We start from the raw sequence: 113,386 nt of genomic DNA on the forward strand, positions 1-113,386 counted from the left end.
TGTTCGGGCAGCAGGATCGGGGCGAGCGCGACGGCGGCGATCATGACGGGCACGTTGATGAGGAAGACCGAGCCCCACGAGAAGTTGTTCAGCAGCAGGCCGCCGACGATCGGGCCGATCGCGGCGCCGCCGGTCAGGGCTCCGCTCCAGGTCGCGATGGCCGTTTTGCGCTGGGCGGGTTCGCGGAACATGGTGCGGATCAGGGCCAGCGAGGTCGGTGTCAGGGTGGCGGCACCGACGCCGAGCAGTATCCGGCAGGCGATGAGCATGGTGGGCGTGGTGGAGAACGCGGCTCCTGCGGACGCGATTCCGAACACGGCGGCGCCGATGATGAGCAGTGTGCGGCGGCCGATTCTGTCTCCGGCCCAGCCCATGGTGATCAGCAGGCCGGCGAGGACGAAGCTGTAGACGTCCATGATCCACAGCAGTTGGGTGGCACTGGGCTTGAGTGTTTCGCTGATCATCGGGAGGGCGAAGCCGAGTACGGAGATGTCGATGGAGATGAGCAGGGTGACCAGGGAGATCACGCCCAGTCCCAGCCATTGCCGGGTGCCGGCCTGGTGGGGGATCGTGGCCAGGAGCGGTCGGCGGGGTGTTGGTGCGACACGGTCTGCGAGGTTCGTCATGCCGTCAGGCTGAGCGGCCTCGCTGACCGTTCACTGACAGAGCTGCAGGGCGATTGTCAGCAGGTGTCAGGCTCGCGCCGGCGGGGAATCGATCACTGGGCGGTTTCGGCCCGGCCACGCCGGGTGGTCGCCGTGCTGGATGCCACGGTCGTGCGGACCACGCAAAGTGCTCCAGCCGTCAATGCCGTGACCGCAAGTCTTGCCACTCTTGCCTTTGTCATCTTCTTCTCGTTGGGGGATTGACGAGGGCTGCGTGACAGCGCTTTGAGGGAATTCTGAAAGACGGCCATGCTTTCATTTGTCCGGAACTCGCAAAGCCTCCCATGATCTGGCGGGCGACGTTGTGCAGGGCCCGTCACCTGGCCACCCAGCCGATCATCGGACAGGTGGCCAAGCTGCGGGGGCGGCGCTTCCCCAGTCGCTGCCTCCGCAGTCCCTGGGGTGAAACGTATGCATCGCGGCACGGCCGCCGCGATGTCTTCTTCGCTGAGGAGTGCGGGTGCCCGTCAGGCGAGCCTTGCCGAGGTGTACCTGCCGGCCGGTCAACCGGAGCGAGCCGTCATCGAGTCGCGCCGCGCCAACGAACTTGTCCCGCACGGTGCGTCTCTGCGTGTGCTCGGCATTGCTCACGAAGCGCTCGGTGACTTGCCGACGAGCGCTTCCCGGTTCGAGGCCGGGATCGAATTCTTCAAAGCTCGGGGCGCCGAGTCGGACGAGGCGGAGTTGCTGTGGCATCTCGGCCGGGTGCGCCGGCTGCTGGGGGACGACAATGGTGCCAGGAAGGCGCTGTTCGCCGCAATGATTCGCTATCGCAGGCTCGGCTACGCCGAGGCGGACCAGGTGCTTGCGGAGATCTCCTACGTAACCGAAGTGCTGACGCAGCAGGACGCTTGAACCGGACGGCGGTGCGCTCGCCGAAGCCTGCTCCGGGGCTTCGGCAGGTAGTCGTCCGCGCCGAGGGACAGCCCCGCCACCCGGTCGGCGACGGTGGCGGCGGCGGTCAGCATGAGCACCCGCGTGCGCAGTGGCTCCCGCATCAGCCGGCGGCACACCTCGTCGCCGGGCACTCCCGGCAGATCCCGGTCCAGGACCACCACGTCGTAATCCACCTCGACGGTCCGGTCGAGCGCCGCTGCCCCATCGAAGGCCACGTCGACCGCCATGCCCTCGCGCCGCAGTACCCGCGCCACCGACTTAGCGAGCCGCACGTGATCCTCGACCACCAAGACCCTCATCCATCGCCCTCCCCGCCCCCGAGTCGGGCTCCGGACCGAAACGCCAGCGTACGGGTGAGACGGTCACACAGGCGTCACAACGACTTGACCGGATCCCCGTACACACGCGGAATACCGAGTTCATGGTCCGCAACGGCCGAGGTCCAGCTGTTCGGCGTCGACGCTGGTCGTTCGGGGGCGACCCCGCCGCCCAGCCCGCGGCCGGGGACCACGCGTACCGGGTGGAACTTCTGGCCGAGCTCATCAGCACCTCCGGGCCAACCCCGGTCGTAGATTCGGACGCTGTCGCAGAGCCCCGGCTGGCCAAGGAGATACGTCACGGCTCGGCGTGACAGTATCGAGCGTGCCGTTGCACGACGAAGCGGCCGCTGTGACGGTTAGTGCAAAGGCGTGCCCGTCGTCATCAGACGTCGTCGACCCGACTTGAGGGTCGAAGAAGCTCCGCTGGCCATTCGTGACAGGCACGGACGTCCTCGTGACCAGGTAATATTTCTGATCGTCGGCCAAGTCGAAGGTCCTCAACTGCTTCCCGTCGAGATTGCGGGCTGTACCCGTGAGTTACTCGCCTCGGCGTCCGACGACACCTTGGCCGGTTGTCGGGGAGGCGCTGACAGGGGGTAAGAGCAGATGGCTTGGTCTTCGCTCTCCGCGGTCGCGAGCGCCGTGATCGCTTTGGTTGCAGTCGTGGTCAACGTGGCCTTGTTCCGGACTGCTCGACGCGCCGAAGACGAGCGTGCGCGGCAGCAGCGGATGCCCGTTCTTGTGTCCTTTGGAGAGTCGGATGGCGGAATCCGAGTGACGAACGTCGGGTGGGGACCGGCGTTGAACGTGTTCATGGCGAGCTGGCGGTCCGACGATTGCGAGCAGCGGATTCCGCTGGCCGCCGATGCCGACGTCGGAGGGAACTGGTTCCATCCCGTTCACCTGCAACCCGTACCGGTCGGCGGAGTGGAGCGGATTCCGGCGGTCTACCGAACCACGATGGTGCCCGGCGTGACCAGCTTCGGGATCATTTACACGGACCAGAACGGCCAGCACTACACGACGACGGTCAGCGACGAGGGGACGATCGTGCGTCGAGGTAACCTGTTACCGCCCTGGCCCGGTATCAAGATTCCTTATCCGGGCGAGCTGCACGGTGCATAGCTCGGCGGTCACTTCCGCGCGGCGGCGACCTTCTTGCGGGGCGCGCGCTTGCGGGTCGTTTTGGCGGATTCGGCTTCTTGCGCCTGGGCGGCGTCGTAGGCGGCGATCACCTCGGAGGAGAGACGTCCACGCTCGGAGACCTCGAAGCCGTTGGCGTTGGCCCACGCCCGGATCTGCTGGTTGCGTTCGCGGTCCGACGAGGTTGTGGTCGGCTGGCCGGTTGCGACGCGGACCTTACGTCCGCCGGTGCGACGGCCGGCGCTGATGTAGCGGGCGAGTTCGTCGCGCAGGGATGCCGCGTTTTCGTCAGAGAGGTCGATCTCGTAGGTGACGCCGTCCAGGGAAAACGGGACGGTGTGCGCGGCAAGGGTGCCGTCGATGTCGTCGAGCATCTCGACGAGGACCTTCTGGGCCATTCCTGCTCCTTGATGCGGTATATACCAGTATGTGAATGTGGGAAAAGTCGTGTTCCTTGGTGGAGTATATACACACTGGCCGCATCGGGAAAATTTCTCGCCCTCCTGCAGCTCGTATCAATGATCCGCTGCTCCGTCTGACTGAGATGAATAGGATCTGCGAGAGGAGAAGTCACCGTGGAACCGGAAGACGTGCCAGGCGGCAACGTGAATCTGCAAGTTGCAAATGCGGAGCTCGTGGCGGACCGGCCGACGCCCTGTCGTTACGATTGGCTTGTCCGGCCAGGCGATCCGTCGCGGTCACCGGTCAACCTCGTTCGATGGCCTGTGTCCGGATCTTGAGCGGCAGTCGACGTTTCTTTCGATTGATTGCCTGGCGCTGGTACGAGCTGGGCATCGCGCTCAACAGGGTCGCCCGAGTGTCTGGAAGCGGTTTCTGGTCTGTTCGGAGTAGTAGGCGAGTTGGAGGTTGGCCTGCTTGGCGAATTCCTGTCGGCCCGGTACGCGCCTGAGGGCTCGCAGTCGGCGGCTGGGTCGGTGTCGAAAGTGATGAACAGATTCGTGCTTACGAGCAGGTTTGCCTGTTCGCCTGTTCCTCCTAGAGCACACGTCAACGTCATCGCGTAGCGCGCTGCTTGGACGGGTCTCAGGCCGAACAGGTTTGCGAGCGACGTGGATCTTCGACTGAATCGGGTCGCGGCTGGGTGTCGGCACCTTAGCTGTAGCGGCCTAGCTTGCCGTTAGATGCTCCGATTCTGATCGGTCCCGCGCCGCAGTCGGTTTGCCTCGGGTCGCGACGTACTGATCGGTCGTCGGGTGTCCAGGTTGGCGACACGGCATCCGAGGACAAGCGCCAGCCGAGCGCACCACCTGTATAACGAAGTATATCGCGAGGCGTAGGTCACTCGATCGAACGTCTGTTCTATGCCTGCTACCTTCTTGCCTTTGTTGATCGGAGAGTTCGAGGAGGTCTCGTGGCGTGGTTGCTGTCCGAGCGGGCCAGTGGTCGCACTTGGCGGGTGGGCGACAGCGATCTCGCCTGGGAGATCGGGGGCTACGACCTGGCACGGTTCGAGCTTCACGTGTTGGACGAGGAGGTCGTCGGCGCACCGGACGGGAGGCCGGACTCGGCGTCGGCTGGTCGGCCGTCACTAAGTTCGCGATGGCGCTCGTTTCGGCAATGGAGTACGCCTGCACATCGTCGCGGCGGTGCTGATCGCCGCGACGATGTGGTCGCTCTGGCCATTCCGGTCCAGCTGCGCCTGGTACGGCCGCCGCGTCCTGACCGGCAATTCGTCGCGGCACGCCCGTCGCAGTTCGCGGGTTCGTAAAAAGTTCTGCGTGGCAGTACACGGATCGTGCGCGGCGGCAGTCTTCATAGTGATGGCTGACTACGACGACTTCGTCCGAGCGCACCTGCCGCGGTTGCTGCGCTACGCGACGATGCTGACCGGTGAGCGGGAACAGGCCGCTGACCTGGTGCAGGACGTGCTGGTGAAGGCGTACCGACGGTGGTCTCGGATCAGCGACGCCGACCACCCCGACCGTTACGTCCTGCGGATGGTGACCAACGACTACCTGTCCTGGCGGCGCAGCCGGTCGGCGAGGCTGATCGCCGTGGGCGACCCGCCGGACGAGGCACGGCCGGATGACTTCGCCTCGGACCACGCGGCACGCGAGGACATGTGGCAGCGCCTGGCGCGGTTGCCCCGGCGCCAGCGCGCGGTCGTGGTGCTCCGGTACTACGAGCAGCTCGCCGACGCCGACATCGCCGGCCTGCTCGGCTGCGCCCAGGCCACCGTGCGAGCCCACGCCCGCAAAGCCCTGACGACCCTGCGAAACGGCCTGAGCGTCGATCGGATGGCCCAGGTGAAGGAGAGCTGATGGACATCGAGAACCTGATCAAGGACACCTTCACCGCCCACGAGCAGGACGCCCCTGACAGCGACCAGGTGCTGGCGGCCACGCGTCAGCGCCTCGACCGCAGGCGCGCTGTGGTGAGCCCTCCGCTCGGGGCCGCCGCCGGGGTGGTCCTGCTCGTCTTGGCCGCGGTCGGCGTCGTCGCGCTGAACCGGCCCGCGCACGACGACCAGGTAGCCACGGGTACCAGCCGGACCAGCGGTCCGGCCCCCGTCAAGGCACCGGCCGAGACGGCCGCCGCGGAGCTGACCATGCCCTATTCGCTCGGCTGGCTGCCGCCGGGCAAGGCCGACTACCTCGTGCGCCGGATCAACACCGGTGGCAGTGCGGCGAACCCCGACAAGCCGGTGTACGGCGGCGAGTACATGCTGACCGTCACGTCCGGGCGTCAGGTCCTGCTCGTGGACGTGCAGGAAATGAAAATGATGCCGGTCGAGCAGGCTGCCTTCAAGTCCGGTCCGGGCCAGCCTGTCACCCTCGGCGGGCGGGCCGGCGTGGAGAGCTCGCACTCCGGCGGCCCGGGCGGTTACGAGGTGTACTTGACCCACCCCGACGGCGGGTCGCTGTATGTCAACGTGGCCGCACAGCCGGGCAGCACGGCGTCGGCGCAGCAGCTGATCGACGCGGGCCGTCGCGTCGCGGAGAACGTTGCCTTCCCGGGCAAGACCACTGTCACCCCGGCGTTCGGCCTCGGCAAGCTGCCCGACGGCCTGCGGATGTGCACGTTCGACGTCGAGAAGGGCGGCCCGGGCGGTTCGCGCACGAGCTACTCGGTCGGCACGTGCAGCACTCGGCCGCCGGTCCAGGTCCGCACCGACGAGGCCGCCCGGGTGCGCGGTGCCGCGGGCCAATCGGTCCAGGGACACGAGACCCGCTATCTGGACGAGAAAGGTTACCGAACGCTCTGGGTCCTCAAGGCCGTCCACGACGCGCCGATTGCCGTCGTGGGCTCCAGCGCGCAGGCGGAGCTGTACGCCATCGCGGACCACCTCGTCCTACCCCGCTGAGGTCTGCGGGTCCTCTTCGGACGCGACCGAGGAGGACCCACGGCCGGCGGCCAATGAGCAGCGTTCGCAGCTGGTCGTGCACTACGGCCTTGATGAATGCAGCTCGTTCAGGTGTATGCCGAGCACCACGACTACCAGCCGGAGTGGAGCCCGTGACGGAACTAGCAGAAGCCGGAACGCACGCTCTTCGACATGAGCGGATGTCCGCACCGCACGAGTCTCGCACTGAGTGAAGGATCCGCGTGCTGCCGGTTGGCGATGTCCAGGTGCTACGGCGAGATCGCCCCAGACTCCGGCAACCGCGGCGCGTTCCCGGCCGTCGGGCAGGACGAGGCACCGCTGACCTGACCCCAGCTGGTCGTGTCCGGCGAGGTCGTCGGCAGGCGCGACGCCGAAGACGTCGTCAAGCTGGATCTTGTGGGCGTCGAGTCGACCGGCTAACCCCGAGCGGCCTCGGCGGTGTGCGTCGACGCAGGCGAGTACCAGCTACAGCTGCAACACCGTGAACCTGGAGAAGTCGCAGCTGCCCGAAGCCGCCCCAGCAGAAGCGCTGAAGCACGAGCAGAACCAGGCCAACCGCTCTCCGCCCGCGCACACCAACGGTGTGTCCCTGGACTGCACCATCGGTCAGAACCCCAACCGGTGGACCTCCTGCAGCAGCCGGGTCTGGGTCGTCAACAACTACGTGGTGGTTAACGGCACACCGGTGTGGCGAGGATCAATGTCGATCCGTGTCGCCTCCTCAGTCGAGTTCGCCGAAGGGGACGGCAGCGACTGGTTCCTCGACACCACGGTCACGGTCGAGGATGCGAAGGAAAGCCGGGCCGCCGGCGCCGCCGGGACCATGTGGACTGGCTGCTTCCAGCACCAGGACAAGTGCACCACCTCGCAGCTGCAGGGAACCAACGGCGAGCCGGAGAACGTGAGCCTGACCAAGGACGCGCCCGTCGACAAGACCTACACCCAGTACGCCGGGACGATGGCCAACAACCAGATTCGCCCGCTGGACGGGTTCCTCGGCTCGCGTGTCGAGGTGCGGCCCGCCAGCGGCAATGCCGCCGTCGTCACCTACGACACCCGTTCGAACCCGGCGGTCGGGCCAGTGGCGCAGCACGTGTTCACCGCCATCCGCACACTGCCCAGTCACTGGGGTGATCCCCGGCACGGCCAGGCCCTGAATCGCGTCACCGACGACAAGACCATCGAGAGCAACCGCAACGCGGTCTGCGGCGGGGTCACCGTGCCCACCGGCCAGTCCTGCGACGAGTACCCGCTCGCGTCGGCTGATCAGGGTGGTACGTATGCGGCACCGAATAACCGGTTAATCGCGGTGGTTCCCCTTCAGGCGAACAACAGCCAAGGTGGTTTGACCAGCTCCGCCTACGACCTCTACCGTGTCCTGGACGGCAATGATTTCTATGTCCAGGCGGTCCTCGCTGACGGCAGTTCCGCCTGGTAAACGGGGCGGGAGAATCCGAGCGGTGCCTGAAGATGTCACGGACGTGGTACTGACCATTCCCGCTATGGACGGCCAGTACCACGTCCGTACTCGACCAGGTGTCGAGAATGACTGGCCGGGTAGCGCCGACGGGCTGCTGGTCGGTGAGGACAACTGGGTCACCGTGCTGTGTGGCACTCAGTTCGGGCCTGTCGACCTCACCGTCCGCCGGCACCCCGGACGCCCCGCGGAGGCTATCGCCGCGGATTGGGACATGAGTGCCGAGTGGTCGCTCGAATCGGCGCGCGGCGAGTTGCTGATCCGCGACATTTACAGCAGCAACGATCCGACCATCATCGCCACCCCGACTGGGTGGCTTCGGCTCCGTATCTCGGTGCGAGGGCGGCTGGCCGCGTCCCAGGTGCAAGGTCAGATCAACGAACCGGTGGAGAGTCATCTGCTTGAGGCCTGGCCCGTCGATATCCGTGAGGAACCCCTTGTGGCTCGCGGGCCGGACGAGCTTGCGCAGTACCTCGTCGGCTGAAGCCGCGGCTGCGTTGGATAGCCAACGCTGCGGTCCGGGGCAACACGGGCGTTCAATGCCAGGCCGGCCGGCTGGGATGCTCGCGGGGCGGCGGGAGTAGATCGCAGTCATGCGAAGCAGCTTCCCGCCTATGTCCAGGATCGCGTCCCACACGGACTGGGCAGTCGGACGGTGGGCAGCCAAGCCGCGCGGATAGACGCCGAGCGGGACTGGTGGCTCGGCGCTGCTGCGGCGTGTGTTCCGCCCGCCAGCGGTCGGCGAAACCGGAGCGGGGTGAAGCCAAGTGCGAGGCGGTGTTGTTCGGGCTGTCCCTCTATACGCGCGGCATAGTGAAAAGACGTGGCTGATCACCGGTGGTGGAGACAAGAGGTCGCGTAAGCCCGAGCGGCCCGGCGTCGGCCGACTACACCCGCGAAACCGGTCTCACCGAGCTACCGCTTCATAGCAGTCCGGTGGGACACCGGATGGGTAACGGTTCGGCGCACATCCGTGCTGGAACCGGGCGTACCCGGCATACGCTGCGCGCATGTCCGAGACACAGGGGGGCGGCGGCGAGGGATTTCCGCCGGTGACTCCACCACAGCACCAGCCCTACGGCCAGTTCCCGGCCGCGCCGCCCCAGGCCACCCGTGTCGAGCGGCCGGCGCCGGTGCAGCGGGCGGCGTTCGCCTGGTGGGGCGCGGTCGTGTGCTGGTTCCTTGGTTCGCTGCTCAGCCAGGTATTGGGCGGGACCCTCTTCCATTTCACGACGCACCAGTCGGTGCGGCTCGGCGACGGCACGGTGGAGACCAGCACGACGGAAGGGCCGCTCCCTGTCGGGGCTGCGGTGGTCCCGCTTCTGCTGCTGGGCGCGTTGTGGGCGCTACTGGTCTACGGGATGTACCGCGGGGCGGCTGGGCACGCACCCTGCTGGCGATCTTCGGCGTGCTGGGCATCCTGAACGTGGTGGTGCAGCTGATCGGGCTCACGACCGCGGGCCTGACGAACGGCGGCAACCTCGCGCACCTGATGTTCTACCTCGGTGTGCTGGTCTTGTCGATCGCCGGCTTCGTCCTGATGTACCGCGACGGCGCCACGCCGTTCTTCGTCAAGCGCCGGTGAGCGGCGGTGAGGAACTCCTGCTCGATGGCATTGTTGCTCAACACGAGCACGGCCCGGTAGGCCTCGTGCGCCTCGGCGTCGCGGTCGAGGCGGTGCCGCAAGTGGCCTTAGCTGCAGAAACAGGCCCTGGTTCTCGGAGACCTCAGCTGGTACACGGCGTGGGCCGATATGCGACGGATCGCTATCAGCTACATCCCCCGACGTCAGTAGCGCGTGGTACAACTCGCGCGTCCACTGATCCACCGAGAAGGAGGAGTTCCCCGCGGAATCGGCGGGGAACGCCTCCTCAGGAAACGATAAATGACGTCATTCCGATAATTGCCGAGCAAAAGTTTTGTCGTCGGCTGTTCGAATCCGGTTCGTCACGTCGGCGGGTTCCACGTTGCGCGTGCGGAGTCGCCAGGAGGACGGCTCGGCCGTGCCCCTCCGTGAACACTGCGGGAACTACTTATCAGCTGCATCCTGGTATGACGCAACACCAGTGAAGAACGTCAGGAGCTACCTTTACACCTGGCGCGGCAACCAGTTCTTCACCTTAGCTGCCACCGGCGACCTTACCGCCGAAACCGATCTGGCAGGTACTGGTGTGCTTCGGGCGAGCCGAGCCGTCGCAGGCGACGACCCGGCGGCTAAAGCGCCGAGGTCAGTCCCTGTGGTTCTTGAAGTACCGCATTGCGGCTTGGAACGCCGTAGCGACAGCCGCGACGACCAGGCCGGTCGGCGTGGAAGAGCCGGCGAACTTGACGATCAGGAAGCTCGCGACCGGGAGAGCGATGATCGACAGCAGCATCGGTACGGAAAGTGAACTCAGCTGCCACGTCCACGTCTTCAGCGGCGCGGATCGAGTCGAGCAGGCAGCCGGCACCGTGCGGACCGCGCGCTCCAGGCGCGAGTACGGGTCGGCTTCCATGACCGCAACGGAGAGGGTTGCCAGGAATCTGCGGAACTCCTTCCGCTCAGCCGCAGATTCCGGCCTAGGCACAGCTATCAGCGCGTCGAGGAAAACGTTCTTCACCTTGTTGGTCGTCACGAGGTCACCTGTTTGATGGCCACGACCGTTGAGGAGCAGCAACTCCCTGGGAACGGTCACAGCCGCTCTCCGGAGAAGTGCACGAAGGGTTCGGATCCGCATCTGCTCGAGACGCGCCGGATTGCCCAGGCTGCAGCGGAAGGACGTGCCGGACGCCAGTGTGTCCACATCCCCCAACTCGTCCAGCAGCTTCGCGACCTGGCGATGAATCCGGCTGGCCGCGAACCGGGCTCCCCACGCACCGGGCTCCCCACGCACCGGCGAATACGTACACGACGAGCAGCAGGCTGGGGCCCATCACGAACGGAATAGCCACCGATCGAGCTTCGGGCAGCAGCGGCTCAACCAGCCGGTACGCGAACGAGGCGAGGATCACGCTCGACAGGATGAGGTACAGAGACCCGTACTCGGCCCGATGGGCACTCCAGCGAGCCCGGCGAGCTTCGGCGGCCGAACACAATCCTTCGTCGACGAATACCGCGAAGAAACTCAATGATATCTCGCGGAAGCAGCCGTTTCTCAGGCGCTCGCGCAGCTCCGCCATACCCATTCCCTCCCGCCGGATCTGAGCATCCGACCCTATCGGGAACATATGGTACGTCGAAGAACTCGATCTCGTGCGAGGGTTCGTCCAGCCACACCACCGTCCGGTCGGATGCGTAACGAACTCCCGCAGTCGTTCGGTGTTGCGGGGGTGCAGCAGCCACCAGTCCGGCATTACCACCTGCGGCGTTTCAAACAGGGCGCGAGTCTTCCCGACCGAAGAGTCCCCGGGCAGCAGCACGAAGCCGCCCTGTCGCCCGCCAGGGTGAGCTTCGTGCGGAGGTCGGCTTCGAAGTACCGGGCACGTACAGCGGTAGCTCTCCAACTCGGGCTGCTCGTGCTCGGGTGGCTGGGCGGTGTGGATCGCGTCGTGTACGCCCAGCAGCCGCGGTCGCGCGTCGCGGACCTGCACCGCACTGGTGCGGGCGCTGCTGGTGGGAGTTCGCGACCCGCCGCCGCGGCGGTACTCATGCGCAGCACTTGTGTGGATGGTTGCCAACGAGTCTCACCGAACGCCTGCAAGACACAATTGCACTCGGTCACTCTGCGCTATACTGAGTGTGTGGGATATCTCCCCAACCGCGGGAGATATCCCACGGGTGGGATTCAAGGCCCCCATTGATCACGCAAAGGTGGGAAATCTCGCGCGTCGCCCTCAGGTGATAGGGGTGACACTGACGCCGCCGAGCTTGGGGGGCAAGCCCTGGATCTCTTCGGCCTTGCCCTGGAACCTGACGATCGCGGGCCTGACCGCTTCCGGTGCCACGAGCGCGAACTTGCCGTCGCGCAGCATCTCGTACAACCGGTGGGTGTCCGTCGACAGTTGTCCCGCACCGCGGGATCTCCGGGATTAGCGCCTAACTCAACGTGGCATCCCCAAATGCGACACTGATATCCACGACTCCCTTGCTGTACGGATAGTCATCCGCCGCCGTGATCTGAAGCTGACTGACGTTTTCTAACGAGATGTCCAGCATGGTTGGGCCACTTGATGAAACTAGCTTTATTGGTGGCGCCAACGCTCGACCGGTCAGGCTGTCAGAGATATTCACTGTGCACGAACTTCTCTTAAAGTCATGCACGTCGCTCGGTAATCCAACGGTCGCCTTTAGTCGATGAAAACTTGCAACATCGTATATCGCCTTGCCGCCGCCGCGGTAGTTAAAGCAAGAAAGTTTCAGACTGTTCGGATAACTGACTTTTCCGATGCTGACGCCGGTCAGGCTGCTAGTGTAGTTGCCAACTTGATTCGGAAGGCTGCCTAAGTAGGTGCTAGGCCCTGACGAATCAGGCGCCGCTGGCGTGCTCGAAGCCGGGCTTGACTGCGGAGTTCTTGACTCTGCCGAAGGTTCGCTCGGTGGAGTTGTCGAAGGTGGCAAATAGGTGGCCGATGAGGGTTGCACAGTTGGCGGAGGCTCCTTTATTGACGCGCTGGTCATAGACAAAGAGACCCAAATAGATATCACGCCAAAGATGATTGCGACCAGGCCGATGATAGAGAGGTTCCGGGAAGCTTGTTGCGAAAATGGAACTCCCGCTCGCGGATGAAACACCCGTTTCAGTAATAGCTCGCCACCCGTAAAAGATGCTGTAAGCAGGCCCACGCCTATGACGACCAGTCCTACCCCGGCAATAAAGATCGACGTCGTACCCGCATCCATGGGGCTTCCTAGGACTCGTGCGTGCGACAGCTGACGTACGCGGCTCGAAGCGCTCTGCGGAGACACGCCTTGACCAGCTAGTCGCTCGCCGATGCCAAGGGGTTACAACCCCCGCTGGCATGTCCAGGCGAGGAAAGAAGCTTAGGACCGTGACGTTGAGCTTGATGGACTACTCGCCATCTCACGCCCAAGCACCCAGGCGAATGCGACTTCGAGCGAGGGATGTACCCGAAGAATCTCGACGTGGATGAGATTGTGTCCGATTTAAGCGAAGATGGGCAGGTATCTGCCGGACGTGCGACTGTTGGACCTAGTCGAGCCGGTCAGCAACTCTTGGGACGCTAGTGTCACCCGATGGTCAACTCGCTAGCTTAGCAGAATCAGTTAACACCTTGGAAGGCTTCACGTCCTTGGCCTCCGAGAGGGTCCGGGATAGCTCAGCTCGGACCTGGTCGCGGAGGGCGGTTTCACTTATCGCCCCGGCCAATTCACGCGCAGCGTTCAACCGTCGGTCTTCCTGGCTTTCTTCACGCATCATCGAACCTTGTTTACCCATGTTCGCTCTCGCACGATTGGACTGTACGAAGAAACTCCGGATGTCAGATTCGTCACGACGCCGGCCATGTCGGAAACTATGCTCGCATATTGATCTCCTCCGGCTCCCGCGTAAATATTGCCAAACCAATTCCAAGCAACAGTAGAATAGATCCCATTGACGCGAAAATGATGCCGGGTCCACCCGAACCGCTTGCAGATGCGGCCCCGTCAGGCGCGGATCCCCGAACCCCTCGACGTCCGCGACCACGATCAGGTGATGCCGTGACCCCGACTCCCGCTCTGCCATCGCCCGCCCCTCGCCCCACCGGATAAACGCAGGATCTGACCCATAGTGGCAAAACCGGCTCGACAGGTAGCCAGTAGACGGAGTAGTCGTGCTCCACGAATTGCTGCACATCGATGCCGATTGTGCTCAGTTTGCTGCAACCTGTGCCCAGCGATGCCCAGGCCGCCAACGATGTGCGCGCCGACGCGAAACTACGGATCGGAAGGTCGTCGCGGTCTCTATCGTTTGACCCGGGCGCGTACGGCGAGTGCAGCCAGGGCAAGCAGGATCGGGCCGACGAATCGGGCCACCATGACCGCCCAGGTTCCTACTGTTGTCAATTTCTGGCCAGCGTCGCGGAACACGACCGCGCCCAGCGCGATGCGCACCGAAGTATCGAGACGGTCAAGTGTCCATCGGCCATTGCTCGGTGGCAGGTGTGGCGTAACGTCTGTAGAGGTAGTCACGGTCTCCTGGCCGCCGCCAGGGACTGCACGAGTTACCGTCTTGGACTGCGACGTCGGTCCAGCGGCGGGAAGGCCGCAGGTGATCAATACAACAGCCAGTACGGCGACTACCCCGGCAAGCGCGGTGACGGCGCGTGATGCGCGCTGCCCGTATCCTGAGATCAGCCAGTAAGCCCAGAGCACTGCTCGTTCGACGGGGGACGTCCCGACAGCATTTCGGCGGGCCTCTTGCTCACCGAAGTAGAAGTCCCCAGCGCCGGCTTCGTTCTTGCCGTCCTCAAGCGCCTTGCGCAACGAGCGATATAGGGCCGCCAACCGGTTCGGCCCAACCTGTTCCACCTGCTCGGTATCGAACGGTTCAGAAGCAAGCCACCCTGACGTCGGGTTCCGCTGAGCTCGCCATGGATGCTCCTCGAATATCACCTGCCGTCTGGGACGCCAAAAGGCCCGCAGTGGCCGCGCCGACTGCTGGAAGGGACTATCGCCCTCGATGCGCAGCTTGTCCAGGTGATGCGCCCCCGCGAAGCGACACCACCGCAAATCAACGTCGGTCAGTGCCAGTTCTGACACGTCGGTCCTGCGAAGAGATGTCAGCACCGGACGGTGATCAATGGAGCTGTTCTTCTTGTGCCAGCTCCTGACCTGCGCTTCTGCGGCGCGTGTAGTCGCTGAGGGCCCGAGCGACGAGACCGAGCCCAAAAACACTTCAGCGAGATTGACCCGGCCGTGTCGGATACGCAGTTCCACACCTCCGGAAAAACGCGCCCGCTGGCAAGTGACCTCTCCAGCCTCGGCCTCGACGACAACCGCGACACCGAACTGCGTCCCACAGACGTCCAGTTGGTCGGCCGTCAGAGGGCCTAGGCGCTCGCACGTGAGGAAGATCGCTCCCCTGAAGGAGGCGTTCTTGGTGATGATCGCGTCGCGAAAGTCGGCGTCCTTGGTGAAGGTCGTGTTGTTGAAGGCGGCGCCCTCGGTGAAGGTCGCACCGCGGAAGGAGGCGTGGTGGATGAAGGTCGCGTCGTCGAAGGAGGCGTTCTTGGTGAAAGTCGCTTCGCGGAAGGCGGCGCCTCCGGTGAAGGTTGTGTGGTCGAAGGCGGCGTGCTGGGTGAAGGTCGCGTCGTCGAAGTAGGCGTCCTTGGTGAAGGTCGCGCGTTTGAAGGAGGCGTCCTCAGTGAAGGTCGCGTCGTCGAAGTAGGTGTCCCCGCTGAAGGTTGTGTTGTCGAAGTCGGCCGGCTCGGTGAAAGTCGCGTCGCGGAAGTCAGCGCGACCGAGTTGCGCCCTTGGAGGTGATGAATCGCGTGGTGTGAAGGCCTGTGTGAGCCGCCTGATCAACTCCGAATCGAGGGTGGTACCGCGAACGTCGATGTCAGCCCCAGGAGACAGCTCCGAGAGGAACGTGTCGAGATCCGTTGGGTCTAGGTGCGCAAGACAGCGGTCAATACCGCCGATCTGAACTCCACCACACCGATCGTCTGGTTCCCCAAGAATTATCGCGCACCTGGGCCAGTCCTCGCTGCTGACCGAGTCCTTGGTGGTCATCGTGGGCAGCCGTGTAGCTTGCCGAGAAAAGTTCCTACCCCGAGGTCCGGTTGCTGCACGGAATCCTGCGCCAGGGCATCGGCGTTCTGCAGTGTGGAGACCCTGCTGTCATCGAACAGCCCCATATCGTCGAGGAGACAGCGGTCTTGCCACAACGCGGCGGCTGTGCGGACCGGTTGGGCTGAGGGGTAGGGGATCTGAGGGCGGGTCATGGGGGCATGACATCAGAAATCGAGCTCTGTTGCGACCCTTGGTTACGTGTCCTGCACTGATCACTGTATAACGCACTATTCATTGGCGATTTGGTGAACCGTAGTGACGGCCGGTACACGTGTCCGCCAGATCAAGCACCGGTCAGACCGAATGATCGTCGTCCGTATGCGCCGGTTCGGCGGTGATCGCTGCCCACGGTATCCGAGGCCGGGATTGGGGTGCCACGTGCGGATCGGCGCCACCGGGCTCGAGAGGCGGCCGCGTCGGCGACGAGGGTGTTGATCACCTCGAATGCGGCTCGTCCTGGCGCGCGGAAGGCGTGAACGAGTCGCGCGGCGTTGCGCCGGCTGTACTGAACAACCCGCATCGGTGACGCGCGGATCGATCGTTGTCCCGATGTTGGCAAAGCGTCGGCGGGTACCGGGTGGCGGTCACCCAGTCGAGGTCAGGCACCAGTTCCACGGCCAGCTCCGAATGCTGACATGTTCCCCGGCACGCATGTCCGTCAGGACATGCTGGGACACAGCGCGCCGACGGCGCTCTGCTGAGAGGACCGGACCCCACCTTCGTTCCCCGCACCTCCGAATCCGGTTCGTCGAGCCGCGACGGCGCCCGGCTATCCCTGACACCGCGGGTGGTGTGCGGGTTTCCCGGAGGAGAAGGAGCCTCGGTTCGCTGGCGCGGAAGACCTGAGCTGAGCCGAGCTGCTCCAGCGCGGGCTGCCCGGAGCCCGGAACGATCTGCCCTGGACAGCCGGTCCACATCGGCAGTTGCGGACAAGGAGTGCTCCGCGGCACTGTCGCGGCGCCGCCCTGATTCGCGGCGATGGAGAACTTGCTCGCCGGCGTCCCGGAGAAGCCGCTGTCCGAGTCGGATTGCCGATTCAGAGAGGTGACAACTCGTCGGCGATCGCGACCAGCGCCTCTGGGTGTTTGCGGCGGAGAGTGGGAAGCAAGGCAGTCCAGGGGCAGGTGCGCAGCAGCAACCCGGTGTGATCGGCAATGTCCAAGCCACTGTGGGAAGCGAGTTGCGCCAGCGCCCGGACGCGGGCCAACCGGTCCCCAACGGTTTCAACGGTGGCCTTGGCCCTGGCGAATTCTCCCGCCGAAGCCAAAGCTCCGGCCAGCGCACCACGCTGGCGGTCCGCCAACGGAGGCTGGTCGACGTCGGCGAGGGCATGTTCGGCTCGGTCCGCCCAGTAACGGGCCTGTAGACCATTCAGTTCGACCAGTTCGACCATCGCTCGCACCCGCAGGTACGGGTCCGAGATGGAGTCGGCTAAGGCACCGGCCTCGGCGAGATCTCCGCTCGCAGCGGCCAGGTTCGAAAGCCTGTTCTGGGTCCAGCCGCGCCGGAAGGGTGCCTCGACGAAATCCAGCAGCCTCGACGCTCCTTCGCAGTCCCCTGCCTGGTAGTGGTGGATGGCTATAGCCGACCAGGTCCAGTCTCGCTCGACAGGGTCGGAGACTTCCTGCGCTTTGGCGGTTGCGGAGCTGAAGTCTCCTGAAGCCGCAAGGGCTGATGCCCAATGCTGAGGGGTGGACTCCTGCTCAGAGCAACGCCGCGCTCGGCTCAACAGCGCAGGACGGTCTTCGGCCGGTGCGGCCGGCACGAGCGAAAGCACGATGAGTGGATCCGTCATCGCATCTATCAGTGTCCAGGCAGCCTGATGGCGTCCGGAGCGGAGGAGCGCGCGGCACACCATGGCTCGAGAAGCGGAATTGGCATCGGGAAGTGCGAGTGTTACACGATAAGCTTCATCGATATAGCCGCGCATGGCGGCTGCCTGGGCCACTGCATCGACAGCATGCAGACGACGAGGTTCGGGTAAGTTGCCGGTCAATGCCTGCGCTCGTTCGACGTGACCTGACGAAGCCAGTGCGTTCGCGAGCGGCTCCAGGTCGCGATCGCGCCAACCGTGGTCCCGCTGAGTCCGAGCCGCGACCTCGGCGCGGAGCACCAGGTCGACCGCTGGTTCGAGCCGTCCGTTCCTGGCGCACACATACGCCATGGACGCCAGGGTGTCCGGGGGATCTTGGATCGGGTTGCCGGTCAGCGTCTCCAATGCCGCGGACGCGTCGCCGCTGAGGAGGGATTCGAAAGCCAAAGCCGACGCGGTGACTGTGTGTATATCGGATGAGTCCGCCGGCTCTTGGCCGATCAGGAAGTCAAGGCGTTGGTGGACTCGCTCCGCGTAATCGGCGCGCCCCGCGGCTTGTGCTGCATCGAGAAGTGCGAGAAGCATCTCGACCCGCGCTGCAGGCGAGAGAGGTTCTGTCAGGTAATCGAAGTACTCGGCGGGCGGATCCTGCCGAGTCAGGTAATCGAAATGACCCTGAGCCTCGTCGAACCCGTCAAGTTCGTTCGCTAACTCGATGGCGTGGTCCAGATCGCCTGAAAGTGCCATTGCCTTGACTAGTTGCGCCAATCCCGCGGGCCATGGCTCGAAGACCGCCAGAGTCGACTCGGCGACCTGCACCAGGTGCAGACCTGCTGGGCGTTGGTCCCCGCGCAACGCGCCGGTGGCGAGGTCGCACAGAACCAGGAATCTCATTTCGTGATCGGCTACAGTTTCCGCAGCAACCAGGGCGCGACGGAAATCGCCACGCGCTCCATACAGCAAAGCGATCCGGACAGTCCGCACATCGGGTCGGCTGGAGGACGGCATTACCTCCCCGGCTTCCGCTACAAAGCCGCGTTCCGCGAGTGTCAACGACAAGGTGACAGCGTCGTCCTCGGGAATCTGACCGTCTCCCAAAGCGCGTATGACCGTCATGGCGCGATCGAGGTTGCCGAGTTCCGCGCTGGCGATCGCGATTTTGGCGTACGCCGCGGGACGGTTGTCCGGAGGCATGGAACCGGCCAGGGCATCCGCTCGATCGAAAAATCCGAGGTATTCCCACACCGCGGGAGCTTGGACCGGTATCCAGGTGTTGCGATCGACGAGGTGCTCGCGGTGGACAGCCAGCCGCGCCATGGCCGCGACGTCCAGCGGCTCCTGGCCGAGAACGAGATCCTGTACCTCGCGGATCTCCTCAAGGGCTGCACTGTCACTGCCCGAAAGGGCGAGCATCCGATCGTGCCGGGCGGAGTCGGTGATGCAGCCGATGACCCGGTCGATGTCTCCGGACGAGACCAAGAGCCGGAAGTAGCCGGACAGCAGGTATTCCGGTGTGTCGGGTGGCCACCCCGATTCGCGATAGCCGTCAGCCCAGGCGTGGAGACGCTCGACGTACTGGTCCAGGGCCGTGCGACCGAGGAACGTGCGGGCACTGCTCTGGAGTTCCTCGTGGCCCAGGATGTACGTCTCAGTACTCCCGCGCCAGCGTCCTGTTCGCGTTCGAAACGTTCGTCCTGCCACCGTGTGCAGGTGGTCGTCGATCACCCAACGCTCTTCGCCCGTCAACTCGGCGAGGTCGGCGCTGCTCACGCCACCGACGGCGGCGGTGACCAGGCCGAGCAGGTCACGCTGGGTTTGGTCTCCGGTCAGCAGCCTCTTGAGCTCCCGTTGCATGTCGCCGCGGATGACGCGTGCTTGCGCAGACTCCGCCAAGTCGTGGACGATAGATGTGTCGAACAGCGGATGATCAGGCAGGACATCACTGGGGACCGGCGGGTTCGGGCGACCTGCGACGATTACCTTCATCGCCTCCGGTGGATCTGGCGGGAGCAGAGCGGCGATGCTGTGTGCGTCAGGCCCGGTCGTCACGCCACGGTCCTCGTCGAGGCCGTCGACGAGGAGGACGAATTGTTCCGCTCGTTCCCGGCACAAAGCTGCGGCTTCACGGAGCATCCCAAGCAGGTGGGCCTCTCGCGTGTACTCCGTCATGTACGGCGGCACTGGTTCGTCCAGAATGGTCGCCAGTTGCTCGAAGACGTTGTCGATGAAGGCCCTGCGATCGCTCTGCCCAGCTAGACGAGCCGTGACGAAGAACGAAACGATGCGCACGCCCGGCGGCGGGTTCAAGACGAACCAGGACATCAACGCCGACTTGCCGGTCCACGCCTTCGCTCGCCACCAGGCGTATCGGGGGCCGGTCGTCGTGGTCGTGCAGAACTCCGTGAGCTCCAGGAGCTCGCGGTCTCGTCCGAGGAGCGAGGGCGGGGCGATCCGCCGCACCTGTTCCCGGTAGCGGGTGCGGACCGGAAGCCCCGTGTGCAGGCAGACGTCTCCGATGTGGACGCCGGAATTCGCGTAGCCGCCGTGGGCCGCGTCCGCTGATCCCGTGCGGCTGACGTCGATGTTCCCGGAGCCGATGTCATGCACCGGGCGACGTTTGCTCATCAGGAGTCGACGCCGGTGTTGGCGTCGCCTTGGCCTGACGCGTCCGCGTCACCGGTGCGTTCGACGCTCACCGAGCCGGTGGGAGCATTGCCGCGGAACCCCGTGTTCGCCCGGCCGCTGCCGTGCGCGGTCGCCGCGCCGGTTCTGGACACCCTGATCGTTGTCGCCGAGGTGGGAGATCGCACAGCCGCCCAGACCGCGACGCCGATCGCGGCCACCGCACCCAGCGCCGAGATGGCCGCGGCTACCTTGTTCGCGTCGTCCCAGCGGGCGATGGTGAACCAGCCGGCCAGGCCGGCGACCCCCACGCACGTGGCGACCAGCGCGATCCGTCCCTTGGTCATGCTTGGTCATCGCTCGTGGGACGCCGGGTGCAACAGCGGTTGCGAAGCTGTGTCCTTCACGAGGGAGCGCGGGAACGGGCGATCGAGGAGCGCGGCGAGGTGATCCCGCTCGTCCGGGCGGTGCACGACCTGCTCTTCCCGTGCCGCGGCAGCCGCTCGAGCGAACTTCGCGACAGTTCGCGGAGCTCGCCCGGTTCCGCCCGGGTGTGATCCGGTGACGCCAAGCGAGCCGGACGGATCGGCAACGATGATCGTCCATCCTTCGCCAGGCCGGAGAACAGCAGCTCGTCGCCGGGCGGTCCGGGACCGGCGAAGCGGACTTCCGCTCACGAAGCCGCCCGTTTCGCAACCCACGTCGGTCGGGTGGAGGCCGAGTTCGGCGTCGGCCTCCCGGACTGGAGGAGAGCAAGACCCGCTTTAGCGCGGGTGAGTTCCTTGTCAGGAAAAGACTTGGACTTCAATCAGCAGACACGGCGGGGCCGGGCTGCAGGGGAGCGGTCGCCGTCGGGGTGAGGCTAGGCCGGTTCGGCGTCGGCCATCAGGGTGCGCAGGCGGACACCGTGGTCGGTGACCTGGCCGAGCAGGTGGTGGCCGGCCTCTTCGCCCCACAGCTTGCCGACCAGCTGCCGGTACTCCGGCAGCCGCGGCAGCTTGCTGTCCAGCCGGAAGAGGATGGCCAGCGGCCGCCGCTGCCACCACCGGCGGATCCAGTCGGCCGGCTGCGTCACCAGCGCGGCGCCGTAGCTCGTCGGCAGTGCCGGGCCGGCGGCGGCTTTCACGGCCTTCTCGGTGAGGTTGAGCATCTCGGTCAGTGACACGATTTCGCGCTCGGGGCCACTGGCTTCGGCCAGCAGAGCCTGGTATCTGGCCAGCAGCTTCCGGCGCTCGCGGATGGTGTCGGCGGTGCGCAGCGCGGCCTTGAAGTCGCCGAAGTAGCGGCGATAGCGGCGGAATTCGTGGCGCACGCGCAGCAGCTGCTCCGGGACGTCGTCGAGCGACGAAGCACGCGAGAGCACCAGCGCGCTGATGGGCGGGATCGGGATGGTCGACATCGCTGTCCACTCGGCGACGAGATCACCGCCGTTGAGTGGCTCGTCGAGCGATTCGGAGACCTTGTCGTAGAGCCGGCGCGGCAGCGAACGGTACGTCTTCTGCAACGTGCCCGCGACGAACGGCACCCGGTCGAAGTCCGGGAAGTAGTCCAGGCCGTGGGCGGCGGCCACGAGAAGGTAGCCGTTCCCGCGGTACATCCGCTCCTTGACCGAGCAATCCCCGCAGCTGGCGTACCCGCCGAGCGCGTCGACCTGGGTGAGGAGGTTGTTCAGTCCGGCCGTGTAGTCCAGGCCGGTCACCGCGCCGGTCGCGTCGACGGCGTGCTCGTGGCCCCCGGCGTCGAGGGCGATGCGTTTCGCGAGCTCGTCCGGCAGCCGCAGCATGACGCGCCGGAGTTCCTCGGGGGACAGGCTCGGCTGGAACGTGCGGTACAGCCCTTCCCCGCCGAGCCGCCGGCCCATGAAGTTGTGGTGCTCGTCCGCCGCGCCCAGCGCTTCCAAGCGGTCGAGGAGCACCACCGCTTCGCAGAGGGCACAGAGATCGAGGAACAACGGCAAGGTCAGGGTTTCCGGACGGCTCAGCACCGTGCTGGCGTTGGCGACCAAGGTCTGCGTCACCAGCGCCACGTTTTCCCCGGTTTCGGCCATGCCGCTCATTCTATGCTGGGGCGATGACTCACCTCCTCGATCTCGGGACCACGCGCGTCGAGGCGACGGAGTTCACCGGAGGCGACCTGACCGCCGTACGCGAGCTGGTGGAGCGCGGCGAGATCGTGCTCCTGCGCGACGAGATCCCCCGGAGCGGCTCCCTCGACCAATGGCCGCGGGACGTCGCGGAGTCGATCGGCGAGTGCGCGGTGGTGCCGCTGTCGTGCCTGACCGGGGCGGGCGGCCCGCGTTATCCGCTCGTGGCGGGCCGGCGCGAAAGCATCCGCTTCCTCTGCTCATACGCCGAACGCGTGCCGCCGCAGCCGTTTCCCTTCGAGACGCGACCGGTGGTGACGGACTACCGCGAGTTCCGGCACCTGTGGACGGCCGCCCCGCGGGAGACGACGCTCGACCCGGACGGCTTCGCCATCGGCACCACGCTGGCCCAGCTGCATTCCCGCAACGTCCTGCACGGCGACGCCCATCGCGGCAACTGGCTGTTCGATCGCGACGGCACGGCGTTGGTGCACGATCCGCGGCCGGTTTTCCTGCACTGCCGGCCGAGCGCGGAGCAGTGCGCGACGGACCTCCGCCCGCTGCTGCCCGCCCTGACCCCGGGCGGCTGGCAGAGTTTCCGCCTGGGCTATCGCCGGGCCTGGCCGGAGGAGGGGCGCGTGATCGACCTGGTCCAGCTCGGCGACCGGACCGGCTGGGCGGCCGCGTTCCGCGTCGGCGACTTCGCCCGGGCCGTCGAGCTGACGGCTGGCCAGCTCGACGCCGAAGACACGCCGATCGTGCGGGTCATGCTGCTGGCGAACCGGGCGATGGCCTTGAGCCGTACCGGCCGGCACGACGAGGCATTGGGGGACTGTCACGCTGCCTTGAAGCTGGCGAAGCAGCGTTGCCCCCACGTGGCGAACGGACTGGGGCTCGCGCTGGCTGTCGTGCTGTCCGGCCAGGGGATGCGGACCGAAGCGGTGGATGCCCTGCGGCCGGTGAGTGACCAGCCCGAGCAACTGCTCGCCCGGCTGGTCCGCCCGGGCGCTCAGCTGCCGATCATGAACCTGTGAGCGGGTTTCGAGACCGAATTCCCGGCGCAGGCCCGTCGGCGAGAACTGCGAGCACCTCCAGCTACCGCCGGTCAGGTTCGCCGGATTGGCCACCAGCTGATCCCGGCTCGGCCGATGGCGACCGTAGCGCCATTGGCTTGGCATCCCGCATCATCCGCTCCAGCGGGAAGTACCCGTACCCGCCGAGAAGCTGCACTGCGTCGGCACGTGACGTGCATCGCGACATCTGATGCATCGCACTTGGCGGCCGCGCCGGAGAACGAAAGGACGTATCGCCCGGCCGAGGCTCCGGAGGCTCAGGATCCCGGCCGGTCCGGGCCGATCGCGTCCATCGCGCGGTCGAGGAGTCGGCCCAGCTCCTGCGTTCCGTTTCCGGCGATCCAAGCCGCGACGGCTGCCTCCAGGCAGCCGAGGGCGCTCGCGATCAGCGCGCGGGGGCGGGGATCGGCCGGGTCGCGCGGGTCGGTGCCGAACCGCCGGGCGAGCTCGGGGCCGATCGACCCGAGGAACCTGACCTGCTTCTCCTGGTGGAGCGTGGCGAGCGCGGGGGTGGTCCTGGCCAGCGCCGCCAGCCGGTGCGCGCGTTCGGACTGGGTCGCGTAGTGCGCGACGAGCGGGCCCATCGCGTGGCGGAGCGCGGCCCACGGGGTTTCGTCGTCGGGCCGCTGCCGCAGAGCCACCAGCAGCTCGTCGACGGCCGCTGACGTCTCGCTCGCGAAGACGTCTTCTTTCGACGGGAAGTAGCGGAAGAAGGTGCTGCGCGAGATGCCTGCGGCCGCGCAGATGTCGTCGATCGTGGTCTGCTCGTAGCCGTTGTCCAGGAACAGGTCGAGCGCCATCTCGGCCACCTGCGCCCGCATCGCGCGCCGGGCGAGTTCACGTGCACCCGGACGATGCTCGTCCCGCCCTGTCATGCGCCGATGGTACTACACCTCGTTTGCGGTACTGTGGTTCCACAAACGGCACCGAGTCTCAGGTTGGCCGGCAATCCGCAGAGAGGACCGCCATGAACCGGCAAGAAGGACAGCTCGGCACGAGCGATCGGCTGGACGCGCTCGTCGCCGATCTGCCGGAGGAGGAGCTGGCGCTCGTGTCGGCGGCGTCGTCGCTGGTCCCGGTCCTCAGTGCGAACGCGGAGACCGCGGATGACACGCGGACGCTGCCCGGCGAAGTCGTCACGGCGCTGCGCAAGGAGGGACTGTTCCGCCTCGCCACGCCGCGGGCTTACGGCGGCCACGAAGCGGGCGCGTGCGCGGCGACGGCGGTCGCCGCCGAAGTGGGGCGCGGCTGCTCGTCGGCGGCCTGGGTGCTGGTGGTGTACTACAGCGCGAGTGTCGCCCTCTGGATGTTCCCGGACGAAGTGCGGCACCGGGTCTGGAGCGAGGATCCGGACGCGGCCGTGTGCGGCTCGTCCGCCGGTGCCGTTCCGGCGCGCGCCGTCCCCGGTGGGTACGTGCTCAGCGGCCGCTGGGGCTGGGCCTCGGGGGCGCACCACGCCACCTGGGCGATCCTCGACATCACGACGGGAACCGAGGGGGCCGTGCCGGAGCGCGGGATCGTCCTGGTCCCGATGAGTCGACTGTCCATCGAGGACACCTGGCGCATGGCGGGGATGCGCGGCACGGGCAGCGACACCATCGTCGCGGACGAGGTCTTCGTCCCGGAGGACCACGCTCTCTTCCCGGGCCGTGCGGCCGGTGCCGCTCCCCGCACCGCGGAGACCCGGACGGCCATGCGCGTGCCCGCCCCGCAGGGCCTGATGGGCGCGCTGGCCGCGCCGGTGCTGGGGATGGGCATGGCGGCCTACGACCACATCACGCAGAAGCTGGCCGACGGCAAGCCGCTGGTCTCGGCGGTGAAGCTGCATTCCCGCGCGATCGACGCGCCCGGTGTGCAGGCGAACATCGCCGACGCGGCCATGCTCATCGACTCGGCGATCCTGCACGCCGCACGCAGCGCCCGCGCCGTCGACCGGGCCACGCGTACCGGTGCGCGGATGACTCCGCTCGCCACCGCCCGCATCCGGATGGACGCCGGGTTCGCGGCGCGGCGGATCCGCGAGGCGGTCGACAAGCTCCTGGACGCCGGCGGCGCCGGCCGGTTCGCCGAAGCCAGCCCGGCGCAGCGGATCTGGCGCGACCTCGGTACGGCGACCCGGCACCCCGCCTTCGTCACCGAGATCGATCGTGAGCAGTACGCCCGGATGCTGCTGGGCCTGGATGGGCGGTAGCGCGCCCCGCTACGGTCCTCCTGGGCTTCTCCGCTCCGTACAGGGCATCCGCCAGCCAGAACTACACGACGCCCAGCCGGGCAAAGGTGAACGGCCGCAGGGTGTCCGGCCGTTCACCGTCGAGGGCCCAGGTCGCGAGTGCTTCGCCGACCGCCGGGGTCAGGGCGAAGCCGTGGCCGCTCCAGCCGGTTCCGACGAACACCCGGGCGGCGCCGGGTACCCGGTCGATGACCGGGATGAGGTCGATCGTGCTGGTGTCGGCGCGGCTGTTGTCGACCGCGAGCACCTCCGCGCCGGCCAGGGCCGGGAGCGTTGCCGCGACGTCGGCCAGGGCGGTGCGCAGGACGTCGGGGTCGGGGGTGCCGACGGCGGTCGCCGGGTCCCAGCCGCCCGGGCGGCCGCCGGACAGCATGACGTGTCCCTCGTCCGTGGTCTTGATCGACAGTGAGCGCCGGGTGTGGCCGAGCTGGTGGTCGAGCGAAAAACCGGGTGGGGGAGCCAAGAACGTGATCTGGGTGGCCTTTTCCCACAAGGGAAGGCTCATCCCGAACGCGTCGGCGAGGAGCCGCGGCGTCGACCGGTTGGCCGCGAGGATCACGCCCCGGGTGGCACGCAGGTGTTCCCCCTCGGCCAGGTGCAGGGTGACCGCACCGTCGGCGTGGGCGGCCAAGCCGGTCACCGCGGTGTGTTCGAGGACGCGCGCGCCCAGGCCGACGGCGGCTTTGGCGAACGCCCTCGTGGTCGCCGGGTGGTCGGCGGTGCCGTCGTCCGGGGTGAAGAGCGCGTACCGGATGTCTTCGGCGAGCCCCGGCTGCATCTCGTCGAGGCGCTCGCGATCGACGATGGTGCACGGGATTCCCGCCGCCTGCTGGGCTTGCGCCCGGGCCGGGAGGCTCTGCCAGCCGGACAGCCCGGCGATCTCGACGTCGTAGAGGTTGAGCAGGCCGTTGCGCCGGTAGCCGGTCGGGGCGCCGAGGGCCGCGTCCAGCTCCGGCCACAGCTCGAGGGCACGCCGCGTCAGCGGCAGTTCCCGGAGGTCGCGACCCCCGGCTCGGACCCCGCGACGGCCGGGTCCGCCCGAGGCGCCGGACGCGAGCTCGTCCGCCTCCAGGAGAACGGCTTCCGCGCCGCGGCGGGCGAGGTTCCACGCGGTGGCGGCACCCATGGCGCCCCCGCCGACAACGGCGTATTCGACGGATTGCACGTGCGATTCCTCCCTTTTCAGCGGACCCGCTCCAGGAAACGCCGGGTGCGGGCTTCACGGGGCGAGTCGAGGACCTGGGCGGCCGGGCCCCGTTCGACGATCCGGCCCTGGTCCATGAAGACGATGGTGTCCGCGACCTGGCGGGCGAAGCCCATTTCGTGGGTGACGATGACCATGGTCAGGTCGTCGCGGGCCAGGTCGCGCAGGACGTCGAGGACCTCGCCCACGAGCTCGGGGTCCAGCGCGCTGGTGGGCTCGTCGAACAGCATCAGCTTCGGGCGCATGCACAGCGCGCGGGCGATGGCGACGCGCTGCTGCTGCCCGCCGGACAGCTGCGCCGGGTAGCTGTCGCGCTTGTCGGAGAGCCCGACCTTCGCGAGCAGCGCGTCGGCGCGTTCGACGGCCTCGCGCCGCGGCACGCCGAGCACCCGGACCGGCGCCTCGATGAGGTTCTGCAGCACCGTGAAGTGGGAGAACAGGTTGAACTGCTGGAACACCATCCCGATGTCGCGACGGGCCCGGCGCGCTTCCCTCGGGGTGGCCTCCTGCAGGTCGTCGCCGGCCCACCGGTAGCCGACCAGGCCGCCGTCCACGAGGATCGACCCCGCCTGGATCTTCTCGAGGTTGTTGATGCAGCGCAGCAGAGTGCTCTTCCCGGAGCCCGAAGGCCCGATCAGGCAGACGACCTCGCCGGGCCGGACGACCAGGTCGACGTCGTGGAGGACGTGCGACGAGCCGTACAGCTTGTGCACGCTCCGGATCTCCACCGTGGGAGTGCTCACAGTTCCGCCTCCAGGGCCGCCCGGGAAAGCTTCCGGTTCGCGGCGGCCGACAGGACGGCTTCACCGCGGTTGAAGTACCGCTCGACGCGGCGCTGGAGGACGGTGAGCACCGCGGTGAGAACGAGGTACCAGAACGTCACGACCAGCAGCAGCGGGATCGTTTCGTAGGTGCGCGCGTAGATGATCTGCGCGCTGTAGAGGAGTTCGGGCATGGCGATGACGCTGACGATCGACGTCGTCTTCACGACGTTGACGAACTGGTTGGTCAGCGGCGGGACGATGGCCCGCATGGCCTGGGGCAGGACGATGCGGCGCAGGGCCAGCGCGCCCGGCATGCCCAGTGCTTCGGCCGCTTCGCGCTGCCCGCGGCTCACCGAAATGAGCCCGGCGCGGAAGATCTCGGCGCAGTACGCCGCTTCGTGCAGGGTGAGCCCGATGATCGCGGCACCCGCCACCGTGATGACGGTGTTCGTGTCCACCGTGAACAGGTCCGGGCCGAGCGGGACGCCGAGGGAGAGCTTCGGGTACAGCGCGGCCAGGTTGTAGAGCAGGAGCAGCAGCACGAGCAGGGGAGTCGCGCGGAAGACCCAGATGTAGGCGCCCGCCGCCGTCGTCAGCACCTTGTTCGCCGACTGGCGCATCATCGCCAGGGCGACCCCGACGACGATCGACAGCACCATCGAGATCGCCGCCAGCTCGACGGTATGCCCCAGCCCGAGCAGGATCGACGGGCTGAAGAGGTAGTGCCCGAACGCCGGCCACGAAAAGTTCCGGTTGGTGGAGGCGGACAGGAGCAGCAGCGCGGCGAGCACGACGGCGATCGCGCCGGCGACCCAGGTGCCGTACTTCTTCCGGCCGAGGATCCGGGCCGGGATCCTCGTCTCCGTGCCGGGGTCGAGGGAAACCGTCATGACTGTCCTTTCAGGATCTCGGTGTCGTCGAGCTGGTTCTCCTGGAGGCCCCACTTGTCCAGGATCGAGCGGTAGGTGCCGTCGGCCATCAGGCGCCGCACGGCTTCGTGGACCGCGCCGGTCAGCGGCGAGTCCCGCTTGAGCCCCAGCGCGACGATCGACCGTTTGTACCGGCCGGCCAGCCGGAACAGCCCCGGCGACTTGCTGGCGACGTACTGCGTCAGGGAGATCGAGAAGTACAGGACGTCGATGCGGGCGCTGCGCAGGGCGAGCACCGCCGCGTTGCCGTTGGGGAACAGGCTGATCCGCCAGGCGGGCCGGCCGGCGTCGGCGCAGGTGCTCGCCGCCTGGTCCAGCTGCCCTTGCTGGACCGACCCGACCACCACGCCGATCGAGCGCCCGCACAGGTCTTCGTAGGAGCTCACCGGGAAGTGCGTGTCGTGGGCGGCGAGGAACCCCTGCCCGCCGTTGTAGTAGGTGACGAAGTCGGCTTTCTTCCGCCGCTCCGCGGTGGGGGCCAGCGAGGCGAGCACCAGGTCGTAGCGGCCGGCGGCGAGACCGGGCACGACGGCGTCGATGTTGGTCGGCATCGGGACGGTGCCGACGCAGAACACGTCGGCGATGGCCTGGCTCATGTCGCGGTCGAAGCCGACGATGGTCGCGTCGTCCTCGGCGTAGTACGCCATCGGCGGCGTGTCCGGCACCATCGCGACCTGGAACGCGCCGCGCTGGCGGATCGGCGCGGGCAGCGCCGCGTGCACGGCCGGGTCGCAGCGGCCGTGGGGCCGGGCCACCGCGGTGGGGTCGGCGGCGCCGGCCGAGCCGAGCCCGCAGCCGGTCAGGGTCACCGCCAGGACCAGTGCCGCGGCACACAGCCGGGGAGTCCGTCGCATTTCACTACCTCCGCCCGTCGGGGTGATGTAGTGTGTACTTCATGAAATCTCGAATGTCTAGTGGGTACTAGATGGAGCCGACGCTCACGAAACGCATCGCCCAGGTCCGGGAGCAGCTCAGCGCGGGCGGGATCCGGGTGGTGGACTTCTTCGCCGCCCACCCCGCCGAAGCCTCGGTCTTCTCGGCGCAGGAGATCGCGCAGCGCGCGGAAGTCAGCGACGCGACGGTCATCCGGACGGTCAAGCAGCTGGGCTTCGCCGGCCTCGGCGAACTGCGCCGCGCGGCCGCGGCCCTGCTCAACCCCGTCCGCGACCCGGAGCAGACGCTCGCCGAGCACCTGACCCAGTCGGACGACAACCTCCTGGCCAAGATCAGCCAGGAGGCCGCCGAGCTGGTCCGCGCCCTTCCCCGCTCCGTCGGAGGGGCGATGTTCGACGCCGCGGTCGCCACCCTCGCCGCGGCGTCGGACGCGCTGGTCGTCGGCTACGGATCGGCGCTCCCGGTGGCCCAGTCGCTGGCGCTGGGGTTGCGCCGCATCGGGCGGATCGCCGCCGTGACGGGCCTGACGGGCTACAACTTCGCCGACGAGCTCGGCCAGCTGCGGCCGAGCTCGGCGCTGGTGCTGGTCGCTCCGCTGCGCCACGTCCGCGAACACGACGTGGCGATCAGCGAGGCTCTGCGTGTCGGCTGCCCGATCGTGCTGATCACCGAGATGCTCGCCAGCCACTTCGCCGACCGCGTGGACACGGTGCTCGTCACGCCCTCGACCGAGCACGTGCTGCCCAGCGGCCTGGTCAGCCAGCTTCTGCTCGTGGACGCGCTACTCCTGGCCGTCTCCGCCACCGATCCGGACCGGGCCCTCGACGGCTGGAAGGCCACCAACCGCCTGCGCACCGAACTGGTCGCAGGAAGCCTGGACGTTCCGCTGACTCCGTCCATCGCCGCGAAGATCGCCGCGTCGGACCGGCTCGAGGACGGCGAATAGCGGCTCGGCACCGACACCGGCACCATGCTCGGGGACGCGGCAGCGGAGGTCAGGCTCGCCGGATGCGGGACAGGAGCAGCAGCACCGAGGGGGCCAGCACGGCGTAGGTCAGTGCCGTCCAGAGGATCAGGTGCCCGGGGCTGACGAAGCTGCCCAGCAGCCCGGCGAGCAGGAACCCGGTGCCGGAGGCGATCTTCGCCATCACGGTGGAGAAGCCGTAGATCCGGCCCAAGGTGCCGGGGGGCAGTTCGGCCGTGATGCGCGCGTCCGCCACGACGCTTTCCGGTCCGTAGCTGACGCCCCACAGCAGCCAGCCGACCGGCAGCATCCACCACACTCCGCCGAGCAGGCCGAGTGCGCTGCAGAGGCCGTAGACCACGTTGGCGCGGATCAGCAGCGAGGTGGTCCGCACCCGCCACCGGAGGAGGCCTGCCGCGGTCACCCCGGCCATGGCGCCGATCGAATAGGCGGACAGGGCCCAGCCGTAGGCGCCCTTCGGCGCGTCGGCGAGTGCTGCCAGGTAGGGCACGGCCAGCGTGATGGTCACGGCGACCGCGACGCTCGCGAACACGTCCGAGACGACGCGGGGCACCACCACCTCGCTCGCCCGCGCCAGCGCGAAGAACTCACGGAATCCGGGAGGCGTCGCTTTCGGCGGGTGCGCCTCGACCGGCAGGCCCGCCGGCCCGGCTCTCCTCGCGGTCAGCAAGAGGATCAGCCCCACCACGAACGTGCCCGCGTCCACCAGCAAGCCGACCCGCACGCCGCCGACACCGATCAGGGTCGCCCCGACGGCCGGGCCCAGGATCGACGACAGCAGGCGGGTCGCGCGTCTCGCGGCGGCGATGGACTGGGGGTTGTGCCGCATCCGCTCGCGGACGAGCGCTTCGCCGGACGGGTTGCCGAACGAGCCGAGCGACCCGGCCAGGACCCCGACGAGGACGAACAGCGGTCCGTTCGCCCCGGCCATGGCCGCCAGGCACAGGACCAGCGCCAGCCGGAGCACGAAGGTCGCGGTGACCACGTTCAGCCGGTTCCACCGGTCGGCGACGGGGCCACCGAGCGCGGCGAAGGCGCTGCCCAGGAAGAGCTGCCCGGCGAAGGACCCGGCGAGCAGCCCGAGGCTGCCGCTGTTCTGGTAGATGACCAGCGGCACGACGACGGTCGTCACGCCGTCGCCGAGTTCCGAGACGGCGAAACCGAGCAGCGGCCCGCGCGAGTGCGGGGAAGTCAGCGGCTCCGCCAAGGAGCGCAGGCGACCCGTCGCGGCGGTGTTCATCGGTCCATCCTGCCGCGCGCTCGGGAACTACGGCTTCTTGAGCCGCCTCCGGTTGGCGGCCAGGACCTCGTCCGACAGGTCCGGGGCGGCGTCGGCGATCGCGCGGGCGACGGTCAGCGCGCCGACCATCTGGCTGAACAGCGCGACGGCGCGCTCCCGGGCCTCGGCGGAAGTGAGTTCGGTGCCGGACTGGCGCGCGCGGTCGAGCAGCATGTCCGTGATGGCGGCGAAGTAGCCGTCGAGCCCACGCCGGTACTCGGCCTGGGCGGCGGCGCCGTGGCGGCCGGCGTCGGAGGCGAGGGCGGCCGAAGCGCAGCCGGCCTCGGGGTGGTCCCGGTGCTCGGCGCTGACGTACCCGTCGACCATGTCGTGCAGGGCCGCGCGCGCCGAACGGGGATGGGCTTCGCGGATCGCTTCGAGCGCTTCGAGCGAGTCGGTGAAGCCCTGGTGGAGGACTTCGAGGGCGAGGTCGTCCTTCGAGGTGAAGTGGTTGTAGAACCCGCCGTGCGTCATGCCGGCCGACTTCATCAGCTCTTCGATGCCGATGCCGTCGATGCCGCGCAGCCGGAACCCCTCGCCGGCCGCGGTGACGATCTTTTCGTGGTTGAGCTGCTTCTGCTCCTGCGTGATGCGCGGCACGTCGACCACCTTCCTGCCTCTTCCGATGTTACGCATCATCAAACCCGGGTGTCCACGCCGGAGTCCGACTTGACAGTTAATGATGACGATGGCAATCATAAGTTTTGATGGCGGACGTCATCAAAGCCTGGAAGGGGCGGTCATGAACTTCGGCACCATCGGCGCCGGGACGGTCGCGCAGGCCATCGCCGGTCACCTCGTGGCGGCCGGCCACGAGGTGACGCTCGGCAACAGCCGCGGTCCGGACACGCTGCTCGACGTCGTGACCCGGCTGGGACCGCTCGCGAGCGCGGGCACGGCCGGCGAAGCGGCCGCCGCCGACATGGTCTTCCTCGCGGTGATGTGGCCGCAGGTCGGTGACGCGCTGGCCGGGCTGCCCGCGTGGGACGGCCGGATCCTGGTCGACACCACCAACACCTTCGCCGACCTCGAGGGTGGGACGGCGAGTGAGTTCGTCGCGGACCGTGCGCCGGGCGCGCGCGTGGTCAAGGCGTTCAACACCCTCCACGCCCCGTACATCGCCGCCGATCCCCGGCACGCGGAAGGGCGGCAGCTGCTGTTCTACGCCGGTGACGACGAGGCCGCCAAGGCGGACTTCCACGAAGTCGCCGACGGACTCGGATTCGCGCCGGTCGACGCCGGGACGCTGCGCGAGGGCGGTCGCCTGATGCAGATCGGCGGCCCGCTCTCGGCGCTGCACGCCCTGAGGCAGGACTGAAGCCATGAAGGCACTGGCCTACGAGAAGGCGCACGCGCTCGACGCGTTCGCCGTCAACGTCGCCGAGGTCGCCGAACCTCGGCTACGCGACGGTGACCTGCTGGTCGAAGTCCGGGCGATCGGCATCAACCCGGGTGAAGCCGCGATCCGGCAGACGCGCAGCGCCGAGCCGGGCGGGCGGGTCATCCTCGGCTGGGAGTTCGCCGGGGTGGTCGCCGAGGCCGGGTCCGCGGCCACCGGGTTCGCGGTCGGGGACCGGGTGCTGGGCACCGGCGACATCACCCGCGACGGCTGCTGGGCCGAGCGCGTCGCGGTGGACCACCGGGTGGTCGCCAAGCTCCCGGACCGGCTCGCGTTCACCGACGCCGCGTCGCTGCCCATCGGCGTCCTCACGGCCGGGGAAGCGCTGTTCCGCGACCAGGACGCCCTGCCCGCCGGTGTCGATCGCGTGCTCGTCATCGGCGGCGCCGGTGGCGTCGGGTCGATGGCCACGCAGCTGCTCAAGGCCACGACGCCGGCGTTCGTGATCGGCACGGCCTCGCGGTCCGAGTCGCGGGAGTGGGCGACGGCGATGGGCGCCGACCTGGTCGTCGACCACCGCGGTGACCTGGCCGGGCAGCTCCACACGGCGGGGATCGGCCACGTCGACCTGGTCCTCTCGACCGCCGGCACCAGCGGCCACCTCGGGGCGATCGTCGAGGTGCTGCGACCCTTCGGGCACCTGGCCGCCGTCGACGTCACCGGTCCCCTCGACCTGGGGGCCTTCACCGGCAAGTCGCTGTCGCTGCACACCGAGATGGTGTTCAGCAGGATCACGGCCGGCGGTGACGTCGCCGGCCAGGGCCGGATCCTCGCCCGCGCGGTGGACGACGTCGTGGCGGGCCGGCTGCGCCCGATCGTCACCACCACGCTCGAAGGCCTGACCGCCGAGACCGTGAAAGCCGCGCACGCGCTCGCCGAGAGCGGCCGGACCATCGGGAAGACCGTGATCCAAGTCGCCGGCTGAAGCCGGTGAACGCATGAAAAACCCGCCTGCGAAAGGAAGTTCCGACGTGACCAAGGATCTGCTCGAAGGTGAGTACGTCCCCAGCACCAACACGATGACCCGCGACCAGGTCGAGCTCTACGAGCGCACCGACGGCCGCGAAGGCGCGACGATGGGCGACAGCCCGGTGGTCGTGATGACCATGCGCGGCGCCCGTTCGGGCAAGCTGCGCAAGGTCGCGCTGATGCGCATCGAGCGAGGCGGTGTCTACGCCGTCGGCGCGTCGGCCGGCGGCCAGGCCCGCAACCCGGGCTGGTTCCACAACCTCGTCGCGCACCCGACGGTCCAGCTGCAGGACGGTCTCGAACGCCGGCTGCTGACCGCCCGGGTGGCCGAAGGCGCGGAGCGGGAGAGCTGGCTGGCCTACGCCGACGAGCTCTACCCGTTCTTCGCCGGTCATCGCGCCCGGGCCGTCGAGACCGGCGACCGCGAGGTGCCGCTGATCCTGCTCGAACCCGCCGAGAGCTGACCCGGCCCCGCCACGGGCAACGGCGGGGGCGGAGAACTGCTCGGCGCCGGAGGCCGGACCGGGTTACCGGGACTTTCCCGCCCGATCGCCGGCCGTGTCACCCGTCATTTCGCCAGCCGGCCGAGCAGGGGGATCCGGCCGCGGTTGGGGACCGAGCGCAGCGGGTGCCCGGCGACTCCCCAGCCGCTCAGCAGGGTGTTCGCCGCCAGCCAGCCCGTGGTGGCCGCGCGCTCCATCAGGGCCACCGGGAGGTCCACGCGGATCGCGTCGCCCGCCAGGACCAGCCCGGGCTCGGGAGTGCGGACGGCCGGCCGGCCGGCGAAGCCGCCGACGGGGAACAGAGGACAGTCTTCGCGCACCAGCGTGATTTCGCCGAGCACCCGGGCCGCGGCCGTCTCGGGGTAGAGCGTGTGGAGGCGGTCGTCCAGCTCGGCGGCCACGTTCTCCGCCGTGTAGCCGTGCAGCTCGACGACCGAACCACCGGTGCGCGCGGCCCAGCGGCGGGCTTCGCCCTCGTAGCGGTCCAGGACGCTGATGTTGTCCAGTGGCCGCAGGCCGCCGGTGCCGAGGAACGCGGGCCGTCCGGGGCCGACCGGGCGGTCGAGCCACAGCCGCCGGACCGTGAACGGCGGGGCCGTGCGCAGACCGGCCACGGCCGCTCGCCATCCGGCGGTGCCCAGCCCGGGTGAGGCGGCGGTGATCCGGCGCAGTCCGGGGACGTCGCAGCCGAGGACGACGGCGTCGAACCGCTCGCCGTCGACGCGGAAGCCACCGCGCTCCGGTGCCAGCTCGGTCACCGCCGTGCCGGTGCGGATGTCCGCTCCCAGCCCCGTGAGGTACTCCGCGAGAGGGTTCCACAGGGCCTGCGGGAACGGCTCGGCCGGGACGTCGAACAGCAGGCCTTCGGCGGAGCCGAGGAAGTACAGGTGGAACATCGTGGCCAGCTCGGCGGCCGACAGGTCTCCGGGGTGGGCGAAGAAGCTGCGGGAGAACACCTCGAAGGCCAGGTGCCGTGCCGCGACGGGGAAGTTGATCGACGTCAGGAACGTCTCGGCGTCGATGTGGTCCAGCTGCTCGTAGATCCGGGGGACGCCGACCGTGGCCAGGGGGAGCGCGCGGCGGCCGTCGAGGCGCAGCAGGTCCCGGGCGGTGAAGGTGGGGCTGCGCAGGGCGAACGCGAGCGCGTTCCACGGCGGTGTGCGCGGCAGCCCGGCGAAGGTGTCGGTGCGGCCGTCGCCGTCCACGAGCGGGTAGTCGGCGACCGGGGTGAGCCGGTCGAGTCCCGGGTCGGTGCGGGCGAGCAGCGCGCGCAGGTTGTAGTACTGGCGGAAGAAGGCGTGGAAGCCGCGGCTCATGGTGACCGCGGTGCCGTCGGGGAGCTGCTCGGGCCAGCCACCGGCCCGGCCGCCCAGGTGGGCTTCGCGTTCGAAGAGGGTGACTTCGACGCCGCGCTCGGCGAGCCCGGTCGCGGCCGTGAGCCCGGCGATGCCGCCGCCGACGACCGCGGTGCGGGGCCGCCGGGCGAGCCGGCCGGCGTCGGGGAACCCGTCCGGCGCGGGGTGGTGGCGCAGGCGCCGGTCGCGGGGCGGGGTCACGCGGTGCCCAGGACGGTGTGGACGATCCCGCGCTGCCAGCCCGGCATCGTGCCTACTCGGACGTCGGTGAAGCCGGCGCCGCGGAGCCGGTCGGCCAGCGTGCCGACGCCGTCGAAGTCCAGGACGCTGCGCCGCAGGTGCCGGTAGAGGGTGCCGTCGCCGGTGGCCAGGCGCCCGGCCGGGATGACGATCGCGCCGCACACCGCGTTCCACACCCAGCGGGCCCGGCGCGAGTCGCGGACCGAGTAGTCGTGCACCGCCAGCCGCCCGCCCGGGCGCAGCAGGCCGTGCAGCTCCCGCAGCACCGCGTCGGGGTCGGCGAGGTTGCGCACCAGGTACGCGGCCAGGATCGCGTCGAACGGCCCCCGGACCCCGGTGAGCCGCTCGACGGGCGTGTGCACGAACTCCACCGCGTCCGGCCACGGCTTCACGCGCGCCCGGGCGAGCATCCCGGCGGACGCGTCGATCGCGGTGATCCGCGCGCCGGGCGCCACGGCCAGCAGCGCGGCGGTCGACGCGCCCGTGCCGCAGCCGGCGTCGAGGACCCGCGGGCCGGGCCGCGCCGGGCTCAGCAGCCGTCGCGCGGAGATGCGGAGGTGCCGGTGGTAGCCGGGGTTGATCCCGACGAGCCGGTCGTAGGCCGCCGCGCCGGTGTCGAACGCGGCGGGCACCTCGGCGCGGGGGAGACCGGTGCGGCTCAACGGGTTCATGCACTGTCCTTTCGCGACTTCCCGCGCTCCCAGAGCAGCAGGACCGCCGTGACGAGGGCGAACCCGAACAAGAAGTCCTCGATCGGGATGTCCCAGGGGAACCGCAGGCCGGTGATGCCGCCGGGGGAGTAGCGGACGATCGGCGCGGAGAGCTTGGTGAGCCAGCCGTCCACCGGGATCTGGAAGGCCACCACGATCACCATCGTGACCCAGTACGTCCCGCGCCGGAACAAGCCGGTGCGCAGCACGGCCAGTTCCACGGCGACCACCGCCAGCACGGCCGCGACCGCCGGAACCGTGTAGCCCCAGGGCATCAGCTCCGCACCCGCTTCCGCAGCAGCCGCCGCAGGAACTGCCCGGTCAGCTCGACCGCCTCGTAGGTGAGGACGCCGCACACCGGGACCACGACGAAGAACAGCACCTCCTCGAGCGGAATCCCGAACGGCACGCGGACGCCGGTGACGAACTCCGGGGCGAAGTCCCAGACCCCGGCGGCGACCGCCAGCACGTCCCAGACGAGGAACACCGCGGCCACCGGCAGCACGGCCCGCGCGAGCAGGCGCGGCCGGCGGTAGACCCGGGCGCCGACCAGCTCGAGCGGCACGGTCACGGCGACGCAACAAGCGAGCACGAGCAGGTATTCGACGCGGCCCACCTCAGGCCGCCGCGATCGGGTGCCGGTGGCGCGCCCACCGCGCGCGGACGAGCGCCGCGCTCGCGGCGGCCAGCCTGCTGCGCCGCGGCACCCGGGCCCGGCGGGTGAAGACGTCGTACCCGGCGGCTTCGATCCGGTCGAGGATGCCGCCGTAGAGCACGTACGCGGTCCACACGCACGGCCGGGACGCGGGGTGCAGCATCGCGATGCCGGGCCGGGCCTCGGCGTAGACCTCCCGGGTGTGCGAGACCTGCCCGGCCAGCGCCCGCCGGACCGCCGGATCGAGCCGCCGGGTGCGGGCGCACCAGGCGAGCCGGTCGCGGTCGACGCCGTCGGCGGCGAGTTCGTCCGCGGGCAGGTAGACCCGGCCCCGGTCGAGGTCCTCGGCGACGTCGCGCAGGAAGTTGGTCAGCTGGAACGCCTTGCCGAGCGCCGCCGCGTGCGGGGCCGCCTCGGCGCGCGGGACGACCGTGCCGAGCACGGGCAGCACCTGCAGCCCGATCACCTCGGCGGAGCCGTGCACGTAGCCGTCGAGGGCGGCCCGCGTCGGGTAGGCACCGATGGTGAGGTCCATCCGCATCGAGGCGAAGAACGCGCGGAAGTGCGGCTCCGGGATCGCGTGGCGGGTGGCGGTGTCGATCACGGCCGTGCGGAGGGGGTCGTCGCTGTGCCCGGCGGCCAGCTCCGCGAGAAAGCGGTCCTCGACGTCGTGCAGGGTGGCCGCGAGGCTCAGCGGGGTGGTGCCGGGCTCCGGCTCGTCGACGAGGTCGTCGAGGTGGCGGGCGAAGCCGTAGAGGGCGTGGATCGCGGGCCGCTGGGCGGGGGAGAGCATCCGGGTGGCGAGGAAGTACGTCCGGCCGTGCCGGGCGTTGACCTCACGGCACCGCCGGTAGGCCTGCCGCAACGCCGGGCCGGTGATGCCGGCGGCGTCGAGTTCGCTGCCGCTCACCGGGCGCCCTCCGCGGCGAGGTCGACGGTCGTGGGGGTGCGCGGCCGGGTGCCGGTGATCCGGTCGGCGGCCAGCCGCCCGGAGAGCAGGACGGTGGGCACGCCGACCCCCGGCACGGTGCCGCCGCCGGCCAGCACGGCGTTTTCGGTGCCCGGCGGGAGGTTGCGCGGCCGGAACGGTCCGGTTTGGACGAAGGAGTGGGCGTAGCTGAACGGGGTGCCCGCGACCAGGCCCCGCCGCTGCCAGTCCGCCGGGCTCAGGACGTGGCGCACCTCCGGCTCGAACCCGGGCAGCAGCCGCGCCCGGACGTGCTCCAGGATCTCCGCCGCGTACGACTCGGCCTCGGCGTCCCAGTCGCGGGGGCCGCGGGCGAGGTTCGGGACCGGCGCGAGGATCGAGAACAGCTCCCGCCCGGCGGGGGCGAGCGCCGGGTCCGTCGCCGTCGGGCGGGTGATCAGCAGGGAGGGGTCGCTCATCCGCGTCCCGTCGGTGATCAGCTCCCGGAACGTCGACTCCCAGGCGTCGCCGAACGAGATGGTGTGGTGGCCCACCGGCCACGTCCCGCGCCCGCCCGCGTGCAGCACGACCGCGGACGGTGCCGGCCGCAGCGGTACCGGGCGGCGCGGGGCGCGGCCCAGCAGCCGGTAGCTCTCGTGCGGCTCGGTGGTGAGGACGACGGCGTCACAGGCGACCCGCTCGCCCTCGGTGCGGACCGCGGTGACGCGCCTGCCGCGGCGCTCGAGCGCGGTCACGGTGGTGCCGTACCGGAACTCGACGCCGGCGTCCGCCGCGGCCGCGGCCAGGGCGCGGGGCACCGCGGCCATCCCGCCCTCGGGGAAGTACACGCCGCCGACGGTGTCCATGTAGGAGATGACCGCGTACAGGGCGAGCGCGCGCATCGGGGACTCGCCGGCGTAGAGCGCCTGGAAGGTGAAGACCCGCTTGAGCCGCTCGTCGTGCAGGAAGGCGCCGATCTTCCGGTCGAGCCGCCGGAAGCCGCCGAGCGCGACGAGGCGGGCGAGGTCGGGGGAGAGCAGGCCCAGGGGCGAGTCGGTGTTGGCGGCGACGAACCGGTCGAACTCGGCCCGGTGCAGGCGCGTGAGCCAGTCGCGGAGCCGCCGGTACCCCGCGGCCTCGCCGGGACCGGCGAAGCCGCGGACGGCGTCGGCCATGCGGTCGCCGTCGGTGTGCACGTCGAGCGCGGACCCGTCGGCGAACCGTGCCGTGTAGGCCGGGTCCAGGCGCGTGAGCCGCAGGTGCGCGGCCAGGTCGGCGCCGGCCGCGGCGAAGGTGTCCTCGAGGATCGAGGGCATGGTCAGCACGGTCGGGCCGGTGTCGAGGTGGTAGCCCTCGAGATCGACCCGGCCCGTCCGGCCGCCCGGCCCGGCGTCTCGTTCGACCACGACGACCTCCCGGCCCCGGCCGGCGAGGTGCAGCGCGGCCGACAGCCCGGCGAGCCCGGCCCCGACCACCACGACCCGGTCCGCGGGCCCCGTGACCGTCCTCATCGGACCCGCTCGGTGCACTGCCGCGCCAGGACGCCGAGCGCGTCGGCGGGCCGGTGGGGGAGGCCGGCCAGGTCGATCGCTTCCAGGGCCCGGCGGACCCGGTCGTCGATGAACTTCTCCAGCTGGTCGCGCGCTCCGGTGGCGGTGATGAGATCGTGCCAGCGCACGACGGCCTCTTCGTCGACGACGTCAAGGGCGAGCAGCTCCGCCAGCTCGCCACGTTGCCGGTGGTCGGCCAGCTCGGCGGTGAGCGCGACGACGCTGGTGGCCTTGCGCTCACGCAGGTCGTCCCCGGCCGGTTTGCCGGTGACGGCGGGATCGCCGAACACCCCCAGCAGGTCGTCGCGGAACTGGAACGCCTCGCCGAGCAGCCCGCCGTAGTCCCCGAGCGCGGCGACGACGTGGTCTTCGCACCCCGCCAGCGCCGCCCCGAACTCCAGCGGACGGCGCACGGTGTAGTTGCCGGACTTGCGCCGGATGACGTCGAGGACGTCGGTCCAGGAGGGGAGCGCGCGGGCGTCGTTGAGGAGGTCGCCGAGCTGGCCCACGGCCAGCTCCGAGCGCAGCCGGTCGTACACCGGCCAGCCGCGGGCGAGCACGGCCGCGTCCAGGCCGCAGCCGCGCAGGAGCTGCTCCGACCACACGAGGTAGAGATCGGCCGCCAGAACGGCCGCCGACTCCCCGAACCGGTCCGCCGAGCCGCTCAGCCCCTTCTCCCGGTGCCACCGGGAGAAGACGACGTGCATCGAGGGCCGGCCGCGCCGCCGCGCCGAGCCGTCCATGACGTCGTCCTGGGCCAGCGCGAAGCAGTGCAGGAGCTCCAGGCTCGCCGCGGCGCGCAGCGCGACAGCGCTTTCCGGACCGCCGCACCGCCAGCCGACGTAGGCGAACACCGGGCGCAGGAACTTCCCGCCCGAGACGAACTCCGGCAGCACCTCCGGCGCCGGGGTGTCCGCGGCCCGCCCGCCGAAGTGCTCACGAACCCGTTCCTCCACGAACTCGCGCACGTCGTGGCCGCATCGGCGGCGCAGCGCGTCGAGCCACGCCACCGAGCCGGCGGTGCCGGCCGGGGAAACCACCGCCATCCGGGACTCCTCAGATCGTTGCACAACCGATGCGCCTTGCGATACCCGTGTCCGGCCTGGATAAACCCGCTTCCGCGGTCGAGTTCCGCGGAGGTGTGAACGGGCCTGATCCGTTGCGGAGTGCGTGCCCGTCACCCACGATGGACCGGTGCGGCCGGATGCGCACCCCGAACCCGGCGCGAAGGAGTGACCTGTGGGCGTCAGTCAACGGCTCGCCGGTCGGTGGCCGCGCGGGTGGCCGGTCCAGCCGTTCCGGGAACCCTTGTGGGCCAAGCAGGAGCCCACCTACCAGGACTGTCCGCCCGCGCTGATCGAGGCGGCCGGCAAACGCGCGGCCGCTCGGCCGTCCGGCAACTGGTTCGTCGTCGCGGCCAGCCGGTCGGTCCGCGCCGACCGCCCCTTCGGCGTCACCGTGGGCGGCCGCGAGCTCGTCGCGTGGCGGGGGCCGGACGGGGAGCCGCGCATCGGCCCGGGCGCCTGCCCGCACCTGGGCGCGCCGCTCGCGGACGCGCGGCTCGACGGCGGCGCGCTGGTCTGCCGGTGGCACGGCCTGCGGCTGGACGGCGAACGCCGCGGAACCTGGTCACCGGTGCCGGCCCACGACGACGGTGTGCTCGTCTGGGCCCGCCTCGACCGCCTCGGCGGGGAACCGCCGACGGACCGGCCGGTGGTCCCGGCCCGGCCGGCCGGGCCGATCCGCCTCGACGCGGTCGCCACGCTGGCCGGGACGTGCGAGCCCGAGGACATCGTGGCGAACCGGCTCGACCCGTGGCACGGGGCGTGGTTCCACCCGTACTCGTTCAGCAGGCTGCGGGTGCTGGAGGCGCCGGACGGCCTCGACGTGCCCGACGGCGAAGACCGCTTCCTCGTCGAGGTCACCTTCCGGCTCGCGGGCCGCTGGGGCGTGCCGGTGCTCGCGGAGTTCACCTGCCCGGAGCCGCGCACGGTGGTGATGCGCATCGTCGAGGGCGAGGGCGTCGGCAGTGTCGTCGAAACGCACGCGACCCCGCTCGGCCCGGGTCCCGACGGCCGCCCGCGCACCGCCGTCATCGAGGCGACGATCGCCGCTTCGGGGCGGCCGGGCTTCGCCGTGGCCGCCAAGCTGGCCCCGGTCATCCGGCCGCTGGTGCGCCACACGGCCGCCCGCCTGTGGCGCGACGACCTCGCCTACGCCGAGCGCCGGTACGCCCTGCGGTCCCGCTGAGACCGGCTCCGTTCACAATGCCCTGCCGTTGCTTGGCGGCGCTGGTGTCTGATAGGGGATCGCGAAGCATCACCTGCGCGCGAACACCGCCCGGCGCGAATCGCCGGGGAAACGGGGCTCGTTCTCGACGGGATCCGGCCGCCACCGGGCAGCAGTGTTCAGCCGCCAAGTCAGAGCAACAGCACTGGGCCTCCGTCGCGCGGGCGAAGCCGGGCACACCGGGACTGTTCCGATTTTCCTGAATCGCACCATTGCAGGGATTTCCCTCCGATTGCCGCCGCAGGGATTTCCCTGATGCGTTTCGGATGCCCACGGTCATAACGTCGTGCAGGTCGGCAACACAAGAGAATTCGAAGGGGAAATCAATTGTTCACATTGCAGAGTGCGACTCCGGCGACGTTGACCTCGGTCGACGACAGCCTGACGTTCGACTCCTCGGACCTGCCCGAAGACTGGGTGAGCGCGGCGAGTGAGGCCCACCTGTTCGTGCAGACGGCCGCCAAGGGACTCGCGCAGCAGGAGGGCCTGAACATCGGCGACCCGGGGCTCTACAAGAACCAGGGCTGGTTCGACGCGCTGGTTTCGGCGATCGCGAAGTACGCCGACTTCGTGGAGATCGTCGGGGCCAAGGACATCCAGGTCAGCAACTCGACGCACAGCGGCTCGATCAACCTCTCGGCCATCATGGGCTCGATCATGAGCCTCTACCTGGGCCCCGCCGCCGCCGCGGAATGGTCGACGCTGAACGACCTGCTCGGCAACGCCTCGGATCCGAAGGTCTCCGACTTCATGAACCTCTGGTGGAGTCACGTCGCCAAGAGCACCACGGACACCGGCATGAGCATCGGCCCGAACGTGCGGACCGAGGACAACCAGATCCAGTTCGCGGTCTGCTTCTACTCGATGACGCACGTCATCGACGACTGGCGGAGCCTGTTCGTTTCGTCCACGTACGAGGAGTTCGACGTCAGCGCCGGCGGCCTCACGCTGACGATGGACTACGACAACTACGTCAAGTACGCCCGGCCCGCGGTCCAGGACTACCTGGGCCTCGACATCGCGAACAAGATCCACCACGCGCCGGTGCCGAAAACCACCTTCCTCGGTGGTTCACGGGGCTCGCACATCCTGAGCGCGCCCCACCCGGTGCCGGACGGGACGCTGGCCGTCACCCGGACCACCCACGGCGTCAACGTCGTGGACCCCCACGGGGACTCGATGCTCGGCGGCAACGGCATCGGGGACGTCACCCTCGACGGCCCCACCCTCAAGGGACTGCGGTGCGGTGTCTTCACCAAGCCGCGGCCGGTCGTGGGCAACTCCTACGTCGTGACTGGTACCTACGACGACACGACGCTGCCGTTCAAGTACACGGTGAAGTGCACGCAGACCGGACAGCAGTCGTCCTTCGCCCCGTGACGGCCCCGGGCGCGCGGACGTTCACCCGGAACCGGGTGGGCGTCCCGCCCCGGCCAGCCGTGCCGCGAGCTGGGTCCGGGAGCACACGCCCGCCTTGCGGTACGCGCGGCTGAGGTGCGCCTCGATGGTCTTCGCGCTGAGGTGGAGCCGATCGGCGATCTGCCGGTTGGTCAGGCCGCTCGTGGCGAGGTCGGCGACTTCCTTTTCCGCCGGGGTGAACCCGTGGCCACCGCCCCGGCCGCCCGTGCCCCGGCCGTCCGTGACCCGGTCGATCCGGTCGGACAGAGCTGCCGCGTCGCACGCCGAAGCCAGCTCGGCGGCCCGGGCCAGCACGGTCCGCCCGCCGGGCTGGTCCGGGCCGTGGACCAGCAGGGTGCCCAGCTGCGTCAGGGCCTTCGCCAGTTCCAGCCGGGCTTGGCTCTGCTCCAGCAGTTCGACCGATTCGGTCAGCAGCCGACGGGCGTCGGCGAGGTCCGTGGCAAGGGTGGCGGCCCCGCGCAGGGCGGTGCCGACGTGCCGGGCGACACCGAACGACCGGGCGATGCGCAGCTGCTCGGCGACCAGCGCCCCGGCCCGTTCGTGGTCGCCGAGCCGGCGGTACGCCGCGCCCGCGCGCAGCCGCCACGGCACGTCCAGCAGCTCCGGCGCGCCCCAGTGCCGGTAGCACCGCGCGCAGGTCAGGGCGTCGGCCAGCATCGCCCGCGGGTTGTCCTGCTCGGCTCGCAGCCGGGTGCGGGCGTCCAGCAGCCACAGGTCCAGGATCGTGCGCGGCTCGGCTCCGTCCGGGAGCACGCTCTCGCGGATCACCCGGTCGGCGTCGCCCGGCCGGCCCGCCTCGATCAGCAGGTGCGTGTTGACCGCGTCGAGCGCCGGAGCCGCGAAGTTGGGTGACAGCAGGCCCGCGCTTCCCCGGGCCACGTGGTCGGCGGCCTGCCCGAGGTCACCGCGCAGGAACGCGACGCGGGCGAGAAAACCCCGGGTGAGGGCGAGCGGGAACAACAGGCCGCGCCGGAGTGCGGTGCCGAGGGCCCGGTCGAGGTGCCGTCCGGCCTCGTCGAGCAGGTCGGCGACGACGAGGGTCTGCACCGCCGCCCAGATCGCGGTCCGGTCCGGGCTGAGCCGGTCACCGGCCAGTGCCTGCCGGGCCAGCGCGGGTGCTTCGCCCGCCCGCGGGCCGGCCAGGATCGTCTCCAGTGACAGGTGGGCTTTTTCGACGGCGGGCGACCGTCCCGGCCGGCGGCGGAACGACGCGAGGTGCTCGAGCAACCGGGATCGCGACCCGAGGTCGGCCCGGGCCACGCCGACCAGCTCGGCTTCCAGTTCCGCGCCCACCTCGGCGGGCGCTCCGGGCGGCAGGTCACCGACGGCCGTGGCCAGCAGTTCGATCGCTTCGTCCGTCGCCCCGCACGCGTTGCGCAGCCGAGCGAGGCTGTAGGCGCACATCACCCGCTGGCCGGGGGTGTCGGCCAGGGACAACGCCGTCCGCAGGTGTTCCTCGGCTTCGGCGGGAGCCAGCCGGTGGAGCTCGCAGTTGCCGAGCAGCCGGTTCACCTCCGATCGCAGCTCCGGGGGTGGCGGTTCGCGCAGTGCTCGTCGCAGGTAGACGACCGCGTTGTCCGGCGAGCCCTGTGCTTTGGCTTCGTTCGCCGCCGCCACGAGGGCGGTCACCCGGGCCGGGTCGCTGTCGGGGATGGTTTTCAGCAGGTGGGAGGCGATGCGTTCAGCCGGGCGGCCGGCCTCCGCCAGGACCCCGGCCGCCCGCTCGTGCTGTGCGCTGCGTTCGACGAGCGGCAGCTGCGCCAGCATCACGTCCCGGACGACGGCGTGGACGAAGGCAGGCGGGTTGTCGTGCTCGAAGATGCCGTGGGCGACCAGGCGTTCGGCCGCCGCGGCCGTCGCAGGCACCGGCAGGCCGGCCTGCCTGGCCACCCACTGCAGGTCCGTGCCGTCACCGAGCACGGCCACCGCGGACACCACCGCCCGCACCGCCGCGGGCTGACGGCGCAGGCGCGCGACCAGGTGCCGGCGCAACGCGTCGGGACCGGCGGCCGTGACGGAGGCCGCCGCCGTCGCGTCCGGCCGGAGGTCGCTGGAACCCAGGAACCGCAGCAACTCGCGCACCAGCAACGGGTTGCCGGTGGTGATGGCGTGGCACGCGGCCCGCAGCTCGGCCGCCACGTCCCGGCCGAGCACCCGCCGGGCCAGCTGACCGACGGCGGCCTCGCTGAGACCCTTCGGTTCCAGCACGCGCACGTCGCCGGCGGTCAGGACGTCGTCGATCGGGCCGGGGTCCCCTTCGCCGGTCCGGCGCGCGATGACGACCAGGGCCGCGACGCTGTCCAACCGCCGCGTCAGGAACCCGAGGAACCGGGACGACGGCAGGTCCAGCCACTGGGCGTCGTCGACGAGGACGACGGCGGGTGCGGTCGCGGTGATGTTGACCAGCAGCCAGTGCAACCCGCTCAGGAGCGGGTACAGCGAGTGGGGTGCGTCAGCCGTGTCGAGGGACGGGGTGAAGAGGCGCTCGGCCGGCTCGGCCGCGCCGGTGAACAGCACAGTGTCGCCGGCCGCGGCCACCACCGGTCCGAACAGTTGCCGGACGGCACCGAAGGTGAAATCCCGCTCCAGCTCGGCGCCCTGTGCGGAGAGCACAACGCAGCCCGCCGCCCGCGCTGCGCCGCGCAGGTGCCGAAGCAACGACGTCTTGCCGAGCCCGGCGGCCGCCTCCACGGCGACGACCCCACCGCGCCCGGCCACCAAAGCCCGCAACGACGAGTCCAGGACCCCGATTTCGACGTCACGCTCCAACACCGCACCCTCCACGGCCGCCCCCAGCGCCGGCGTTGCCCGCACCGAGAGCACAGGTTCGCCGCCGGTGTTCCTGGATACCGGCATCACACGAAAGACGTAGCGGGATGCGAAGTCCAACGGCAAGCCTGGACCTGCACGGCGCCGACGTGCCCCGTGATCACACTGGCGGCCGGACCGGATAGTGAGGACCAGCCGTCCGGACGTGGCTGGTTTCGGCGGCCTGGTGGGCGTCGGCGATCCCAGTGAGGCGGAAGGTCTGCTCGACCGGCAGTCAGACCGGCCGGCTTCGATCAGCTCGCCGATTCCGGCCTGATCGCCGAAGCCGTGGGGCTGGTGCCCTCCGGGATCTACCGGTACTTCCCCGGCAAGGCCGACATACTGGCGGCGGCGTGCCCGCAGGCGGCCGGCCTGCTGGCTCAGACGGTGGAACACAACCTGCGCGGCGTGGCCGGCGCGCTGACGGCAACTTACGTGGCCTACAGCTTTGAGCACCACGACCTCACCAGCGTGGCCGATGCCGAAGTCGCCGGCTTGCCCGCCGCTTTGCGCCGCCCGCTGGTGGCCGCGCAGCGCGAGCACATCGCGGACTGGGAGCAGCACCTGCGCCCGCCCGGACTTCGACGCCCGCCAGGCGCGGGTGCTGGTGCACGCCGGGTTCGGCGTGGTGGTCGAGGCCCGGCGCCACCTGCACTGGCAGGACAGCCTGGAGCACCGCGCCGCCGTGGCCGCGTTGTGCGTGGGTGGTGCCCCGGACCTGGGACGCCGGCTCGTTGAGCCGTTCGGGTGGCGACTCGGCCGGCGGCCAAACCGCCCGGGGTCGCCGGGCGTGGTGGGCGAGACGGCCGACTCCCGGGGGAACCATGCTCAAGCGAACTCTTCTACTCGTGGCGGCGCTCGGCGCCGCACTGGTGCCCGGCGCACAACCCGCGGTGGCGGCGGGCTGCACCTGGGCGATGGCACCGCTGGCACTGCCGGCGCCCTACACCAGCAGCGAGGTCTACGCGGCGGCCGAAGGCGGCTGGTCCGTCGGAGCGGTGCGCGGCCCCGGCGCGTATGCGCAGGTGCGGTGGCACGACGGTCAGGTCGTTTCGTCGTTCCGCCTGGTCGAAGTGCGCGACATCAACTCCTCCGGAGACGTCGTGGGGGACGGGGGGACCGGTGATTGGTGGGCCGCGAAACCCGTCGTGTACCGCGGTGGCCAATACGTGAACCTGCCCATGCCGCAAGGGTTCCGGTCCGCCATGGCCACGCACATCAACAACGCCGGGGACGTCATCGGTATCGCCTACGGTGATTTCGGCGGTGACGTCCACCCGGTGCTGTGGGCCGCCGCGCGGCCGGGCACGGCCGAGGTCCTGAACCCGGATCCGCAGCACCTCTACGACACCTACCCGGTGGACGTCGACGAGCAGGGCCGCGTCCTGCTCTACACCGACGTCGGCGAGCGCTCGGGCGAGGTGTTCGTCCGCGCCACCGACGGCGGTTACCGGCAGCTGCCCCCGCTGTACCCCGGCGGCGCGGTCCTGCTGGAGGCCTTTCACGGCGGCCGCATCGCCGCTTCGGTCGTCACGCCCGAACTCACGATGGTCGCCATCGAGGCGGACCTGGCCGGGAACGTCGTGCACACGACCACCGAAGCGGCCGACACCCTGTTCCTCGACGCCGGCACGACGATGGCCGGCGTGGCCCACACCTTCGGCCCCGAGAACTACGAACTCCGCATTTGGGACAACGGCGAACCCACCGCCGACCTGGCCGGCAACGCCGACTTCAACGCCGCCCCGCGGCCCGCGGGGCTCACCGACGACGGGACGCTGGCCGCGACCATCAGGTTGCCGGGCACGACGCAACCGCGGGCGGTGGCCTACCAGCGCGGCTGCTGACGTCGTTTGCCTCACGCGGCCGGACATCGCGGCCCTCGGCCCTCGCCGGGGACAGCACGTCGCTGCGAACGGCACCTGGCCCGGCGCAGCCGCGGGCGGTGCCTACCGCGCCCGACGGTCACGACTCCTTCAACCGGCTGTCCGGCCGCCAGGTCGCGCGCGTGTTGAGCGTGTCGCCGATGGTCGTGTCGGGTCGGCGTCGACCGGAGCAGGTCGGCGCGGAGGCCTTCCGCGATGCGGCCGTGGTCGGCCAGGCCGAAACGGCGGCGCCCCTCCGGCCGTGGCCACCACCGCTGTCTCGGCGCGCAAGCCGCCGGGTGCCGGCGGGATCGCTGAGCTCGTCGGCCGGTATGTCCAGCTGAGCCCGCTCGGCGAGCAGCAGTTGCGCGGCGACTGCCCGTTCTGCCGATCGCGGATGTTCCGGGTCCGGCCCGGCCACGGCACGTTTCACTGCCACGGATGCGGTGTCGGGGGCGACGCGCGGATGTTTGCCGCCGAGGTCCGCAGGATACGAAATACTTCCAGGTTTCGCACGAACTCTGCGGTTTTCGGATTTATTGCGGATTTGACTAAGGTGATATTCCGGTATGTACGATAATTCTTCCCTCGACGACTTCGTGTCGAGCAGGCCAGGGGGAGTGATGGATGTTATCAGCACCGCGGAAGCGCCCGAAGGAGAGCGGTTCGCATACTGGCGCGAGGTGAACTCGAAGCTCTGGGCACCCTACGAACTTCGCTGTGACCCCCGACTGGAAAGTGGATTCCGAGCTCAAGTGGGTGTCAGCGAGTTCGGTTCCGTCCAGGCGACACTGATGACCACGATGCCGCATTCGGTGCACCGCACACCCAAGCTCATCCGTCAGGGTGATCCCGAGGTATTCAAACTGGGTTGCTACGTGCAGGGCGGTGGCGTGGTCAGGCAGGACGACCGGTGCGTGGAGTACGGTGTCGGGGATCTGAAGCTGTACGACACCTCCCAGCCTTTCGGAGGCGAGTTCGCCCCGGATGTTCCGATGAGCCGGTTACTGCTGCTGCGGTTCCCGCGCGCACTGCTCCCGTTGCCGGAGAGAGACCTGCGGCAGTTGACTACGGTCCGCATCCCGGGCTCTGCGGGCGTCGGTGCGTTGTCGTCGCAGTTCCTGATGCACCTGGCTCGCCACCTGCACGAGTTCAGCACGGCCGACGCCGCCCGGCTGTCGACTCTGACCGTCGATGTGTTGACCGTAGCGCTGGCCCACGCACTGGACGCTCAGAATCTCGTGCCGCCCCACACCCGTCGGCGAGCGCTGATGGCCAGGATCCACACCTTCATCGGGGAGAACTTGGGCGATGCGTACCTGAATCCGGAGACAATCGCCGCCGCACACCACATTTCCCTGCGCTATTTGCACAGCCTGTTCCACGACGACGGGCACACCGTCGCCGGCTCGATCCGTCGGCGCCGTCTTGAGCGATGTCGCCAGGACCTCGCCCAACCTCGGCTCAGCACGCGTCCGATCCACGCGGTCGCTGCTCGGTGGGGATTCGGCAGTCCGGCGCATTTCAGCCAAGCTTTCCGCGGTGAGTACGGACTCTCGCCGAGCGACTATCGCCGGCAATGCATGGCAAAAGTCGCAGGGCGATGAGACCTTCGAGCATCAACTCTACGGCTTCGCCGGCCAAGCGCTGTGACACCGAAATCTCCGTCCCAGCCGAAGCACGCCGATTTCGGCGTCGCGCTTCAACACCGCACCCCCGGCGCCGGCGTTCCCACCACCGAGGGCGCAGGTGCCGTTGCGGTGGGCCCGGGATATCGGGCGTCACACGAAGGGCGTAGTGGCCCGGTTGGTACACGCCCGAACCGGCTTCCCGGTTGCCGTTGCCGGTGCCCGGAATGTTCCGAGCTGCCGGAGTCCCCGCACCGGCCGTACGTTGGCCGGGACAGTCCGAAGAGGGGGAAATGCATGATCACGGGCAGATTCGCCCGGTTGGCTCGCGCTGGCAGCGCGCTGACCGCGGCACTCACGATCGCCGGCGCCGCCACCGCGGCGCCCGCCTTCGCGGAAACCGGGCCGGACCTCAAGATCACGGCGACCGTCGAGCAGGGGCGCTGGCTGCCGGGGGACGCCGTCCCGGTCGAGGTGACCGTCACCAACACCGGTGACGCGACGGCGACCAAGGTGCACGGCGCCGCCTACACGCAGTCCGGGCCGTTCTTCTACGTCCCGTCGCAACCTTGGGGCGACCTGGAGTTCCAGGGCCCGGGCGGGACCTTCGCGCCGGGGGGGAGCCGGACCTACCACCTGCTTGGCAGCGTCAGCACCCTCGAGCAGGGCAACCCGGTCGTGGAGTTCACCGCGTCCGGCGAACTGGACGTCGACTACGCCGACAACTCGACCCTGGTCACCGTGCCCTTGCTGCCGAAGGAGACCACCGACCGCATCGCCGGGCACCTCTTCGGCGACCGCGACCGCGACGGCAAGCCGTCCGCGGGCGAAGAGAACCTCGCCGGCGCCGAGGCGCACGTGATCGCGAACGGGATGTCCCACGACCTGGTCGCGATCACCGACGCGGCCGGCCGGTTCGCCTTCGACGCGCTCCCGGTGTCGTCGAGCTACTCCCTGCACTTCGAGAAGGTGCCCGGCGGCTGGGTGACCCCGCCGTCCCTGCCCCAGCTGCGGCTGGACGGCAGCGGCGCGAACACCGCGCTCGAGGTCGCGACGATCCGGCCGCTGAGCGACGTCCTGACCGAAACCATCACCCTCGACAAGCAGAGCTACGCCGTCGGGCAGACCGGGACGGCGACGGTCACGCTGCAGAACACCGGTGACCAGCCGCTGGCCGACCTCTACGCCGGCTGCGACCCGGGCGGGTTCGGGCAGGAACTGGACGTGCCACACGAGCAGTGGGGCGCCTTCGACCCCTGGCACCCGGCGGGCAAGCTGGCGCCGGGGGAGCGTGTGGTGCTGAAAGTTTCGGGCGAGGTGCCGGAGCGGGCCGCCTACTCCGGCCGCACCGGGCTCGGCTGCTACATCGACGACGGCAAGACCTACAACTCCGGCCCGTACACCTTCGCCGGGGCCAAGGTGCCGGGGAAGAAGGCCGATGCCAAGGGTCGCGTGTGGATCGACAAGAACGGCAACGGGCAGCCGGACGCCGACGAAGGCGTGGCGAAGACGACCGTGGCCCTGACGGAGGACGGCGGTCACGTCGTTTCACTGGCCCGGACCGACGCCGCGGGTTTCGCGACCTTCACCGGTGCCCCGGTGGGGAGTTATCACGCATGTCCTCTCGGTCCCTGGACGACGATCGGCGACGCGGTCGTGGACGTCACGGCTCCGCCGTTCAGCCTGGGTGACTGGAGCGTGCAGGTGGCCCGGCGCTGACGGCGTCTGGACCGGCGTCCTCGAGAGGGGGCGTCGGTCCACGCCGCGCGGCGCTTCGGCGTTTCCCACAACCTGTCCGTTGACCAGGACGTCCAGTGGCGCGTACCTCACGGCCGAGCCGGGCTTGGACACGAGCGCGCAGATCTTCTGCGTCCGTTCGTCGCTCTGGGCGTCACCGGCGAACCGGGCCTGCACACTTGATGAAGGTCGGGATCGGCGTCATGCCGCGTGATTGTTCCCCAAGCGCCCGGCCGCGACGGTGGGTGCTAGCGGTGGTCGTACAAACGGAGATCGTGCGTTGGACAGGGTGCTGGCGCATTGCCGCTTCGCGGCTCACCCCGGCGCGATTGGCCTTTGGTCTCTCACACCGCAACGTCCATCCGTTCGGATCCGGCCCCGAAGACGGTGCCTTCATGGGAAAGGATACGAATCCCGTCGATGACCCGCATTGCGAATGGATTCCATGAATTGCGACGCGTTGGCATTTGGGGGACTGTCGGGCCTGCTCGCTTGCACGCCTGGCGCGGCCGTCCGGTTGCCTCGCCGTCCTGTGCCGTTTCTCGCAGTATCGTTGCTGCTCAAGGCTTCTAAGCTCGGCTGATGGACCCCTTCGGTGGTTTCGTCAGGCGGCGGTGGGTGTGGTTCGCTCTCCCGGTGGCGGTGGTGGCCGTCTTCGCTTTTTCTCCGGATGTGGTGGCGGCTTTCGGGCTGGTTCCCGCCGTTGCCGTCCTGGTTGCGGTGGGGGCCGGCGGCGCGGTCTGGCGCCTGCGGGTGTCGGTCCGGAACCGCGCTTTCGCGAGCGAGGACGGTTTCGGGGGCTGGCTGCCGCTGCCGACCGAGCACGACCACGACCGCCGGATCGACTTCGCGGCGGAAACCGGGCGGCTGCGCCGGGTGGCGCGTCGCGCGGCGGCGTTCGTCCTCGTCTGGATGGCGCTGGCCGGGGCCGGGGCCGCGGATCTGGTCCTGCTCGACAACTCTGCCGACGAGCTCCTCGCCACCGGCGCGCGGACGACCGGCGAGGTGGTTTCCGTGCGGACGTTCACCCGGGGCGGGATGACGTTCGAGGTGCGCTTCGAGTCGCGGACCGCGAAGATCGTCCGCGACTCGAAGAACTCCTACGTCGTCGGCGAGCGGGTCACCGTGATCTACGACCGGGCCGACCCGGATCGCGTGCGCACCCTGGTGGAAGAGAACAAGAGTCAGTTCCTCGTCAACCTCGGCTACGTCCTGCTCGTGGCCGGCTCGCTCGGGACGCTGTTCGCCGTCTGGGCCGCGGTGGGCTGGCGGGGCCGGGCCCGCGCGGTCGCGGCCACCGGGTGGCGGAACGCGACGGTCGACATCGTGCGCGTCTTCGCCCGCAGCAGCCGCTCACTGAGGCGGCCCCCGCCGGAGATCCACGTCCGCTACCGCGAGGGCACCGGCATCGTGCTGAAGGCGATGTCTTCGACGCACGGGGCCAATGCGCTGGCGGACTTCACCGACCGGCTCGCGTGGGTGGGCGGCTGGGGACGGCACATGGTCGTCCTCTTCCCGAACGGCCCGCGCCGCCCCGGTCCGTACGCGGTTCCGGCCTTCGCGTTGAACCTGCGCACCGAGGGCGGGGGCCGCCGGTGACCGGCGGGCCACAGCGCGGCCGGCGGTGCCGGACGATTTCACTGTTTCGCCTTCGGCTGGCCGGAGACGAAAAGCAAGGGTCACCGATCTCTTCGGTCGCGGCCTGCACCAGCCCGGCGACTTCGAAAACCGCTTCGGCCTCGCGCCAGACGCAGCTGTCCGTTGAAGATCAAAGACCTTTGTTTGGTCGAGCGACTTGCGTGCTCAAGGCCGGGGGAGCCGGATCCTGATCGGCCCTCGCCACTGACCGTCCGGGTCGAGCGGCTTACCACGCTGGCTGAGCTCCACCTGGCCGCTGCGGGCGAGAGCACGAGCCAGGTTCAGCGCTTCCGGCATCAGGGGGCGCCAGTCGGCGGCCACTGCTCTCGCCGCGTCGGAGGGGCAGGTGCTGCTGTCCGGGCCGCGTGCGGTGGCCAGCGCGAGGATGGCGGCCTGGAGACCATCAGCCGGGGTTTCGGCGTTCAGGGCGATCCGCGCCTGGTCGGCTGCGAAACCGGTGCCGTGCTGTGTCCGTTCCAGTTCACGCCGCGGGCCGGACTGATTGGTCATGCCTCCCAGGATCGCATCGGCCCCCTGATCCCGCCGGGGAGGAACGCACGGACGCGTCCCGGCCGGTCAGCGGACCGATCCGTGCGGCAGGACGGCGTGCACCCCCCACGTCTCGTTGGCGACCTGGGTGATCCGCAGGTCGACGACCGGGCTGGCGAGTGCGAGCGCGGTCGGCCGGTCCAGGTCGAAGAGGTGCTGCAGCCAGGTCGTCATGGCGGCCAGCGCGTCCGCCATCGCCTGGTTGAGGTCGGCGCCGAAGCCGAACGTGACCCGCCCTTCCGGGGTCTCGGCGTGGATGCCCGGGAGCACGGGATCCGCCGACAGCGTGAGGGTCACCTCGGTCGTCATCGAGCACTCGATCGCCGTCCCGCCGACTTCGCCGTGTCCTTGTGCGGCGTGGCCGTCGCCCAGGTGCAGCAGCGCGCCGGGCACGGTCACCGGCAGGAACAGCGTGGACCCGGCGACGAGGTCGCGGCAGTCGATGTTGCCGCCGCCGGCCGCCCTCGGCGGGATGGTCGAGTGCGGGCCCGGTTCGGCGGGCGGGAGGCCGGTGACGCCGAGGAACGGGGCCACGCCGACGGTGTGGCCGAGGTTGCTGGTGGCGGTGTCGCCGTCGATGTCCCACGTCAGCCAGGTGCCCGGGCCGCCGGCCACGCCCAGGGCGCGGTTGAGCGCGGTGTCCTTCTTCCCGGCCGACGTCCAGCCCCAGTCCGCGGGCGTGATCGACGTGAAGTGCACGCCCAGGACCAGGCCTGGTTCGGCGCCGCGCACCGCGATCGGGCCCGTCAGGCAGTGCCCGCGCCGGCCGGGGATCATCGTGGGGCCGTCGATCCGGCGTTCCAGGTATCCCGCGGCGTCGAGTGAAGCGACCACGAGGGAATCGCCGGGGTCGACCGTGAGCACGGGTGGGGTGTCCCGGTCGAACACGTCCACAGTGGTCTCACGCGTCGCCGGGAGCCGGTGTTCGGCCACGGTTCTTCTCCTGCCGTTTCGGGCCTTCAGCGAAGCACGGACCCGGCGGCCGGTGCCAAAGCCGCCAGCTCGGGAAACGGGCACAAGCAGCGTTCACGCCGGGGGCGCCGCCCACGCGCCGAGGTCGTCCCAGGCGGTCAGGCGGCGTCCGCTGGTGAACCGGCGGTGCGCGCCGGTCAGCGGGTCGTCGAAGTCGAGCACCTTCGCCAGCAGCTGCAACGGCTTCGTGAAGTCGTCGAGCGGGTTCTCGACCAGGTCGGGGTAGAAGTCGTCGCCGAGGATCGGGATGCCCAGGCCGCTCAGGTGCACGCGCAGCTGGTGCGTCCGGCCGGTCGACGGCGCGAGGCGGTAGCGGCCCAGGCCGTCGCGGTGCTCGAGCAGCTCGATGTACGTCTCGGCGTTCGGCTCGCCGGGGACCTCCTGCGCGGCGAGCACCCCGCGCTCCTTGAGGATCCGGCTCCGCACGGTCCGCGGCAGCTCGAGCGCCGGGTCGTACGGCGCGATCGCCTCGTACTCCTTGTGCACCTTGCGATCCCGGAACAGCGTCTGATATTTGCCGCGCATCTCAGGGGTGATCACGAACATCACGAGTCCCGCCGTGACGCGGTCCAGCCGGTGCGCGGGGGACAGCTGCGGCAGGTCGAGTTCGCGGCGCAGGCGCACGAGGGCCGTTTCGAGGATGTGCTTGCCGCGCGGGATGGTGGCCAGGAAGTGCGGCTTGTCGACGACCAGCAGGTGCTCGTCGCGGTGCACGACGTCGATGGTGAACGGCACCGGCACCTCGACGGGCAGGTCGCGGTGGAACCAGATGAACGAGCCCGGCTCGAACGGCGTGTCGACGCCCAGCGGGCCGTCGACACCGTGGATCCGCTCTTCGCGCAGCATCTGCTCGATGCGGGACGGCGTCTCCCGCGGCAGCCGGTCGACGAGGTGGGCCAGCAGGGTCGGCCACGCGCCCTCGGCGGGCAGTTTCAGCCGGGCGGGGTCGAGCCCGTGGCGGGGCGGGATCGGCGGCCGGAGCTTGCGTCTCATCGTGCCCCGACTGTAGCTAACCCTCCGGATGGGTCCGGTAGCGCGCGATGTACCGGGCGGTGGCCTCGGCGCCGGCGGCTTCGGCCGCTTCGGCCCGGATGCGCCGGCCGGTGCCGTGCGGGAAGCCGTGCTTGCCGAGGCGGTGCTCGATGCTCTCCTCCATGTACGCGCAGGAGTAGAAGTACGCGACCAGCGCCGCCATGAGGACCAGTGAGAGCCGGAGCCCGATCGGGCCGGGCAGCAGCAGCCAGACGAGGCACAGCGGCACGATGCCGGTCGACCGCTCGAGCACGTACCGGGCTCGCCAGTGTTTCGACGTCGCGTCGTGCAGCACCCAGTCCGTGTAGCGGTCGGGCAGCCGCAGGCCGACGGCGTAACCGAACCAGCGAAGCACTCCAGGTCGTTCCATGAGACTGAGAGTACACTAATACTTAGTGCACTAACCATTAGTGCGACGGGCGACACGATAGGATCCGGCCATGATCGATCTGGGCGAAGACCCGCTGAAGCTGGACCGGCAGGTGTGTTTCGCGCTGTCGGTGGCTTCGCGCAGCGTGATCGCGATCTACCGGCCGCTGCTGGAGCCGCACGGGCTCACCCATCCGCAGTACCTGGTGATGCTGGCGCTGTGGGAACGCTCGCCGCGCTCGGTCAAGGACATCGGGGAGTCCCTGCGCCACGAGCCGGCGACGCTGTCGCCGCTGCTCAAGCGGCTGGAGGCGCTCGGGTACGTCACCCGCGCCCGCAGCCGGTCCGACGAACGCCAGCTGATCGTCGAGCTCACCGACAAGGGGCGCGCGCTGCGGGCCGAGGCCGAGAAGATCCCGTACCGCGTCGTGGAGACGCTCGGCATGGAGGTGGCCGAGCTGGAAGCCCTGCACGCGGCGCTCGGCCGGGTCATCGCCGCCACGGCCTGAGCGGAATGCCCGGCGCCGTGGCGCGTTGGCCGAAGGATCTGGTGAATCCTCAGGGTTGGTGCGAGGATTTTTCGCTCGTGCTCCGCGGCTCTATCCATGCCCGAATGTAGACCAGTACACTCTTCTCTATGGTGGCGGACGACAGTTCCGTGCGGATCATGGACATCCTCGATGAACGTCTCCGAGGCGCGCTTGAAGGACTTGGCAGTCTGGTTCACTTCGACGCCGGGCAGACGATCTTCTGGGAAGGTCAGCCGTCCCGTTCGGTGCTGATCATTCGTGAAGGGCACCTGAAGGTCACCCGGCACGCTGCCGATGGGACGGAAGTGATCCTCGGAATCTTCGGACCCGGCGAAGTGATGGGCGACGAAGGCGCCTTGATGGACGAGCCGCGGTCGGCGAAGGTGACGACCATTACAGCAGTGATCGGGCTCGACATTTCAGCGGAACAACTGCTCGACTTCGTCGAGCAGCAGCATCTCTGGCCACTGATGTACCGCGCCGTAGTCCAGCGCCGGCGTCAGATGAGCCAGCGAGTCCTGTTGTCGAACCTGGATGTCAAAGGGCGTCTGGCCGACTGGCTGCTTCACCTCGCGAAGGAGGTGGGCCGGGAGACGGAGCAAGGTTGGGTCCTCGAAACGACGCTGTCTCAGCAGGACTTGGCCGCCCGGATCGGCGCATCGCGCGATGCCGTGGCGATCGAACTGAGGCGCCTTCGCGAGAGCAAGCTGGTCAGCACCGGACGCCGACGTCTCGTGCTTCATGACTTGGAGGCGCTGCGGCGGCTCTCTTCGGAGGATCGGTGGAGTCACAGGTGAACGAACTCGGCCCGTTCCAGGCAATGTGGCGCGCTTGGGACGAGGTAGATGATGAATTGAAGGCGAAGCCGCTGGCGCATTTCGAGCGTTCGGTGGCGATTCAGTTCGAAGAGTTGCGCGACCATCTCGCGGCAGGTGATCGGGAGGCGGCTGTGCGTGAGGCGGTCGACGTCGTGAGCATTGGGTTGAACTGTCTTCGATGGCTGGGCCTCGATCCTGCCCAGGTGGCTGAAGCCGCGCAATCGCGCACCACCAATCGGATGCAGGGGCGGGCGCGCGAGATCCTCGACAAGTACGAGCGGCTGCACGGTATCTGACCGTGGACAACGCGATGTCCGACCGGATCTCCGTGCGGAGGGCAGGAAGGTTGTGCCTCCTGCTGATCTGTGACGAGTGGTCCTCCACCACGGGCGGGATCACCACCTTCAACCGTATGCTTGCGACAGCACTTGCCGGGGATGGTCACCGGACTTTGTGTCTCGTTCGTCGGGCCTCGGGCCGCGAGCATGTGGACGCGGCCTCCAGCGGGGTCGAGCTCGTTCCGGCAGTCATGACTCCGGGTGGACCGGAGTTGTTCCTGCTGCCACCGGAAATCGCCGCGTTGGCGCCCGATGTCGTGATCGGGCACGATCTCGTCACGGGATCGGTTTCCTGGATCTATGCGAAGCACTATTTCCCGGGTGCGAGGCTTGTGCACATCGTGCACACCTCTTACGCGCAGAACGAGCCTTACAAGCGGCCGGACGCGGCGTGGCCGCGTACTGAAGCGTCCGAGCGGCAGACGCGCCGGATAGCCGCCGACGCCGACGTGATTGCCGCGGTCGGACCTCTCCTGACGAGGCGGTTGGATGGCATCGTCGGAGATGGTTTCGGTGGCACCAAGGTCGTGCAGTTGGACCCGGGGATGACGGTGCCTGATGAGTTCCCACTCCGCCGGCGGAGTGTGCCGGTCAACCGTACGGTCGCGGTGTTCGCGCGAGCTCGTCACCCGGTGCCGAAGGGTCTGGACATTGCGGCGCAGGCGATCAAGGGAGCCGTGGTACCGCCCGGCGTGCCGAAGCCCGACCTGCTGATCCGCGGCGCCGGCGCCGGTCAATGCGATGAACTCCGGGAAACGTTCGTCCAGTCGTACGGACTTTCACGCGATCGTATCGACGTGCGTCCGTTCACGGACGACAAAGAAGAGATGGCGCGTGATCTCCGGCGTGCGGCCTTGTGTGTCATGCCTTCGCGAGTAGAAGGTTTTGGCCTGGCAGCACTGGAGGCGATTGGGTTCGGGACCCCGGTATTGGTGAGTGGCAGGAGTGGTCTGGCCGAGACGTTGCGCCTCGTGATCGGCCCAGGGGCGGAACCGCTGATCGTGGACGTCAACGACGACGATCAGGATGTCGATCGCTGGAAGACCGCTATTCAGCGGGTGTTTGCCGATCTTCCGGCAGAGTTCGCGCACATCCACGAGATTCGGGAGAAGCTGTCCAGCGTGCTCACATGGCAGAACACAGCACGGAGGTTGATCGCGAGTGTGGCACCGGCGGGTGGTTCGGTCACCCTGCCCGTGAACGTTTGAAGGTGGTCCGGGCTCGCCCTTCGGAATGCCCGGCCGTCCCGTGCGTTGTGGTTGGTAGTCGAGCTAGGGGGCAGTGTGCTGAAGGTCAGGCTGGGCGTCGCACCGGCGCCGGGGACCGGGCCGGCGGAGTTCGCCGGGCTGGCGGAACGGCTGGAGGCGGCGGGCGTCGACTCGCTGTGGCTCTCGGAGCTGGTCTACTCACCGGAAGTCGAGCCGATGATCGGGATGGCGCACGCGCTGGCCCGGACGTCGAAGCTGAAGGTCGGCACCGGCGTCGCGATCCTGCCGGGCCGGCACCCGGTCCTGGTCGCCAAGCAGCTGCTGACGCTGGCCGGGCTGGCGCCGAAGCGGGTGCTGCCGGTGTTCGGCCTGCGCCCGGCCCGCCCGGCCGAGCACGACCTGTTCCCGGTGCCCGCCGGCCGCCGCGCGGCGGTGTTCGACGAGTCCCTGACCTTGCTCCGCCGCCTGCTGGAAGAGGACGAGGTGTCCTTCGAGGGCGAGTTCTTCCAGGTCTCGGGCGCCGGCCTCGGCCCGCGGCCGGGAAAGCGCCTCGACGTCTGGCTGGGCGGGACCGCCCCGGCGGCGCTGGCCCGGGCGGGCCGCCTGGCGGACGGCTGGCTCGGCAGCTTCCACACGCCGTCCCAGGCCCGCGACGCCCGCGTCGCGATCCAGCGCGCGGCGGCCGACACCGGGCGCGAGATCGAGGAGGACCACTTCGGCCTGAGCCTGGTGGTCGCGGACCAGGGCCTCCCGCCGGAGCTGACCGCACTGGCCGCCCGCCGCAGCCCGGACACGCCGGTGACGGACCTGATCGCGACCAGTTGGCCCGAGGCGCGGCGGCTGGTGGAGCAGTACATCGAAGCCGGGCTCAGCAAGTTCGTGATCCGGCCGGGGCACGCCGACTTCGAGGGGTTCCTGGAGAAGTTCCAGGCCGAGCTGGTGCCGCTGCAGAACTAGGCCCAGCGGTGGATCGAAAACCGGCTGCCGTCGCGACGCACTTCGGCCGCACCGGAGCCGCCGAAGTGGGCCGGGACGACCAGTTCCCGGTGGTCGGCCGCGCGTTCCAGGACTTCCTGGCGCGTTTTCGCCGCGGCCATGGGGTCTTCGCAGAAGCAGCTGCTGTGCTCCGGCTCGAGGATCTGCACCGGGCTGTGCAGGAGGTCCCCGACGAACACCGCGCGGTCCGGACCGGACGCCAGGCGCAGCACCGACGAGCCCGGGGTGTGGCCGGGCGCGGCTTCGAGTGTCAGGTTGCCGTCGATGCGGTGGCTGCCCTCCCACAGCACCGCGCGGCCCAGCACGGGCGCGACGCTGTCGGCGTAGACCAGCAGGCTCCCGTCGCGGCGCAGTTGTTCGCGTTCGTCGCGCGGCGCGGGGCGGCGGCGGGCGTTGCCGGGGTCGAAGTACACCTGGTCGGCGCGGGGGATGAGGTAGGTCGCGTTCGGGAAGGCGGGCACCCAGTCGCCGTCGCGCAGCTCGGTGTTCCAGCCGACGTGGTCGTAGTGGATGTGCGTGTTGACGACGACGTCGACGTCCTCGGGCCGGACGCCGGCCGCGGCCAGCCGGGCCGGGAAGTCCGTGCGCAGGTGGTCGAACAGCGGGATCTGCGGGCGCTGCCGGTCGTTCCCGACCCCGGTGTCGACCAGGATCGTCCGGCCTTCGCTGCGCAGCACCCACGTCTGGACCGCGCCGCGGTAGCCGCCGGTCTCCGGGTTCCAGTGGTCGGGCGCGAGCCAGGACGCGTTGTCCGCCCAGAGCCCGGGCGGGCTGCCCGGCACGATGGTCCGCGCCGGGGCGATCTCGCCCTGCCACTCGACGACCTTCAGCACTTCGACGTCACCGATGTTCATATCGCCACGCTAGGACGCGGTCGTGAGCGTTTCCATGGCTGAAATGCTCAGGATGATGCGCGATCGTCTCAGGGCTACGCTGGTCGCGTGGACCTGCTGAGCGACGCGATCGCCGCGGTGCGGATCGGGCAGCCGACGTCGAACCGGCTGTGCGCCGGCACGTCGTGGTGCTACCGCTTCGCCCCCTACGACGGCGCGGGCTTCCACGTGCTGCTGCGGGGGAGCGGCTGGCTGGTGCCCGACGAGGGGGAGCCGGTGCCGCTCGGCGCCGGTGACGCCGTGCTGGTCCCGCACGGCAGCGCCCACACGCTGTCCGCCACTCCGGACGCGGCCGGGGCGGTCCCGTTCGAGACGGCGGTGCCCGAGCCCGGCGGCCGGACCGAGTTCCTCTGCGGCAAGTACCGGCTGGACCACACCCGGCGGCACCCGGTGCTCGCGAGCCTGCCGGAGGTCGTCCACCTGCCTGCCGACGTCGGCCGGCATTCGGGACTGCGAGCGGCCATCGACCTGCTCGGCGCCGAGGTCGCCGAACCGCGGCCGGGGCGGGCGACCGCGCTCACCGGACTGCTGGACGTCCTGCTCGTGCTCCTGATCCGCGCCTGGCTCGACGGGAACCCGGACGCCGGCTGGCCGCAGGCCCTGCGCGACCGCGAAGTCGCCGCCGCGCTGGAGGAACTGCACGCGAACCCGGCGGCGCCGTGGCGGATCGAGGACCTCGCCGCCCGGGTGGGCCTCTCGCGCGCGACCCTGGCCCGCCGGTTCACGGCGCTGACCGGGCAGCCGCCGATGGCGTACCTGACGTGGTGGCGCCTGACGACGGCGGCGAGGCTGCTGCTGGACACGGACCTGCCGCTGCCGTCGATCGCCGCGAAGGCGGGCTACGGCTCGCCGTTCGCGTTCTCGCACGCGTTCAAGCGCCAGTTCGGCGTCGCGCCCGGCGGCTACCGGGACCCTAGAACTCCAGCTGTTCCGTCTTCCTCGGCATGAGCAGCAGCGCCACCACGGAGAACGCCGCCACCACCAGCAGGCCGATGAACACATGGTGCGTCGCGTCCGCCAAGGCGCCACGCACGAACCGGGCCACCGGGGAGTCGTCCGTGTGACCGTTCAGGACCAGGCTGGTCGCGTCGACCGACGGCGGCAGCTTTCCCGCCACTTCCGGTGGCGGAGAAGCGAACCGAGAGGCCAGCGTCGCGTTGGCGATCGCGCCGAAGACGGCCGCGCCGACCGCGCTGCCCAGCGACCGGCTGAACAGGTTCGTCCCGGTCACCACGCCCCGGCGGTCCCAGCCGACCACCGACTGCACGGCCACGAGCGTCGGGCTCGACGACAGGCCCAGGCCCAGCCCCAGCACGAACGCCGCGAAGGCCGCCGCCCAGATCGACGACCCCGCGTTCAGCATCGCCACCAGCACGCCGCCCGCGATGACGAACACGCTGCCGATCAGGGCCGTGTCGCGGAAGCCGATCTTCAGGTAGATCTTGCCCGCCAGGGACGCCGAGAGCGGCCAGCCGACGGTCAGCGCGGCCACCGCGAACCCGGCCACCAGCGCGCCCGCGCCCAGCACACCCTGGGCGTACGTCGGCAGGTACGACGTCAGGCCCATCAGGACCGCGCCGACGACCACCGCGACGAGGTTGCCGCCCACCAGCACCCGCCGGGTGAACACCCACAGCGGCAGCACCGGCTCGGCAACCCGCTTCTCCACCAGCACGAACGCCACGAGCAGCGCCGCGCCGGCCACGAAGATCGCCACGCTCGGGACCGAACCCCAGCCCCACGCGACGCCGGCTTCGAGCAGGCCGAGGATCACCAGCGAGCAGCCGATCGTGAGCAGCGCCGCGCCCGTGTAGTCGACCTTGTGCGCCTTGCGCTCGACCTTCTCGGCGAAGTTCCGGTGCAGCATCAGCGCGGCGATCGCGCCCAGCGGCAGGTTGATGAAGAAGATCCAGCGCCAGTCCAGGTACTCCGCGAAGACCCCGCCGAGCGTCGGCCCGACGACCGACGCGACGCCCCACACGCTCGCGACGTAACCCTGGACGCGGGCGCGTTCCTCCACCGAGTAGAGGTCGCCGATGACCGTCATCGACATCGGCTGGATCGCCCCCGCGCCGATGCCCTGGACCGCGCGGGCGGCGATCAGCACCGGCATGCTCCACGCGGCGCCGCAGAGCACCGAGCCGACGAGGAACGCCGCGATCCCGAAGAACATCACCGGGCGGCGGCCGAGCACGTCGGCGAACTTGCCGTAGAGCGGGACGGTGACCGCCTGGGTCAGCAGGTAGATCGAGAACAGCCACGGGAACTGCGAGAAGCCGCCGAGGTCCCGCACCACCGACGGCACCGCGGTCGCGATGATCGTGCTGTCCAGCGCGACCAGCGCCGTGCTGAGCATGACGGCGATCAGCACCGGGCCGCGTTCGGACCGGAAGCCGACCCCTTTCGCACTGGCGGGGGCCGGGGTCGTCATGGGTGGCGTGCTCCTCGGGGTGGCCATGACCGGAGTCAACTGCTTTGCAGCCCTAAGCATTCCATCGGGGTGGCCCGCACCCCAGCGAATTTCCGTCACGGCCTTCGGCGCGGAAGATGGACAGGATGAGCGACTGGATCCGGCCGATCGAGCAGGGGTGGGTGGCCCGCGACGCGGTTCCCGGCCCGGACGTCGACGAGTTCGCCGAGCCCGACCGCGTGATCGCCGTGCTGGCCGCACCCGGCGCCGCCGACGGCCTGCTGGCCGTGCAGCACCCGGCGCGCACCCCGGCGGCGCTGGCCCGCGGGCTCGATCTGGCCGCGGCGGTCCCGATCGCCCGTGCCGTGCTCGAACGGCTCCGCAAGCGGTTCTACCGGCCGGTGTCACGGTTCGTCGCGCCGTACCGGATCGAGGGTCCGGACGGCGTGGCGCTGGGCCTGCTCTGCCTGGTCGACCCGGCGGCGGTGACCGACGACGGGTCCGCGCGGGTGCGCCACACCGAGGACGTCTACCCGGACGTCGTCGCCGAGCGGGCCGCCGTGCTGTCCGGGCTGGGCTGCGCGACCAGCGCGGCGCTGCTCGTCCCGGCCGCCGACGGCGACCTGCTGACCGAGCAGGTCGAACGCGCGTGCGCCGGCCTCGGCCTGCCCGATCTGTCCACTTCGGACGCTGCGGGCCGCCGGCACGAGCTGTGGGTGGTGCCCGAAGGGCCGCTGCAGCACCGGCTGCTGGCCGCGGTCACGGCCACCGATCTGCTGGTCGCCGACGGCAACCACCGGGTGGCCGCGGCCGTCGCGGCCGGCAACGGCGCGCTCCTCGCCCTGGTCACGGCGGGTCCGCAGCTGCGGATCGGCGCGATCAACCGGGTGCTGACGGGCACCGGCTTCGACGCCGAGGAGCTGGTCTCCCGCTGGTGCGCCGCCGGCCTCGACGTCCGCTTCGACGACCACGCGGTCCCGGTGCGGGGCGAGGTCGTGGTGCGCGCGGGCTCGGCCGTGCTGCGGGTCCCGCTGCCGAAGCAGGACTGGCCGGGCCCGGTGATCGACCACGAGATCGTCGAGCGCGTCCTGTTCGCCGACGCCCTCGGACGGCCCGCACGTCCACCCGCTCCCGGCCGGGCGTCCCGTCCCGGCGGACGCGGACGCGGTGGTCCTGCTGGCCCCGGTGGCGTATTCCGACGTCCTGGCCGTGCACGCGGCGGGCCGCCGGATGCCGCGGAAGGCCACGTACTTCACGCCGAAGCCCCGCAGCGGCCTGGTCCTGGCGGCGCTTTAGCGGGCGTCCCACCAGTTCAGGACGCGGGTGGCGACGAGCGTCAGCCACTTCGACGGCTCGCCTTCGGGCACGTCGATCTCGAACCACACCCGGCCCGGGAGGCGGCGGCCCTGCAGCCACGTGCCGTCCGGCTGCCGGGCCTCCCGGATCAGCTCGATCGCCTCCGCCATCCGCGGGTCCGGGGGCGTGCCGGCGAGACGGAAGTAGTCGGCCGCGTTGAGCACGTCGTAGTGCCAGCGGAACGGGTACGAGAAGGCGCTCACCCCCGGCAGCACCGGCTCACCCGTCGACAACCTCCGGAAGAGCCCGCGTTCCAGCAGGTACTCCTCACCGCCGCGGCGGGCCGAGTGCGTCGCCGGCGAGCCGCCGGCCGCGGTGTCCCAGGCGAGCAGGCCCTTGAGGGAGTTGAGCGTCGAGTGGACCGAGGAGCGCTTCGAGCCTTCGACCCATTCGCAGTTCCAGCCGCCGTCCGGTTGCCGGTGCTCGACGAACCAGGCGGCGATCCCGGCGACGTCCGCGCCGAGCCACAGGCCGTTCATCAGGGTCCACGCGTTGATGCAGCAGTCGACTTCACCGCCCCAGTACGGCAGATCGTCGTATTCCCAGCGGGCGTTCTCGGCGAGCAACTCGGCCGTCCCGGTCAGGGCCGCGGCGTCGACGCCCCACTCGCGCAGGTCGTTGAGCACCCAGGTGGTCGCCGTCCACGGCTGGCCGTCCGTCTTCATGCTCGCGAAGTCGAAGTCCGCCGGGAAGAACGCGCCGCCGGCCCAGCGGCCGTCCGGATCCTGCTTTCCCAGCAGCCGCGCGCCGAAACCCTCGGTCGCCACGCGGGCACGGGTGGCCTCCCAGACCGGCGGCGGCTCGCCCAGCAGGTCGCGCTCGACCTGCCAGCGCAGGGCCGGATCGGAGTCGCGCAGCCAGGCGAGCACGTCCATCAGGCCCCCGTCACGCCGTCGATGGCTTCCCGGAGGAAGTCCGCGTGGCCGTTGTGGCGGGCGTACTCGTGGATCATGTGAAGCATCACCAGCCGAAGGGAGACGTCCTCGCCCCAGCGCACCTGGTACCCGGTGACGTCGAGGGACTCGGCGGCCTCTTCGATCTTGCGCGACTGCTCCACTTCGGACTGCCACGCGTCGAACGCCTCCGCGCGCGTCGAGGTACTCGCGTCGTAGGCGGCCTGGAAGTCGCCCTCGGCCGACCACCGCAGCGGGACGTCTTCGGCGTTGATCACCCGCCGGAACCAGGTGCGCTCGACCTCGGCCATGTGCCGGACCAGGCCGAGCAGCGACAGCGTCGACGGCGGGCTGGACGCGCGGCGCAGGTCCTCGTCGGACAGTCCGTCGCACTTCATGGCGAGCGTGGCGCGGTGGAAGTCGAGGAACGTGCGCAGCATTTCGCGCTCGCCCCCGACCAGGGGCGGTTCGGGGCGTTCGGTGGTCACGAGGACGTGTGTATCACGCCTGGCTGTGTCTTTTTTCGAAAGAAGTGTCGTACCGGTGATTTAAGCTCGCGCGGTGGACTTGCCCGTGATGCCGCCCGTGCGGCCGATGCTCGCGAAAGCCGTGCACGACGTGCCGCGCACGCCGGGCCTGCTCTACGAGCCCAAGTGGGACGGTTTCCGGTGCGTCGTCTTCCGCGACGGTGACGAGATCGAGCTGGGCTCCCGCAACGACCGCCCGCTCACGCGGTACTTCCCGGAGCTGGTGGAGCTGCTGGCCGCCGCGCTGCCGCCGAGGTGCGTGGTGGACGGCGAGATCGTCCTGGTCACCCCGGCCGGCCTCGACTTCGAGGTGCTGCAGCTGCGGCTGCACCCGGCGGCCTCGCGCGTGCGGAAGCTGGCGGAGGAGACACCGGCCAGCTTCGTCGCCTTCGACCTGCTCGCGCTCGGCGACACCGACCTCACCGGGGCGCCGTTCCGGGAGCGGCGCAAGCAGCTGGAGAGCGTCCTGCGGACCGACGCCGAAGGGCTGCAGCGCGTCCACCTGACCCCGCTGAGCGAGGACCCGGACCAGGCGGTGGACTGGTTCACCCGGTTCGAGGGCGCGGGGTTCGACGGCGTCATGGCCAAGCCCGCCGACGAGCCGTACGAGCAGGACAAGCGGGTCATGTGGAAGGTCAAGCACGAGCGCACCGCGGACTGCGTGGTCGTCGGCTTCCGCTGGCACAAGGACGGCGTGGGTGTCGGCTCGCTGCTGCTCGGGCTGTACGACGACGAGGGCGTGCTGCACCACGTCGGCGTCGCCAGCAGCTTCACGAAGGCGCGGCGGGCCGAGCTGGTCGACGAGCTGGCGCCGCTGCGGGAAAACGCGCTGGAAGGCCATCCGTGGCGATCCTGGGCGGAGTACGAACCGGACCCGGGCCGCAAACCGGGCCCGAACAGCCGGTGGGCGCCCGGCAAGGACCTCTCCTGGGAGCCGCTGCGCACCGAGTGGGTGGCCGAGGTCCGCTACGAGCACCTGCAGGGCGGGCGCTTCCGCCACGGCGGGCGGCTGGTGCGCTTCCGGCCGGACCGCACGCCGGAGTCCTGCACGTACGCCCAGCTCGACGAGGCCCCGCCGGCCGAGCTCGCCGAGCTGTTCGGGGAGGTGCGATGAGCGGCGCGGTGCTGCTGGACCTCGACGGCGTCGAGGTCAAGATCAGCAGCCCGGACAAGGTCTACTTCCCCGAGCGCGGCGAGACGAAGCTCGACCTCGTCGAGTACTACCGCGCGGTCTCCGGGCCGCTGCTGGACCGGCTCGGCGGGCGTCCGCTGCTGCTGGAGCGCTACCCGGACGGCGCGGGCGGCAAGAACTGGTTCCAGAAGCGCGTCCCGAAGGGGGTGCCGCCGTGGCTGACCACCACGGTGGTGTCGACCCCGAACGGCACGACGAGTGACGCGCTGGTCGCGAAGGACCTGGCGCACATCCTGTGGGCGGTGAACCTCGGCTGCCTCGGTTTCCACGTGTGGCCGTACCGCGCCGACACCCCGGAGGTCGCCGACGAGCTGCGTGTCGACCTCGACCCGTCACCCGGCATCGGCTTCGACGATCTGCGTGAGGCCGCTGTGCTGACCCGAGAGTTCCTGGCTGAGCACGGCATTGAAGGCCACCTCAAGACGTCCGGCTCGCGGGGCCTGCACCTGTACGTGCTGCTGGAGCCGCGCTGGGACAGCTTCCAGGTGCGGGCCGCGGCGGTCGCGCTGGCGCGGGCGCTCGAACGGCGGCACCCGTCGAAGATCACGGCGCAGTGGTGGAAGGAGGAGCGCGGCTCGCGCGTGTTCGTCGACTTCAACCAGAACGCGCCGCACAAGACCGTGTTCGGCACGTGGTGCGTGCGCCCGCGCGTCGGCGGCCAGGTGTCGACGCCGATCTCGTGGGACGAGCTGAGCGACGTCGAGCCAGACACGTTCACCTTGAGCACGGTGCCGGCTCGCTTGGCCGACCGGGGCGACCCGTGGGCTGGCGCAGGGGCGCGGCTGCAGTCGATCGAGCCGCTGCTGGCGATGTCGGAGGCCGACATGGCGAGCGGGCTGATGGACGCACCGTGGCCGCCGGTCTACCCGAAGATGCCGAACGAGCCACCCCGCGTCGCGCCGAGCCGGGCGAAGAAGGCCTGAGGTGGCCACCGTCGCGGAGTGCGCGGCCGACGACGGTTTCCTGCGCGCACTGGTCACCGCGATGACCGCCGAGCTGGTGGTGGTCTACAACCTGCCGGTGGACGCGCAACCGCCGCCCCTGCACCCGGAAAGCCGCTACCTGCTGGCCCGCGACGGCGAGCGGGCGATCGGCTGCTGCGCGGTGGAGCCGATCGAGCCGGGCCTGTACGAGCTGAAGCGGATGTTCGTCGCCCCGGACGCCCGCGGCACGGGAGTGTCGAGCGCCCTGATGACCTCGTCCGAACGCCTGGCCCGCGAGGCAGGCGCGGCCCGCATCCGCCTGGAGACGGGCGCCCGCCAGCCCGCGGCGATGCGGCTGTACGAGCGCGCGGGCTACCACCGGGTACCGAACTTCCCACCACACGAGGCCGACCCGGAGTCGGTTTGTTACGAGAAGGCGCTGGCGTAGGCCCCGCGGGGTCGGCGGTGCTCGGTGGGGTGTGCCTGCTGCTCGGGTGGCCCCTGTTGGTGGCGTTCGGCGCGAGTGGCGGGATCCCGCGGTGGCCGGATTGCCAGCTGGGGGTGGGAGCCAGGTGAGCCGGGCGGGCGCGCTTGGCCGCCGCTGGGGCCCTTGCCGCGGCTCGGGTGGGAGCTGCGGGGGCCGGCAGGCGTTTCTGGTGGCGGGATCCCGCCGCGGCCGGATTACCAGCTGGGGTTGGAGTCAGGTGAGCCGGGCGGGCGCGCTTGGCCGCCGCCGGGGCCTTCGCCGCGGCTCGGGTGGGAGCCGCGAGGGGCCGGGAGGCGTTTCTGGTGGCGGAATCCTGCGGTGGCCGGATTGCCAGCTGGGGTGGGCGCCGGGAGCCGGGCGGGCGCGCTTGGCCGCTGCCGGGGCCCTCGTCACGGCTCGGGTGAGGCAGGAGAGCCTGTCGGGCGTTCCTGGTGGCGGGATCCCGCCGCGGCCGGATTACCGGCTGGGGTGGGAGTCAGGTCAGCCGGGCGGGCGCCCTTGGCCGCCGCCGGGGCCCTCGCCGCGGCTCAGGTGGGAGCCATGAGAGCCCGGGAGGCGTTCCTGGTGGCGGGATCCCGCGGTGGCCGGATTGCCAGCTGGGGTTGGAGTCAGGTGAGCCGGGCGGGCGCGCTTGGCCGCCGCTGGGGCCCTTGCCGCGGCTGGGTGGGGCTATAAGAGCCCGGGAGGCATTCCTGGTGGCGGAATTCCGCCACGGCCGGATTGTCGGCTCGGGTGAGAGTCAGGTGAGCTGGGCGGGCGCGCTTGGCCGCCGTTGGGGCCCTCGCCGCGGCTCGGGTGGGAGCTGCGAGAGTCCAGCAGGCGTTCCTGGTGGCGCAATCGCGCCGCGGCCGGCTTGCCGGCTCGGGTGAGGGCCCGGCGGGCGCGCTTGGCTGCCGCCGGGGCCCTCGCCGCGGCTCGGGTGAGGCAGGAGAGCCTGTCGGGCTCGGGTGGCTCAGCCGTCTAACCGTGCCGCTCGGCTAAAGCTCCAGTTCGAGGGACAGCTGGCCGCGGTCCAGGTCCGCCGGGGCCACCAGCAGGCCCGCCGGGGGAGCGGGCAGTGTGGCGACACACGCCGAACACGGTGCTACCTCGGATGTCGTCAAGTCGACCGGCTTCCAGCTGCGGGACTCGCGCTCGCCGCAGGCCGATCGCCGGTAGCGGAGGTCGCCCGAGCGGGTCATCAGGTGCGCCAGCGGCACCTCTTCGGGCAGCACGCCGACCAGGTACCAGCGTGGTGCGCTCACCTCGGTGGTCGTCATGGCCGTCAGTCTCTGCCGCGGGCGGCGGGAATCCGCGGTTTTGCCGATCTTCGGCGTGGCGGCGCGGGACTCAGGCTTCGCCGGGGAGGTAGCGGAGGATGTGCAGCAGGCCGCGCTCGTCGACCACGTCCGGGTCGGGCGCGACGCAGCCCCGCAGGTCGGCCAGCACCGCCTCGGTGTCCAGGCCCGCGCCGATCAGTACGAGTTCCGTCCGGCGCGGGGCATCCGAGCGCTCGACCTGTACGAACCCGCCGACGGTGTGCAGCTGGAAGCGCGACCCCGCGCCGAAGTCGGCTTGGCCCTTCATGCGGTAGAGGCCGGCCGGGCGGCGCTGCAGGAAGTCGACGAACGCGCGCGGCGCGAGCGGGGTGTCCGCGGTGAAGGTGACCGTCTCGTAGTGCGCGTGCAGGTGCTGCGAATGGTCGTCTTCACGCAGGTCGTCGAAGGACAGCTGGCCGACCCGCTCGCCGCGCGGCTCGGGGTCGAAGAACAGTCGCGGGTCGACCCGGCCGTGCGAGGCGACCAGCAGCGGACGGCCCGGGGCCAGCTCCTCGACCGTCGCGGTGACCTTCGCCAGGGCGTCGGCGGAAACCCGGTCGGCCTTGTTCAGCACCACCAGGTCGGCCAGCCGCAGGTGGTCGGCCAGCTCGGGATGGCGTTCGCGCGCGGCCTCGAACTCGGCGGCGTCCACCACCTCGGCCAGGCCGCCGTAGCGGATGTCCGGGTTCTCGCTGGCGATCATCAGCCGGATCAGGTCACGCGGCTCGGCGATGCCGCTGGCCTCGACGACGATGACGTCGATGCCCGCCTCGGCCGAGGACAGCCGGCCCAGCATCGCGTCCAGCCCGCTCGCGTCGACGGCGCAGCACAGGCAGCCGTTGCCGAGCGAGACCATCGTGTCGACCTGCCCGGCCACGGCCAGCGCGTCGACGTTCACGCTGCCGAAGTCGTTCACCACGACGCCGACCCGGGCGCCCTCGCGGTTGGCGAGCAGGTGGTTGAGCAGCGTCGTCTTGCCCGCGCCGAGGAACCCGGCGACGAGGACCACGGGGATCCGGCTCACGAAACTCCTCCTCTGCCGATCACCCGACTCTAAACGACGCGCCCGCCCGCGCGCGTACACGGGGGACCGGCGCCGGAAAAGGCCGTTCGGCGATTACCCACGAAAAGCCGAAGATCCGTGCCCGGGAAACAATCACGCGGACTTCCCGTGCAATTGTGATCGATTGACGGGAAATGCGCAGCGGCATGTCCGGATAACGCTTGGTAACGGCTATTTTCCGGCGTTTTCCCAGGTGGTGACGTTATTTCGAGAAACGCGGGACGTACTGGGCATTCGGTGTCCGTGTCCCGCGAAACGTGGGGTATCCTCCCCCGCCTGGTCGGAAGCGCCCGTGCTGCAGGCATTTCCGGCCGACAGTGTTGTCGGCGACCATCGGAGGAACGGTGAACCTTCCCGTCGGGATGCAGATCACGATTTCGGAGAGTGGGGTAGCGCGGTGACTGCTACGTCCGAGCGGGTGACAACCGCGCCGACACTTTACCACCAACGGGTGTCGGGAGAACAGAGCGTCAATTCCGCGGAGGCCGAGGAATTCCTCAACCTCATGTTCGAAGAAGGGGCGGCCGAGCAGGGCACGTGGCTCGAGACGCGCCTTGCCGAGGTACGCATCGAAATCGCCGAAACCGGCACCTACCGGCACACGCCGGCCGAGCTGGCGTACGGCGCCCGGGTCGCCTGGCGCAACTCGGCCCGGTGCATCGGCCGGCTCTACTGGAACAGCCTCCGCGTCCGCGACCGGCGCCGGGTCACCGACCCCGCCGACATCGCCGGCGAGTGCGTCGCCCACCTGCGTCAGGCCACCCGCGCCGGCCGGATCCGCCCGACGGTCACCGTCTTCGCCCCGGAGACCCCGGTGGTCGCGGGCCCGCGCATCCACAACGAGCAACTGATCCGCTACGCCGGGTACCGGCTGGAGGACGGCTCGGTGCTCGGCGACCCGCGCAACGCCGAGTTCACCGACGAGGTCCGGCGGCTCGGCTGGCGCCCGCCGGAGCGGAGAGGCTCCTTCGACGTCCTCCCGCTGCTTCTCGAGGCGGACCCCGGCGATCCGCGGCTGTTCACGCTGCCCCCGGACGCCGTGCTGGAGGTGCCGCTGACCCACCCCGACCACCGCTGGTTCGCCGGGCTGGGCCTGCGCTGGCACGCCGTGCCGGCGATCAGCAACATGCCGCTGGAGATCGGCGGCGTCACCTACCCCGCCGCGCCGTTCAACGGCTGGTACCTGGGCACCGAGATCGGCGCCCGGAACCTGGCCGACGAGGACCGCTACGACCTGCTGCCGGTCGTCGCGGAGCTGATGGGCCTGGACACCGGCTCCGAGCGCACGATGTGGCGCGACCGGGCGCTCGTCGAGCTGACGCTGGCGGTCCAGTACTCGTTCGACACGGCCGGGGTGACGATGGCCGACCACCACACGGAGTCGCGGCGGTTCCTGACGCACCTGGAGAAGGAGGAGCGCGCCGGGCGCCGGTGCCCCGCCGACTGGAGCTGGATCGTGCCGCCCGTTTCGGGTGGTCAGACCGCTGTGTTCCGCCGGTACTACGACGAGCCGGATCCCGCGGCGCGACCGGCGTTCCTGCCGCCGGAGGGCCCCTGAAGCGCCCGTTCGGCGGATCGTGACCGGCCCGCGGCGCCGATTCGAGCGGGAGGGCCGACAATGGGGTCATGACCGCAGTCCTCGTCGCCCACTCCGGACGCCACGGCGGCACCCGGCAGATCGCCGAGGTCATCGCCGGGGAGCTCCGCGGCATCGGCCTGACCGTGGACCTGCGCGACGCCGCCGACGTCGCGACCGTCGACGGTTACGCCGCGGTGGTCGTCGGCAGCGCCCTGTACTACCACCGGTGGCGGCCGGACGCGGTCCGGCTCCTGGAGCACCACGCGCGGGACCTGGCCGAGCGTCCCGTGTGGCTGTTCCACAGCGGACCGTGCGGCCCGGGCGCGGCCACGCACCAGGTCAGCCTGCCGGCGAACGTGGCGCTGCTCGCGGCGCGCATCGACGCGGAGCGCACCGCGACCTTCGGCGGCCGCCTCGACCCGGCGACGGTGCGCGGGCTGATCCCGCGGCTGATGGCCTCGGGGCACCGCGCCGGCGACTTCCGCGACTGGGACCGGATCAAGGCCTGGGCGCGGGACGTCGGCCGCCGGGTGCGCATCGGCGTGCCCCACTGACTCTTGCCCGCACGGGGTCGTCGGTGCTAGACCAAGCCTGAAGTCTTCCGGTGAAGAACCGACGGGACGGGGCAAACGTGACGGATCGGCAAGCGGAACCGGCCCAGGGCAAGAAAGCGCTTACATCGGACCAGCGCAACTCGTTCCTCGCGGCGCTGCTCGGCTGGAGCATGGACTCCTTCGACTACTTCCTCGTGGTGTTCGTCCTGGCGGACATCGCCAAGGACAAGTCGTTCGGCGCGACCGCGACGCAGCTGGCGTTCATCACCACGGCCACGCTGGTGATGCGCCCGGTCGGCGCGCTCCTGTTCGGGCTGTGGGCCGACCGCGTCGGGCGCCGGGTGCCGCTGATCGTGGACGTCCTGGTGTACTCGGTGGCCGGCCTGCTGTGCGCGTTCGCCCCGAACTTCACGGTGCTGCTGATCCTGCGGTTCGTCTACGGCGTCGGCATGGGCGGCGAATGGGGCCTGGGCGCCGCGCTGGCGATGGAGAAGATCCCGGTGGCGCGCCGCGGGTTCTTCTCGGGGCTGCTGCAGGTGGGTTATTCGATCGGGTACCTGCTGGCCGCGTTGGCGTACCTGCTGTTCCACTCGGCACTGAACCTCGAGTGGCGCTGGATCTTCGTGCTCAGCATCTTCCCGGCGCTGATCAGCCTGCTGATCCGCGCCCGGGTGCGGGAGTCGGAGGTCTGGGAGGCGACCCGGGAGAAGCTGCGCGTGACGCGGACGTCGGTCAAGGACGTGCTGCTCAACCCGAAGGTGATCCGCCGCTTCGGGTACCTGATCCTGCTGATGACGGCGTTCAACTGGATGAGCCACGGCACCCAGGACGTCTACCCGAGCTTCCTCAAGGCGCACGACAACGGCGGCGCCGGCCTGACCGCGACGACGAGCACGTGGATAGCGGTGCTGTACAACGTCGGCGCCATCATCGGCGGCCTGACGTTCGGCACGCTGTCCGAGCGGCTGGGCCGCCGCCGCACGATCGTCGCGGCGGCGGTGCTCGGCCTGCCGGTGATCCCGATCTTCGCGTTCGACCACGGGGCGGGCATGCTGGCGCTCGGGTCGTTCCTGATGCAGGTGATGGTCCAGGGCGCGTGGGGCGTGATCCCCGCGCACCTCACGGAGATGTCCCCGGACGCGATCCGCGGGTTCTACCCGGGTGTCACGTACCAGCTGGGCAACCTCCTGGCGGCCCTCAACCTCCCGATCCAGCAGGCGATCGCGGAGTCGCACGGGTACTCGTCGGCTCTACTGTGGACGGTGGTGCCCGGGCTGATCGCCGTCGCGGTGCTGACGGCGATCGGCAAGGAGGCCAAGGGAATCAGGTTCGGGGACTCGGCGGTGGCGACGGCTCCGGCGTCCGCGAAGTGACCGTCTCGGCGATTTCCCGGGCGCACGCCTCGGGTCCGGTGCGGGTGGTGTCCACTTCGAGGTCGTAGTGGACACCCCGGTGGACGAGGTCCGCTTGGTGCGCGGCCATTCCGGCGATCCGGTCACCCCGGCCGGCTTCGCGTTCCGCGGCGACGGCGGGCTCGCAGCGGACGGCGACCCAGAGCACGGCCAGGTCGCCGAGTGCGCGCTGCCACCGCCGCTGGGACCCGGCGCCGCCGAGGAAGACCTCGTCGACGACGATCCGGGCACCCGCCCGGGCCATCGCGGCGATGCCCTCGATCCACGCCGCTTCGAGGGTGCGGAAGTCTTCGCCGACCGTGACCGCACCGTCGGCGGCGAAGTCGATGTCCGTACCGGCGCCGGGCATCGCGTCCACGAGGGTGTCGGTGCCGAACGTGAGCCACGGATCGGGGAGGAGCGTCTGCAGGCACCGGGCGATGGTGGACTTGCCGGAGCTGGACCCTCCATTGAGGACGATCACCCGGGTCGGCGTCACGGCGCGACGAGCCCGGCCTCGTAGGCGAAGATCGTCAGCTGCACCCGATTGCTGACGTCCAGCTTCGCGAACGTCCGCGTGATGTGCGTCTTCACGGTGGCCTCGCTGAGAAACAGCTCCGCGGCGATGTCCGCGTTGGGCTTTCCCTGGGCGACCGCCGTCACGATCTGCCGTTCGCGGTCACTGAGCAGCTCGAGACCCGCCCGGGCCCGGGCTCGCCGGGGACTGACCCGCGCCGCCACGAACTGGCCGATCAGCTGCTTCGTCGTGCGCGGCGACAGCATCGCCTCGCCGCGGGCCACCACCCGGACGCCTTCGATGATCTCCTGTGGCGAGCCTTCCTTGAGCAGGAACCCGCTCGCGCCGGCCGCGAGCGCCTCGAAGACGTACTCGTCGAGGTCGAAGGTCGTCAGGATCAGCACCTTCGGCGGCCGCGGCTGGGCGAGCACCGCGGCGGTCGCGGCGAGGCCGTTCATCCGGCGCATCCGGATGTCCATGAGCACGACGTCCGGGGCGTGCAGCGCGACCTGCTGGACGGCCTCGTCGCCGTCGCCCGCTTCGGCGACCACTTCGAGGTCGGGGGTGCTGGCGAGGATCATCGACAACCCGGTGCGGACCAGCGGGTCGTCGTCGACGAGCAGTACGCGCACGCTCACCCGCCCATGCTAGGGCGTCGGCGCCACCCAGGGCAGCCAGGCCCGCAGAGCGAAGAACCCGTCCGCGCCGGGGCCGGCGGTGAGGGTGCCGCCGAGCAGGGAGATCCGCTCGTTGACGCCGGTGAGCCCGGTGCCGGAGCCGGGGGAGGGCACCGGCTGCGGCGGCAGCGGGTTGACGACCTCGATCCCCAGGCCGGCGCCCGGCCCGCCGCGGACGGTGACCTCCGCGGGCGCGCCCGGCGCGTGCCGCAGGACGTTGGTCAGCGCCTCCTGCAGGATCCGGTAGGCGGCCGTGCCGAGCGGCGCCGGAGCCGTCGTGGCCTGGTCGAGCAGGATGGTGACGTTCGCCGCGAGGCCCGCCCGCCGGGCGCTCGCGATCAGCTCCGGGACGTCGGTCAACGTCGGCTGCGGCGGCTCCGCGGGGCCGCCGGGAGCCGCGGGACCGCGGTCGGTGAAGCCGTTGCCGCGCAGCACGCCGATAACCTGCCGCAGGTCGTCGAGGGACTGCCGGGCCGTGGTCCGGACGGTCTTGGCCGCCTCCGCCGCGTCCGGGGTGGTGGCCGCGTTGACCTCCAGCGCGCCCGCTTGCAGTGACAGCAGGGAAAGCCGGTGGCCGAGGACGTCGTGCATCTCGCGCGCGATCCGCGTCTGCTCTTCGCGGCGGGCCACCTGGTCGCGCAGCGCCCGCTCTTCGACGTCGCGGCGGCGGCTCTCGAGGGTGCTGTACCGGACGGCCCCGACGGTGAACGGCACGGCCGTGAAGACCAGCGCCGTGATGATCACCCCGGTCAGCTTCGCCCCCGTCTCGGTGGACAGCCACGCCTCCGCGAGCGACAGGTCGGTCACGCGCCCGGCGTCGCGCCAGACCGCGAACCCGGTCGCGGCGACGACCAGCGCGGTCCCGGTCCAGCGCCGCCAGCCGGTGTGGTGCGCGACGAGGGCGGCGAGGGCGATCAGCGCCGCCAGCGAGTCGCCGCGCATGAGCAGCGGCGCGAGGAGCGTGACACCCGTGACGACGACCGGCCAGCGGTGCCGCCACACCAGCAGCACGGCGGCGGCCAGGGCCACGGGCCAGCTCAGCATCATCAGCGCGGTCGGCCGCAGGTCTTCGGTGCCCGCCACACTCGCGTCCGCGATGAGGTTCCCGGTGCTGATCAGCACGCACGCGAAGACCGCGAGCACCGTGCACACGACCTGCGGTCCGGACCGTTCCATGCGCAGAGCCTACGAGGCGCCCGCGCGCTGCCCATCAGCCGTTCCGCCGATTCACCCGGGCGGCGGTGACGACTTTCGTCGTACGGGGTCGAGTCCCGCGGACGACGCGGGGCCGGGCGCCGCGCTGCTTTCCTTCTCGCCGTCAAGCAGTGGCGAAAGGAACCCCGATGACCGAGAACTCCACTCTCCAGCAGCAACCCCGGCAGGCGCCGCCGCGCAACGGCCTCGGCACGGCGGGCTTCGTCCTCGGCCTGCTCGGGCTGGTGGCCTCGCCGATCCCGTTCGTCGGGGTGGTCGCCTGGCCCCTGGTGGTGCTCGGGCTGATCCTTTCGGCGACCGGACTGGCGCGGGTCCGCGCCGGGAAGGCGACCAACCGGGGCCTGGCGGTCGCCGGCATCGTCGTGTCGGTGCTCGGCCTGGTCGTGAGCGTCCTGTGGGTGGTGGTGATCGGCAAGGCCGTGTCCGACGTCCAGGACCAGGCCTCCCAGCACCACACGATCACCTACCAGGTGAGCGGGGACGCGAAGGCCGTGAACATCGACTACAGCACCTTCGAGGCGCACACGATCCTGATCACCACCGAGCAGTCCGCCTCGGTGCCGTGGACGAAGACCGTCGAGGCCACCGGGTTCCTCGAGGGCGCCCAGTTCGCCGTGACGGCCGGGCCCGACGGCGGCTCGGTGACCTGCAAGGTCGTCGTGGACGGCAAGGACGCGAAGACGGCGACCGCGGCGGGGCCGGGCGCCGTCGCGAGCTGCACCGGCTTCTGAAACGCCCGTACCGCCCGGGCGAGGGGGCCGGGCGGTACGGGACGGCGGTGGGACCCGACCAGGGGGCGGGTCCCACCGTCAGTGTGTCAGCCGCAGTGCTCGAACTCGCTGGTGTAGGACACGCCGCCAACCGTCCCGCCCCACTTGACGCACTTGTCCGCCGCGGCCGCCTTGACCGGGCCGGCGAAGTAGGAGAACGAACCCGAGTCGGTCTGCCGCGCCGCGCCCTGGACCTCCAGGAACGCCGCGGTCGCCGTGGCCGTCCCGGCGGACGCGCTCTTCATCGTGCTGACGCAGTTCTGCCCGTTGGAAGCGTTGTAGGACAGGTAAACCGTGCCCGCCGTGCCGAGCGGCTGCGAGTCGATGACGCCGTAACCGCCACCGCAGGCCGGGGCGCCCAGCGCGGCCTCGGTCACCGTGGCGAAGCGGATGGTGTCGTTCGCGTGCAGCTCCGGGCCCGCCTCGAACAGCACGCCGACCGACGACTGCGACAGCTGGACCATGTCCGAGTACGCCGCGTCCTGGCCCCACACGAGCAGGCTCGAGTCGGTGCCCGTCCAGTTGCCGCCCTCGTCGAACGAGGAGTGCACCCGCAGCTGCTTGCGACGGTCGCAAGTGGACGGTGCGGCGAACACGATCCGGTCGTACTTGCCGCCGGTGTCGGTGGCGCTCATTCGCGCCGTGGAGCCCTCGACGGTGGGGGCGACGAGGTCGGTGGCGAAGGTGAACTTCGTGCTGAACGTCGCGCCGCCGTCCGAGCTGATCGCGTACGCCCGGTTGTGCGTGCCGTCCAGCAGGCACTTGTCGCCGTCGTTGGCCTGGTTGCGCGCGGCGGCGTAGACCCGGCCGTCGGCCAGCTCGGTGACGCTGATCTCCTGCGGGTTCATCGTGCTCGCGCTCGGCTTGTCCGTGGCGCCGAGGTGCCAGGTGGAACCGTTGTCGTCGCTGTAGACCAGCGCGCCGATGTTCGAGTAGCTCATGCCGGCCACGAGGCGGCCCTTGTGCGCGCCGCGGGTCAGCACGATCCCGTGCGACGGCCCGGTGGCCAGCCAGCTCGGCGCCGCGGAGAAGCCGAGCTCGGTGGTCAGCACGCGCGGCGCGCCCCACGTCTTCCCGTTGTCCTCACTGAGGGACACGCGCGGGATCCGGCCGCAGGCGGGGTTGGTGTAGCACTGCATCGTCGACAGCAGCACCACGCGGTTGCTGCCCGGGATCACGATCGGGGCCGGGTTGCCCTTCGTGTCGCCGTTCGCCTTGATGACGGTCTGCAGCGCGCTCCACGTCTTGCCGCCGTCGGTGGAGCGCTTCATCACGAGGTCGATCGCGCCGAGGTCGTTGCAGACGCTGGCGCCGTCGTTGCGGCCTTCGGCGAACGCGAGCAACGCGCCGTCGTTCGCCTTGACGATGGTGGGGATGCGGTAACAGTCGTGGCCTTCGGTGTTCTTGGTGAAGACCAAAGTGCTGGCCACGTCGGCCGACGCGACGGCCGTGCCGATGGTCGCCGGGACGGCGAGCGCGGCGCACCCCAGCAGCCCGGCCAGCAGGCCTCCGGCGAAACGGGTGAACTTCACGGTGGGGACTCCCTACGAGTTCGTTCTACGTCCTACGTCTCGGCGGAAGCGTCGACCCGGCCCGTACAAGACCCGTACAACCCGGCGTATAACGAGCTATATCCCTTGCCGGTAGGGAAACATCAGGTGAACGCGGCCAGTGTGCCGAAGCCGGTCGCGAACACGAGAAGCGTGGACAGGAGACCCAGGAGAAGCGCGCGCCCGCCGCCGCGCAGGAGCGGGCCGAGCCGGACGGCGCAGCCGAGGCCGAACAGCGCGCCCGCGAGCAGGAGGGTGGACGCGGTCTTCGCGACGTCGAGGGCGAACGCCGGCACGAGCCCGGTGCTGCGGACGGCGACCATCGCGAGGAACCCGAGCACGAACAGCGGCACGAGCGGCGCGTGCCCGCCGCGGCGGGTGCGTTCGGTGGCGCCGACGATCGCGACCATCGGCGCCAGCAGTACGACCCGGCTCAGCTTCACCACGATCGCGATCGTCACCGCGCCGGCGCCCGCCGGCCCGGCCGCGGCGACGACCTGGGCGACCTCGTGCACCGAGATCCCGGCCCAGCTGCCGGTGCGGACCGCGTCCAGGCCGAGCCAGTGGGCGAGCAGGGGGAGGACGCCGAGAGCGAGGCTGCCGTAGCAGGTGACGAGCGCGACCGCCGTCGCGACGTCGGAGTCCTCCCGGTCGACGACGCCCTCCATGGCCGCGATCGCCGACGCGCCGCAGATCGAGAACCCGGTGGCGACGAGCAGGGCGAGCCCGTGCGGCACCCGCACCAGCTTGCCGAGGCCGAGGGTGCCGAGGAAGGTGACCGCGACGGTCACCACCACGGCGGCGAGGGTGCCGGCGCCGAGGCCGAGCACCGTCGGCAGGGCGAGCTGCAGCCCGAGCAGGACGACGCCCGCGCGCAGCAGGCGTTTCGTGACGCGCGCGACGGCCTGGCGGTGCTCGTCGGCCAGCAGGGGAGTGCTCCCGGCGGCGATGCCGAGCACGACGGCGACGGTGAGCGCGCCGGCGACCGGCCACGCCGAGCTCAGCGCGTACGCGGCGGCGACACCCAGGCCGGTGATCACGAGGCCGGGCAGGAGTGGTTTCGCCGTCGTGAGTGCCATGTACCCAGCGTCGCCCGGGCGCGCGGGTTCCGGTAGCCGCCGGTGACGACGCAGGTCATAGACTGGAGCTATGACCGGACCGGATCTGGACTCGCTGCGCCTGCTGGTGCTCGTCGACGACCTCGGCAGCATCGGGCAGGCGGCCACCGCACTGGGTATCGCGCAACCCTCGGCGAGCAAACGCTTGTCCACTTTGGAGCGTCAGCTGGGACTGTCCCTCGTGGACCGGACTCGGCGGGGCTCGGCGCTGACCCCGGACGGCCGGGTCATCGCGGGCTGGGCCCACCGGGTGCTGGCCGAGGTGGACGGGCTGCGGACCGGCGCCGAGGCGCTGCGCACCCAGCGCGGCGCGAAGTTGCGCGTCGCGGCGAGCATGACGCTGGCCGAGCACTTCGTGCCGGCGTGGATCGGCGAGGTGAAGCGGACCGGGCCGGACACCTACGTCGGGCTCGAGGTCGTCAACTCCGAGCACGTCGCGGACCTCGTCACGCACGGGAAGGTGGACCTCGGGTTCGTGGAGTCGCCGGGGCCGTGGCCGGGCCTGAGCACCCGCCGGGTCGCCACGGACCGGCTGGTCGTGGTCGTCCCGGCCGGGCACAAGTGGGCGCGGCGGCGGCGTCCGCTCACGGCCGCGGAGCTCGCCGCGACGCCGCTGGTGGTGCGCGAGCCCGGGTCGGGTACCCGCGAGACCGTCGAGGCGGCGTTGCGCCGCGCGGGTGCCGGGCCGGTGAACCCGTTGCTGGAGCTGGGATCGGCGTCGGCGGTGCGCAACGCGGTGATCGCGGGGGCCGGGCCCGCGGTGATCAGCGACCTCGACGTCGTCCGCGAGGTGGCCGGGCGCCGCCTGGTGCCGGTGGCGGTCGACGGCGTCGAGCTCGGGCGGGTGCTGCGCGCGGTGTGGCCGGCGGGCCGGCGGCTGGCCGGACCGGCCGCGGAGCTGCTGGCACTGGCGGTCAAGTCCGGGTCCTGACGGGCGCTTCCTTGCGGTCGATCCAACGGCGATATATCGTGCGAATGTCGGCGATACGACGATCGAGGAGGCACCATGGTGATGCACACCGGAGCAGGGCGGATGTTCGGCGGATTCGGGGGCGGGGAGCCCTTCGGCAGTCACGGGCACCCGGGCCACCCGGGGCTCCCGGGCCACCACGGGCATCCGGACCACGAGCACGGGATGCCCGGCCACGAGGACTGGGAAGGCGGCCCCGACCTGGCGCGCGGCGGGCCGCCGGGTGGTTTTCCGCCGCACCCACCCCACCCGCCGGGGGTTCCCGGTGGTCCGGGCGGCTTCCCCGGGTTTCCGGGGTTCCCGGGCGGGCCGGGGTCGTTCGGCGGCCCGGGTGGCTGGGGCGGCGGCGCCTTCCAGCGGGTGCGGGACTTCCGGGGTGGGCGGCCCGCGGCGCGTCCGGTGCGCCCGGCCGTGCTCGCGCTGCTGGCCGAGGAGCCGATGCACGGTTACCAGCTGATGCAGGAGATCCGGCGGCGCACCCACGACCGGTGGCGGCCCAGCCCCGGTTCGGTGTACCCGATCCTGCAGCAGTTGGAGGACGAGGGCCTGGTCCGCACGGTCGAGTCGGGCGGCAGGCGCGTCGCCGAGCTGACCGACGCCGGGCGGGAGCACGTCGACGGCCGTGAGGAGGAGTTCGCCGCCCTGTGGTCCGACGGCGCACCCGAGGACGAGCCGAACGCCGACCGCTTCGCCGCGCTGTGGAACGCGCTGGGCGAGCTGTCCGGCGCGGCCGCCCAGGTCGGCTACAGCGGCAACGAAGCCCAGGTCACCGAGGTGAAGAAGATCCTCGCCGACGCGCGCCGCCGGGTCTACGCGGTCCTCGCCGACGCGGACCTGGAGGACGAGGAAGCCTGACGGACCGGCCTGCGAGCTGCTCAAGCCGTGAGGGGCACCCTCAGGGACACGTAATCCCTGAAGGTGCCCCTCACGGCACGGGGCGGCTGGCCCTCGGGTGCTCGTATGTCCTGAGGGTGCCCCTCACGGCGGGCCGCAAGGTCCTCGGTGCTCGGATGTCCTGAAGGGCACCCTCATGGCTCTGATGTCCGTCAGGGTGCCCCTCATGGCGGCGCGGGCCCTTGGTGCTCGGATGTCTTGAGGGGCACTCTTGGGGACGCGCAAGCCGTGAGGGTGCCCCTCATGGCAGGGGTGGCCGGCCCTCGGTGCTCGGATGATCTTGAAGGGCACCCTCAGGGACGCGCAAGCCCTGAAGGTGCCCCTCACGGCATGGCAGCCGGTGGGAGACCGTCCACATCGGACGGTGGCCGAGGCGGGTAAAGTCGGTCCGCATGGAGGAAAAGGACTTCGCGGCGCATCTGACCGCGACCATGACCGGCAGCGCGCTGACCATGCTGATCGGGCTCGGGCACCGCACCGGGCTGCTCGAAGCGGCCGCTCGCGGGCCCGCGACCAGTGCCGGGCTCGCCGAGCGGGCCGGGCTGCGGGAGCGGTACGTTCGCGAGTGGCTGGGCGCGATGGTCACCGGCGGCATCTTCACCTGCGACGCGGGGGAGTACACCTTCCCGCCAGAGCACGCGAAGTTCCTGCTCGGCGACACGGCGTCGAACCTGATGCCGTCGCTGCTGACGCTGAGCGCGTTCACCGGCATCCTGCCCGACCTCGAGCGCAGCTTCGCCGAGGGCGGCGGGGTGCCGCGGTCGGCGTACGGGCCCTACCTCGAGACACTCGGCGCGAAGACCGGCGACAGCTGGAAGCACATCTACCGCGAGCACCTGGTCGACGGCTTCTTCGGCGCCGTCCCCGGCCTCACGGAAAAGCTGACCGAGGGTGTGCGCGTGCTCGACCTGGGCTGCGGCACCGGGAACGCCATCTCGGTCGCCGCCCGGGCGTTTCCCGCGTCGCGGTTCACCGGTCTCGACATCAATCCCGGCGTCGTCGCGCAAGCAGCAGAGACCAATGCGGACCTGCCCAACGCCGCGTTCGCGGTGGGGGACGCCGCCGAGCTGACGGCCGACCCGCCGTACGACCTGATCACCGCGTTCGACGCGATCCACGACCAGGACCGCCCGGACGTCGTGCTGCGCCGGATTCGCGGGGCGCTCGCGCCGGACGGGCTGTTCTTCATGGTGGACACCAACTTCTCCAGCCACGTGGAGAAGAACGTCGGCAACCCGCTCGCCGCGCTGTGCTACTCGATCAGCCTGATGTACTGCACCACGACGTCGCTCGCCGAGGGCGGCGCGGCGCTGGGTGCGATGTGGGGCACCGAAAAGGCGTCGGAAATGCTCGCGGACGCGGGGTTCCGGCACGTCGACGTGCTCGGTTCCCCGCGTCCGCAGAACTGCATCTACGTCTGCCGAGTGTGAGTCACTGCTGGTACGGCGCCGCCGCGGCCTTCGCGGCGGTGACCAGCGCGCCCTTGTTCTTCGGCCAGAAGGTGCTGTCCACGCAGGTGTAGCGCGGCAGGAACCCGCCGCAGGTGCCGCTGGAGCCGCCGACCTCGAACGTCACGCTGGCGACACCGAGTTCGCCGTAGGTGAAGTCGTCGGTGGTGCCGCTCGTGTCGTAGCCGACGGTCTCCTCGTTGGTGCCGACGAGGTAACCGTTGGACGCGGCGTACTTCGCGCCGAGCTTGCGGTACTGCGCGTCGTTCGGCGAGGTGGCCTGCGTGAAGCCCCACGGGATGATGATGTCGTTGCCGTAGCTGTGCAGCGTGATCATCGTGCCCTTGGCCGTCGCCGGCGCCGGGTCGTTGTTGCCGGTGCCGCGCTGGTCCGGGTAGATCGAGCGGGCCAGGCTTTCGAGCGCCTTCACCTCGGGTTCGGAGCCGGCGCTCGCGCCCTGGTAGGTCTCGGCGCAGGGGGAGTTGGAGTCGCCGCCCCACTTGAACGTCGAGTTGCGGTTGAGGTCGATGCCGATGTTGGTGCCGGAGCAGCCGCCGCGGGTGTTGTTCGCGTTCTTGCGCTGCAGCTTCGGCGAGTTGCCGCCGGAGGCGACGATGTCGACGCCGTCCGGGTTCGAGATCGGCACCACCCAGACCTCGGTGGTGTCCAAAATGGACTTCGCGGTGGCGTCGGTGGCGTAACCGTCGGCGAGGTAGTCGATCCAGCGCCAGGCGAGCTCGCCGGTCGACAGCTCGCGCGCGTGGATCTGGGCCATCAGGAAGAACTTCGGCTTCTTCGACGTCGTCGAGAGCGTGCAGTCGCCGGTCTGCTTCTTGGTCAGGCAGATCGCCTGGATGTCGTGGCCGCCCTGGCCCTGCTGCTTCTTCCACGACTGGCCGATCGTGTACTTCGTGGCCAGGTCGGGGTGCGCGGCCGCGACGCTCGTGAGGTGGGCCTCGTGCGCGGTGACCGTGCGGTATCCGCCGTAGAAGGTGTCCGCGGCCAGGGAATTCGCCTGCGCGGGCAGTTCTTTGTAGACGGTGTCGAAGAAGGTCGGCCGGTACCCGAGGCCGCGCAGCTGGTCGGCCACGGACTGACCGCCGACGACGTACACCGAGCCGGCGTCACCCTCTTCGACGTCGAACCCGGCGCCGGTCAGGGCGGCGGCCTGCGCCGCGGACGCCGGGACGCGCCAGAACACGGGCGTGTCGGCGGGCTGCGCGGTGGCGCTGCTGCCCAGCAGGGACGCGAGCAGGGTGCCGGCCGCCACCAGGGCGAGCCGGGACAGGGACCTTGACGCCATCGGGGGATCTCCTCACGGCCGCACGGATGGACGCCCGGTAGCGGTCCGCGAGCCCACGGTCACCGCACCGGCACGCACAGTGTGTCGGTGCGGGACAAACCCGCCATACCCCCGAAAGTCGCGAAACCGGTCAACGGCGTTGGTCCCGCGCGCGCTCCTCGAACCGCGCCAGCCGGTCCCGGTCGGGTTCGATCTCCTCGAGAATGTCGTACGCCAGGTCGGCGCGACCGTGGCACAGCTCGTGGTAGAAGAGCCACAGCGCTGCCCGGGCGTGCTCCTTCGCGCGTTCAGGCAGCTCGATCCTGGCCTGCGCCGGCTCCTCGATGTGAACGTCGGCGGACACGATCTCGCCGATGAGGTAAAGCACCCACGTCCGGGCGGGGCGGGGCAGCTCGGTCGCCAGCGCGGCGCAGAGCGCGGGCACCAGGTCGACCGCCGGGGCGAACATGTTGCCCTGGATGAGCAGGTAGTTGTCGAAGTAGCCGTAGGCCACGCTCCGCCCGGTCCAGTCGTAGCGCTCCAGCTCGATCGACACGGCCGAAAGCATCGTGAAACCCCCATCAGGCGCCGGAAACGAAAACTGGGGCCGACCACCTGAGTGGCCGGCCCCGGTTGCCGGAAGGGCTACTTCTTCAGGCCGTGCTCGATCGACTCGATGATCCGCGGCCGCAGTTCCGCCGCGCTGATGATCGCGTCCACCGAGCCGACCTCGACCGCGCGCTGGATGTTGTGGACGCGGTCGAACTCCGCGGCCACCTCGCCGACCTTCTCCGCGCGGACCGAGGACTGGACCTCCGCCAGCTGGGCGTTGAGCGCCGCCCGCTCGGCGCCGCTGGCCGCCGATACCTGGGCCTGCAGCTCGGTCACCCGGGGGTCGGTCGCCGTGCGGTTGTTGACCTCGCCGGAGAAGACCACCGCCGCGGCCGGGGCGCCGCCCAGCACCGAGGCGAACGAGCCTTCCAGCGCCAGCACCGTCATGTTCGGGTTGAGCGCCTTGGAGAACACCACGAACGCGCCGCCGTGGTAGCGGGAGATCACGCAGAACACGATCGGGCCGTCGAAGTTGACGATCGCCCGGCCGATCTCCGCGCCGTACTCCAGCTGCAGCTTCCGCAGCGACTCCGGCGAGCCGTCGAATCCGGATAGGTTCGCCAGCACGACCAGCGGCCGGTTGCCCGACGCGGCGTTGATCGCCCGCGCGGTCTTCTTCGACGACCGCGGGAACAGCGTGCCCGCGGTGTAGGCGTCCGGGCCGTCGGTGGGCGGGAAGCCGCGGCGGGGCACCGAACGCGACTCGATGCCGACCAGGCAGACCGGCCAGCCGCCGATGTGCACGTCCTGCACCGCCGAGGTGTCGGCGTCGGCCATGCCCGCCCAGCGCTCCAGCACCGGGTGGTCCTGGTCCGAGAGCGCGCGCATCACCGTGCGGATGTCGAAGGCCTTCTTGCGGTCCGGGTTGTGCTGGGCCGAGAAGATCTCCCCGACCGTCTTGAAGTCGCTGCCGACGATCGCGTGCGGGTACGGCGAGACGTCGCGGTCCACCGGGTCGTTCGAGGCGGCCCGGCGCGGGCCGGTCTCACCCGGCACGACGTAGGTGTGGTCGTAGTGCGACATCAGCACGTCGCGCGCGGCCGTCAGGTTCGGCGCCCAGTACTGCGCCTGGCCGTTCGGGCCCATCACGCGGTCGTAACCGCCGATGCCGAAGTTGTCCTCGGCCGACACACCGCCGGAGAAGTCCAGCGCCTGCTTGCCGGTGAGCACCATCGCCGAGTCCGGGGTCATGATCAGGACGCCCTTGGTGTGCATGAGCATCGTCGCTTCGGCGTTCCAGTACGGCTGGGCGCCGACGTTGATGCCGACGACCACGACGTTGATCTCGCCGCCGTCCTGGGTGAACGTGACGATCCGCTTGAGCGCCGCGGCGACCCAGTCCATGTTCTCGGTGCCCGAGGACATCGAGATCCGGGCGCCCGCCGACACCGCGAACCACTCGAGCGGGACCTGCATCCGCTCGGCCAGGTCCAGCGCCGCGATGACCCGCGAGCACTCCGGCTCCGACAGCGCGCCCAGCGCCTTCGTCGGGTCGCCGAGCAGCACGACGCGGGTAACGCCCTCGGGGTGCCGCTCGGTCGGCGTGGTCACGACACCCGCGATGATTGCCGCGGAGTTCTTGCCCTTCGGGCGGTCCACCGGCACCAGCGCCCCGGCCTCGTCGAAGTCGTGCTCGACGAAGCTGCCGTCGGTCCCGGACAGCAGGCCGGTCAGCTCGTACGGGTAGACGTTGCCGCGCCGCGCCGCGCGCAGCACCTTCTGGCGGTAGTCGTCCAGCGGCTGCAGCGGCTCGTCGGTCGGCGCGCCGACGTGCAGGCGCGCGCCGTTGCCCGGGTCGAGGGTGATCCGGACGGCGATCTCGGTCAGCTCGCCGGAGTGGGCGCGCTGGCGGGCCAGGAACTGGACCTCCTCCAGCCCGGCGCCCGCCGTGGTCGGCAGGATGCGCTGGACCAGCGTGTTCAGCTCTTCCGGGGTGATCTCGGTCGACGGCCAGACGTACATCATGATCCGGTTGGTGTCGAACCGCTTGTTCTGCGGCCGCTGCGCCTGGATGTTGCGGATCGCGTCGAGGCACGCGGTGATCGCGTCTTCGACCGCGGGCAGCGAGACCAGCCGGCCGTCGGCCTCCCGCAGCGGCGTCAGGTCGCGGACCTGGCCCATCGCGATGAGCCGCTCGTCGGCCGGGTTGCTCTTCGCGACGGCCTTGAAGAGGTAGATCTCCTCGTCCGACGACGGCAGCCGGGTGAGGTCGAACTCGCGCAGCCGCTGCAGCTGCAGGCGCTGCGCGATCATCGGGTGCAGGCCGCGGATCAGCCTGTCCTCGGCGAAGCCGGCGCCGTCGGGGCGGAAGGTGAAGTGATGGTGCATCACCGCACCGCTGGTGCCGGCCACCGTGGTGGTGATCCGGCGGACCCCGGCGGGCAGCGACTGCCCGGCCAGGATCTCCCCGAGCCGCACGGCCATCGCGTCGGCGTCCGGCTGGCCCTCCCACGTGACGTAGAGGTCGGCGACCAGGCCGCGCTCGGGGACGTCGGCGGCGAACGTGCCGACCGCGCCGATCGCGTCGGGCAGGGCGGCGATGTCGACGGCGGTGGTGACCACCCGCGTCACGCCGTGGCGCCCGGTGTGCTCGGCGGTGACGAACCGGCAGCCCGCGGCGTCGCGCGGGGTGACCTCGGCCAGCCCGCGGTTGCCGTAGTAGCGGCGGGTCAGGACCTCCAGCAGCGGCGCGTGGTCGCGGCCGGGCCGCCCGATCCGCTGGCCGATCAGCCGGACCAGCGGCTCGGCGCTGGCCACCATGGTCTGGATCCGCTCGGCGCGGTCCGGGGAGTCCGGGTTCCGGTCGAGGTGACGCAGCTCGTCGCGGACCGCGGCGTAGACGCGGGCGCGGCTGCGGCGCAGCAGCGGCTGGGCGAACCAGCGGAACACCACGCCGCGGGCCAGGTCGGACACCGTCGGGAAGCGCACCTGCGTCGCCTCGACCAGGTGCTCCAGGGTGAGGCCGGCGCGCTCGCTGTCCGACTCGAGCGGCGGGGCGCCGGCCAGCCACTGCCGCAGCAGCTCGGAGACGACGGCGACGTCCGACGACATCCGCTGCTGCGCCAGGAAGATCCGGAAGACCGCGCCTTCCAGCTCCGGCGTGCGGTCGAGGTCGGTGACGCCGTAGTGCCCCAGGACCTTCGTCAGCTTGGCCTGGAAGCCTTCGGTGACGCCCGCGCGCTCGACGTCCAGGCTCTGCAGGTAGCTGTGGAAGAACTCCCGCGCGCTGTGCACCGGGCTGCCCGGCTCGGTGTCGAGCTCGCCGCCCGGCTTGTTGCGGCTCAGCTCGGACAGGTCCGCGAACACGGTCAGCAGCTCGCGCTCACCCTCGAGCGGGCGGGCACCCAGCTCGGCGCGGGCGGCCAGGTAGGCCGACAGCACGCGCTTGCGCTCGGCCGGGTCGACGTCGAAGCCCAGCAGCAGGCTGCGGAGATCCTGCAGGCCGCGTTCGACCCGGGCCTCGGCGGAGACGCCCGACGGCACGGCGGGCAGCTCGATCTCGACGGTCTCGGTTTCGGTGGCCTCTTCCTCTTCGGCGCCGTCGGCCAGCGGCTCGAGCCGCATCAGCGGGGCGCCGGTCTCGACCTGGCTGCCCACCGACACCGGGCACTCGCGGACCCGGGCGCGGAACGGCGCGCGCAGCACCGTCTCCATCTTCATGCTCTCCAGCACCAGGATCGGCGCGTTCGCCTCGACCTCGTCGCCCACCGACAGCGGTGTCGCGACGACCAGCGCGGGCGCGGGGGAGCGGACGACGCCGCCCTCGTCGCGGCTGATCCGGTGGGTGACGCCGTCGACCTCGACGAGGTGGATCGGGCCGTGCGTGGCGGAGATGAACCGGAACCGCTGGCCGTTGACGACGATCAGGCCGCTGTGGGCGTCGAACCGCTCGATCTCGACGTCGGCCGGGTGCACGTCGCCGCCGCCCGAGATGCCGACGCGGAAGCGCTTCTGGCCGCAGCGGGCCACGGTGACGCGGTAGCCGACCCCGCGCAGCTTGAGGTCCAGCGGGCGGCCGGACTCGTGCTGCACCTGCGGGCGGCCGCCGTACGCCGTGGTCAGCAGCCGCTGGACGGAGACCTCTTCCTCGTCCTGGTAGGCCTCGATGGCGGCCGCGGCCAGCGCGATCGCGGAGTGCCGGTGGGTGACCAGGCGGCCCTCGGCGCGGACGCGGTCGATCCAGCCGGTGTCGGCGCTGGCGTCGATCACCTCGGGCTGGTCGAGCAGGTCGAGCACGAAGCTCTTGTTGGTGGCGCCGCCCTCGATGATCACGATGGTCTCGGCCATCGCGCGGCGCAGCCGGGCGAGCGCCTCGTCGCGGTCGCGGCCGTAGGCGATGATCTTCGCGATCATCGAGTCGAAGTCGGCCGGGATCGTGTCGCCTTCGCTGACGCCGGTGTCGACGCGGATGCCGGGGCCGGCGGGCAGGGCCAGCCGGGCGATGCGCCCGGGGGAGGGGGCGAAGTCGCGGTCGGGGTCCTCGGCGTTGAGGCGCGCCTCGACGGCGTGGCCGCTCTCGGCGGGCTGGTCGCCCTCGAGCTTGCCGCCGCCGGCGACGTGCAGCTGCAGCTTGACCAGGTCGGTGCCGGTGGTGATCTCGGTGATCGGGTGCTCGACCTGCAGGCGGGTGTTGACCTCGAGGAAGGCGAACAGCTTCTCGCCCGGGTGGTAGAGGAACTCGACGGTGCAGGCGCCGCGGTAGCCGACGGCGACGGCGAGCCGCTCGGCCGAGGCCTTCAGCTCGGCCGTCTGCTCCGGGCCCAGCACCGGGGAGGAGGACTCTTCGATGATCTTCTGGTTGCGGCGCTGCACCGAGCAGTCGCGCACGCCCAGCGCCCAAGCCGTCCCGCCGTCGGAGATCACCTGGACCTCGACGTGCCGGGCGCCGGTGACCAGCCGCTCCAGGAACACGACACCGGAGCCGAAGGCGCGCAGCGCTTCCTGGCTGGTGCGCTCGTAGGCGTCAGCGAGGTCCTCGCCGGAGGCCACCATGCGGATGCCGCGCCCGCCGCCGCCCGCGGTCGCCTTGAGCATCAGCGGGTAGCCGATGTCGTCGCCGGCGCGCAGGGCGTCCTCGAGGGTGGCGACCTCGCCGCGGCTCCACGGCGCGACCGGGACACCGACCTCTTCGGCGATCAGCTTGGCGCCGATCTTGTCCCCGAGCTTGCGCATCGCGTCCGCGCTCGGCCCGACGAACGTGACGCCGACCTTCTCGCACAGCTCGGCGAAGGCGGGGTCCTCAGCGACGAAGCCCCAGCCGACCCAGGCGGCGTCGGCCTTCGTCTCGACGAGGGCCTTCTCCAGCACCCCCAGGTCGAGGTACGGCCGCGCCGAGGCCGGGCCCAGGTTGTAGGCCACGTCGGCTTCGCGGACGAAGGTCGCGGTGCGGTCCGCGTCGGTGTAGAGGGCGACCGTCTCGATCCGCTCCCCGGTTTCCGCGGAGAGATCCCGGACGGCGTGGATCAGCCGCATTGCGGCTTCTCCACGGTTGACGATGGCGACACGACTGAACACCGGCTGAGCCTCCCAAGTACCCACGCACAGAAGGCGACGCACCTGCCCCGGGGCGTCGCCTGCACCTGCCTACACCCTGGTCGATGACCGACGGGCTGGCCAATGTCCGGCATGGCGCATGCCGGAGGCGATGCTTTGTGGGAACCCCACAAAAAGCGACCGGCGCCACACCGCGCGGCGCCGGATTCTCGCGAGGACTGCCACAAAGCACACGGGGAACCCTACGCCCGGGGTGACTAGGAAAACATCTGGTTGCCACCCCTATGTTCAGGAGGCCAGCAGCACGTCCGACTCCAGTACCTGCCCCAGTTCCCGGCGTTCGGCCTCCGACAACGGCACGGCGGCTACGCTGCACCGCCCGTCGGGCCCGGGCGCGGTGGTGATCGCCAGCACGGGCCGCCCGTCGATCTCACGCAGGGTGACGCGGCCGCCGCAGGCGAGGTCCACGGTGACACCGGGCCGCTCGCGATGCCGGCCCATCCAGCGGCTGACGAAGTCGAAGGTCATCGCGGTCTCCCTCGGTACGGGCGTTCTCCCCGAGCACAGGTGTCACGGGTTGATGCCCCGGATACGCCGGGTTCACACGCCGGAGGGGAAGAATTCCGCTTTCACCGCCGCCGGAACGCGCGGAGCGCGGCGCCGGCCAGCGTGACGCCGCCCAGGCAGGTGGCGCCGAGGCCGCCCGCGGTCAGCGCCACCGTCGCGACGACGCCGGCCACGGCGACCGTCACGACGAGGATGAGCACCGCGGCCCTGGCGGTGCGCGCCCCGTCGGCCACGACGTGGCGCACGAGCGCGGTGTAGGCGTTGTCGGCGCGGTTCGCCACGGTCAGCTCCGTCCGCGCTCGGCCGCGGCGGCGCGGACGAGGCACCGCCGCAGCGCGAAGGAATGGGCGAGTTGCCTTACCGCGTAGTGGATTTGACGCCCGCGAGGCAGCTCGGCCAGCTCGCCGCGGAACTCCTCCCCGAAGCGGGGACGCTGGGCAGGCGGCAGTACCTGCAGCGCTAGTCCCAGTACGTTGCGGCAGACCAGGCCCGGCCGCCCGGGGGTGACCGGTGCCGTGTTCCGCGCCAGCTGCCGGATGACCTTGGCGACCGTGACGCGCGCCTCGCCGACGGGATCGCCGTCCATGGGCCCGGCGACGGTGCGGGCGAACTCGAGCCGCTCGAACAGCTCGGCCCGGGAGCGCCGGGCATCGAGTGCCGTGAGCCGTGCTTCGAGGACGGCTTGCAGGGCGGTCGTCACCTGTTCCCGGTCGCCCTCCGCGCGCAGCTCCACCCTGGCCGCGGCTTCGGCGGTCCAGGCCAGGTGCAGCACGGTGTCGGCGTCCGTGGCGGCGGCCAGGTCGCAGGCCAGGTCGAGGCTGTTGGCCAGGCGGCGGGTGAGCTCCCGGTGGGGAGCGAAGGCCAGCGCGCGGTTGTTGGACAGGATGTGCGCCAGCCGCCGGGCCGTGGCCAGCTCTTCGGCGTTGTCCTTCTTGGCGCGAGCGCGGTCCAGGGTGTCCTCGAGCCGGCGGGCCAGCGCGAGGTCGGCGGCGTCCTGCTCGGTGTGGCGGCGTCTCATCCGGCACCGCCGGCGAGTCCGGGCCGCAGCCCCCGGCCGGCGAGCTTGGCCGCGGCGGCCTCCGCGCGGGCGAGCGCGGTCAGTGCCGAGGCCGCGCCGTCGCGGCTCAGCCGGTAGAACCGCCGCCTCGGCCGGCCGGCTTCGTGCGGGTCGACGTCTTCCCAGCGGCTTTCGAGCCAGCCGATGCCCTCCAGCCGGGCCAGGATCGGGTGGATCGTGCCGCTGGGAAGTTCGGCGACCGCGCAGATCTCCAGCCCGTACATCTCCCGCGCGGGCTCGGCGAGCAACGCGCGCAGCACCAGTTGCGTCGGCAGTGTCATCCGTGGTCCGGTCCGGGCACCCATACCTTTACTCTACCATGGCTAGGTAGAGATAGACGTAGAGAGAGGCCATGCCTGCCGAAGAGACGCCACGGCCGGGCCCGGCCCTCATGCTGGGCAGATGGACCTGGCACACCTGGCTTCGGCGGCGCGGGACGTCTTCTCCGCGAAGCTGGTCTACGGCGAACCGGTCGAACGGGACGGCGTCGTCGTGATCCCGGCCGCCGCGGTGTTCGGGGGCGGGGGTGGCGGCGACACGGACGCGCTGCCCCTGCGCGAAGGCGCCGGGTTCGGGGTGCTCGCGCGGCCCGCCGGGGCGTTCGTCGTGCGCAACGGCACGGCGAAGTGGGTGCCGGCCGTCGACCTGACGCGGCTTGGGCTCGCCGCCGCCGTCACCGTCGTCGCGGTGGCGAGAGTTGTCGCGAAGCGGGCCAGGAGGTGAAGAGTTCACCGCCGGTTCTTGTTCGCGTTCGCCTTGCTGACCTAGCGTCGGGCCGTCACTGATGCGGAGGTCGGCATGGATGTCAGCAGGCGTACGTTGCTCCGCGCGAGCGGGCTGGCCGCGGCCGCGGGGATGCTGCCGGGCGTCGCGTTCGCGGAGCAGACCGGCGGTACCCGGACGCAGACCGTCACCGGCACCTTCAAGCCGGACATCCCGGACTGGTACTACCTGCCCGTCGACGTCCCGCGCGGGGTCAAGCAGATCGACGTCGTGTACTCCTACGACAAGCCGCAGGTGCCCGCCGGCACCCGCGGGAACGCCTGTGACATCGGCGTGTTCGGCCCGGAGGGCCACGACCTGGGCAACGCCCGCGGGTTCCGCGGCTGGTCCGGCGGGTTCCGCGACCGGTTCTCGATCAGCGCGTCCGAGGCGACCCCCGGCTACCTCGCCGGGCCGGTCAAGCCCGGTCGTTGGCACGTCATCCTGGGCCCGTACACCGTCGCGCCGCAGGGCCTGAACTACAAGGTCGACATCACGCTCACCTTCGGGCCCGACGGCGCGCCGTTCCAGCCGAACCCGGCGCCGGAGACCGCGCCCGCCCGCGAGAAGGGCCGCGCCTGGTACCGCGGCGACGGCCACCTGCACACCGTGCACTCCGACGGCCGCCGCACCCCGGAGCAGCTGGTCGCCGACGCGCGCGCCGCCGGTCTGGACTTCATCGTCTCGACCGACCACAACACCTCCAGCGCGCAGCTGCAGTGGGGTGAGCACGCCACGGACGACCTGCTGATCCTCAACGGCGAAGAGGTGACGACGCGGTCCGGGCACTGGCCCGCGCTCGGCCTGCCCGCCGGCACCTGGATCGACTGGCGCTACCGCGCGGCCGATCCGCAGGACTTCCGCCGGTTCACCGACCAGGTGCACCGCGCCGGCGGCCTGGTCACCGCCGCGCACCCGTTCGCCAACTGCTTCGGCTGCACGTACGAGTTCGCCTACGAGATCGCCGACCTCGTCGAGGTGTGGAACGGGCCGTGGACCCAGGACGACGAGGCGAGCGTCATCCACTGGGACGGGCTGCTGCGCGGCGGCCGGTTCATCCCGGCGATCGGCGACTCGGACGCGCACAACCCGGACCAGCGCGTCGCGCTGCCGCACACCGTCGTGTACGCCGACCGGTTGCGCCGCAAGGAGCTCCTGGCCGGGCTGAAGGCCGGCCGGTCGTGGCTGGCCGAGTCGTCGGCGGTCCAGCTGGACTTCACGGTCTCCGGCGGCGGGCGCACCGCGGGCATCGGCGACCGGCTCCCGGCCGGGATCGGCACGCCGGTGACGGTCAGCGCGACGGTCGGCGGCGTGCCGGGCACGACGGTGACGTTCCTCGACCAGCTGGGCCCGGAGCACACCGAGACCGTCGGCGACTCCGGCGCGGCGACCGTCACGTGGACGACCTACCCCCGCTACAGCCGCTGGGTGCGCGTCGAGGTCCGGCGCCCGTCCGGTGGCCCGAACACGACGACGCCCAACGCCATGGTCGCGATGTCCAACCCGATCTTCCTCGGCACCGGCCACTGAACCCCGCCCCGCGCCCCGCGTCTTCCGACAGGGCAGACTGGTGCGATCGGGTGACGGGGAGGCAGTGTGCGTGGATGTGGCCTGAAGGTGGCCATCTTCCTGGGGGCGGTCGTCGTGCTGACGGCGGGGATCGTCGTGGTGTCGGTGCTCGTGCGCAGCCCGGTCCGGTCGCCCGGGTGCACGGTGACCTCGCCGGGGGAGAACGCGACGTCGGTCACGTTCACGCCGGAGCAGATGGACAACGCCGCGAAGATCTCGGCCGTCGGCACCAAGCTGGGCCTGGCCCCGCACGCGGCGACGGTCGCGCTGGCCACGGCGTTGCAGGAGTCGAAGCTGCAGAACCTCGAGGGCGGCGACCGCGACTCGGTCGGGCTGTTCCAGCAGCGGCCGAGCCAGGGCTGGGGCACGGTCGCGCAGCTGCGTGACCCGGTCTACGCGTCGACGGCCTTCTACGAGAAGCTCGAGAAGCTGCCGGGCTGGGAGACGATGCCGATCACCGAGGCGGCGCAGGCCATCCAGCGCTCGGGCGCCCCGGACGCGTACGCGCAGTGGGAGCCGCAGTCGCGCGCGATGGCGGCGGCGTTCAACGGCCAGTTCCCGGCGTCGCTGACCTGCCGCAACCTGACCCTGGCACCGCCCGCGGACATCGCGGCCCTGGCGACGGCGGAGCTGGGCACGGCCAAGTTGAGCGGAGCGCACCCGGCGGCCCAGGGCTGGACGTACGCGAGCTGGCTGGTCGGCCGCGCGGAGGCGCTGGGAGTGGACAAGGTGAGCTTCGCCGGCCAGACCTGGACGGCGGCGTCCGGGGCCTGGGCCCAGGACACCGCCGCCGGTCCGGACCTCTCGCTGCACCAGGCTCCTGCTGCGCCGCCGAGCCAGTGAGGCCCCACCACCGAGGAGACTCGAAGTCCGTGAAGGCACTGAAGCGCGGTTGCCGTGCGGCCAGGGTGCTGCCGCCGGTCCGGACTTCTCGCTGCTCCTGCTGCGCCGCCGAGCCAGTGAGGCCCCACCGCCGAGGAGGCTCGAAGTCCGTGAAGGCACCGAAGCGCGGTCGCCGTGCGGCCAGGGTGCTGCCGGCGGTCGCCGTGGTGGCCGCGAGCCTCGCCGGCTGCGCCTCGCCGGACCGGCCGTCGGCCGGCGCGGCGGTGCCTCCGGACCCGGTGTCGCGTGCCGAAGCGGAATCCCTGCTCGCCACGGCGGTTTCGCTGGCCAAACAGCCGAACTTCTGCGCCGTGGTCGCCGCGAGCGAAGAGCAATGCCGCAGCGAAGTGGCTTTCGCCGCGAGCGCCGGCTGGCGCCCGGGCGACACGCCACCGCGCGTGACCGGCGTCCGGCAGCTGCCGGCGACGGTGACCGGTGGATCACCGGTCACCGTCCTCGAGCTGGCCGGCGCCCGAGCTGACGCCACCCCGTTCACCGCCGACTTCGCCACCGCCCGTACCGACCCCGACGGGGATCCGCAGCCTCACCCCGGTCTACTGGTCCGGGGTCGGCTACCGCGACCGCTCTCAGGAAGCCTCCACAGTGGACTCGGGATAGCGGGTGCGGAGTAAACCGCGGCAGAAGTGCGCGTTGCCCTCGATGGAGATCCGGACCGACCGCGCGAACCGCAGCCGCAGCGGGATCTCCTCACGCGGGAACGGCGTTCCGTGCTCGTCGACCAGCACCGGCGCCGACGGGTCGAGCGACAGCCCGAGCGCCTCGCGACGGCGCACCAAGGCCTCGGAAGAGGGCACCAAAGGTAGGTCGGCGAGGGTCACCGCGTGCAGGTCGACGTGCTCGTCCGCACGCACCAGGACCGTCAGCGCGCGTTCCATCGCGGCCTGGTGGGCCTTGCGCCGGAACGTCTGCCGCAGCTCTTCGAGATCCTCCTCGGCCTCGTGGCCGAACGTGCCGCGGTAGCCCGCGTCCGCCGCGAGGCCGCGGTTGATCAGGTCCGAGTCGTGGTGGTCGTCGAGCATGACGACGACCTCGTCGGTCCAGGGCAACGCCGTCAGCACGTCCTTCGCGTCCGAGGCCATGAGGTAGGCGAAGTTCGGCGCGCAGAACGACGTCGGGAGTCGCAAGTGGACGGTGACGCGCCCGCCGTCGACCTCGAGCGACTTCACGAAGCCGAGGTCGGTGATGGGCTCGTCGAGCTCCGGGTCGAGGACCGCGTCCAGCGCGGTGTAGGCGTCCACCTCACGCCACCGAGACGGCCTGGGTCTCGATCGGCGCGAGCTGCAGCTCCGACGGCACCGGGATGTCGTACATCTTCGCCGCGTTGAGCCCGAGGATCTTCTTCTTCTGGTCCACGGTCAGCGGCGCGTACTCGGGCAGGTCCTCCGGGATCTGGAAGTCGACGAACCGCTCGATCAGCCACTTCGGCGTCCAGATCGCGTAGTCGCTGGAGAACTGGATGCGGTCCTCGTCCAGCCAGTACAGCAGCTCGCCGACGATCTGCGCGAAGTACTTCGGCCGGGTGTGGATGAACGGCATCGCCACCGCGAGGCCCGCGTGCACGTTCGGCTCCTGCGTGGCGATCCAGCAGAAGTCCTCCAGGCGCGGCAGCCCACAGTGCTCCACGACGAAGTTCAGGTCGGTGAAGTCGGTGGCGGCGTGGTCGACGTCGGCGACGTCGAAGGCGTCGCGGTCGAGCGGCCGGATGGTCGGTCCTTTGTGGACGTGGATGTTCTTGACGCCCAGTTCCTGGCAGGCTTCCAGGTACTTGTACGTCCACGGGTCGTTCAGCTTGTACCCGCGCGAATCACCCTGCCACTCGGCGGTGTAGAGCTTGACGCCCTTGAGGCCGAAGCGCTTGGCGTCTTTCTTGAACTGGTCGAGCCCGGCCTGTTCGAGCCGCGGGTCGAAGTTGTGGTTGTAGGTCAGCTTGCCCGGGTGCTTCTGCGTCAGCGCGAACGCTTCCTCGGTCTGGCCGAAGCCGTTGTTGTAGAACGCGCCGAGGTGGGCGGGCTGGAAGATCGCGTGGTCGACGTAGCCGTCCTCGAACAGGTCCTTCAGCAGCCGCTCGCCACCCTGGTAGAGGTAGTCCTCGTACGGCCAGACCTCGGACTCCGGGCTGAGGTTGCGGTGGTAGTCGTAGAAGCAGTCGATGAACTGCTTGCCGTGGATGTTGCGCTGGTTCTCCGGGCGCGCGTCCCAGAGCGCCACGTGCGCGTCCACGATGAAGTAGTTTTCGCCGTCCTTGCTGTACATGTGCGTCCTCCGCGTTCGTGACCTCCGTTGGCCCGTGCTGGCGACGGTAGGCACGACGGCCCTGGCCGGGGACCCACCCGGTGTCTCGATATGAGACAGGCGAACGCTCCCGGCGGACGTAGCGTCGGGGAGTCCGACGCAGCGGAGGTCGAGGTGGAGAGCCCACAGGTGCACGTCACGCGGTCGTTCGACGTGCGCGGCGCCGCCGCCATCGCGCCCCGGCTGCGGGCGTCCTGGCAGCGCAGCGTGCGCTACGGCGTACCCGAGGACGAGGTCCTGCCGGTGTTCTCGGGCGCGGTCGACACCGGTTCGCTGCTCTACGAATGCGGCACCGAGGTGCTGCGCGGCCTGCAGACGACCCTGGCCAACGAGCCGATCAGCCTGATGATCACCGACAGCGAAGGCCTGGTGCTGAACCGCCTCTGCACGGACGCCTCGATCAGCCGCTCGCTCGACAAGGTGTACCTGGCGCCCGGGTTCTACTACGCCGAGAGCAACGCGGGCACCAACGGGCTCGGCCTGGCGCTGGCCGACCGGGCGCCGTCGCTGGTGCGCGGCGGGGAGCACTACTGCGCCGACCTGCGCGGATACACCTGCGCGGCGGTGCCGGTGCTGGACCCGCTCACCGGCACGCTCGCCGGGAGCGTCAACCTGACGACGTGGTCCGAGCAGTCGTCCGAGCTGCTGCTGGCCCTGGCCCAGGCCGCCGCCGGGAACACCGCGGCGCTGATGCTGGCCCGTGCGTCCGGCCGGATCGCCCGCCCGACGCCGCGCGGCGAGGTGTTCCGCGTCTACGCCGACCGCGTCGACCCCGGGACCCTGCCGCGGCTCTCACCCGCGTGGACCACCGCTTTCGCCGAGACGCAGGCGGCCTTGGCGGGTGGCCGGGTCGTCGCCGTCGTCGGCGAACCCGGGGCGGGCAAGACGGCGCTGGCCTCGCTCGCGCACCGGGAGGTGCGGCCCCGCGACCGCGTGCTCAACGCGCGCCCGCCCGCGCCCGACGACGTCGACACGTGGCTCACGCTCTGGACACCCGAACTGACCAAGGACGACACGTGCGTCATCGTGTCGGGCGTGGACGCGCTGCCCGCGTGGGCGGCGGGGGAGCTGGCGCGGCTGTTCGCCGAGGCGCGTGCCGCGGGCGGGCTGGTCCCGTTCGTGCTCACCGCGGAGGACGCCGGTGCGCTGCCCGCGGCGCTGAGCCCGCTGGTCGACCGGGTCGTCGAGGTGCCGGCCCTGCGGTTCCGCCCCGACGACGTCCTCCCGCTGGCCCACCACTTCGCCCGGCGGGACCGCGGCCGCGACGTCACGTTCACGTCGGCGGCGTCGCGCGCGCTGATGGCCTACGACTGGCCGGAGAACGCGAAGCAGCTTCGGCGTGTGATGCGCGAAGCCGCCGCGCGTTCGGACGTCATCGACACCCAGCACCTGCCGGCCGAGGTGTTCACCGGCGTCGGGCACCGGCTGAGCCGGCTGCAGGCCCTGGAACGCGACGAGATCGTGCGGTGCCTGTCCGAACCGGGTGCGACGGTGGTGCACGCGGCCGCGCGGCTCGGCATGGGCCGCGCGACGCTCTACCGCAAGATGGGGCAGTACGGGCTCAACGCGCGGCAGCTGAAGTCCTAGCGTTCTCCTGGGCCCAGCGCACCGCCGGCCCCATCGCGAAGCCCGCGGCCAGGAAGATCGCGCCCATGAGCAGCCAGCCCGGCAGGCCCCAGCCGATGACGACCGTGCTCAGCAGCACCGGGCCGATCGCGCGGGCCACCGACGTCCCGGTGCCGAAGAAACCCTGGTACTGGCCCTGCTTGTCGGCCGGCGCGAGCGCGAAGCCGATCTCCCAGGTGCCCGCCGACTGCAGCATCTCGCCGAACACCTGCACCAGTGCGCCGACGACCAGCACGGCGAACGCGACCCACGGCGAGGTGCCCGACGCGGACAGCGCGAAGGCGACGCAGGAGGCGAACAGCAGCACGCCGGACCGGCGGACCATCCGCGCCGCCGAGCCGATGCTCGCCAGCCGTCCCGCCACCCGGACCTGGAACAGCACCACGACGACGGTGTTGAGCACGAACAGCGCGGACACCGTCCAACCGGGCGCGGCGGTGCGTTCCACGACCCACAGCGGGATCGCGACGCTCAGCAACGGCATGCGCAGCAACAGGATCGCGTTCAGCAGCGTCACCACGGCGTACGGCCGGTCGCGCAGCACGGCCAGCTTCGGCTCACCGGCTTTCGGCAGGGCCGACCCCGCCACCGTGGGCAGCGCGAAGAGCAGTCCCGCGGTGACCAGGAAGGTCACGGCGTCCAGGACGAAGACCGTCAGGTACGCCGACGCCGTGTCGGCCGAAAGGGCGAGGCCGCCCAGCCCGGCGCCGATGGCGAGCCCGGCGTTGCCCGCGGACTGCAGCTGCGCGCGGATGCGGGTGCGGTGCTCCGGGTCGGCGAGCGCGGCCAGCAAAGCCTGGCGGGCGGCGGCGAGGCCGGTCTGGCAGCTCGCGTAGAGGCACGCGGCCAGGACGAACAGCAGCGGCGACCGGACGACCAGGAAGGCGAGGATCGACACGCTCGTCGCGAGGGCCAGCAGCACCGCGGAACCGCGGGCGCCGTGGCGGTCGGCGAGGTGGCCGAGGGGCACGCCGGCGACCGAGCCGACGGCCCAGCCGAGGGTGAGGCCGAGCCCGACCTGGGCCGGCGTCAGGCCGACGATCCGGGTGAAGAACAGGACCGAGCAGGTCAGGAACGCGCCGTCGCCGAGCGAGCCGGCCAGCTGGGCGGCCGCGAGCAACCGGCCGGGCGCCGTTTTGGGGGCCTTCACGGGGCGGTCCAGAGTCACTGTCATGAGGGTTACGTTAGAGCGCGACTTGGCCCGATCCCAGATCCAATTGTGGCCTGATTGATTGGGCCAATGTAGCCTCGGCGGATGGACTTCCACGTGAGTCTCGCCGGGCGGGGCGACCTCAGCGTCCGGATCTACCGGCAGCTGCGTGACGCCGTGCTCGACGGCAGGCTGCGCGCGGGGGAGCGGCTCCCGCCGACCCGCGAGCTGGCGCGGCGGCTGGCGGTCTCGCGCAACACCGTCGCGGTGGCCTACGACCGGCTGACCGCCGACGGCTTCCTCACCGGGCGCGTCGGCGCCGGGACGTTCGTGTGCGCCGAGCTGCCCGCCCGGGCGAAGCCGCGCAAGGCGCCTTCGGGCGCCAGGCCGCAGCCGAAGGCCGTGTGGCGTTCGCTGCCGCCGCCGGTCGCGCCGGCGACGCAGGTGCCGGAGTACGACTTCCGCGTCGGCATCCCCGACGCCGAGTTGTTCCCGCTGGAGACGTGGCGGCGGTTCCTCGCGCGGGAACTGCGGGACGCCGCGTGGTTCGCGCACTACGTCGACCCGGCCGGCCACCCGGGCCTGCGGGCGGCCATCGCCCGGCACGTCGGCGTCTCGCGGTCGGTCCGGGCGGGCGCGGACGACGTGCTCGTCACCCAAGGCGCGCAGCAGGCGCTCGACCTGCTGTGCCGGGTGCTGCTCGAACCGGGGGACCGGGTGGCCGTCGAGGAACCCGGCTACCGGCTCGCGAAGCTGCTTTTCGCTTCGCACGGCGCGGAAGTCGTCGGAGTGCCCGTCGACGGCGAGGGCCTCGACGTCGCCGCGCTGCCGCCGCGGACCCGCCTGGTGTACGTCACGCCGTCCCACCAGTTCCCGCTCGGCACACCGATGTCCCTGGCCCGGCGCACGGCGCTGCTCGCGTGGGCCGAGCGGGCGGACGCGGTGATCGTCGAGGACGACTACGACAGCGAGTTCCGGTTCTCGGACCGGCCGCTGGAACCGTTGCAAAGCCTCGACCGTGACGGCCGGGTGGCGTACGTCGGATCGTTCTCCAAGACCCTGCTTCCCATGCTGCGCCTGGGTTTCCTGGTCGCGCCGGCGTCGCTGCGGGACGCGTTGCGCCACGCCCGCCAGCTCTCGGACTGGCACGGCGACCTGCCCGCGCAGGCGGCACTCGCGCGGTTCATCGACGAGGGCCTGTTCGCCCGGCACATCCGCCGCGCGACGAAGGTCTACGCCGAGCGGCACGAGCGGATCACCTCGACGCTGGAAAGGGTGTTCGCGGGCCGGCTGCGGGTGGTCCCGTCGGCCGCGGGCCTGCACCTGTGCGCCCTGTCGGACGACGACCTCGAGCCCGTCGCGGCCCGCGCTTCCCTGGCCGGGGCGGAAGTCCAGACCCTGTCCGACCTGTGCGGCGGGTTCCCGGAGCAGGGCCTGGTGCTGGGCTACGGCGCGATTCCGCTGGACCGCATCAACGAGGGCCTCGCCGCGCTGGACTACGCCTGGACGTCCTGAGCGGGCATCACCGGTGCCGGACTCGGCTCGACGTGGTGGTCGGTCCGGCGCCGGGCGGCGATCAGCAGGCCGCCCGCCGAAGTGGCCACCGCCGTGGCCAGGATCAGGAGCCAGCCGTCGCGGAAGTCCGTCAGGTCCGGGGTGCCCGCGAAGATCGCGACCAGGACCGCGGTGCCCAGGACCGTGCCGACCTGCCGCGTCGTGTTGACCATCGACGACCCCGCGCCCCAGCGAGCGGCCGGCAGGACCGTGCCCACCACGCCGGACAGCGATGGCAGGATCAGGCCGACGCCGATCCCGGTCAGCAGCTGGCCGGGGAGCATCGCGCCGACGTAGTCACGCGTGGAATCCATGCGCAGCAACCAGATCAGCGCCCCCAGTCCGAACGAGACGCCGCCGAGCGCGACGATCGGGCCCGGCCCGAAGCGGTGCACGAACCGGCCGCCGAGGATCGACACCGGCACCACCATCAGCGGCCCCGGCGCCAGCGACAGCCCGGCGAGCAGCACCGAGTCGTGCCAGACCGACGTCAGGAACAGGACGTTGCCGAACAGCATCGCGGCGAACCCGGCGGCGAACACCCCGGTGGTCACGCAGGCCAGCCACAACGTCGGGACGCGCAGCGCGGGCAGGTCCAGCACCGGCACGGCGTGGCGCGAGGACCGCAGCGGCACCCAGGCCAGCGCGACGGCGGTCACCGCGAACGCGAGCAGCACGGCGGGGGAGCCCCAGCCGTGGTCGGGTGCCTCGACCAGCGCGTAGGCGAGCGCCCCGACGCCGACGAGGAGCCCGGCCGCGCCGAGCAGGTCCGGGACGCCGGTGCTCGTGTCGCGCGACTCGCGCAGCACACGCGGCCCGGCCAGCAGCGTCGCCGCGCAGATCGGCAGGTTCACCAGGAACACCCAGCGCCAGGACGCCTCCACCAGCAGGCCGCCGACCGGCGGGCCGAGCGCCGCGGCCGCCGCACCCACCGATGCCCAGACCCCGACCGCCATCGGGCGGCGGTGCGCGGGGAACGCCGTCAGCAGCAGCGCCAGCGACGTCGGCATGACGAGGGCCGCGCCGACCGCCTGCACCGCGCGGAACCCGATCAGCACCGGGATCGACGGCGCGGCCGCGCACGCGGCCGAGGCGAGCGTGAACACCGCGACACCGATGAGGAACAGCCGCTTGCGGCCGTAGCGGTCGGCGAGGCGCCCGGCGGGCGCGAGGCAGGCGGCGAACAGGACCGTGTAGCCGTTGAGCACCCACGACAGCGTCGCGAGGTCGTCTCCCGGGAACGCGGCCCGGATGCCGGGGAAGGCGATGGTGACGATGAACGTGTCGAGGCTGGCCAGGAAGGCCGCCGTCGAGACGACCAGCAGCACGAGGCCGGGCTTCGGCGCGGTGGCGGGCATGTCCCTCCTAGGTTTGAAAAAGCAACCTAGTCGGGAGAGTGGGTTTAAACAAGAGACTGAGCTGCTCGGAGCGACCTAGCTCACGCCGCGGCCCGCAGCTCCGCGCGCGCCTTGAGCGCCGCGAGGGTGTGCTCGATCGACTCGACGTTGTACCCGGGCCGGTCGACCCGGCCGGTGACCTTGGGCCCCATGAACTTCCGCACGACCCAGCTGCCGATCCGGTACCAGTTCTCGGTGACCACGCAGCCGGACGCGGTGGGCGTCAGCACGTACTCCCACCGGGAGACGCGCGAGCCGAGCGGCGTCCGCACGTCGAAGGCGAACCGGCGGTCCGGCTCGCAGGCGACCACCAGCACCCGCGTCCACCACTGCAGCTCGCCGTTGCGGTTGCGGCCGCGGAACCGCGCGCCCAGGGCCGGTCCGGTGCCGTCGAGCCAGCGGCCGCCGATGTTCTCGGGGCTCAGCTCACCCATCCGCGGCAGGTCGGTGACCCACGACCACACGGTGGCCGCGTCCACGGGCACGTCTATGCTGCGGGAAATCGTCGGTTCCACACCCGTGACGGTGACAGCGCCCGGCGCCGCCGGGCAAGGGATTCCGGCGTTGTCCGCAGCGGAGAAGAGCCGGACGTTTCGGGTGGTCAGGCCGGTAGGCCGAGCCGGCGGCCGTTCTGGTGAAAAAGTAGCGGCCGAAAGCAGGGTGTAAACCCGGACTTTCTGGGTACCTCGCGCGCGGAGGGTCCTTACACGGAGGGTGCGGTGGTCAGCGTGATCCCGATCGAGGTTGTGGGGATGGCCGTCCCGGTGCCGGGCGAGGCCCCCTTGATGCTGCTGCGGGAGCCCGACGGCGCCCGCCGCTGGCTCGCCATCATGATCGGGTACGGCGAGGCCGAGGCCCTGGTCCGGGCCCGCGAGCAGATCGAGCAGCCGCGGCCGGGCACGATCGAGCTGCTCGGCGACGTGCTTTCGGCGTTCGGCCAGGGTGTCGCGGCGGTCGAGCTGACCGAGGTCCGCGACGGCATCTTCTACGCCGACCTCGTGCTCGTGGACGGCACCCGCGTGTCGGCCCGCCCGAGTGACGCGGTCGCGCTCGGCCTGCGCCAGGGCGCGCCGATCCGGGTCGCCGAGGAGGTCCTCGACGTCGCGTCGGTGCAGCTCGAGGTCGAGGAGCAGGAGGCCGAGAGCCCGGCGGCCGACGCGCTCGACACCGAGGCCGAGGTCGCCCGCTTCCGCGCCGAGCTCGACGGGCTGCGGCCCGAGGACTTCGACCTCTGACGGCTCAGCCCGTTTCGCCGAAGTAGCCGACCAGGCTGTCCCAGGACCGCTCGTCCCGCCGCCGCGTCCACCAGGACCGGAACGGGACCGACGCCATCGCGTGGCGGGTGTAGGACGTCATGGCCGCGCGGTAGACCTGCTCGGCCTGGTCCCAGGTCACCCGTTCCTTGCGCCAGGCCAGCACGAGCCGCATGCGCATCGGGTCGTTCTTCAAGGGGCGCACGACCATGCCGGGCAGCTCGGGCGCGGTGGGCTCGACCAGCTCCACCGCCTGGCCGGCCGTGATCAGCTGACGGCCGCCGCCGTTCGGGCACTCGAAGCGGATCCGCGGGGTGAATCCGGCGCGCTGCGCCGCGGCGCGCAACGACGTCAGCGAACCGTCCTCGGGGCCCGGCGGGCCGACCCAGGCCTCGTCCGCGAGGTCGGCCAGGTCGACCTCGGTGGCCCCGGCCAGCCGGTGCCGTGCGGGCAGGCCGATGAAGACCGGGATCCAGGGCAGCAGCACCCGGTGCCCGAGGTGCTTCGCCAGCGGTACCTCCTGGTCGTCCGACATGGCGATGACGGCGATGTCGAGCGTGGCGCGGGCCAGCGACCGGGCCAGCACCGCACTCGACGGTTCCAAGTGGACGGTCACCTCGAGGCCGGGCAGCGCGTCGTCCAGCCGCTCGACGAACGTCGGGAGACAGTCCATTGGGGACGATCCCAGCCGGAGCGGGCCGGTGCCGGCCGAGCCGAGGAGATCGGCCTCGAACCGGTCGAAGTCCAGCAGCAGCACCAAAGCCCGCCGCAGCGTCTGCTCGCCGACCGGGGTCGGCGTGACGCCGGTGTGGCTGCGGACGAACAACGGCGTGCCGATCTGGCGCTCGAAGCGCTGCAGCAGGGACGTCAGCGACGGCTGGGACATGCCCAGCGCGGCGGCCGCCCGCGACAGGCTGCCCGCCTCGGCGATGGCGCAGATCGCCCGCAGCTGCCGGATCTCCAGGGCCATAGCCGGAGTCTATCGCCGCGGGCCATTACACCCCGGGTGTTCTCGGTGTGACGCTGCGGCGGACCTGTCTTCGAGAAGATCGAGGGGGAGCCGATGACCGGCGACCGAACCCGGCCCGACCTGCGCGCGCTGCTGGGCGCGAAGGGCTTCCGGAACTGGATCCGTGAGGGCTGGGAGCCCGCCGCGGACGTCGTCGACGTGCCGGAGGGCACCGCCGAGGCCGCCGCCGCGCACCGCGGCCGGTTGTCCGCGGCGCTGCCCGGGCACCGGATCGCGCTCGCGGCCGGGCGTGCGGTGGTGCGGTCCAACGACACCTTCCACGGCTTCCGCGCCGACAGCGACTTCGTCTGGCTCACCGGGTGTCAGCGGGAAGGCGCGATCCTGGTGCTGACCCCGGCCGGTGACAGCCACCACGCCACGCTCTACGTCCCGCGCCCGGCCGAGCCGGACGAGACCGACTTCATCGGCGACGCCGACACCAGCCCGCTCTGGGTCGGCTCCGCCGCGACGCCCGCCGCGTACGCCGAGGCGCTCGGCCTCGAGTGCCGCCCGCTGGAGGACCTGCCGCGCGGCCTGCGTGGCCGGCACCCGCAGGTGCTGGTCGCCGCCGGTGTCGACCCGGTGCTCGACGCGTACGGGCAGGGCCACAGCGAGCGGCTGCGCACGGTCCTCGCGGAGCTGCGGCGGATCAAGGACGAGTGGGAGGTGGGCCAGCTGCGGGCCGCCGTCGACGCCACCGCCCGCGGGTTCGCCGACGTGCTCGCCGCGCTCCCGGAGGCGGTGCGCGGCGGCGGGGAACGCTGGCTGCAGGGCACGTTCGACCGGCGCGCCCGCACCGAGGGCACCGGCCCCGGGTACACGTCGATCGTCGCGGCCGGGCGGAACGCGCCGGTACTGCACTGGACGCGCTGCGACGGGCCGGTGGCGCAGGACAGCGTCGTGCTGCTGGACGCCGGCGTCGAGCTGGATTCGCTGTACACGGCCGACATCACCCGCACCTTCCCGGTGTCCGGCGAGTTCACGACGGCCCAGCGTGACGTCTACGGCCTGGTGCACGCGGCGCACCTCGCCGCGCTCGCCGAGGTCCGCGCGGGCAACGACTTCGGCGCGTTCCAGGCGACTGCGCTGGAGGTGCTGGCCAGGGGGCTGCACGACTGGGGCGTGCTCCCGGTGTCGGTGGACGAGGCGCTGGCGCCGGACGGGCAGCACCACCGCCGGTACATCGTCTGCGGCACCGGCCACTTCCTCGGGCTGGACGTCCACGACTGCGCCGCCTCGAGCCCCAGTGCCTACCGGCTGGGGCAGCTGGCCGAGGGGATGGCGCTGGCCGTCGAGCCGGGCCTGTACTTCCACGCGGGTGACCGGACGGTACCGCCGGAGCTGCGTGGCCTCGGCGTGCGCATCGAGGACAACGTCGTGGTCACCGCGACCGGGTACGAGCTGCTGTCCTCTTCGTTCCCTTCGACCGCCGAGGAGGTCGAGGCCTGGGTCCGCGTGGCATGATGGCATCGATCGGTAAAGCGAACGATGTGCTCCGCCGATCGTACGGTTTGCCGAACGAAGGGACGCTGCGGTGGAGGACGGGACCCCGTCGATCCGGGACATGCTGGCGGTCAACCTGCGGGCCGCGCGCACGGCCCGGGGGCTCTCGCTGTCCGAGCTGTCCCGCCGGTCGGGGATCGGGAAGGCCACGCTCTCCCAGTTGGAGTCGGGTGGTGGCAACCCGACGATCGAGACCGTGTTCAGCCTGTCGCGGGTGCTCGAGGTGGCCATCTCCGACCTGCTCGACCACCGCGCGGGCGGGGCGCTCACGGTGGTGCGCGGCGCGGACGTCGAGGTACTGCGCGGGGAGGGCGTCGACCTGCGGCCGCTGCGCCGGATCGACGCCGGCGACGGCGTCTTCGAGGTCTACGACCAGGTCGTGCGCGGGGACGCGCCGCAGCGGTCGCAGGGGCACGTCGGGATCGAGCACACCGTCGTGCAGACCGGCAGCCTGCGCGTCGAGGTGGCCGGCCGCACGGTCGACGTCGGCCCCGGTGACTACGTCGCGTTCGACGCCCGCGAGCCGCACTGCTACACCGCGCTGGAGGCCCCGGTGCACTCGGTGCTGCTGCTGCAGTACCGCTCGGACGAGCGGCTCGACGGCCGGCCGCACCCGGTGCTGCCGACCGGGCGTTGACACGGCCGTTCGGAGAATCTAGCGTTCGGTTTGACGAACGCGGAGGGTCGATGAACGGAACGCGGGTGGTGGTGCTCGGGGCCGGTGTCGTCGGCGCCGCGTGCGCCCGCGAGCTGAGCCTCGCCGGGTTCGACGTCGTGGTCGTCGACCGCGGCCGTCCCGCCGGGGGAACGACGTCGCACGGTGAAGGCAACCTGCTCGTCTCCGACAAGGCGCCGGGTGCGGAGCTCGCGCTCGCCCAGCTGTCGAATCGGCTGTGGCCGCGGGTGATCGCCGAGATCGCCGCCGAGGACCCGCGGGCCGCGGCCGCGGCGGAGTTCGACGCCAAGGGCGGCATCGTCGTGGCCACCACGTCGGCCGGAGCGACCGCGCTCACGGCGTTCGCCGAGGCGCAGGCCGCGGCCGGCGTCGTCACGAAGTCGTTGACTGCTCGTGAAGTGGCGGCTCTCGAGCCCGCGCTGACCCGTTCGGTGGTCGCGGCCGTCCACTACCCGGAGGACGCGCAGGTCCAGCCCGCGGGCGCGGCACTGGCGTTGCTGGGCTCGGCCCTGGCCCACGGCGCGCGGCTGCGGGCGGACACCGAGGTCGTCGGCGCGGTCGTGGCCGGCGGGCGGATCACCGGCGTCCGCGTGCCGGGCGCGGTGCTCGAGGCCGACGTCGTGGTGAACGCGGCGGGACCGTGGGCGGGGATCGTGTCCGAGCGGCTCGGTGCCCCGATCGCGGTCCGGCCGCGGCGGGGGGAGGTGCTGGTGACCACGCCGATGCCGGGAGTGGTGCGGCACAAGGTGTACGACGCGGACTACGTCGGCGCGGTCGGGGCCGACAGCGGTGCGCTGCAGACGTCGGCCGTCGTGGAGTCGACGCGGGGAGGCACGGTCCTGATCGGCTCGTCCCGGCGGCAGGTGGGGTTCGACGAAACGCTCCGGCCGGACGTGCTGAGCGCGATCGCGGAGAAGGCGTTGCGCCTCTTCCCGGCGCTGGCGGACGTGGCGGTGATGCGCGCCTACGGCGGGTTCCGGCCGTACGTGGACGACCACCTCCCGGTGGTGGGTCCCGACCCGCGCCTCCCGAACCTGTGGCACGCCACCGGCCACGAGGGAGCGGGCATCGGGCTGAGCGTGGGGACGGCGTTGGTGCTGAGGGAGATGCTGACCGGAGTTTCGGTGTCGTGCCCGGCGGAAGAGTTCACTGTGGACCGTCCGGCGGTGCTGGCATGATCCACATCACGGTGGACGGCGAGCCGGTGGCGGGCCTCGCGGGCCAGACGGTCGCGGGAATCCTGCTGGCCTCGGGCCGCTTGTCGTGGCGCACCACTCGATCGGGCGCGCCTCGCGGCGTGTTCTGCGGAATCGGCGCGTGTTTCGACTGCGTGGTGACGGTGAACGGGGTCCCGGACGTCCGAGCGTGCCGCCGCCGCGCGGCGGACGGGGACGAGGTCCGGACCCAGAGCCGGGAGGAGAAGTCATGACCCGGCACGTGGTCGTGATCGGCGCCGGTCCCGCGGGTCTGGCCGCGGCCGAGTACGCGTTGCGGGCTGGTGCGGAGGTCACGGTCTTGGACCAGGCTGATGTGCCTGGTGGGCAGTATTACCGGACGCTGCCGGAGGCGTACGAGGGCCGGACCCCTCAGCACGGCTGGGCAGCTTTCATTCGACGGCGGCGGGTGCTGGAGCACCCGCGATGCCGGTGGTGGCCGAATAGCACTGTGTGGGCGTTGGAGTGCCCGGAGGCTGATCGGATCGGTGCGGGTGGTGCTGGCGTTGGTGGGCTTGGCACGGACCAGACAGACCAAGCCGGTGTCGGTGGGTCAGGTGCACGGCTTGCCGGTGTCGGTGGGCTTGGAGCGGACCAGCTAAGCGCGGGAGATGTCGGTGTCGGTGGGCCTGGGGCGGACCAGGCAGGCGGGGGCCGCGCTGGTAGGCTTGGCGCCGATAAGCCGGATGCGGGTCGTGTTGGTGGGCTGGGCGCGGACCCACTTGGCCCAGGCAATGCCGGTGGCGATCAGCTCGGCGCGGGCTACCTCGAGGCTGGCAGCTCCGGCGTAGATCACCTCAACGCTGATCGGCCGCCTCGGGTTCATGTGCTTCGCGGTCCGGCCGATGGTTCCGCCCGCGAGCGGCACGTCCTCACTCCCGATGCGCTGATCCTCGCCACCGGTGCGCATGACCGCACACTTCCGTTCCCCGGTTGGCAACTCCCGGGCGTCTTCACCGCCGGTGCCGCTCAAGCCCTCGCCAAAGGGGAAGGCGTCGCCGTTGGGCGGCGGGTGCTTGTTGCCGGGAGCGGGCCGTTTCTGCTGCCCGTTGCCGAGTCGTTGCTGAGCGTCGGTGCCGAAGTTGTTGCTGTGCTTGAGGTGAACACCGCGGGGACCGTCCGGAAAGGATGGTCGCGGCAACCCTGGCGGCTGGTTCGCCACGCCCGCAAGGCCGGCGAATTGATCAGGTACGCGGGAACTCTCGCTCGGCATCGCGTGCCCTACAGCATGGGCCGCACGATAACCGAAGCAAAAGGGGACGATCGCGTCCGTGAAGTGGTCACCGCGCGGGTGAACCCCGACTGGTCGGTCGTCAAAGGCAGCGAGCGGACCTACCAGGTCGACGCCGTCTGTGTGGGACACGGGTTTGTGCCGCAGCTCGAACTCGCCGTCGCCGCGGGATGCGAACTCGACGGCGGCTTTGTGCGCGTCGATCGCGACCAGCGCACTACCGTTGCGGGAGTACTCGCCGCCGGGGAGATCACCGGGATCGGCGGGGCTGTTGCCGCCTCGGCGGAGGGGGCCGTTGCGGGCCGGATGGCTGCCGGAAGTAAAGCGGATCGGAAGCTGCTAGCAGCTAGGGACCACGCCGGGGAGTTCGCCCGGAGGCTGGCTGAAGGCCATCCGATTGGGGCCGCTTGGATCGGGTGGCTGCGGCCGGACACGATCGTCTGCCGTTGTGAGGAAACCACCGTTGCCGAACTGCGGGCAGCCGCGAGTGATCCCGTGCAAGCCGGGCCGCATGCCCTGAAGCTTGGCACCCGCGCCGGGCTTGGCCCGTGTCAAGGGCGGATGTGCGGGCCGGCCGTCGCCGAGCTCTGCGGGGGTAGCGAACGTCAGAACCGTCCGATCGCCCAGCCCATCCGGCTCGGCGAACTCGCCCAGAAGGAGACCCATGAGCACCCGTGACCTCGGTGGCGTCATCGTCGCCACCGCGCTGCCCTACCGGCCGGACGACGCGGCCCCCGCCGGTCTCGCCGTCGACTACGACGCCTACGCCGAGCACTGCCGGTGGCTCGTCGCCAACGGCTGCCGCGGTGTCGGGCCCAACGGCTCGCTCGGCGAGTACTCCTCGCTCACCGACGTCGAACGCCGCCGCGTTGCCCGGACCGCGATCGAGGCCGTCGGGGACGACGGGATCGTGGTCGTCGGCGTGCACGGGCCCGGTGCGCACCAGGCCAAGCAGTGGGCTGAAGCCGCCGCCGAGGACGGGGCCGATGGCCTGCTCTGCCTGCCGCCGACGCTCTACCGTGCCAACCGCGGCGAGGTGCTTGCCCACTTCGAGGCCGTCGCCTCGGTCGGGTTGCCCGTCATGGTTTACAACAACCCCTTCGACACCAAGGTGGACCTCACGCCCGACCTGCTCGCCGAGATCGCGCAGATCGACAACGTCGTGGCGGTCAAGGAGTTCTCCGGTGACGTCCGGCGCGTGCTGGAGATCCGCGAACGCGCGCCGGAGCTGGCGGTGGTCAGCGGCGCCGACGACGTCGTGCTGGAGAGCCTGCTGATGGGCGCCACCGGCTGGTTCGCCGGCTTCCCGAACGTCTTCCCGGCCGAGTCGGCGCGCCTGTTCGACCTGGCCACCTCCGGCAAGCTCACCGAGGCGAAAGCGCTTTACGAGCCGCTGGTCGCCGCGTTCCGCTGGGACTCGCGCACCGAGTTCGTCCAGGCCATCAAGCTGGGCATGGACCTCGTCGGCCGGTACGGCGGCCCGTGCCGCCCGCCGCGCGGCCCGCTCACCGGCGAGAACCGCGCGCAGGTCACCGAAGACATGAACCGTGCGCTGAGCACGTTGGGGGTGGCGTAGTGCGGTCCTCGCGCGCGATCACCGCCGTCGACTCGCACACCGAGGGCATGCCCACCCGGGTGGTGACCGGCGGCGTCGCCGTCATCCCCGGCGACACGATGGCCGAGCGCCGCCGGTACTTCCTGGAACACCTCGACGACCTGAGGCTGTTCCTGATGAACGAGCCCCGCGGGCACTCCGCGATGAGCGGCGCGATCCTGCAGCCGCCGTGCCACCCGGACGCCGACTGGGGCGTGGTCTACATCGAGGTGTCCGGCTGCCTGCCGATGTGCGGCCACGGCACGATCGGCGTCGCCACGGTCCTGGTGGAGACCGGCATGGTCGAGGTCACCGAGCCGACGACCGTCGTCCGCCTCGACACGCCGGCCGGGCTGGTGCACGCCGAGGTGACCGTGCGCGACGGCCGGGCCGAGCGCGTCAAGCTCCGCAACGTGCCGTCGTTCCTGGCCGAACGGGACGCTGTGGTGGACGTGCCGGGGCTGGGGGAGGTGCGCTACGACCTGGCCTACGGCGGGAACTTCTACGCCATTCTCGAACTGTCCACACTGGACATCCCGTTCGAACGGGCGGAGAAGGACCGGATCCTGAAGGCCGGACTGTCCATCATGGACACGATCAACGAGCAGCGGCCGCCGAAGCACCCGGCCGACCCGCTGATCGTTGGCTGCAAGCACGTCCAGTTCCTCGCCCCGGGATCGGACGCCCGCGCGTCGCGCAACGCCATGGCCATCCACCCGGGCTGGTTCGACCGTTCGCCCTGCGGCACCGGCACGTCGGCGCGGATGGCCCAGCTGCACGCCCGCGGCGAGCTGCCGCTGCACACGCCGTTCGAGAACAGTTCGTTCATCGGCACGACGTTCACCGGCGAGCTGGTCGCCGAGACCACGGTCGGCGGTGTGCCCGCGGTGGTCCCGGAGTTCTCGGGCCGCGCGTGGATCACCGGCACCGCCACCTACCTGCTCGACCCGTCCGACCCGTTCCCGACCGGGTTCGTGCTCTGACGGCTTGGCACCCCG

At 70.8% G+C, this 113,386-nt stretch carries 104 protein-coding genes and 5 pseudogenes; 55 read left to right on the plus strand and 54 right to left on the minus strand.

What is annotated here, in order from left to right; all coding sequences use genetic code 11:
- The coding region (locus ACIOD2_RS00005) for an MFS transporter (protein ID WP_400532512.1) at positions 1-626 on the minus strand (626 nt) is incomplete at its 3' end.
- Positions 627-1,076: 450 nt separating this feature from the next.
- Here ACIOD2_RS00005 and ACIOD2_RS00010 point away from each other — a divergent pair.
- A complete protein-coding gene (locus tag ACIOD2_RS00010; RefSeq protein WP_400532514.1) occupies positions 1,077-1,520 on the plus strand; it encodes a hypothetical protein in 444 nt (147 codons plus the stop codon).
- Between the two features lie 35 nt (positions 1,521-1,555).
- On the opposite strand, the pseudogene ACIOD2_RS00015 reads toward ACIOD2_RS00010, so the two are convergent.
- Positions 1,556-1,861 (minus strand): annotated as a pseudogene (locus ACIOD2_RS00015) (response regulator); the annotation flags it as partial.
- Between the two features lie 627 nt (positions 1,862-2,488).
- Between ACIOD2_RS00015 and ACIOD2_RS00020 the strand changes: the two are divergent.
- Positions 2,489-3,007, plus strand: coding sequence for a hypothetical protein (locus tag ACIOD2_RS00020; protein WP_400532516.1), 519 nt, complete (start codon positions 2,489-2,491; stop codon positions 3,005-3,007).
- Positions 3,008-3,015: 8 nt separating this feature from the next.
- On the opposite strand, the gene ACIOD2_RS00025 is transcribed toward ACIOD2_RS00020, so the two are convergent.
- Positions 3,016-3,423: an Lsr2 family protein gene (locus ACIOD2_RS00025; protein WP_400532518.1), complete on the minus strand. Its 408-nt coding sequence runs from the start codon at positions 3,421-3,423 to the stop codon at positions 3,016-3,018.
- 974 nt (positions 3,424-4,397) lie between these two features.
- On the opposite strand from ACIOD2_RS00025, the gene ACIOD2_RS00030 reads away from it, so the two are divergent.
- The 7 genes from ACIOD2_RS00030 (at position 4,398) to ACIOD2_RS00060 (ending at position 9,433) form a co-directional block, all read left to right on the plus strand.
- Complete coding sequence (locus ACIOD2_RS00030; protein WP_400532519.1) at positions 4,398-4,754, plus strand: hypothetical protein; 357 nt, start codon at positions 4,398-4,400, stop codon at positions 4,752-4,754.
- A 52-nt stretch (positions 4,755-4,806) separates the two neighbouring features.
- Positions 4,807-5,307, plus strand: a complete 501-nt coding sequence (locus ACIOD2_RS00035) for a SigE family RNA polymerase sigma factor (protein ID WP_400532521.1) — start codon at positions 4,807-4,809, stop codon at positions 5,305-5,307.
- Positions 5,307-6,350 carry a hypothetical protein gene (locus ACIOD2_RS00040; RefSeq protein ID WP_400532523.1) on the plus strand — a complete coding sequence of 348 codons (1,044 nt, stop codon included), beginning with the start codon at positions 5,307-5,309 and terminating at the stop codon, positions 6,348-6,350. Before ACIOD2_RS00035 ends, ACIOD2_RS00040 begins: the two co-directional genes overlap by 1 nt.
- 502 nt (positions 6,351-6,852) lie before the next feature.
- Positions 6,853-7,809 carry a NucA/NucB deoxyribonuclease domain-containing protein gene (locus tag ACIOD2_RS00045; protein ID WP_400532525.1) on the plus strand — a complete coding sequence of 319 codons (957 nt, stop codon included), beginning with the start codon at positions 6,853-6,855 and terminating at the stop codon, positions 7,807-7,809.
- A gap of 22 nt (positions 7,810-7,831) precedes the next feature.
- On the plus strand, positions 7,832-8,332 hold the full coding sequence (locus ACIOD2_RS00050) for a hypothetical protein (RefSeq protein ID WP_400532526.1): 501 nt from the start codon (positions 7,832-7,834) through the stop codon (positions 8,330-8,332).
- Between the two features lie 526 nt (positions 8,333-8,858).
- Entirely contained in the window at positions 8,859-9,272 is a 414-nt protein-coding gene (locus tag ACIOD2_RS00055) for a hypothetical protein (RefSeq protein WP_400532528.1), read from the plus strand.
- Positions 9,257-9,433, plus strand: a complete 177-nt coding sequence (locus tag ACIOD2_RS00060) for a hypothetical protein (protein ID WP_400532530.1) — start codon at positions 9,257-9,259, stop codon at positions 9,431-9,433. The genes ACIOD2_RS00055 and ACIOD2_RS00060 overlap by 16 nt, the downstream gene beginning before the upstream one ends.
- A gap of 643 nt (positions 9,434-10,076) precedes the next feature.
- On the opposite strand, the gene ACIOD2_RS00065 is transcribed toward ACIOD2_RS00060, so the two are convergent.
- From ACIOD2_RS00065 to ACIOD2_RS00095, 7 genes are all read right to left on the minus strand, one after another.
- Positions 10,077-10,463, minus strand: a complete 387-nt coding sequence (locus tag ACIOD2_RS00065; RefSeq protein WP_400532531.1) for a hypothetical protein — start codon at positions 10,461-10,463, stop codon at positions 10,077-10,079.
- 1,198 nt (positions 10,464-11,661) lie between these two features.
- Positions 11,662-11,808 carry a hypothetical protein gene (locus ACIOD2_RS00070; protein ID WP_400532533.1) on the minus strand — a complete coding sequence of 49 codons (147 nt, stop codon included), beginning with the start codon at positions 11,806-11,808 and terminating at the stop codon, positions 11,662-11,664.
- 55 nt (positions 11,809-11,863) lie between these two features.
- The gene (locus ACIOD2_RS00075; RefSeq protein ID WP_400532535.1) at positions 11,864-12,667 is read right to left on the minus strand and encodes a hypothetical protein; all 804 of its coding nucleotides are present in this window, start codon (positions 12,665-12,667) and stop codon (positions 11,864-11,866) included.
- A gap of 1,062 nt (positions 12,668-13,729) precedes the next feature.
- Entirely contained in the window at positions 13,730-15,499 is a 1,770-nt protein-coding gene (locus ACIOD2_RS00080; protein WP_400532537.1) for a pentapeptide repeat-containing protein, read from the minus strand.
- Positions 15,500-16,595: 1,096 nt separating this feature from the next.
- The gene (locus tag ACIOD2_RS00085) at positions 16,596-19,979 is read right to left on the minus strand and encodes a hypothetical protein (protein WP_400532539.1); all 3,384 of its coding nucleotides are present in this window, start codon (positions 19,977-19,979) and stop codon (positions 16,596-16,598) included.
- A 17-nt stretch (positions 19,980-19,996) separates the two neighbouring features.
- Positions 19,997-20,341, minus strand: a complete 345-nt coding sequence (locus ACIOD2_RS00090; protein ID WP_400532541.1) for a hypothetical protein — start codon at positions 20,339-20,341, stop codon at positions 19,997-19,999.
- 515 nt (positions 20,342-20,856) lie between these two features.
- The gene (locus ACIOD2_RS00095) at positions 20,857-22,041 is read right to left on the minus strand and encodes a hypothetical protein (RefSeq protein ID WP_400532543.1); all 1,185 of its coding nucleotides are present in this window, start codon (positions 22,039-22,041) and stop codon (positions 20,857-20,859) included.
- Positions 22,042-22,064: 23 nt separating this feature from the next.
- On the opposite strand from ACIOD2_RS00095, the gene ACIOD2_RS00100 reads away from it, so the two are divergent.
- Positions 22,065-23,111 (plus strand): hypothetical protein, encoded by a 1,047-nt coding sequence (locus ACIOD2_RS00100; RefSeq protein ID WP_400532545.1) that lies wholly within the window; start codon positions 22,065-22,067, stop codon positions 23,109-23,111.
- A 296-nt stretch (positions 23,112-23,407) separates the two neighbouring features.
- Here ACIOD2_RS00100 and ACIOD2_RS00105 read toward each other — a convergent pair whose 3' ends face one another.
- A complete protein-coding gene (locus tag ACIOD2_RS00105; protein ID WP_400532547.1) occupies positions 23,408-24,025 on the minus strand; it encodes a TetR family transcriptional regulator in 618 nt (205 codons plus the stop codon).
- 92 nt (positions 24,026-24,117) lie between these two features.
- Here ACIOD2_RS00105 and ACIOD2_RS00110 point away from each other — a divergent pair, with 92 nt between their 5' ends.
- Positions 24,118-25,341: an acyl-CoA dehydrogenase family protein gene (locus tag ACIOD2_RS00110; RefSeq protein ID WP_400532549.1), complete on the plus strand. Its 1,224-nt coding sequence runs from the start codon at positions 24,118-24,120 to the stop codon at positions 25,339-25,341.
- Between the two features lie 61 nt (positions 25,342-25,402).
- On the opposite strand, the gene ACIOD2_RS00115 is transcribed toward ACIOD2_RS00110, so the two are convergent.
- Genes ACIOD2_RS00115 through ACIOD2_RS00130 form a run of 4 tightly spaced genes read right to left on the minus strand, consistent with a single transcriptional unit; the run spans position 25,403 to position 29,131 of the window.
- Complete coding sequence (locus ACIOD2_RS00115; protein ID WP_400532551.1) at positions 25,403-26,545, minus strand: NAD(P)/FAD-dependent oxidoreductase; 1,143 nt, start codon at positions 26,543-26,545, stop codon at positions 25,403-25,405.
- A gap of 17 nt (positions 26,546-26,562) precedes the next feature.
- Positions 26,563-27,327 (minus strand): amino acid ABC transporter ATP-binding protein, encoded by a 765-nt coding sequence (locus ACIOD2_RS00120; protein ID WP_400532553.1) that lies wholly within the window; start codon positions 27,325-27,327, stop codon positions 26,563-26,565.
- Complete coding sequence (locus tag ACIOD2_RS00125) at positions 27,324-28,238, minus strand: amino acid ABC transporter permease (RefSeq protein WP_400532555.1); 915 nt, start codon at positions 28,236-28,238, stop codon at positions 27,324-27,326. Before ACIOD2_RS00125 ends, ACIOD2_RS00120 begins: the two co-directional genes overlap by 4 nt.
- Positions 28,235-29,131, minus strand: a complete 897-nt coding sequence (locus tag ACIOD2_RS00130) for an ABC transporter substrate-binding protein (RefSeq protein WP_400532557.1) — start codon at positions 29,129-29,131, stop codon at positions 28,235-28,237. The genes ACIOD2_RS00125 and ACIOD2_RS00130 overlap by 4 nt, the downstream gene beginning before the upstream one ends.
- A 71-nt stretch (positions 29,132-29,202) precedes the next feature.
- Here ACIOD2_RS00130 and ACIOD2_RS00135 point away from each other — a divergent pair, with 71 nt between their 5' ends.
- On the plus strand, positions 29,203-30,117 hold the full coding sequence (locus ACIOD2_RS00135) for a MurR/RpiR family transcriptional regulator (RefSeq protein ID WP_400532559.1): 915 nt from the start codon (positions 29,203-29,205) through the stop codon (positions 30,115-30,117).
- Between the two features lie 49 nt (positions 30,118-30,166).
- Here the strand turns inward: ACIOD2_RS00135 and ACIOD2_RS00140 are convergent, their stop codons facing one another.
- Together ACIOD2_RS00140 and ACIOD2_RS00145 are read right to left on the minus strand one after the other, a co-directional pair.
- The gene (locus ACIOD2_RS00140; protein WP_400532561.1) at positions 30,167-31,396 is read right to left on the minus strand and encodes an MFS transporter; all 1,230 of its coding nucleotides are present in this window, start codon (positions 31,394-31,396) and stop codon (positions 30,167-30,169) included.
- A gap of 27 nt (positions 31,397-31,423) precedes the next feature.
- Positions 31,424-32,035, minus strand: coding sequence for a TetR/AcrR family transcriptional regulator (locus tag ACIOD2_RS00145; protein WP_400532563.1), 612 nt, complete (start codon positions 32,033-32,035; stop codon positions 31,424-31,426).
- Between the two features lie 142 nt (positions 32,036-32,177).
- Here ACIOD2_RS00145 and ACIOD2_RS00150 point away from each other — a divergent pair, with 142 nt between their 5' ends.
- The 3 genes from ACIOD2_RS00150 to ACIOD2_RS00160 are packed head-to-tail and all read left to right on the plus strand — an operon-like array spanning position 32,178 to position 34,267.
- Complete coding sequence (locus ACIOD2_RS00150) at positions 32,178-32,753, plus strand: NADPH-dependent F420 reductase (protein WP_400532565.1); 576 nt, start codon at positions 32,178-32,180, stop codon at positions 32,751-32,753.
- Positions 32,754-32,757: 4 nt separating this feature from the next.
- Entirely contained in the window at positions 32,758-33,759 is a 1,002-nt protein-coding gene (locus tag ACIOD2_RS00155; RefSeq protein ID WP_400532567.1) for an alcohol dehydrogenase catalytic domain-containing protein, read from the plus strand.
- 46 nt (positions 33,760-33,805) lie between these two features.
- A complete protein-coding gene (locus ACIOD2_RS00160) occupies positions 33,806-34,267 on the plus strand; it encodes a nitroreductase/quinone reductase family protein (RefSeq protein WP_400532568.1) in 462 nt (153 codons plus the stop codon).
- A 104-nt stretch (positions 34,268-34,371) separates the two neighbouring features.
- Here the strand turns inward: ACIOD2_RS00160 and ACIOD2_RS00165 are convergent, their stop codons facing one another.
- From ACIOD2_RS00165 to ACIOD2_RS00195, 7 genes are read right to left on the minus strand one after another with little or no spacing between them, the layout of a single operon-like run.
- On the minus strand, positions 34,372-35,862 hold the full coding sequence (locus ACIOD2_RS00165; protein WP_400532570.1) for an FAD-dependent oxidoreductase: 1,491 nt from the start codon (positions 35,860-35,862) through the stop codon (positions 34,372-34,374).
- The gene (locus ACIOD2_RS00170) at positions 35,859-36,572 is read right to left on the minus strand and encodes a class I SAM-dependent methyltransferase (protein ID WP_400532572.1); all 714 of its coding nucleotides are present in this window, start codon (positions 36,570-36,572) and stop codon (positions 35,859-35,861) included. The genes ACIOD2_RS00165 and ACIOD2_RS00170 overlap by 4 nt, the downstream gene beginning before the upstream one ends.
- Positions 36,569-36,886 carry a lycopene cyclase domain-containing protein gene (locus tag ACIOD2_RS00175; protein WP_400532574.1) on the minus strand — a complete coding sequence of 106 codons (318 nt, stop codon included), beginning with the start codon at positions 36,884-36,886 and terminating at the stop codon, positions 36,569-36,571. The genes ACIOD2_RS00170 and ACIOD2_RS00175 overlap by 4 nt, the downstream gene beginning before the upstream one ends.
- Entirely contained in the window at positions 36,886-37,227 is a 342-nt protein-coding gene (locus ACIOD2_RS00180; RefSeq protein ID WP_400532576.1) for a lycopene cyclase domain-containing protein, read from the minus strand. The genes ACIOD2_RS00175 and ACIOD2_RS00180 overlap by 1 nt, the downstream gene beginning before the upstream one ends.
- A gap of 1 nt (position 37,228) precedes the next feature.
- Positions 37,229-38,176 (minus strand): phytoene/squalene synthase family protein, encoded by a 948-nt coding sequence (locus ACIOD2_RS00185; protein ID WP_400532578.1) that lies wholly within the window; start codon positions 38,174-38,176, stop codon positions 37,229-37,231.
- Complete coding sequence (gene crtI, locus ACIOD2_RS00190; protein WP_400532580.1) at positions 38,173-39,684, minus strand: phytoene desaturase family protein; 1,512 nt, start codon at positions 39,682-39,684, stop codon at positions 38,173-38,175. The genes ACIOD2_RS00185 and crtI overlap by 4 nt, the downstream gene beginning before the upstream one ends.
- Positions 39,681-40,769 carry a polyprenyl synthetase family protein gene (locus tag ACIOD2_RS00195; protein ID WP_400532582.1) on the minus strand — a complete coding sequence of 363 codons (1,089 nt, stop codon included), beginning with the start codon at positions 40,767-40,769 and terminating at the stop codon, positions 39,681-39,683. The genes crtI and ACIOD2_RS00195 overlap by 4 nt, the downstream gene beginning before the upstream one ends.
- Positions 40,770-40,962: 193 nt before the next feature.
- Between ACIOD2_RS00195 and ACIOD2_RS00200 the strand changes: the two genes are divergently transcribed.
- Entirely contained in the window at positions 40,963-41,973 is a 1,011-nt protein-coding gene (locus ACIOD2_RS00200; RefSeq protein WP_400532584.1) for a DUF5914 domain-containing protein, read from the plus strand.
- A 366-nt stretch (positions 41,974-42,339) separates the two neighbouring features.
- Positions 42,340-43,392: a hypothetical protein gene (locus tag ACIOD2_RS00205; protein ID WP_400532586.1), complete on the plus strand. Its 1,053-nt coding sequence runs from the start codon at positions 42,340-42,342 to the stop codon at positions 43,390-43,392.
- Positions 43,393-43,413: 21 nt separating this feature from the next.
- Here the strand turns inward: ACIOD2_RS00205 and ACIOD2_RS00210 are convergent, their stop codons facing one another.
- A complete protein-coding gene (locus ACIOD2_RS00210) occupies positions 43,414-46,203 on the minus strand; it encodes an ATP-binding protein (RefSeq protein ID WP_400532588.1) in 2,790 nt (929 codons plus the stop codon).
- A gap of 306 nt (positions 46,204-46,509) precedes the next feature.
- Between ACIOD2_RS00210 and ACIOD2_RS00215 the strand changes: the two are divergent.
- Together ACIOD2_RS00215 and ACIOD2_RS00220 are read left to right on the plus strand one after the other, a co-directional pair.
- Positions 46,510-46,942, plus strand: a pseudogene (locus ACIOD2_RS00215) (TetR/AcrR family transcriptional regulator); the annotation flags it as partial.
- A 145-nt stretch (positions 46,943-47,087) separates the two neighbouring features.
- Complete coding sequence (locus ACIOD2_RS00220; RefSeq protein WP_400532589.1) at positions 47,088-48,086, plus strand: hypothetical protein; 999 nt, start codon at positions 47,088-47,090, stop codon at positions 48,084-48,086.
- A gap of 118 nt (positions 48,087-48,204) precedes the next feature.
- Here the strand turns inward: ACIOD2_RS00220 and ACIOD2_RS00225 are convergent, their stop codons facing one another.
- A complete protein-coding gene (locus ACIOD2_RS00225) occupies positions 48,205-48,525 on the minus strand; it encodes a hypothetical protein (protein ID WP_400535431.1) in 321 nt (106 codons plus the stop codon).
- On the opposite strand from ACIOD2_RS00225, the gene ACIOD2_RS00230 reads away from it, so the two are divergent.
- The 4 genes from ACIOD2_RS00230 to ACIOD2_RS00245 all read left to right on the plus strand — a co-directional run bounded on the left by ACIOD2_RS00230 (position 48,469) and on the right by ACIOD2_RS00245 (position 53,068).
- Complete coding sequence (locus tag ACIOD2_RS00230; protein ID WP_400535353.1) at positions 48,469-48,684, plus strand: CHC2 zinc finger domain-containing protein; 216 nt, start codon at positions 48,469-48,471, stop codon at positions 48,682-48,684. The two genes, ACIOD2_RS00225 and ACIOD2_RS00230, sit on opposite strands and share 57 nt — an antisense overlap.
- Before the next feature lie 43 nt (positions 48,685-48,727).
- Positions 48,728-49,711, plus strand: a complete 984-nt coding sequence (locus tag ACIOD2_RS00235) for a helix-turn-helix domain-containing protein (RefSeq protein ID WP_400532590.1) — start codon at positions 48,728-48,730, stop codon at positions 49,709-49,711.
- A 318-nt stretch (positions 49,712-50,029) separates the two neighbouring features.
- A complete protein-coding gene (locus ACIOD2_RS00240; RefSeq protein WP_400532592.1) occupies positions 50,030-51,451 on the plus strand; it encodes an SdrD B-like domain-containing protein in 1,422 nt (473 codons plus the stop codon).
- 600 nt (positions 51,452-52,051) lie between these two features.
- Positions 52,052-53,068, plus strand: a complete 1,017-nt coding sequence (locus ACIOD2_RS00245) for a DUF3592 domain-containing protein (RefSeq protein WP_400532594.1) — start codon at positions 52,052-52,054, stop codon at positions 53,066-53,068.
- 204 nt (positions 53,069-53,272) lie between these two features.
- Here ACIOD2_RS00245 and ACIOD2_RS00250 read toward each other — a convergent pair whose 3' ends face one another.
- The 4 genes from ACIOD2_RS00250 to ACIOD2_RS00265 form a co-directional block, all read right to left on the minus strand.
- Positions 53,273-53,617 carry a DUF3253 domain-containing protein gene (locus tag ACIOD2_RS00250; protein WP_400532595.1) on the minus strand — a complete coding sequence of 115 codons (345 nt, stop codon included), beginning with the start codon at positions 53,615-53,617 and terminating at the stop codon, positions 53,273-53,275.
- A 66-nt stretch (positions 53,618-53,683) separates the two neighbouring features.
- Entirely contained in the window at positions 53,684-54,589 is a 906-nt protein-coding gene (locus tag ACIOD2_RS00255) for an acetamidase/formamidase family protein (RefSeq protein WP_400532597.1), read from the minus strand.
- Between the two features lie 93 nt (positions 54,590-54,682).
- Positions 54,683-55,621 carry an RluA family pseudouridine synthase gene (locus ACIOD2_RS00260; protein WP_400532599.1) on the minus strand — a complete coding sequence of 313 codons (939 nt, stop codon included), beginning with the start codon at positions 55,619-55,621 and terminating at the stop codon, positions 54,683-54,685.
- Between the two features lie 16 nt (positions 55,622-55,637).
- Positions 55,638-56,030 (minus strand): DUF5313 domain-containing protein, encoded by a 393-nt coding sequence (locus ACIOD2_RS00265; protein WP_400532601.1) that lies wholly within the window; start codon positions 56,028-56,030, stop codon positions 55,638-55,640.
- A 70-nt stretch (positions 56,031-56,100) separates the two neighbouring features.
- Here ACIOD2_RS00265 and ACIOD2_RS00270 point away from each other — a divergent pair, with 70 nt between their 5' ends.
- The 5 genes from ACIOD2_RS00270 to ACIOD2_RS00290 all read left to right on the plus strand — a co-directional run bounded on the left by ACIOD2_RS00270 (position 56,101) and on the right by ACIOD2_RS00290 (position 59,880).
- Positions 56,101-56,538: a MarR family winged helix-turn-helix transcriptional regulator gene (locus ACIOD2_RS00270; RefSeq protein WP_400532603.1), complete on the plus strand. Its 438-nt coding sequence runs from the start codon at positions 56,101-56,103 to the stop codon at positions 56,536-56,538.
- Between the two features lie 128 nt (positions 56,539-56,666).
- Complete coding sequence (locus ACIOD2_RS00275; RefSeq protein ID WP_400532605.1) at positions 56,667-57,356, plus strand: Crp/Fnr family transcriptional regulator; 690 nt, start codon at positions 56,667-56,669, stop codon at positions 57,354-57,356.
- Positions 57,353-57,673: a hypothetical protein gene (locus ACIOD2_RS00280; protein ID WP_400532607.1), complete on the plus strand. Its 321-nt coding sequence runs from the start codon at positions 57,353-57,355 to the stop codon at positions 57,671-57,673. Before ACIOD2_RS00275 ends, ACIOD2_RS00280 begins: the two co-directional genes overlap by 4 nt.
- 2 nt (positions 57,674-57,675) lie before the next feature.
- Positions 57,676-58,923, plus strand: a complete 1,248-nt coding sequence (locus tag ACIOD2_RS00285; protein ID WP_400532608.1) for a glycosyltransferase family 4 protein — start codon at positions 57,676-57,678, stop codon at positions 58,921-58,923.
- A 75-nt stretch (positions 58,924-58,998) separates the two neighbouring features.
- A complete protein-coding gene (locus ACIOD2_RS00290) occupies positions 58,999-59,880 on the plus strand; it encodes a TIGR03854 family LLM class F420-dependent oxidoreductase (RefSeq protein ID WP_400532609.1) in 882 nt (293 codons plus the stop codon).
- Here ACIOD2_RS00290 and ACIOD2_RS00295 read toward each other — a convergent pair.
- Positions 59,877-60,773: an MBL fold metallo-hydrolase gene (locus ACIOD2_RS00295; RefSeq protein ID WP_400532610.1), complete on the minus strand. Its 897-nt coding sequence runs from the start codon at positions 60,771-60,773 to the stop codon at positions 59,877-59,879. The genes ACIOD2_RS00290 and ACIOD2_RS00295 overlap by 4 nt on opposite strands.
- Before the next feature lie 87 nt (positions 60,774-60,860).
- On the opposite strand from ACIOD2_RS00295, the gene ACIOD2_RS00300 reads away from it, so the two are divergent.
- Complete coding sequence (locus ACIOD2_RS00300) at positions 60,861-61,760, plus strand: AraC family transcriptional regulator (RefSeq protein WP_400532611.1); 900 nt, start codon at positions 60,861-60,863, stop codon at positions 61,758-61,760.
- Here ACIOD2_RS00300 and ACIOD2_RS00305 read toward each other — a convergent pair.
- Positions 61,726-63,243, minus strand: a complete 1,518-nt coding sequence (locus tag ACIOD2_RS00305) for an MDR family MFS transporter (RefSeq protein ID WP_400532612.1) — start codon at positions 63,241-63,243, stop codon at positions 61,726-61,728. The two genes, ACIOD2_RS00300 and ACIOD2_RS00305, sit on opposite strands and share 35 nt — an antisense overlap.
- A gap of 125 nt (positions 63,244-63,368) precedes the next feature.
- Here ACIOD2_RS00305 and ACIOD2_RS00310 point away from each other — a divergent pair.
- Positions 63,369-64,518 (plus strand): annotated as a pseudogene (locus ACIOD2_RS00310) (DUF1015 family protein).
- On the opposite strand, the gene ACIOD2_RS00315 reads toward ACIOD2_RS00310, so the two are convergent.
- Positions 64,515-65,453 (minus strand): squalene cyclase, encoded by a 939-nt coding sequence (locus tag ACIOD2_RS00315; protein ID WP_400532614.1) that lies wholly within the window; start codon positions 65,451-65,453, stop codon positions 64,515-64,517. The pseudogene ACIOD2_RS00310 and the gene ACIOD2_RS00315 sit on opposite strands and share 4 nt — an antisense overlap.
- Positions 65,453-65,959 carry a DinB family protein gene (locus tag ACIOD2_RS00320; RefSeq protein WP_400532615.1) on the minus strand — a complete coding sequence of 169 codons (507 nt, stop codon included), beginning with the start codon at positions 65,957-65,959 and terminating at the stop codon, positions 65,453-65,455. Before ACIOD2_RS00320 ends, ACIOD2_RS00315 begins: the two co-directional genes overlap by 1 nt.
- A gap of 73 nt (positions 65,960-66,032) precedes the next feature.
- Here ACIOD2_RS00320 and ACIOD2_RS00325 point away from each other — a divergent pair, with 73 nt between their 5' ends.
- The 3 genes from ACIOD2_RS00325 to ACIOD2_RS00335 are packed head-to-tail and all read left to right on the plus strand — an operon-like array spanning position 66,033 to position 68,561.
- Positions 66,033-67,112 carry an ATP-dependent DNA ligase gene (locus ACIOD2_RS00325; RefSeq protein ID WP_400532617.1) on the plus strand — a complete coding sequence of 360 codons (1,080 nt, stop codon included), beginning with the start codon at positions 66,033-66,035 and terminating at the stop codon, positions 67,110-67,112.
- The gene (gene ligD / locus ACIOD2_RS00330; protein WP_400532619.1) at positions 67,109-68,113 is read left to right on the plus strand and encodes a non-homologous end-joining DNA ligase; all 1,005 of its coding nucleotides are present in this window, start codon (positions 67,109-67,111) and stop codon (positions 68,111-68,113) included. The genes ACIOD2_RS00325 and ligD overlap by 4 nt, the downstream gene beginning before the upstream one ends.
- Before the next feature lies 1 nt (position 68,114).
- Positions 68,115-68,561 (plus strand): GNAT family N-acetyltransferase, encoded by a 447-nt coding sequence (locus ACIOD2_RS00335; RefSeq protein ID WP_400532620.1) that lies wholly within the window; start codon positions 68,115-68,117, stop codon positions 68,559-68,561.
- 1,016 nt (positions 68,562-69,577) lie between these two features.
- Here ACIOD2_RS00335 and ACIOD2_RS00340 read toward each other — a convergent pair.
- A complete protein-coding gene (locus ACIOD2_RS00340; protein WP_400532622.1) occupies positions 69,578-69,859 on the minus strand; it encodes a hypothetical protein in 282 nt (93 codons plus the stop codon).
- A gap of 70 nt (positions 69,860-69,929) precedes the next feature.
- Positions 69,930-70,922: a CobW family GTP-binding protein gene (locus ACIOD2_RS00345; RefSeq protein ID WP_400532624.1), complete on the minus strand. Its 993-nt coding sequence runs from the start codon at positions 70,920-70,922 to the stop codon at positions 69,930-69,932.
- Between the two features lie 490 nt (positions 70,923-71,412).
- On the opposite strand from ACIOD2_RS00345, the gene ACIOD2_RS00350 reads away from it, so the two are divergent.
- The 3 genes from ACIOD2_RS00350 (at position 71,413) to ACIOD2_RS00360 (ending at position 74,467) form a co-directional block, all read left to right on the plus strand.
- Positions 71,413-72,519, plus strand: coding sequence for a nitric oxide synthase oxygenase (locus tag ACIOD2_RS00350; RefSeq protein WP_400532626.1), 1,107 nt, complete (start codon positions 71,413-71,415; stop codon positions 72,517-72,519).
- A 68-nt stretch (positions 72,520-72,587) separates the two neighbouring features.
- Positions 72,588-73,094: a flavodoxin domain-containing protein gene (locus ACIOD2_RS00355; RefSeq protein ID WP_400532627.1), complete on the plus strand. Its 507-nt coding sequence runs from the start codon at positions 72,588-72,590 to the stop codon at positions 73,092-73,094.
- 77 nt (positions 73,095-73,171) lie between these two features.
- On the plus strand, positions 73,172-74,467 hold the full coding sequence (locus ACIOD2_RS00360) for an MFS transporter (RefSeq protein WP_400532629.1): 1,296 nt from the start codon (positions 73,172-73,174) through the stop codon (positions 74,465-74,467).
- On the opposite strand, the gene cpt is transcribed toward ACIOD2_RS00360, so the two are convergent.
- The 3 genes from cpt to ACIOD2_RS00375 are packed head-to-tail and all read right to left on the minus strand — an operon-like array spanning position 74,418 to position 76,855.
- Positions 74,418-74,984 carry a chloramphenicol phosphotransferase CPT gene (cpt, locus tag ACIOD2_RS00365; protein ID WP_400532631.1) on the minus strand — a complete coding sequence of 189 codons (567 nt, stop codon included), beginning with the start codon at positions 74,982-74,984 and terminating at the stop codon, positions 74,418-74,420. The genes ACIOD2_RS00360 and cpt overlap by 50 nt on opposite strands.
- A complete protein-coding gene (locus ACIOD2_RS00370) occupies positions 74,981-75,640 on the minus strand; it encodes a response regulator (RefSeq protein ID WP_400532633.1) in 660 nt (219 codons plus the stop codon). The genes cpt and ACIOD2_RS00370 overlap by 4 nt, the downstream gene beginning before the upstream one ends.
- 9 nt (positions 75,641-75,649) lie before the next feature.
- Positions 75,650-76,855 carry a sensor histidine kinase gene (locus ACIOD2_RS00375; RefSeq protein WP_400532634.1) on the minus strand — a complete coding sequence of 402 codons (1,206 nt, stop codon included), beginning with the start codon at positions 76,853-76,855 and terminating at the stop codon, positions 75,650-75,652.
- A gap of 167 nt (positions 76,856-77,022) precedes the next feature.
- Between ACIOD2_RS00375 and ACIOD2_RS00380 the strand changes: the two genes are divergently transcribed.
- Complete coding sequence (locus ACIOD2_RS00380; protein WP_400532636.1) at positions 77,023-77,625, plus strand: MmpS family transport accessory protein; 603 nt, start codon at positions 77,023-77,025, stop codon at positions 77,623-77,625.
- Positions 77,626-77,711: 86 nt separating this feature from the next.
- Here ACIOD2_RS00380 and ACIOD2_RS00385 read toward each other — a convergent pair whose 3' ends face one another.
- Positions 77,712-79,196 carry an exo-alpha-sialidase gene (locus tag ACIOD2_RS00385; RefSeq protein ID WP_400532638.1) on the minus strand — a complete coding sequence of 495 codons (1,485 nt, stop codon included), beginning with the start codon at positions 79,194-79,196 and terminating at the stop codon, positions 77,712-77,714.
- 122 nt (positions 79,197-79,318) lie between these two features.
- Entirely contained in the window at positions 79,319-80,293 is a 975-nt protein-coding gene (locus tag ACIOD2_RS00390; RefSeq protein WP_400532640.1) for a YeiH family protein, read from the minus strand.
- 70 nt (positions 80,294-80,363) lie between these two features.
- On the opposite strand from ACIOD2_RS00390, the gene ACIOD2_RS00395 reads away from it, so the two are divergent.
- From ACIOD2_RS00395 to ACIOD2_RS00405, 3 genes are all read left to right on the plus strand, one after another.
- Complete coding sequence (locus ACIOD2_RS00395) at positions 80,364-81,263, plus strand: LysR family transcriptional regulator (protein WP_400532642.1); 900 nt, start codon at positions 80,364-80,366, stop codon at positions 81,261-81,263.
- Positions 81,264-81,338: 75 nt separating this feature from the next.
- Entirely contained in the window at positions 81,339-82,157 is an 819-nt protein-coding gene (locus tag ACIOD2_RS00400) for a PadR family transcriptional regulator (protein WP_400532644.1), read from the plus strand.
- Between the two features lie 431 nt (positions 82,158-82,588).
- Complete coding sequence (locus ACIOD2_RS00405; RefSeq protein WP_400532646.1) at positions 82,589-83,626, plus strand: class I SAM-dependent methyltransferase; 1,038 nt, start codon at positions 82,589-82,591, stop codon at positions 83,624-83,626.
- Position 83,627: 1 nt separating this feature from the next.
- On the opposite strand, the gene ACIOD2_RS00410 is transcribed toward ACIOD2_RS00405, so the two are convergent.
- From ACIOD2_RS00410 to ACIOD2_RS00440, 7 genes are all read right to left on the minus strand, one after another.
- Positions 83,628-84,947, minus strand: coding sequence for a M14 family zinc carboxypeptidase (locus ACIOD2_RS00410; RefSeq protein WP_400532648.1), 1,320 nt, complete (start codon positions 84,945-84,947; stop codon positions 83,628-83,630).
- 130 nt (positions 84,948-85,077) lie between these two features.
- On the minus strand, positions 85,078-85,494 hold the full coding sequence (locus tag ACIOD2_RS00415; protein WP_400532650.1) for a hypothetical protein: 417 nt from the start codon (positions 85,492-85,494) through the stop codon (positions 85,078-85,080).
- A 77-nt stretch (positions 85,495-85,571) separates the two neighbouring features.
- Entirely contained in the window at positions 85,572-91,052 is a 5,481-nt protein-coding gene (locus ACIOD2_RS00420; RefSeq protein ID WP_400532652.1) for a biotin carboxylase N-terminal domain-containing protein, read from the minus strand.
- Positions 91,053-91,319: 267 nt separating this feature from the next.
- Positions 91,320-91,559 (minus strand): hypothetical protein, encoded by a 240-nt coding sequence (locus tag ACIOD2_RS00425; protein ID WP_323330826.1) that lies wholly within the window; start codon positions 91,557-91,559, stop codon positions 91,320-91,322.
- A 101-nt stretch (positions 91,560-91,660) separates the two neighbouring features.
- Complete coding sequence (locus tag ACIOD2_RS00430; RefSeq protein ID WP_400532654.1) at positions 91,661-91,879, minus strand: hypothetical protein; 219 nt, start codon at positions 91,877-91,879, stop codon at positions 91,661-91,663.
- Between the two features lie 2 nt (positions 91,880-91,881).
- Positions 91,882-92,616: a hypothetical protein gene (locus tag ACIOD2_RS00435; RefSeq protein ID WP_400532656.1), complete on the minus strand. Its 735-nt coding sequence runs from the start codon at positions 92,614-92,616 to the stop codon at positions 91,882-91,884.
- Positions 92,613-92,936: a PadR family transcriptional regulator gene (locus ACIOD2_RS00440; RefSeq protein WP_400532658.1), complete on the minus strand. Its 324-nt coding sequence runs from the start codon at positions 92,934-92,936 to the stop codon at positions 92,613-92,615. Before ACIOD2_RS00440 ends, ACIOD2_RS00435 begins: the two co-directional genes overlap by 4 nt.
- A gap of 121 nt (positions 92,937-93,057) precedes the next feature.
- On the opposite strand from ACIOD2_RS00440, the gene ACIOD2_RS00445 reads away from it, so the two are divergent.
- The 4 genes from ACIOD2_RS00445 to ACIOD2_RS00460 all read left to right on the plus strand — a co-directional run bounded on the left by ACIOD2_RS00445 (position 93,058) and on the right by ACIOD2_RS00460 (position 96,500).
- A complete protein-coding gene (locus ACIOD2_RS00445) occupies positions 93,058-93,378 on the plus strand; it encodes a hypothetical protein (protein WP_400532660.1) in 321 nt (106 codons plus the stop codon).
- A gap of 75 nt (positions 93,379-93,453) precedes the next feature.
- Complete coding sequence (locus ACIOD2_RS00450) at positions 93,454-94,947, plus strand: CehA/McbA family metallohydrolase (RefSeq protein ID WP_400532662.1); 1,494 nt, start codon at positions 93,454-93,456, stop codon at positions 94,945-94,947.
- A 93-nt stretch (positions 94,948-95,040) separates the two neighbouring features.
- Positions 95,041-95,829 carry a hypothetical protein gene (locus ACIOD2_RS00455; protein ID WP_400535355.1) on the plus strand — a complete coding sequence of 263 codons (789 nt, stop codon included), beginning with the start codon at positions 95,041-95,043 and terminating at the stop codon, positions 95,827-95,829.
- 149 nt (positions 95,830-95,978) lie between these two features.
- Positions 95,979-96,500 (plus strand): hypothetical protein, encoded by a 522-nt coding sequence (locus tag ACIOD2_RS00460; RefSeq protein ID WP_400532664.1) that lies wholly within the window; start codon positions 95,979-95,981, stop codon positions 96,498-96,500.
- On the opposite strand, the gene ACIOD2_RS00465 is transcribed toward ACIOD2_RS00460, so the two are convergent.
- Together ACIOD2_RS00465 and ACIOD2_RS00470 are read right to left on the minus strand one after the other, a co-directional pair.
- On the minus strand, positions 96,456-97,127 hold the full coding sequence (locus ACIOD2_RS00465) for an iron-sulfur cluster assembly protein (RefSeq protein WP_400532666.1): 672 nt from the start codon (positions 97,125-97,127) through the stop codon (positions 96,456-96,458). The genes ACIOD2_RS00460 and ACIOD2_RS00465 overlap by 45 nt on opposite strands.
- 1 nt (position 97,128) lies before the next feature.
- Entirely contained in the window at positions 97,129-98,142 is a 1,014-nt protein-coding gene (locus ACIOD2_RS00470) for an amidohydrolase family protein (protein WP_400532668.1), read from the minus strand.
- Positions 98,143-98,295: 153 nt separating this feature from the next.
- On the opposite strand from ACIOD2_RS00470, the gene ACIOD2_RS00475 reads away from it, so the two are divergent.
- The gene (locus ACIOD2_RS00475) at positions 98,296-99,768 is read left to right on the plus strand and encodes a helix-turn-helix domain-containing protein (RefSeq protein ID WP_400532670.1); all 1,473 of its coding nucleotides are present in this window, start codon (positions 98,296-98,298) and stop codon (positions 99,766-99,768) included.
- On the opposite strand, the gene ACIOD2_RS00480 is transcribed toward ACIOD2_RS00475, so the two are convergent.
- Positions 99,743-100,981 carry an MFS transporter gene (locus tag ACIOD2_RS00480; RefSeq protein ID WP_400532672.1) on the minus strand — a complete coding sequence of 413 codons (1,239 nt, stop codon included), beginning with the start codon at positions 100,979-100,981 and terminating at the stop codon, positions 99,743-99,745. The two genes, ACIOD2_RS00475 and ACIOD2_RS00480, sit on opposite strands and share 26 nt — an antisense overlap.
- An 81-nt stretch (positions 100,982-101,062) precedes the next feature.
- On the opposite strand from ACIOD2_RS00480, the gene ACIOD2_RS00485 reads away from it, so the two are divergent.
- Positions 101,063-102,472 (plus strand): PLP-dependent aminotransferase family protein, encoded by a 1,410-nt coding sequence (locus tag ACIOD2_RS00485; protein ID WP_400532674.1) that lies wholly within the window; start codon positions 101,063-101,065, stop codon positions 102,470-102,472.
- Here the strand turns inward: ACIOD2_RS00485 and ACIOD2_RS00490 are convergent.
- Both ACIOD2_RS00490 and ACIOD2_RS00495 read right to left on the minus strand, forming a co-directional pair.
- Positions 102,454-103,869, minus strand: coding sequence for an MFS transporter (locus ACIOD2_RS00490; RefSeq protein WP_400532676.1), 1,416 nt, complete (start codon positions 103,867-103,869; stop codon positions 102,454-102,456). The two genes, ACIOD2_RS00485 and ACIOD2_RS00490, sit on opposite strands and share 19 nt — an antisense overlap.
- 80 nt (positions 103,870-103,949) lie before the next feature.
- A complete protein-coding gene (locus ACIOD2_RS00495; protein WP_400532678.1) occupies positions 103,950-104,423 on the minus strand; it encodes an SRPBCC family protein in 474 nt (157 codons plus the stop codon).
- A gap of 204 nt (positions 104,424-104,627) precedes the next feature.
- Here ACIOD2_RS00495 and ACIOD2_RS00500 point away from each other — a divergent pair, with 204 nt between their 5' ends.
- Entirely contained in the window at positions 104,628-105,143 is a 516-nt protein-coding gene (locus ACIOD2_RS00500) for a bifunctional nuclease family protein (protein ID WP_323330839.1), read from the plus strand.
- A 4-nt stretch (positions 105,144-105,147) separates the two neighbouring features.
- Here ACIOD2_RS00500 and ACIOD2_RS00505 read toward each other — a convergent pair whose 3' ends face one another.
- Entirely contained in the window at positions 105,148-106,131 is a 984-nt protein-coding gene (locus ACIOD2_RS00505) for a LysR family transcriptional regulator (RefSeq protein ID WP_400532680.1), read from the minus strand.
- Between the two features lie 93 nt (positions 106,132-106,224).
- Between ACIOD2_RS00505 and ACIOD2_RS00510 the strand changes: the two genes are divergently transcribed.
- From ACIOD2_RS00510 to ACIOD2_RS00545, 8 genes and pseudogenes are all read left to right on the plus strand, one after another.
- Positions 106,225-107,634, plus strand: coding sequence for an aminopeptidase P family protein (locus tag ACIOD2_RS00510; protein WP_400532682.1), 1,410 nt, complete (start codon positions 106,225-106,227; stop codon positions 107,632-107,634).
- Positions 107,635-107,704: 70 nt separating this feature from the next.
- A complete protein-coding gene (locus ACIOD2_RS00515) occupies positions 107,705-108,310 on the plus strand; it encodes a helix-turn-helix domain-containing protein (protein ID WP_400532684.1) in 606 nt (201 codons plus the stop codon).
- 50 nt (positions 108,311-108,360) lie between these two features.
- The gene (locus tag ACIOD2_RS00520) at positions 108,361-109,527 is read left to right on the plus strand and encodes an NAD(P)/FAD-dependent oxidoreductase (protein ID WP_400532686.1); all 1,167 of its coding nucleotides are present in this window, start codon (positions 108,361-108,363) and stop codon (positions 109,525-109,527) included.
- Positions 109,524-109,778: a (2Fe-2S)-binding protein gene (locus tag ACIOD2_RS00525; RefSeq protein ID WP_400532688.1), complete on the plus strand. Its 255-nt coding sequence runs from the start codon at positions 109,524-109,526 to the stop codon at positions 109,776-109,778. The genes ACIOD2_RS00520 and ACIOD2_RS00525 overlap by 4 nt, the downstream gene beginning before the upstream one ends.
- Positions 109,775-109,906 (plus strand): annotated as a pseudogene (locus ACIOD2_RS00530) (FAD-dependent oxidoreductase); the annotation flags it as partial. The gene ACIOD2_RS00525 and the pseudogene ACIOD2_RS00530, both read left to right, overlap by 4 nt.
- A gap of 474 nt (positions 109,907-110,380) precedes the next feature.
- Positions 110,381-111,472: pseudogene (locus ACIOD2_RS00535) on the plus strand (FAD-dependent oxidoreductase); the annotation flags it as partial.
- The gene (locus tag ACIOD2_RS00540; protein WP_400532690.1) at positions 111,459-112,370 is read left to right on the plus strand and encodes a dihydrodipicolinate synthase family protein; all 912 of its coding nucleotides are present in this window, start codon (positions 111,459-111,461) and stop codon (positions 112,368-112,370) included. The pseudogene ACIOD2_RS00535 and the gene ACIOD2_RS00540, both read left to right, overlap by 14 nt.
- Entirely contained in the window at positions 112,370-113,371 is a 1,002-nt protein-coding gene (locus tag ACIOD2_RS00545; protein ID WP_400532692.1) for a proline racemase family protein, read from the plus strand. Before ACIOD2_RS00540 ends, ACIOD2_RS00545 begins: the two co-directional genes overlap by 1 nt.
- Positions 113,372-113,386 lie beyond the last annotated feature (15 nt).

Source organism: Amycolatopsis sp. NPDC088138 (genome assembly GCF_044741685.1).
Classification (GTDB): domain Bacteria; phylum Actinomycetota; class Actinomycetes; order Mycobacteriales; family Pseudonocardiaceae; genus Amycolatopsis.

Bases quoted from the DNA above. Each gene is read 5' to 3' on its own strand.
- ACIOD2_RS00275 (WP_400532605.1), top strand. From the start codon at position 56,667: ATGGTGGCGGACGACAGTTCCGTGCGGATCATGGACATCCTCGATGAA.
- ACIOD2_RS00270 (WP_400532603.1), top strand. From the start codon at position 56,101: ATGATCGATCTGGGCGAAGACCCGCTGAAGCTGGACCGGCAGGTGTGT.
- ACIOD2_RS00485 (WP_400532674.1), top strand. From the start codon at position 101,063: ATGGACTTCCACGTGAGTCTCGCCGGGCGGGGCGACCTCAGCGTCCGG.
- ACIOD2_RS00035 (WP_400532521.1), top strand. From the start codon at position 4,807: ATGGCTGACTACGACGACTTCGTCCGAGCGCACCTGCCGCGGTTGCTG.
- ACIOD2_RS00250 (WP_400532595.1), bottom strand. From the start codon at position 53,617: ATGACCAATCAGTCCGGCCCGCGGCGTGAACTGGAACGGACACAGCAC.
- ACIOD2_RS00415 (WP_400532650.1), bottom strand. From the start codon at position 85,494: ATGCTTTCGGCCGTGTCGATCGAGCTGGAGCGCTACGACTGGACCGGG.
- ACIOD2_RS00100 (WP_400532545.1), top strand. From the start codon at position 22,065: ATGACTCACCTCCTCGATCTCGGGACCACGCGCGTCGAGGCGACGGAG.
- ACIOD2_RS00470 (WP_400532668.1), bottom strand. From the start codon at position 98,142: ATGTACAGCAAGGACGGCGAAAACTACTTCATCGTGGACGCGCACGTG.
- ACIOD2_RS00095 (WP_400532543.1), bottom strand. From the start codon at position 22,041: ATGGCCGAAACCGGGGAAAACGTGGCGCTGGTGACGCAGACCTTGGTC.
- ACIOD2_RS00075 (WP_400532535.1), bottom strand. From the start codon at position 12,667: ATGGATGCGGGTACGACGTCGATCTTTATTGCCGGGGTAGGACTGGTC.
- ACIOD2_RS00040 (WP_400532523.1), top strand. From the start codon at position 5,307: ATGGACATCGAGAACCTGATCAAGGACACCTTCACCGCCCACGAGCAG.
- ACIOD2_RS00235 (WP_400532590.1), top strand. From the start codon at position 48,728: ATGGATGTTATCAGCACCGCGGAAGCGCCCGAAGGAGAGCGGTTCGCA.
- ACIOD2_RS00390 (WP_400532640.1), bottom strand. From the start codon at position 80,293: ATGGCACTCACGACGGCGAAACCACTCCTGCCCGGCCTCGTGATCACC.
- ACIOD2_RS00315 (WP_400532614.1), bottom strand. From the start codon at position 65,453: ATGGACGTGCTCGCCTGGCTGCGCGACTCCGATCCGGCCCTGCGCTGG.
- ACIOD2_RS00260 (WP_400532599.1), bottom strand. From the start codon at position 55,621: ATGAGACGCAAGCTCCGGCCGCCGATCCCGCCCCGCCACGGGCTCGAC.
- ACIOD2_RS00295 (WP_400532610.1), bottom strand. From the start codon at position 60,773: ATGAACATCGGTGACGTCGAAGTGCTGAAGGTCGTCGAGTGGCAGGGC.
- ACIOD2_RS00175 (WP_400532574.1), bottom strand. From the start codon at position 36,886: ATGCCCTGGGGCTACACGGTTCCGGCGGTCGCGGCCGTGCTGGCGGTG.
- ACIOD2_RS00055 (WP_400532528.1), top strand. From the start codon at position 8,859: ATGTCCGAGACACAGGGGGGCGGCGGCGAGGGATTTCCGCCGGTGACT.
- ACIOD2_RS00195 (WP_400532582.1), bottom strand. From the start codon at position 40,769: ATGGCGGTGGTTTCCCCGGCCGGCACCGCCGGCTCGGTGGCGTGGCTC.
- ACIOD2_RS00025 (WP_400532518.1), bottom strand. From the start codon at position 3,423: ATGGCCCAGAAGGTCCTCGTCGAGATGCTCGACGACATCGACGGCACC.
- ligD (WP_400532619.1), top strand. From the start codon at position 67,109: ATGAGCGGCGCGGTGCTGCTGGACCTCGACGGCGTCGAGGTCAAGATC.
- ACIOD2_RS00110 (WP_400532549.1), top strand. From the start codon at position 24,118: ATGAACCGGCAAGAAGGACAGCTCGGCACGAGCGATCGGCTGGACGCG.
- ACIOD2_RS00520 (WP_400532686.1), top strand. From the start codon at position 108,361: ATGAACGGAACGCGGGTGGTGGTGCTCGGGGCCGGTGTCGTCGGCGCC.
- ACIOD2_RS00135 (WP_400532559.1), top strand. From the start codon at position 29,203: ATGGAGCCGACGCTCACGAAACGCATCGCCCAGGTCCGGGAGCAGCTC.
- ACIOD2_RS00340 (WP_400532622.1), bottom strand. From the start codon at position 69,859: ATGACGACCACCGAGGTGAGCGCACCACGCTGGTACCTGGTCGGCGTG.
- ACIOD2_RS00400 (WP_400532644.1), top strand. From the start codon at position 81,339: ATGGTGATGCACACCGGAGCAGGGCGGATGTTCGGCGGATTCGGGGGC.
- ACIOD2_RS00380 (WP_400532636.1), top strand. From the start codon at position 77,023: ATGACCGAGAACTCCACTCTCCAGCAGCAACCCCGGCAGGCGCCGCCG.
- ACIOD2_RS00170 (WP_400532572.1), bottom strand. From the start codon at position 36,572: ATGAACCCGTTGAGCCGCACCGGTCTCCCCCGCGCCGAGGTGCCCGCC.
- ACIOD2_RS00425 (WP_323330826.1), bottom strand. From the start codon at position 91,559: ATGACCTTCGACTTCGTCAGCCGCTGGATGGGCCGGCATCGCGAGCGG.
- ACIOD2_RS00020 (WP_400532516.1), top strand. From the start codon at position 2,489: ATGGCTTGGTCTTCGCTCTCCGCGGTCGCGAGCGCCGTGATCGCTTTG.
- ACIOD2_RS00435 (WP_400532656.1), bottom strand. From the start codon at position 92,616: ATGAGACGCCGCCACACCGAGCAGGACGCCGCCGACCTCGCGCTGGCC.
- ACIOD2_RS00410 (WP_400532648.1), bottom strand. From the start codon at position 84,947: ATGGCGTCAAGGTCCCTGTCCCGGCTCGCCCTGGTGGCGGCCGGCACC.
- ACIOD2_RS00490 (WP_400532676.1), bottom strand. From the start codon at position 103,869: ATGCCCGCCACCGCGCCGAAGCCCGGCCTCGTGCTGCTGGTCGTCTCG.
- ACIOD2_RS00450 (WP_400532662.1), top strand. From the start codon at position 93,454: ATGGATGTCAGCAGGCGTACGTTGCTCCGCGCGAGCGGGCTGGCCGCG.
- ACIOD2_RS00125 (WP_400532555.1), bottom strand. From the start codon at position 28,238: ATGACGGTTTCCCTCGACCCCGGCACGGAGACGAGGATCCCGGCCCGG.
- crtI (WP_400532580.1), bottom strand. From the start codon at position 39,684: ATGAGGACGGTCACGGGGCCCGCGGACCGGGTCGTGGTGGTCGGGGCC.
- ACIOD2_RS00105 (WP_400532547.1), bottom strand. From the start codon at position 24,025: ATGACAGGGCGGGACGAGCATCGTCCGGGTGCACGTGAACTCGCCCGG.
- ACIOD2_RS00540 (WP_400532690.1), top strand. From the start codon at position 111,459: ATGAGCACCCGTGACCTCGGTGGCGTCATCGTCGCCACCGCGCTGCCC.
- ACIOD2_RS00155 (WP_400532567.1), top strand. From the start codon at position 32,758: ATGAAGGCACTGGCCTACGAGAAGGCGCACGCGCTCGACGCGTTCGCC.
- ACIOD2_RS00405 (WP_400532646.1), top strand. From the start codon at position 82,589: ATGGAGGAAAAGGACTTCGCGGCGCATCTGACCGCGACCATGACCGGC.
- ACIOD2_RS00505 (WP_400532680.1), bottom strand. From the start codon at position 106,131: ATGGCCCTGGAGATCCGGCAGCTGCGGGCGATCTGCGCCATCGCCGAG.
- ACIOD2_RS00080 (WP_400532537.1), bottom strand. From the start codon at position 15,499: ATGACCACCAAGGACTCGGTCAGCAGCGAGGACTGGCCCAGGTGCGCG.
- ACIOD2_RS00395 (WP_400532642.1), top strand. From the start codon at position 80,364: ATGACCGGACCGGATCTGGACTCGCTGCGCCTGCTGGTGCTCGTCGAC.
- ACIOD2_RS00355 (WP_400532627.1), top strand. From the start codon at position 72,588: ATGACCGCAGTCCTCGTCGCCCACTCCGGACGCCACGGCGGCACCCGG.
- ACIOD2_RS00445 (WP_400532660.1), top strand. From the start codon at position 93,058: ATGGACCTGGCACACCTGGCTTCGGCGGCGCGGGACGTCTTCTCCGCG.
- ACIOD2_RS00375 (WP_400532634.1), bottom strand. From the start codon at position 76,855: ATGGAACGGTCCGGACCGCAGGTCGTGTGCACGGTGCTCGCGGTCTTC.
- ACIOD2_RS00525 (WP_400532688.1), top strand. From the start codon at position 109,524: ATGATCCACATCACGGTGGACGGCGAGCCGGTGGCGGGCCTCGCGGGC.
- ACIOD2_RS00305 (WP_400532612.1), bottom strand. From the start codon at position 63,243: ATGACGACCCCGGCCCCCGCCAGTGCGAAAGGGGTCGGCTTCCGGTCC.
- ACIOD2_RS00480 (WP_400532672.1), bottom strand. From the start codon at position 100,981: ATGACAGTGACTCTGGACCGCCCCGTGAAGGCCCCCAAAACGGCGCCC.
- ACIOD2_RS00010 (WP_400532514.1), top strand. From the start codon at position 1,077: ATGCATCGCGGCACGGCCGCCGCGATGTCTTCTTCGCTGAGGAGTGCG.
- ACIOD2_RS00440 (WP_400532658.1), bottom strand. From the start codon at position 92,936: ATGACACTGCCGACGCAACTGGTGCTGCGCGCGTTGCTCGCCGAGCCC.
- ACIOD2_RS00265 (WP_400532601.1), bottom strand. From the start codon at position 56,030: ATGGAACGACCTGGAGTGCTTCGCTGGTTCGGTTACGCCGTCGGCCTG.
- ACIOD2_RS00240 (WP_400532592.1), top strand. From the start codon at position 50,030: ATGATCACGGGCAGATTCGCCCGGTTGGCTCGCGCTGGCAGCGCGCTG.
- ACIOD2_RS00510 (WP_400532682.1), top strand. From the start codon at position 106,225: ATGACCGGCGACCGAACCCGGCCCGACCTGCGCGCGCTGCTGGGCGCG.
- ACIOD2_RS00150 (WP_400532565.1), top strand. From the start codon at position 32,178: ATGAACTTCGGCACCATCGGCGCCGGGACGGTCGCGCAGGCCATCGCC.
- ACIOD2_RS00130 (WP_400532557.1), bottom strand. From the start codon at position 29,131: ATGCGACGGACTCCCCGGCTGTGTGCCGCGGCACTGGTCCTGGCGGTG.
- ACIOD2_RS00090 (WP_400532541.1), bottom strand. From the start codon at position 20,341: ATGACCAAGGGACGGATCGCGCTGGTCGCCACGTGCGTGGGGGTCGCC.
- ACIOD2_RS00140 (WP_400532561.1), bottom strand. From the start codon at position 31,396: ATGAACACCGCCGCGACGGGTCGCCTGCGCTCCTTGGCGGAGCCGCTG.
- ACIOD2_RS00245 (WP_400532594.1), top strand. From the start codon at position 52,052: ATGGACCCCTTCGGTGGTTTCGTCAGGCGGCGGTGGGTGTGGTTCGCT.